We start from the raw sequence: 115,343 nt of genomic DNA, 5'->3' as shown, positions 1-115,343 counted from the left end.
CCAGAAGCTGTTTTTGATCGAACCGTCTTGCTTCCCCAAGAAAATCTTCCCACTCCTGAGACCAGGAACGCGCATCAAGTTTTTTTACCCTAACGGATTCAAATTCTCCAGAGAGAAGTTTAACAAGGCCTTCCGGACGGATATGCATTCCGATATCATGAAGGACTACACTGAGAATGAAGTAGGCAACATCATCAACTTTTATGATGAGTTTGAAGTCATCTTCGGAGATCAGATGATCTGCGGCCGCGATGACATCTTCGATATGTTCTTTACCGTGGTCTGTATATTCTTCAAAAAAATATAGTTTGTTATCAGAAAGAATCTGACCAAAAGTAGAAAGAGCTGTATTTACCAGGCCGTTGATGTGCTGATCTTCAGACAGTTTATTTTCAAATCGTTTGGGTAATGAAATGTATAGCATTAATAAGCGTTTGCGCTAAGATATAAAATCCATGCAAAAACTCCCCGGATTTAAGCTAAATGTACTCAACTGGATTGAATACGCTGGTTATTCTACTTCATTAGTCAAATATGGGTATCCCATTATCTTCCTAAGATAGGTTAACATCATTCGATATCCTATACACTTAAGCAATTAGAGTTGTCTGTTCTCCTGTCGGATGACCTAAATATGATTGAAATCCATATGCAGGAAAGCGCGTGAGCGGTCCGAGCGACATCCTCCTCTTATGGATATTGACAAAAAAAATGCATCAACTGACAGAACTAGTAGGCTCAAAATTCGGATAAAAACCAAACTTAAAATTCCCCCTCTCTATTTGCAACATAGCCGACGATAATTGCACTTTCACCTGAATTTGCAAAAAAGTTCCCTTAACGATAAATGAGTATTTTGCAATTATTTTTTCCCAAACCAGAATTAATTGATTAATTTCCATCACCTAAATTTATAATCTCATGAATATCAACCAATCGGCCCCCACTCCTCAATAACAGAATAAATAGATCCACTGGATTATTCTTAACCGAGCACAATCCATAATGCTTTTATCCTATTTCATTTTTTGGCAGAAAAAGTTTAATTATTATACATTTGTCGCATTTACTTTAAAAATAAATCAAACGAAATGAATAACCGTATCTGTGCAGAGCACCTAACCGACGAAGAGGTATTAAAAGAATTTGTTAAACGCTTTGAGTGTGATGGCGCTATACTAATCTACCGCGATTCTGAAGTTGAAAACGGCTTTGGCAGATGGAGAAACGCAGATGGAAGGAAATGGGTGAACAGCATATTTAAAATGCTCAAGAAGGGACAACCGTTGATAATTGAAGATTCAGAACTTAGGGAGGGGCTTACAGTCCCACTAACTTCAAATTAACCATTTAAAACAAAAAATTATGGGCGGCGGCGGCGGCAGAAGCTACACAAGAGTACATAAACCTTATACCTCACCATTGAGCGAGGTGCCAAAAGGAACAACAAAGTCAATATTCGATGAAGATGACGAGTGTTCGAAAGTTTCGTTCAGTGATACCCTACAAAATATTAGTTTATCAGCTATTTCAAGGATCAGTAAGGACGACATCCTCCGGGTACAATTGAAACCAGCCGGGGGCAGTGTAACAGTTGTAGTGATCAATGATGCCGGGGATATATGCGGCTATCTAACCAGCCCACAGGCTGTTAAACTAATTGAGTGTTTACAGAAAGGCATCCTATATTCCGCCAAGGTACTTGGAATCAGTGGAAGCACCATTACTGTGCATGTTTCAAAGAAAAAATAATGACTAAAGCACTTATGGTCCTAGGAGGCACCTACTTTGAAGAGTGCCATGATCCACAGAGTTATGTCTTGTCCGGTTCCGGATTAAGGGGGGCCAGTTCAATTTCAGGAAGAGGATTCCAAATAAACTACCAAAGTTTACTGGCGACCAAAGATCTGGCTTTAGCGAAAACAATATGTGCAACTTATGGAATTAAAAGTGAATTTCAGGAAATCAATGAAACCATTACCTTTTCCTATCTACACCCTTTGAGCCTGCCGTCTGTTTTTGGAACAAACGCCCCAGTTGAAGTACCGGCCATACACACTGAAAACCTTCTTTTCTACGGTCTTAAGGAAGCCAATATCAGAACAAAATCGACATATGCCGTTTATGATCCGCAAAACCAGATTAACTTCAGGGACACTGGATCGGAAACGGATCACCTTGCACTGATACTTAATAAAAATGAGGCAATAAAATTATCCGGACTATCAGAAGATACCCCTCTTGCCCTTGTTGGCAAGCATATCATGCAATCACAGAATGCAGAGGTAGTAGTCATTAAAAATGGAGCTAAGGGCGCCATGGTTTTTGAAGGTGGAGATACGACGGAGATTCCTGTTTTCAGAACCTCATCGGTATTGCCTATTGGTTCCGGGGATATATTTTCAGCAACATTTGCGCTAAAATGGATGATGGAGAAATGGACAGCAAAGGATGCCGCACTTTTCGCATCGAAAAGTACAGCCGGCTACTGTGAAAATAGGCAGCTTCCCATACCTGACCATCCATTGGAAAGACCAGCACTGGACATCGAGACAACTGTGAAAAAAATATATCTAGCGGCACCATTTTTTGACTTGGGGCAGAAATGGCTGGTCAATGAGTGCCGTAACCTTCTTCTTGATTTCGGGAACAATGTTTTCTCTCCGCTTCACGATGCAGGTATTGGCGAGCCGTTGATAATCGCACCCAAAGACATTGAGGCCATTGAAAAAGCTGATGTGATATTTGCCATTCTTAACGGCACTGACCCGGGCACACTGTTTGAAATCGGCTACGCAAGGGCAAAGAACAAAAGAATTATCGTTTTTCATGAAAACGTTTCTGAGGTGGACCTTTTTATGCTTTTAGGCACAGACTGCGAATGTCATTCTGATTTTTCAACAGCTATATATAGCGCTTCGTGGTAAACAAAAACAAATCAGCACACATTGTTGTAGGCCTGGGGTATGGTGATGAAGGAAAAGGTGCTGCAACAAATCATCTCTGTTCAACCGCATCCAATCCTATCGTAATCAGGTTCAATGGCGGTCATCAGGCAGGACATACAGTTGTCCTACCAAACGGCAAAAGACATGTGTTCTCTAGCTTTGGATCTGGTACACTTATTTCTGTACCAACATATTGGTCTAGCTATTGCACCGTCTCTCCCGCCCATCTACTTGCGGAGTATGATTCATTGGATGTTATACCCAGATTGTACATAGACGAAAATTGTCCAATCACAACCCATTATGATGTACTTTACAACAGGGCACTGGAAACACATAGAGGGTCGAATAGAAACGGGAGCTGTGGTGTGGGATTCGGGGCAACAATTGACAGACATTATGGGCAAAAAATCCCATTCAGGTATGGGGATATCCATAATCCCAAAAAAATTGGTGAAAGGCTGGCGACCATAAAGGAATATTACCGTAATAAAATTACGGATGAAACAGACTTTGAGTTTAACGCCTTTGATCATGACCAAGCAGATCAGGAATTTGCCAGTAATATAAATGAATTGCTTGTCCTGGAGAATAAAAAGATAATTAATATTGTCGATGAAACTGATATCTTCAATAATAAAGATTGGGACACCTACATTTTTGAAGGTGCGCAGGGAATATTGTTGGACAGCAATTTTGGCACTTCACCTCACGTTACAAAAAGTAATACCTCATCAAAGAATGCTATAGATATCCTAACACGAAATTTTCGAGAAGGCTCCATTCAACCAGAAATCAATATCCATTATATTTCCAGAGCGTACCTCACTCGTCACGGCGCTGGTCCATTCCCAACATTTACAGATCAACTCCAGATTATCAATAATACAGAAGAGACTAATATATATAACGAATATCAAGGCGCTTTCAGAATCGGATGTCTAAACATTGGTCTTTTGAACAGCGCGCTGAACTGGGATAATCAGTTTTCCTCCAATTTTCCTAAGCACCTTATTCTTACCTGCTTAGATCAGATCCCTGGACCAACCATATCAATTTATCATAATGAAAGTATCCTGGTATGCGGGTATAGTGATATTCCAGCATTTTTGGACACCAAATTCAAAACAATCAGTTATTCATCCAATCCTTCGATGAATCAAGTAAGGGTAATTGCAAATTAGGCTACCTAAACACCTCAAGCAGACCGGATATTACCTGACTTTTAAAGTTCATTAGTTATTCTTTGTAATACCTAAAATTAAGTATTTTAAATAAGTCCTGAAATGGTATTTTCAGGCTTCGAACGGATAGAACAAAAAATGTAACTTAAAATTGGTAGCATTATCTTCTCTTTTGGAAACCCATTAAAAATCAGCCTTAAAGCAAATTTTCAAAACTTAAACAGAACAAATCCTCCAGCAAATGCATCAAACAAATAGTGTAAAAAATTGTTACTATTCCAAGGATCATATCGATGATGAAATCGCTAGAGATCAAAACTGAATAAAAAGAAAAATTAGGAAAGTACAAACTTTTATTTACTTTTATCGACGCTTTAACCAAACATGTCAACAGATAAACTAGAGTTTAAAATCACTAAAGATGCCAAAGGCAACGATATTGAATTTGACAATCTGACTACAGATTCAGCGAATTCTCTGATTTTGATTCTTCAGTCAATGAGGGATATCCTGTCTATTACTCCGGGAGCTGGTAATCTGAAAATACAGTTGGTTCGGGGTAGCGTTGGTGTTCAGGTTCCAGGTCCTGCAGAGGTCATCGAACACTTCCACAGTGATTTTGAAAACGTTTTGGACAAGAAAGAAACCAATGGTGAAATAGTTGCCCCATGGCGGCAGTTGCAGAATTTATTCCAGGCCAATGGGCTTTCCTATGAGGCTAATTTTCATACTAGGAAACAAAAGTTCCAGGTTGTCGATCAGATCAAAAAAGCCAAGGAATTCCGTGCAAGACCAGTCAAACGCTATGCCAGATACTCGTTGGAAATCTTAAAAGGCAAACTGATCGAAGTTGGGGGCAAAAACCCAAATGTCCATCTTCTGCATAAAGACGTCAAAATCCCTATCCGTTGTAGTGAGAAGCAGGCTATCCTGGTTAATAAATATCTTTATCAGGAAATTGAGATCCTAACGAGAAAAAAATCCTTCGATGATAACGATGAGTATACCTTCTGTGAATTCTTTCCAATTGCTGAACAGCTAGAGTTGTTCAAGGATCTGCTGACATTGCAAAAAAATAACAGCCTGGATGATTTTCTGTTCAAATTGCATTTCTTCATAAAAGACATCATTATGAAGAATGATTTTAACAGTTTAAAAAAACTGTTGGAAATTTACGATCATGACAGTTCAGAAGTCAATATCCTCAAGACTATCCTCGTGATTACCAAAAGCTTTACGGAGCATCCCGAGCTTAAAGAGCAGAGAGCAAAACTTTATCACACCCTGTCAGGGAAATTAGATGCAGAAAAATAACCAGTCTGAATGTACACTCAATCCGAAATCGAAAAAGAACTCATACAATCGAAAACAATTGTTCCAGGAGCGGACTTTGTTGCTATATCCGTTACTGCCGACGAAAAGGGAAATGCTGTACACTCGGGACTGCTAATCAGGCATGATGACCAGGTATATTTTTTTCATTATAACAAAGAAAAAGTATTGCTCAACGAAGTGGATATATCATTGGCTGAAAGGGTTTTTCATAAGGAACTTTCGATCATCGACCGAAAACTGATCCGTGCCTTTATCAATCATTGCCGGATAATTGAACATACAGCACAACCAAATTATGGGTATTTTTATGGTGGCTCATTCTATGAGGATGGAGAATATCATTCTGACAGTCCTTTTCCACAATTAATGACATGTGTTGGTTTTTGCATTAACGTGATCACCGGATTCCTAGAGGAGAAAAAATATATTGAACATACAGATTGGGAGCCAGTAAGCGAGAAGGCAGAACAATACTTCCAGGACTTTGTCGCAACTTTCAAAGCTTCGCATACTGAAGCGGATATCGAAAATCTAAAAAAGGATATGAGAAGGATAAAACCATCCGAACTGCTTGCTTCGGGTTATTTTTCAGAACTTCCGATAAGAAAGACCTCGACCGATACCGTAAAACCGTCTCTGGAAGAAATCTTGAAAGCCAATGTTGGATAGCAAACTTAAATACAGTTGTTTCCAAATCGTTGTTTTCGTAAATAATGAGCTTCTGTTTTTCCCATATTTCTGAACCCACTATCAACCATGTCAGCATAATATATATATGCAAGCTGAACATACATAAATTTTTATAGCAACTAATTATGATGGGCTTCATCAACAGCTGCGTGAGCGGGTGCAGCGGCATCCTTTTGGAACAAAAGATACAGCGGAAGACGCGACCCTTTAGGGGCACGCCCATACAATTAAAAAAACAAAAATAATACGATCGAAATCCCCCCTCAGCCCCCACAGGCATTATAAGCCCTGACAATCTCTTCCCTGTCCCGCACCGTATACTTCTCCCCCGCCTCCCATTCCTTCACCAGCTCCGGACAATCCGCGATCAGTTCCGCTATGTGTTTCTTTGCCCCGATCACATTCAGGTATACCAGCTTATCCCCCTTTACCATAACCGGTAGCGTATTTCCCGGCACATACAGTTTATAGAACGAAAGCTTTCCCTTAACCACCTCATGGAAAAAACGGGACTTATCGCCCGCCAGGGTCACAAATTTATAGCCGGTATCCACATCGAGAAAAACGAATGCCCTGATATCTCTAGGCTTCAGCTTTTTGGTGCCCCCATCTCCCTCAACGGTGATTGATCTGGAAAAGGCCGACAGTTCAGTCCTCCCGCGAAGATTGGTGTAAGACCCGATATCGCAGTCTACTGTGTCACCACCATGGGTAACATAATAACTGCCGTTTCTCTGGCAGAAAGCCGAAATGGACAAAAAGGATAGTAAAAAAAGCAGGGTATATTTCATGGGAAGCGTTTGTGCCACTAATATAGGAAATTGCCGAATTTAAATAGCGGCAATTGTCGGGCTGGACAGGAACTGTCTAAACCACTCCTTTCGAGATTAGCCACGGGGAGGCAAATCGGCAAAAAAACAGCAACAAATTGCACTATCCGTTCCACTTGCGGCACAGGCCAGTGACCACCCACAACATTCCCTCACGGATAGAAGCAAAAAAAGCACCCTTCGGCCGAAACGGGTAAGCCAAGAAGTCTTGGGTAGAAGAAAAAAAAGCACCTTTCGGGCGAAGCCGATAGGCCAATAATGTTTGGGGGGAAAACAGCAGCAAATTGCACAGTCCCTAGCACTTGTAGCACAGCCCTGTGTCAACCCACAATATTCACTCACGGTAAAAGCAAAAAATGTACCGGGCGGAGCCGGCAGGCCGAATGTCCGCAGGACAATCCGAAAAGGGAACCAGCCTTTATCTTTAGCGCGTGAGCGGGTGCAGCGGCATCCTTCCGCAGGTAGATATAACGCAAGACGCTGGCCCTACAGGGGCACGCAAAAAAAAACAAGATCAGTTAGCATCTAGTGTGATAATCCCTACCAGTCTCGGGTTGACGCAAAAAGAAACAACTCTAAGACACACTCAAAAGAAACCACTCGGACGAAGTCGTTAATACGCAAAAGTGTGATTGAAGAACAATGACAAATTACTTTATCCTTGAAGGATAATTAATGCAATATAAAGTTAGGCATAAGTTTTTTTTAGTAAAAGGATATATAAACCTATAAATATGAATATATCCCATATTATACATATTTTTACATTTGTAAAAGATGAAAATAGCAAGATTATACATCCATAATTTTAGAGGATTTGAGAGCAAGGAATTTCAATTAAATCCACACTTTACTGTTGCAATTGGCAATAATGGTCTTGGAAAATCTACTCTTCTCAGGGCAGTTCAAGTGAGTCTGGGCGCGTTCCTGCAATCGGTTCCAACTCTCCCCGCGAATGCTAGTTATCGAAGGCAGTTTAAGAACGACGAAAGACTCATCAAATTTCATCCAGAGCGCAGGGATTTCCTACCCAACAAAGACAATCCTTTGATCGTTACCTATGCCACCTGGCAAAAAGGGAACGAAGTCAACGACATAAAGTGGAAACGGGAATATCTTAGATCAAATAGTACAACCCATAAACGAGAGGACTCCGCACAAATCATCAGTTACGCCAATGAATTATTTGATAACCACGGCAGCGATCAGGAAATGCTTTATCCCGTTATGGCAAACTTCCAGATCAACCGTACAAATGCTCAGGTAAAAAAAGTCGACAAAAGCTGGAAGAAGATGTCAAAACTTGCGAAAGGATACTATGCCGCTCTAGGCGAAAATGTAGACTTTACTGGTGTTTATGAGTGGCTGCACTCCTATGATAACTGCATCAAGGATGGCAGTGAATTTACCGGAACAAAAGAGGCAATGTTTCAATCGATAAAAGTGGCCATCCCGTATATTAAAGAAATCGAATATAACAGCCGATACGAAGAGTTTGAAGTGCTGGTTAATTTCCGCGAAACGCCCCAACGGATGCTGGCCTCCTATCTTAGTGACGGTATGAAGGCTATGTTATACACCGTTGCAGAAATCGCCTATCGCTGTATCATGCTCAATGGAAAACTTGGGCTTGAAGCCGTTGAGAAATCCCCCGGGGTTGTAATGATTGATGAGATCGACATGCATCTTCACCCGATTTGGCAACGACATGTGATAAATGATCTTAAACTTGCTTTTCCAGGCATACAATTTGTTGTCACAACCCATTCGCCATTAATCGTTCAGAGCATTAAAAATGCTGAACTTATCAACCTTGATACTTTGGAAGGTCTACCCGAGGACCCCGACAAATTTAGTCTGGAGGAAGTAACCGAGCAGGAAATGGGAGTTGAGCATGTGGAGCGCAGTACGGAATTTCTGAGAATGCAAAAAGAGGCAGCCTTATTTTTCGAATTGATAAAAAATGGAGCATCGCCCAACGATATAGAAAAAGCAAAGGTCCACCTGGACCGGCTAAGGATAAAATACAACAATAACCCGGCATACGTGGCACTGCTTGAAGCGGAATTACCAAAATCACCAGTTGTTTAGATGAGGCCTGTAGTAAAATCTATTCGGATGAACCCTGCTGGAATGCCTTTGGAATTTGATCCTTATGGCAATGCTAAGCCAGACCTAGTCACGGAATTGGGAAAGTTCTGTTCATTTTGTGAAAAATCGCTGACAAGATCTGCGTTTCATGTCGAACATATCTTAGCAAAGGGTTGTCTTATTCCCGGTAGCCAAACATTAAAATACCCACATCTGAAAAAAAGATGGGATAATTTTCTTTTAGCCTGTGTGAACTGCAATTCAGTAAAAGGAGACAAAGATGTTGCCGTCTTGGCCCCATTTATGCCACACGAAAATAATCTATTGCATTTTCTAGAAATACAGACTGGTGGGATGATCGTCATGAAGACAGGAGTAGTAGGTAATGACCGTATTAGAGCCCAGGCATTTATAGATCTTGTAGGGCTTGACAGAATACCAGGACATGCTCAATTTTCTATGAAAGATGACAGATGGGATGAACGACTTGGAGCTTATGATCTTGCTGGACGTTACCTTGCGAAATATACTTCCAATCCTCCGACCGCTGACATAGAAAGTATTGTTGATCTGGCTATGGCGATAGGCTTTTACACAATATGGTATCAGTTTTTTATCGGGCACGATGCAGTCATTAATGCATTCATTAATGGATTCACTCGAAGCGATGGTTCAATTGTGGAGCCTTTTCCATCCACCTGCAATAATTCTTTCGACGCTACAAACCATTATAATACGTTACCCCGCCCTTAAGATCAAAAGCATAGGCTCAATTCTGCGGTAAATTTACAATTAAGTATTCCAGTTAGCACTCCGGGTAGAGGGGCTAAGTGCACGTATTTTGAAAATAATCTTTTCACTACCTAAACATTCGTGAAGTATCATCACAACCTACCCTATCGGGATTTCCGGAGGCTGAAACTCAAGTCAAAAACAAAGAATACTTTCGCAATAAGCCTTAAAATTGTATCCATTTACATTTTTATCCAAAAAAAGCAAAAACTTAAAATATTCAACAGGATAAATAGACCATAATACTGAAAACAGTTAATTCAGCGAATTATCCTAAATATAATGACCTCCAGCACTCCTGAAAAGAATTGTAGCTAATCTCGATTTTCAGTTGTTCCTGTTTTTTTATACATTGGCAGGTAGCAAAACTAGCGCAAATGAAAAAGGAGCCTATCTATATCAAATCAATTTCACTCCAAAACGTCAAAACATTCGGAGAAGAAACCTCACTCAATCTTGAAAAGAGGGACGGTACCTTGAGCCAGTGGACTTTGATTCTAGGCGATAACAGCATAGGCAAATCGACACTATTACAATGCCTTGCATGGATGAAGCCACTCCTACCCGATGATAAGGAGGATATTTCATCAGATTTTACAGTTGCGCCGAAGATCAATGACGAGGAGAATGAAACATTGATCAATTTGGTAAAGAAAAATAACCAAAATAAAATATCAGGCGTGATTAAGGCTACTTTCGTTGCCCAAAGAAAGTTAAATAGGAAGTCGAAAAGCGAAAACGAAATTACATGCTCTACTGATATCAGAATAGATCTTATAACCGACAATGACGGAAATAGAAAACTCGATGATGTTCAGCACCATTTCAATACAGATTACGACAAATTTTTTTTCAAGAACGATGCGGAAATTATCTGCTATAGTGCGCTGAGAACACTAGGGAAACAGAATATCAATGCCCCGGATATGGAGGATACCATCAGGCAGTTCATTTCAGAAAGAACAGAACTGTATGATGCAAACGAAATCCTACATACAGCCAATTATGCCAGGCTAGGCGCTAAAAATAAAGAGCGGAAAAAACATACCAAGTTTCTCAAGGATGTAAAAAAAATGCTTGTAAGTCTTTTACCCGACATCCAAAATATTGAGGATATAGAGGTTCTGCCTCCGAGAATGGTAAATGGGAAGCTCATTCAGGAAGAGATTATGATCACTACAAGGCACGGAAAAAGAATTCCTTTCAGTAGCTTTTCACTGGGCTACAAAACCACGGTGTCCTGGACAGTAGATCTCGCATGGAGGTTATTCAATCTCTACCCTAAAAGTGAAAACCCACTGAAAGAACCGGCAATTGTGATTATCGACGAATTAGATCTTCATCTCCACCCTGTCTGGCAAAGACGCATCATGACCGATCTCTCAGCACATTTTCCTGCGGTGCAGTTTATTGCGACGGCTCACAGTCCATTGATGGTCCAGGCCTCATTCAACGCCAATCACGCAATTCTTAGGTTTGAGGATGAAACAGTTGAGATCGAAAATGAACCTGAAGGAATCGATGGATGGAGAGTCGATCAGATTCTAACAAGTGAATTTTTTGGCCTTAAATCCGCTAGGGGAATTGCTTATGAAAAACTAAATGATGAGCGTATTGAACTTATAAGCAAAGAAAACCCTAATGAAAGGCAAAAGAAAAGGATTGCGCAGCTTAACCGACAAATTGCAAAACTGCCGACAGCCGAAACACCTGCAGAGATAAAAGACCGAGCTTTTATGCAGGATTTTGTAAGTAAGGTCAAACAGAGATTCAAAGGCTAGAAATGATCAAGATTGTAAAACCTATTGATATCCCGGAAGTTTTATCAACGCTTGGCGAGGAACAGAATTTGCTAAATAAAGCTGCATTTGACCTAGACCAAAACCTATATATCTCAGGGGTTGATAAACTCCCGATACTATCCAAAATTTACAATGGACCTGATGTAAAAAAAATCCTCAAACGTTCTCAGTACTACAAATGCTGCTTTTGTGAAAAAGAGCAAGCAGATGAATATGGCGATATTGAACATTTTAGGCCCAAAGAGGGATTTAAAGTTGCAAAAACCACCGCAAATTTAAAACCTGGATATTATTGGCTTGGTTATACATGGTCGAACCTGTTTTTCGTCTGTGGCCCCTGCAATAAAAAGAAAAGTACGTTGTTTCCTTTGACCGACGAAAATATGAGGGCTCGTTCCCATCATAACAATATCGCAGGCGAGTCTCCATTGCTATTGAATCCAAGTGGTCCCGAAGATCCACGTAACCATATCGTATTTGAAAACGAAATTGCAAAGGGTATGACCGAACAAGGGAGAACAACGATCGAAATCTGCGACCTAAATCGCAGCGCCATACAGGAAGCGAGAAAAAAATTGATAACGGATATACAGTTTTATATAGATAGCATGTTGAGTGTAAAAGATCCAAGGGACGATATTTACAAAAGGGCATTGAAATATATCAAAAATGCGATGACGCAAAAGGCACAATTTTCTGCCGCAGCCACAGACTACATCACCTCATCAGGAGTGTTAAATGCAAAAAAATAATTGTTATACGGCTTATTTTTGGACTTAAAGACGGTAAGTTAATTTTGCTGAAAGCAAAGCGTTTATGGCAATAGACCTGCTGCAAGGCTGGCCCCATCTTCGGTAAGCCCACCACATTTAGCAAAATCGTTCAGAAGCAATAGTTCTGCGGTAATCTGCTCAATCCGGAACTCCGCAAAATCCCGGACTTTAAAGTCTTTGAGCTCCTTCAACAGTAATAGGTAATAGTCCAGAACTGCCCTGAATACAAACATGCCATGCAGCACTCCCCTAACCGGACGCTCCGTTTCCCTCCATGGTGAATAATAGGTACTTTCGTTATCCCGGACCAAAATGACCTGTTCTTCTACCAGGGTAAGCAAAAGATGCATAGCTTCATGTAGTATCGACTCCGAGAGCCTTAACGATTCAATTTCTGAGGAATCTTCTCCAACAGAAACGAAAATAGTAAAAGGAATTGCGGGATGACTATAGCTTACATCGAATTCTGGTTCGGGCTGACGCAGCAGCTGCACCGCTTTTACCAGCAGGGCGACACTTTCACCGCATTCCCCTACGGAAAGCAATCTGGCGAATGCACTGCTTACCTTTTCCGATGCAGAAATTCTGTCCATCTCCGTTTTACCAAGCACATCCAAGCCATGCTCCAAATAAAGATGATTAAGCCTGACATCAGGAATTTCAATTGGCAGCCCATATGGTAATTTGTCGGAATCATAGTGATCAACTATATGGCGTCCCCCGAGCATCATCACGGAATGGTAACACGCGTTCTCTCCGATTTTCCCCTGCTTGACCAATTCCCGCCACTTCAGGCCGACAAGTTCGTTGGCGATAGCCAAATCCCAAAGCGGCAATGGACGTTTCAAAAAATGTTTGATATTGCGCAGAAGTTTCACTTAAAGCTTTTCGTTAAACGTATAGACCAATGTATATCTCTCAAAACCATGCACCGTCGAAACCGCATGAAAAGAATCCTGTGATATCTCAAAGCCAACGGCAGAATTATGCAGCGGCTGTACAATCTTGGCCACATCCTTCGGATCACGGGAATTGAAAAGCATCAAAAACCCTCCCTTCTCCTGTTCCCAGTCTTCATTCAACTGGATCACCAACCTATGGCTCTCATTTTTTCCAATAAAATCATTATGCACCCCCATCCTGTGCCCGTTGATGAGTTTATGCGCAGTCAGCCCCACAAGCTCTAGCTCGCCTACCGAAAAGCGTTCCTCCATTATATTCTTGACGTTTCCCACTGTAGTTTCATCCATCAACCATGAAATTTCTTCTGGTAGCTTACCATCCAATAAACTAAACTCGTACTGGGTGTAAAAACTGGTCTGCGTAAGATGCCACCTATCGGTATGCTTAAACCAACTTAATATATCTCCGGCGGATGTTTCTTTAAAAACCGTCGAAACGCCGAAATGTGGAAATGGGCCCGTTGCCGGCTCCACTCCACCGAATACAAAATATTCCCTAGACATATTGTGAAATTAATTTTTTAACTCTTTCCTGCATCGCATCTATCAGATACATCTGATCGGAGCAGTATACCGAAGGGTTGTCAAAGCCGTTGCTTTCGCTCCAACGATGAAGGATCATGCCACCACCGCAAAGATCGAGATTTTCGCAGTTGCGGCAATTTAAATGTGCAGGCCGCTGCATGCGTTTATAGTCCAAAAAATCATTAGAATGGATGAATGGAATAAGCGTTCCATCCTTTATGTTTATCGGCTCATCGAATCTATCCGCTCCGTTAAAGGAGCTTTTAAGCGTATCGTTCTTCATCACTGTACCGTCGGTGTCGATAATGATGATGCCAAAATCAGTTAGTCCCATTCCCTCTTTCGAAACTGTCCCTCCCAACATCACTTTGAGCATATCATCCAGCACCCGGATCGGAAGCGGATCGGCATCACTCAGGTATACATCAAGCAACCGAACCATCCAGTCGCCATATTCCAAAGAAAATAAAGATTTTTTACCGAGTGGCAAACGGTCGTGGTTACCGTCCTTGTAAAGAAAATCAACGCTTGGAGCTCCCATTTCCTTAAAAAAGGTATAAACGTCAACTGGATCGCTCTGCGGATCCACTACCGCAAGCAGACCAGCATTCAGAAACGCTGCATCGACATGCCGGCGCAGGATTTCGATTCCAAGAACAACCTTTTCAAAAGTCCCTTCCCCACTATGTCCTACCCTGAAACGGTCATGTATCGCCTTTGGTCCGTCAATGCTCACTGCCACGCTGGCCCTGTAGTATGAACAGATATCCAGTATTTCGTTGCTAATTAATATTCCGTTGGTCTGTATGCTGATCGGATAGAGCTCAGGTAGCACCTCTCTTAGTGCATGCAACAGTTCCTTCAGTCTTGTTTTACCAAGGAGAAAAGGCTCGCCGCCATGTAACACCACACTAAAGGGCTTCTCCTGTTGGGAAACGATCTGTCCCAGTGATACACACATGGCCCCTAAGGTATCGGAATCCATGAATTTGGAAAGCCGTGACCAGTTATCGTCCCCCATGTGATATACATAACAGTAGCTGCAGTTGATATTGCAGCGACTGGCCACCTTAACCAGTATGGTATCAATTTCGCTCTCCGGAGCGATCCTATCTACCACGGTTATGGCGGTTGTGCGTCCTATTGTAGGAATTAACCTTATTAGCACGGTCAAAATCGATCTCACCAATCAGTCTTTTCAATACTTCATTGTCCATCTTAGCTGGATCTATTGTTAGGGGCTGCCTTAAAAAAACCTTTTCAGCATCTAAATTGCTAATGTTCAATTGTTCCATATACTCCGTGATTTGGGGTTAAAGTTATAAAAAAAAATAGCCCGAAATTTTATTATTCACAAATAACTAAAATACAGACACTTAAATTAAAAAAATCACAAAACAGAACAAACCCGTTTTATACATTACATAGCAATACATAACCACTTAAAACACTTATTTTCAGTATTTTACTAGCTTTTAAATTAACTGACCCACCAATAATCTAAAAATAAAAAATAGCGCTATGCTACATTTTCCTTTTTTTAGGATGGTTATCTCTGTTTGCATGACAGTTCGCAAGAGATACATTACAGTTTAGTTCATATATTTCAATAAAATTTAAAAACCTCATCTAAACAGCCTTAGGATGATGTCGACAGCTCATGTTTTTTGCTTAGTTTTGATCGAAACCTTATGGCGCAAGTAAGGTCAAAACTTCTAGAACCACAGATTAACAGCTCAGAAAATTGACAACAGAAAACCCTACAGCCTCAGCGCTAAACGAATTCGGCAAATACAGTGAGGCGCTGACCAACATCATCTATAATCTACTGATTGCCAATCCGGATCTCTTGAAACAATACGAGTCACAACCTTTCCAATATCAGGAACTAGATGACTTTAGCTATGGCTTAAAAGGACCTGAATATACCGGTGCATCATTCAGGTCAACGGAAAAGCGCACATGGATAAGAACCAGCCTTTTAGTCTCGAAAGCCATATCCCAGTCCCCTGATTATCTTGAGTGTGAAAAATACTTACAGGACCGCTTTGGACACATTTACACCCACTCCTGGTTCGGACAATACCTTCATCAGCTGATAGAGATTATCTGCGCCACCCCTAATGCCTCCAACAGTTTAGCAATAGACGCGTTAAACACCAAACTAATCAGAAGTCTTTCGGGCAGTGAACTACCAACCTCTATCACAATTGAACTTGACGGGCTAATATTGGAATCCAGGGAGATAATCCTGGAAGAGGGGATCATTCTGAGACAAACCCAAAAGTCTGATTTTGAAAAACCCATCGAACCACTGAAGGGAGATTTCTTTGGCTCGCCGAGACCAACGGCCATACTTGAGCTAAAAGGAGTATGCAAAAGAGGGGAAACAGGTGATTTAAGCAAAAAAGCCCAGACCATCCTCTATCAACTTACATTATTCTTTACCTGCAGTGTACAATCGGTTTTGGAGGAAATGGAGCAGGAATCTATCACAAAAGCAAAAAGCGCAGGTTTCTCCGGCACCAGGCGTATCCGGAACTTTGCTCCGCAGACCATTTTAGCCACGGACGAAAAACAGTTGATTTGCTTTCTGCAAACGTTGGAGATCCCTCCACATCTACTCAGTTCTGGGAATGAACATCAGGACTATCTCAGCACCGCTTTCGACAGGTATCGGGACGCACTGACGGAAGATGTAGTTTTTGAACGCCGGGTGGCTACTGCAGTTATGGGAATAGAAGCGCTCCTATCCTCCGAAAAGCAGGAGCTGTCTTTTAGAATTCAGACAAGAACCGCAAGGTTACTTTCTCTTTTTGATCAATCCAGTGCTCTGGAAATAAGATCATTTCTCGCTACCGCCTACGGGGTAAGAAGCCATTATGCCCACGGAGGCTTTCTAACCAAAAGAGAAAAAGATAAAATTATCAGGGCTTTTGGTGACCTGAGCGTCTATGCAAGGAACATTATCGGCCTGCTCCGCAAACTGATTGTGATTTTCATTGCCATAAAGGCAGATAAAACGCAGTTGTTATCTTTGATTGATGACTCACTAATTGACGAGGATAGTCTGACGAAACTGAAGTTATACACCGTAGATGCCACTATATTCTACAGATAGAAGATATGGAAAATAAGATCGAAGAGTGCTTAAATGCACTACCGCAAGCATTGATCCCAACAACTGTCCTACCATCTCCAAATTCATCTATTGAACTCTTCAATGGAGCCTTCCAGATCAGCTTTGGTGACAATCCGATAGATTTTTTCGGAGAAATCACCTTCTCCTGGAAACCTAATCCCCACATTTACTTCAAGGCAGAAACCAGTGTCGATATCTTTTCCAGGTCAAATGCCCCTGAAAAACTCCTGATAAAAGATATGCAGATCGAGCACGGAACAATCCAATTGACTGCGCAGCGAAATAACATGGTAAGGGGAAAAATCACCGGTCCTTTCCGGATTGTTCACCAAAATAAACATGTCGACAGGATCACCTTTGAAATCCCTAATCTCCGTAACTACAACGGTCTACCAATCAAAAATGGCAGGAATTTCTCCCGTTCAAGACTTCAGTGGAAGGACGAAGCTTTTACCTTCACCATTGATCAGCTTGGTAATTTCTCCTCAACCCTTGAAAAATTAAAAGAGGAAGGTGGATTCGGCCTTACACATACGGGAGAAATCCAGGCCACTTCCGGGGTAATTGATCCGAACGAGATAAGTGATATAACTGACCGACTGAGGCTTTTCATTAGCTTCTTAAATGGAAAAAAGACATTTCCAACCTTCTTGCACTGCTATGCGGGAGCGGAATGCGTGTGGGAGGATTATTCACCTGCCGATTCCGACGGATACCTGGAAATAGATACCTGGCTTCCATTTGTCAAAGACCCCAAACTGGATGACCTATGGCAGGGCTTCAATGTGGCTATTAAAAATGAAGACGACTATCAGTGTGTCGATTATATGCTGCACTGGCTTTTTGAAGCCAACAAAAACAGTGCTTTGGTGGAAGGCTCGATTGTACTGCTACAGAACGCTTTTGAGCTCTTATTCAATTGGAAGTTGAAGAAAAAACAAGATGGAAAGCTGAGCGCAGATGAAAAAATCAGGAGACTTTTACAGCATGCCGCTATTGATGTCGGTTTTCATCCGGACTACGATGAAATGCTAAGCGAGCTAAAGTCCACGGGGCTTTACTTTGACGACTTTCCCAGGCTATTCACCCTGATCCGTAATGCAATTGTCCATTCTGATCAAAACAAACGTACCCAGCTTGCTAAATTTTCCGGAATAAACAGATTTTATATCAAACACATCGCGCTTCATCACATGGAACTATTATTGCTTCACCTATTTGGCTATAAGGGTATGTACTGCAACCGCCTGCCAATGGTCAGATATACCGGTACGAACGAAGAACAGGTCCCATGGAATCCCCTATGAACAACACCTAGATTCATCGCCTAAATGGTGTAATATGCCGGGCCAATTAAGATTCAGCAACAACCTTGATAATATTTAGCGCTTCGCTTGCAGATTTGCTGTAATCATTATGCCTTCTATCCAGAAATAAAAATAATGCAATATTATACATCGGAAAACTGATAAAGATGTATTCATTCGGCTTGGAAAAAAAATTGAAATGCGGTACGACTGTTTTTAGGATAACCAATGAGTTTAGATTCTTATTTTTTGCCTTGACCGTGATTCGTTGTTGGGCATTGCGGATCCAATAATACGCTTTCCATGGCTGCATCGAGGTAAAATGCCGCATCATGGATACCGGAAATTTTCCCCACAAGGGATCATACTCTAAATTATGGTATTTGAGATATTTCCTTCGACAGTCCAGAACTTGTAGTTTATAGTCAATAATTTCCAGCCAGCGGATTATGTTGAACAAATCAGCATCGCTACAAAGTTTTAATTCATCCAGCCCCATAATAGCCTTGATAATATACCTTTCAACGCATGCCAGTACGGAGTTGTTGCATTCAGCACATGCTGGTACCACAGCCTTATTGTAGGTATGTGTTTGTTTATTTACTCCTGAGACCATGGTGCTGTGCAGTTCATGTTCAACAACCCATTTTGGCAGAACATGTTCCCTGGTTATATCAATGGAGGAATTACAAAAAATGCAAATTTCGCTACCGGGATGGAGAGTGGCAGGATGGAACTGCATTACCACCTCCTGCGCTATAGCTTGACCATGCCGTCTTAAATTCACTCGCAGTACCCTAAATTTTTTATTTAGTTCCTTCATGGATCCGTCTTAAAAAATATATTTTACAATTCTAGTTCCCACATTTAATTCAAAGCAAGTACCGAAATTACATATGATTTTCCATTAAGTTTTATATCAATATATATAGACTTGGATTGTCAGCCAATAAAAGATAAGCACCAGATGTTGATCAAGGCCATATTGAAGTTTAATCTACCTGATCGATCCTTCAGCCGCTAAACTCAAGATAAATTTCGCTCAAAACTATTGCTGTTGTATCGTAGAGGCAATCAATTCCCTTATCATCCGGTGCCAAAAACCTTTTTGCATAATATCAGGCAATGAGCTGTCTCAGTTGAAGGTCCGGATACTTTTCTACAAATGAATGCAACAGGATTATGATGTCCAGGCCTTAGTAGCTTTGAAGTGGCATTATCCACCAGCTTCCTTACCGAATTATACAAAAATGGTCTTGGCCCATCAATCAATATATCGGACAGAATTCATATATTTAAGAGCCAGGAGCTCTAAAAAAATATCAACCATGATTGGACAGGAACTTAAAATATTATTTAATGAGGACAAAGCCTACTTAACCCCGAACCGCTCAATGACATTTAAGCAGATCGGCTTGGAACATATAGAAAAAAAAGTTTTTCGGTTCCCCGCATATTGGACTTTCAGGATAAAGAAGTATATTGAGCATGAGCGGAGAATATTCTGTGATATATTATCCTATAATATTGGGGAAACGGATTTTGAAAGTAACCAGAAACAACTTTCAGCCATCCTAAACACCCTGGAAACCGTAACCTTCCGCAGCATTGATACCGGAGGACTACTCAACACCTTATCGGGCGGAAATACTGGTTCACTATCCCATCCCCCAAGTATTACGACAAACAGAGCAGCACACTACCATAATTACGAGCCGCTTCCAAGACCTGTCCAAAAGCGGACTATTACGGAAACATTTTTTATACCATTAAAAAATGTGCGTTTCATCTCCGGCGGGGTATCCATTGATATTAAAATTCAACAATTAAGCAAGTCCATCGAATTCACGATTTTCAACGGGGATATCATCGCAGAATTCGATGCGGTCAAGAATTACTTTGCAAACATCCTCAAAACAAAAAATATTCAGGTTACTGCCATTATTGATGTATCTGATAATGAAGTCATATCAAAATCCGCCCAATCACCGCAAATAGATGAGATCAACAAGGAATTAATCGAAAAGGTTAAATTTGAATTTTTAAAGGACGCCAGGAAAAAAACAAGTGTAGATATTGACAAAAATCTCTTTACAATGGAAGAGTATCTGGAAGCATTTACCGACAGTAAACTAAAGTCAAGCACCTTTTTCAATAACGACAAGGAATTTTTGGAAAACCTGTTGGAGGTATCAAACACCAAGCATTACAAACACCTGAGATTTCTATCCAGCAAACACGCCGGTGGAGTGATGAAGCTCAGGTTTACCCACAACCCATTTTCATTCTTCTTCCTGATTGAAGGTGAAAATAACTACCATGTCGTTTGGGAAACACTGAACACAGCAGAAGCAACCTACGTCTGGGGTATTAAAAAAGACCCTGATATTTTAAAGTCGACATTAAAACAATTGGAGGGCGTCATGAACATCATCAAAACCAAAGGTAGAATGGCTTACCTCCTCACGGAAGACGATTCATTTAGCCGAATCTTTCATGATTATACCAAGCCCGCTGATGGGTTTATTAAATGGAAAAGCGAGATCGAAAGTATGCTGACATAGAACGATCATATGGACTCAATGAAAGCGTACTTTCCCCCAGCTGAACCCACCATACAATTCAAACATCTAGAGAACAGCGGGTTAAGAACCATCAATGAAAAGAATCCTTGAATTAAGGCATTGGCGTATAAGAAGCTATGTTATATCTCTTCCTAAACATTATCACCATAGGCAAAAAATGTTGCCATCAATTTACTACTAAGCTTTGGAAGGATTTTTCTTAAAGTAATTGAATTTATGCAGCATTTTCGCCCCTTTAAACCCTCCAGGTATCATATTCAATGACCTCTTCTCTTTCTTATAACGTTCAACAATCCATTCCTCCCAGTCCATTGCACCAGTATGGCTTTGGTTGAGCACGATAAGTTCGGAATTCAGCATTACATTATCAGCATTTCTGTATTCCCTCCATTTCCTGTGAAAAAGCTTTTTACTGCCTTTCTCTATATCCCTGAAGTGCTCAGCCATCCGTACCAACCAGTTTCTACCGGTTATCCCGCAGTAAAAAAGTTCATCCCGCTTTGGCTCCCCCCTTTCATCGAACAATGTAATGCCATGTCCATAACATTGATATCCACGCAATGGATCGCCAAATCCTTTCATAAGGCATTGTAATGGTAGATGTATAACCCAATTTGTTTTTTTTACACCGGTGATCATAATATGTACTACCACCCGCTGTTCATCATATTCTCTTGCGAATTCCTTGTATTTCCTGTAATCCCGCAAATCTCCATACAGTTTATTCGCCTTGATATCAATCTCTAAAACAACATCCGCATCAACTTTTGCAAACTCCTGCCGTGCAACATCCCTTTTCCCATAAAGATTATGCTCAAAAAGGTGATTGGGCAAATTATCACCATTCATCGCCAATGAAATCAAATAATAATCAAGAAATTTCGCTACCCTACCTGTCTCTACAGGAAGGTTGTTCCCGATCAATATGTCAACATTATCTTTCTCTATAAAAACCATAGTTTGCTACCTGTTATAAATATAAGATAACTTATGCAACTATTTTGCACATCCTATAAGCTATTGACCATAACATTCAGCATACCTCTGTCCTCTCCTAGAATCAAATATTAATCTTTAGCGAGACGTGGAGGTTCCAACAACGCGTGAGCGGGTGCAGCGGCATCCTCCCGCAGGGAGATACAGCGGAAGACGCGGTCCTTCAGGGACACGCCAAAAAAAATAAAACAACACAAATTTCTTCAACAATCCTGATTGATTGGACTACCGGAAATTCAGCTTATCTAATCGGCTTTACAGCTATTAACGGATGTTTTTTTAATCACTTTGAAAATTAAAAAAAAATATAATTATCAATATTGGAAATCCTGATAGCTAACCTTGAACAATAAACAGATATTTAATTCTAAACTTTGTTAAGAAATGGTATTTACGTATTTTCATAAAAATTAACCTCTCCTCATGGACACACAAATGCGCCTCTACTGGGAAACATTCTCAGAATTTTACACCACAAAAGAAATCATCAAGCTAGCCTTCAATCCCCTACGGGATTTCGAAGATGAACTGACCGATGGTGCAATCGTAGACTTTGGATGTGGGCAGGCCAGTTTCTTATTGGATTATGCCGGTAAAGGCAAAAGACTTATCGGCGTGGACAATGATAACTACCAGCTGGAACAGCTTCAGCTTAGGTTTGAGGAATTAGCCGCGTCAGAAAACCAGCTAATCTTGCAAAACCTGGATATCTTCAATGATCAATTACCGCAAGAGCACTATGCGGCTGTTTTCCTGGCCAACATCATGCACTTTTTCAATCTGGAAGACTGCGTCAAGATCCTGACAAAAATAGAGGCACAGTTATCGGCAGGTTCCTTCGTTTACATATCGGTTCATCCCGATCAATACTATGCCAACAACCCCGCTAGTCCCGCAAACAATGATTATTTTAAACATTACTTCACATTGGCAGACCTGGATAACTTATTCCCATCAGAACGTTATGAGCGGCTATTCTATGCCCACATCGAACGCAGCAGCACCAAAAAGGAACGAAATGTAAAAGAAGTCTGGGTAGACAAATTTCTTGACCACAACCAGATCCAACCAGGGAAACTGCGTGATATGATCCGCATGGAAAATACAGCAGATCATCCACAAAATGACCGGATCTGCGTTTATAGATTGTTATAATACATCCAGATGAAGGAAACACAGTCCATCAAACAGATCCTAAAACGAACCTGCTGAGAAATACGTTTTACCCAATTCAGTAAATGATAAATGCGGCCATTCATCTCCGTTATAACTGCCGATCGTGATATACCGGAGAATTATAAAATCCCAAATAATCTCCCTGATCCGACCTTTATCCATTGAATTTAGCTCGCTCTTATATGAAGTATTGGAAACGGCGGTAAATCCGATGCTCTGAGAATTCAGAAAATTTGCTGTGCGTGCAATTATCCCGTTATACTGAAAGCTGTCACCATTCATCAGTTTAAGCTGCGCTGAGACATGTTGCTTTAATTCCTCCTGACTAAGGTTCAGCCGGGGCATTTCAGGTTCAAATATGCTATAATTCATCTACTCTCATTTTTTTTAATCAGCCAGTTTTTTCTTTATAGTAGCCTTTGGTTATTCTACTGTTGCGGATATGGCTTTGAATACCACTTTCAGCACTGAACTAGTCTTTAGTAATTTCACTTCAGGAAAAATATATCCTTAAAGTTAACAAAAACACAACAAAACTGAGTTTTTCCGTGTCCGCAAAGAGCAGCTTTATTTATAAATCAGCCGTCCTTTTACTACATTTGAATTTAGCAAGGCAAGGGCGCAAAAGTATAAACATCGATGCAGACCGCCACTTTAGCCTGTTCATCCAGAATCAGACGACCATATGAAAAAGATTTTTATAAACTTATTTTTTATCCTTCTATGCATATCCAGCTCCCAGGCCCAACAGCTCAATACAGCAAAACTTGACAGTTTCTTCAATGCCCTTGATGCAAACCATAAAAGCATGGGCAGTTTTGCAGTTGCCAAAAACGGTAAGATAGTTTACCAGCGGTCATTGGGTTACAGCTCCCTTTCACCGGACAGCATCCCTGCAAGCGCTAAAACCCGGTACAGGATCGGTTCGATCACCAAGGTTTTCACAGCTGCGATGATCTTCCAACTGATCGAAGAGGGTAAGCTAACAATTGATACCAAGCTCTCGAAATATTTCCCCCAGCTTCCCAATGCTGAAAAAATCACCATTGGAAACCTACTCTCACACACCAGTGGGCTCATGGATTATGTTAACGAAGTAAGCGATAAAGACTGGATCACAACACCACATCCACGGGCAGAACTGCTCGATACCATTGCTGGAAGGAAAGTAAATTTTGAACCGGGTGCAAAACAGCAGTATTCCAATTCCGGATATCTGCTCCTGGCATATGTGCTCGAAAAAATCACCGGTAAATCCTATAGTGCTTTGCTGAATGACCGCATTTCGAAAAAAATAAACCTTAAGAACACAGTTTCCGGCATACCCAACAATAAAGGGCAGAATGAAGCCAGGCCTTATGCCATGCTGGACCATTGGACGGATGTCAAAGACATCTACTTTCCCAATGTGATTGGCGTTGGCGACATCCTTTCAACGCCCGAAGATCTGTTGAGCTTTATGGATGCGCTCTCATCAGGTAAACTCATCAATCAGGCCAGCTATGCCCAGATGAGCGCATTCAATGATAAAAACCCGTTTGCCATGGGACTGCTTCGCGTTCCTTTTTATGGCCAGACGGGCCTGGGCCACAACGGCGGAACCTATGGAACCTACAGCGTCCTTTATAGTTTCAAAGAAAGCGGCATCTCGATCTCCTCCAGCGTAAACGGCCTTAACTACCCGCTGAACGATATCTCTATCGCGCTGCTGAGCATCAGTAACGGTAAACCATATCAGATACCAAGCTTTAAGTCCTTCACGGTTAAAGCGGAAGACCTCGACGCTTATCTCGGCGTATACAGCACAAGCGCCCTGCCCATCAAGATAACGGTCAGCAAAAACGGCAATCAACTCATCGGTCAGCCCACAGGACAGTCTGCCCTTGCATTCGAGGCGGTAGCAAAAAACATATTCAAGTCGGATGCCGCAAGCGTTGTAATGGAGTTCGATGCAGCGAAAGAACAGATGACTTTGAAGCAGGATGGAAAAAGCTTCATTTTTAACAAAGAGAAAAAATAATCCGGACAAGGGGTATCTGAACCTCAAACAGATGCCCGGCAGTTCCACTAAACATATCGCTAAAAATTCGATCATTGACCAAATCATCTAACATCCGCCCGGATCCAAGCCTCTGCCTGGTATAACAAGAAAAGCGGCAGGCAGGGTAATCATGTATCCAAACACCTGGCATTCCGGCAGCCAGGCTCCTCACCGCAACCATCCCTCAACTGCATAAACTTTTCATAAGTAATCTCGATCAGTGCAGAATCATCCTCTACGACAATATCATTCACAGCAATCCCTTGAAAAAAGCCGGAATAGGCATATACAATCCCCTTTTCCCCAGAACCACATTTCCACGGCGCCGCCTTCCGGGTTTTCCACCGGGCAAATAAAATAGAAGCTAGAAAACGCAGGTATAATCACCTGCCTAAAGGAAGTTTCGGCCCGAAAAACTGACCCAAAATTTATTCCAATAAGCGATTTTGCGTATCATTGCAGCTTTATTTTATCGCCAGACAATACCATCCATGAACAAACAGCGCGGCCCAAGCGATGCAGTAAAAATCCTGCTCTTTATACTCACCTTTGGCGCGTGGTACCTCTACTACCGTTGGCATAAACGCATGGAGGATAAACAGGAACTGATTGCGCTGCTGCCTGCCATCGAAAAAGCAGCACTGGATTTCGGCCCCTACTTAGATGGCTCGCGTTACTTTGCCCATTACGACTACCGGCAGCTCAGCGCAGCCCATCAGCACCTGCTTTCCCGCATACCTAAGCATTATGCCAGATACGGCTTAACAACACAGGAGTTCAAAATAGTTGACCGCTTCGCCTCCCTGCACCGCGACATCGAAAAATACCGCACTGACTACAACCAGGCCTTTACCCGGTCAGAAATAGACCACTATCAAACATTCTTCTCCAGGCTGGAAAAATACCCGCTATCACAGCAGCAGATGCAGGCAGTGGTCAGTGAGGAGGACAATAACCTGGTCATCGCCGGGGCAGGTACCGGAAAAACCACCACGGTCAGCGCCAAGATCGCCTACCTGCTGCGCAAAAAACTCGCTTTGCCTGAGGATATCTTAGTGATCTCTTTTACCAATACCGCGGTCGAGGAAATGTATGAGCGTACGCTCCGCTTCTGTGGCAAGGGATCAGGCGTGGAAAACATCAATTTCCGAACCTTCAACAGTTTCGGCAACCAGGTCGTACGCTACTGCAACCCCCATCCCAAAACAATTGCCTTCGATGGAAAGGACTACCGGGCCAAGGCATTCCTGCAGGAGCGGTTCGATGCAATGTTTTTGCAGGACGAGGACTTCCAGTCCAAGGCCACCAATTTCCTGGCCTTCTTTAACCGTCCGGTCAAGGACGATTTCGAGTTCAACTCGGCAGCAGAATATGAGCGGCACTTGGAATCACAGCGCAACATCAGCCTGGACGGCCAGGAAGTGAAAAGCTTTGAAGAACTGCAGATTGCCAACTTTCTTTACCTGCATCAGGTGAACTATGAATATGAATCGCTCTTTCCCCTTGAACGCGAAGACCGCAATCCGGATTTCCAGCACTACGCGCCAGACTTTTACCTGCCCGGCTACGACATCTACCACGAACATTATGGCATCGATGAAAACGGAGATGTTCCGGCCTGGTTTTCCTACCGCGCCCCTTTTACCAGCGCAAGGGAATATTACCACCATGGCATACAATGGAAGGAAGGCATCCACAAAAAATATAAGACCAGGCTGCTACGCACCCACTCCTATCAGAACAGGAACGGTACACTTTTACGTTCGCTCAAACAGCAGCTTACTACCATGGGCGTGGTGATGAACAAAAGAGATCCAAAGGAAATCCTGGGCAGGTTCAAAAAAAGTGGCCAGGTGGACGGTTTCATAGGCCTGATCTACTCCTTTCTGAACCTGATGAAGTCTGCTGGAACGTTTCCCACTGAACTGAGGTCAAAGGAAACTGAACTGCGCTTTGCAGTCTTTCTTGATGTCTTCACCCCGCTTTACCAGGGCTATGAACAGGAATTAAAAAAGAAAGGTTCGATCGATTTCAATGATATGGTCAATCTGGCCACTGGTTATATTAATAAGGGCACATTTTCAAAACACTACAAATACATTTTGGTAGATGAGTTTCAGGACATGTCGCAGGGGCGTTATAAACTCCTTACCGCCTTGAAATCGGCAAACCCTGCCGCAAAACTCTACGCTGTTGGCGATGACTGGCAGTCGGTCTACCGTTTCAACGGCAGCGATATTTCCATCATTACCCACTTCAGCGAACATTTCGGAGCGACCGCCCACAACAGTGTACTGGAAACTTACAGATTTAACACCGAGATATTATCGGTCAGCAGCAGCTTTATCCAAAAGAACCCGGCACAGCTGCGAAAACAGCTTTCCTCGCCCTTTGATGCAACGTTTCCTGCATTTGCACTCGTACCGCTCACCTACCGGAGAATGAAAAAAGCGGAGGCAGATCTTTACCGGTTTGACCGCATCGATGAAATACTGGCCAGGATCCCGAAAAGCACAGCACGAAAAAACATCTTTCTCATCGGACGCTACCGCCACAACAGTCCACCGGATCTGGCTGTCTTGCAGAAAAAGCACCCAACTTTCCGTCTTACCTATCATACTGCCCATAGCAGTAAAGGGCTCACCTGTGATCATGCAATTCTGCTGGACGTAGATTCCGGAATATTTGGTTTCCCCTCAGAAATAGCCGATGACCCCGTGCTGGACTATCTGCTTAGAGATGGAGGCAGCTATGAAAATGCCGAAGAGCGCAGGCTGTTCTATGTTGCGCTCACCAGGGCACGCCATCAGGTGTTCTTGCTTTACAATAAAAGCCGCCCAAGCAAATTCGTCAGGGAACTCCGTAAAGACTATGGTCTGGAAACGATCGGCGAGCTAAAAATAGACTAAATGCAGAATTAGTTTCTGCCACAATGGGAAGTAACCTAAAAGTGGGTGAAAATACCAATCCTATTGACCCCACTCTGCCAAAACAGTAACACCAAGACAAGCAAATATTTACAATAAATTTATTCCCGGCCGAACGGGGGCAATCTATTACGGTTTATCCAAGCAAGGGCAGATAATTAATGAATTTACTTTTGAGCTTGAAATAATTGACGAGAATCACCCATATAGGCAAAATCATCAGTTTTATGTGACTAATTTTTCAGCACCAGCTATTCCAAATCAACTTATCCGAATTAAAAGAGCACAATGATGGAGAATATAATATTGATAAATAAATCATTAGATAATTTTGAATTTTCTGAATCCTATCGTGCAAAAGCATATGTAAGAAATTTCAATAGCCATATGGACTCTTTGATGGAAACTTGTTCCGTTCTTCACGCACTACCCATTAATGAAGATCAAAAATTTAAGTTTACTAACTCGGTATATTGGGAATGTGAGGCACTAGTATTAGAAAAGCTTGATGATGTTACGGATCAGTCCATCATTGACGCTCTAGCTAATTTGGAAGATAGACTTTATTCAACATTAATCGATAATCTAGGAACATTTTATAGAAATGGGAACGTAAGTTGGATAAACAAAATGTTGGATATGACCATTAACAATATTCTTTTAGGGGTGAAATTCGAATATTTTTCTCAAAGTAAGAATTATCAAAATCCTTGGACAGATGCCATCGACATCTTGCTCGAGAATCATTTGATTTACACATTTTCTGATGATGTATACGAACTTAAGGATTTGGGGCTAAAGATAGACTCAAAAGAGAGTACATTGGTTTCTGACAAATTAATCGGAGTTGCTGGAAAAGGTTACAAAAAAGAATTTGCAACAGGATATTTTAGAGATCTAACAGCTCTGAGGAATACACTTTATAATTTACTCGAGTCTGGAAGTAATAATAGCTCTAATCCTTTAAAAAGAGAAAAAATTGTAGAAGAAGTCCGTTCTCTGGGGATTACAGATAATGAACTTACAGACAGTAATATACAAAACTGGCTTATCAATCCTCTGAAGAGGAGTAATAGAATAGGATCAAATAAAGATGGTTATTTTGCAATCAAAGATGCTCAAGATTTGCTTACATCCTACAACAGCCATTTGGAAAATTTCATGGGATTTTACAGAACCTTGGAGAGGCATAAGAGACTTGGACAACAGTTTAATGTTTCTGAGGAACTACTTGACAAACACGTTCGTTTTCTCAAAGATCTGGATTAGAAAAAGTTAAATGTCTTAGTTGATTTTAATCAGATAGTGAAAAAATTCAAAATAATTGTTTATTTTATGCTAAACATGTATATTTATATATAGCAATTGCAGCTAAAACGTATTAAAAAAATAGTGAGTAATTCAATGAGTAGAATTACAAAACAGCCTAAAATACTATTTAAACGCTGATTTTAGCACTAGGTGCAAATCCCAGCGGGATCACAGAGTGATCAAAAAGACAACATGAAAATGTTGTCTTTTTTTTTGCGCAGCAAAAACTGGGATGAGAAGTATGATCCCGATTTTTATCGGGAAATCCCAGCGGGATCACAAAAGCCTTCAAGTCTAAAGCTTGGAGGTTTTTTGTTAAAATGAGATTTTGAGCGGGTCTGCGCATAGGAGCAAAAAATTTCTACGATAGGTCCCATCGTTTGTTCGGCTTAGTCTTAGTTACGAGAATGCCGTTGAGTTACCAAACGGAAGCACCTTTCAAAATGGATAGTTTACCGGACGATATTCATGAATCCAATATTGATTTTATTAGCTTATTGTTAAATATTTCGTTAACTATTTTTGATGATGTTAAAGGTTCTTGAATTGGGTGTCGCCGGAAAATATTTCTATGTAAATCTTCTACTGTATGGGTAATTAAAATAGCCTTTTGTCCTGACAGCTCATATACCTTTTTCTTGTGGCGGGTGTTAAATACTAAATTGTGAGGATCAACAATTCCAGCATCAATATAGGCCCTTGTTTTCTTAGCACATCTGCAAGGGTTAGATTTATTCACCAAACCGCATCTTTTATTCATCCAATTATATAAGTCCTGTCTTGCCCGCATTAACCGAATACGAAAATTACCTGCCGTAATTCCTAAAATTTCCGAACCTAAGTTATGGTCAATGTCAAACATTTCGCCTAGGATATAAACCATTCTTTGTTCTCTATTTAAACAAAGTAACATTCCGGCAGTACAACTTATTCTAATTTCTTCTATGGTGTCTTTGAGTTCATTTTCTTCAGTTGCATTTAGTTCGTGAACAGGAATATTGTCAATTGAATTAAAATAACTTTCAAAGTCTATTGTTTTCAATTCGGATTTACTCTTTTTTGTGTTTATGAAGTGGTTTACAGTTATTCTATATAGCCAGGTTCTGAATTTACTTTTCCCTTCAAATTTTGTTAGTGCAGTAATTGCTTTTATCAATACTTCTTGCGTTAAGTCTTCTGCATCTTCAACACTTTTGGTCATTTTTATCGCAAGGTTATAAATGAACAATTGGTGTCTGCCAATTAGAATTTGTAATGCTTTTTTATCACCACCAATTGCTAGTTTTACCAAACCCGAATCTACTTCGTCGGTATAGTTTATTTGAAAAGGATTATCCATTTATTTTTAATAAAACTAAAGCAAACCATCAAATTTGCTTTAGTTAATTTACAATTTAAATTTGCCTTAAACCACCATCTACTGTTAATTCGTTGCCGATAATATAGGACGAATCATCAGAAGCAAGAAATAGTACTGTTTTAGCAATTTCTTCAGGTTGACCCCAACGTTTAACAGGGATTTGATTTGTAATGGTTTCGCCCGCTGCTTTTAATACCTCTTCAGGTAACCCAATTTTACCCCAAAGTGGCGTTCCGATGGCTCCTGGGCTTACGGCATTTACCCTGATTCCTCTTTCAATTAATTCGGCCGATGCAACCCGAACAACAGAACGTAATGCTGCTTTACTTGCACTTAATAAACTGCTCCCACCAAAACCGATACTATTTAACCAGGATGTTGTAATCACTACAGAAGCGTTATTATTTAAATAAGGAATAGCTTTTTGAAGCGTAAAGTAAGCTCCTTTGAAATTTACATTGATCATTTCATCAAAAAAAACTTCTGTTGTGTCTGCAATTGTTACCAATTTTGCTTGTGCAGCATTTACGAGTAGAACGTCAATTTTTCCAAATTTAGATTCCGTTTCTTCGAACAACTTGTCCAGATCTGATTGTTTACAAACATCTCCTTGCACAGCAAAACTGTTTGAGCCAAGTTCGCTTACCGCTTCACTGAGGGCTTGTTTACCCCGTCCAAAAATTACAACTTTTGCTCCGTTTGCGATAAATTCTTTGGCTGTCGCCAAACCAATCCCACTGCTACCCCCTGTTATTACAGCAACTTTATTTTTTAATTTGTCCATTTTTACAATAGTTTAATAGCAACTTCATTGTCGCCATGATTTGGACAAGCAAAAAGCAACGTGTTACAAAAGTTGAGGAGCTATTTTGTTCTCACCCTATATGTGAAGGCTGCAGAATCTTTTCCTATATTCTAAAATCTGTGAATTAGGCCATTGCTTTCAGATCAAGCGGAGCTTATTAAGCTAGAAAAGGACAACCATTTACTTTACTATCCCCTTTTTTTATTATTCAATTGTTGCCCGCCAACAAAAAGAAGCATTTCAATCATCAAGTTCTAATGGAATGATCCTGTATCATAAAACTTATATGTTTATACATGTAGTAAATATTATAATATAATTGTATTTTTTACTATAAAAAAAAATATTAGCTTCGTCATGTAATTTCATGTCTGATTTTACATCATCATCCATCTATTATTAAACCCTAATTTAATAAACCAAACGAACAACTATGAAAAATTTATTGAAGTACCTGCTGCTTTTAAACATTGCCGTATTTTCTGTGGCCTGCAGGTCAGATAAGGACGACCTTTTAAATGAACAGCCGAACAAACCGGCCACTGAGTTCTACAAAAATGCAAACGAACTGGCTGCCACCTACGATCCTTCGAATGTTGTAAGTCAGACGATAAGAGATCGCGTTTACGATTTATACAAATCAAAAAAGTGGGGCGATCTGGAAACTTTATTTATAAATAACAATTTAAATGGAAAATGGCCACCTGCAAACGGAGGTTTCAATACAGTAGATGATACACCGATCACGATGGGGCAAAAATATGACAGGTACAGTAGTGCAATCGGAACTTATAGTGGAACCGGGGCGCCAACTTTAGGCGGTAGTTTTACAAGTCCGATTATCAATGGATCTGTATATACTTTCGGGCAAAGGGCCTTGAATCAACCTGAAAATTCCTATGATTTTTATTATGAAATAGAAGTTCTAAATAATTCGCTAAATTTCGGGGGCCAAACAGCAGATATCATACCCTGGTTTAACCAGGCGGGTTATGGTAAGCAGACCATGTGGAAAATACCGATCGATCTAATGACTGGTTACCAAAAAACCTGGAATAAACTGGCCCAGGAAGGATATATCAAGGTAACGATTAAGAAAAATCCAAGTGGAAAATATCCGGGAGCTGTGGGTGTGGTGATTGCACAATAAAATAATTTAGATGTACTCAATTTCAAAAAGAATTTTTATTGAAAATCAGGTATCTGTTGAAAAAGATAGGTTCAGTAATGCTGAGATTGACCTCCTGGCAGGAGCAAAATTCAAATGTTGCAATTGCGGACAAGAAAATACCGTTAAAATAACGCCTTATGAATCAGGTTTTCCAATTTTCCAATTGTACAATAACGAAAAGGTTTTAGCTAAAGATGAACTATTAAGGCATAAAATTGTTTCCGAAACCTCAAAAACTTCACTTCATTTTGGAGAACTGACGGTAAATGATTTACCAACACTGTACTTTGGAACAGATTGCCCATCTTGTGGTTCAAAATATATTTGTATTTTCAGTTATGGTGAAAAACAGCCCGGACTGACTTTGCTTACCATTTCAGGTGTATGGGAATACAACGAAATTTAAGCTTGGGATAGGCTAAAAATGCCATTACCAACCATTAAAAAGGCTGGATTAAATCATATAGCGCTGATCAAGAAATTTCCGGAACTGGCAAAATAGTTGATCAAAGATGGTCTGATTTGTCCCAGCGGGATCATGGAAAACCTCACAGAAATGTGAGGTTTTTTGCATGTAATGCTACTTCTATAATATCATTGCCGTGCTCGTCAAATAATAAGTGGCCAGATCAAGCGAAGATAGTTCAGTAAAACCCGCCTGTCGCAATAGGTTGACCAACTGACCGCGATGATAGGTAGAATGGTTCACGATATGCGCAAAGCTTTGCCAGTAAGCCATCTGTCCGGATCCACCTCTGGGATAAACAAATGTAACCGGATCGCTATAATTTTCTTCGGCATGGTTTTCTATAAAATTCCGCATCCCTGCTGAAGCCGTTTCCCAAATGTAAATCAACTCATTTTTAGAACCCTCAAAATGAGCAGACAGATAAACGGGTCTGGTTTCATTTGTCCAGAAATCAATCCATATTTTTTCTGCGCTAGCAATATGGACACTGGTCTGTTTAATACTGCCGAAACTGCTCAAAAGAGACTGCTCCCATTGTGTGTCGCTGATCTGGCTGAGCCAGGCCATCACTTTATCATCCGCCCAGCTGTTCTAGGCAGCTAAGCCGGTAAAATATTGTTTGTTCATTTTTAATTATTTAACTGATACTGTTTGGGCGTGATGCCGTGTATCTGTTTGAAAGACTGTATAAAACTGGATAAATTTTCGTAGCCAAGTTCATAATAGATTTCGCTGGCAGTGGCATTTCCCTGTTTAAGCAGCATGGCCGCTTTTTGCATTCTTTTTTCCAGCAGCCATTTGCTTGGCGAGGTGAAATAGATCCTGGCAAAGCGACGTTTGAAGGTAGATAAACTCGTATTGCATAAAAAGGCCAGCTCTTCGACGCTTACCGGATGATCGATATTCGCATTAACTGCCTGTCTGATCAGAATATCGTCAACAGGTTCCTGACTAATGCCCCGGAGTTTTTGCAGTTCACCTGGATAATTCTCCCCTAAATACAGCAGTAATTCATGCAATTTTACCAGTTGCATATTCGGTGAAATGCTTTGATTATTTGCAAGCATATGTTCAAGGGAGCTGATAAAATTACCGAGAAAAGCATCCTGTTCAAAACGCAGGATAGGCTCTTCCAGGGTTTTTTCGGCTTGAATACGAAGCAGATTTTGCTGTCTGGCGAAAAAATCAGCAAGTATTGCGTTATCGAAAGAGATCAAAATGCTTCGGTAATGACCACCGGATGTAACCGTTTTTTCGCTCATCAGGCAATTGCCTGCAGCAAGCAACAGGAACTGACCCGGTATGATACCGATCTTTGTGCCCGCATAATACACAGTTTTCTCACCTTCCAACAAAAAGCTAAAAAGGTTTTGCTGGAGGGTAATCCTGTTTCTGGTGCTGTTTCCTTCTGCCTTATAGCTAAAAATGGAGATGGGTTCCGTTGGTTTCATTTCAGGCTAATTTAATGCTTTTGTCCGTAAACCAACAAAGAGGCCTTAGTGAGCGTAGCATAATGCAGGTTGAACCCTACATAAGCGGGCGTTGCGTTTTTATCCAGATCGAGTTTTTGAGCTAGCGCATACACGGTGATCAGATAACGGTGCGCTGTACCTTCGGGTGGTGCAGCGCCGGCATAACCTGGTGTACCCATATCCGTATTGCTTTGTACCGCATATTCTGGCATTAAGTTTTTGACCGGGTCGCCGGCATCAGATGGCAGTTCGTTGATGTGTACCGGAATATTAAAAACCACCCAGTGCCAGAAACCACTGCCCGTTGGTGCATCGAGGTCGTACATGGTCAGGGCAAAAGCCTTGGTTTCTTTCGGCGCGTTCTCCCAATAAAGCTGTGGTGAGCGGTTCTGTCCGTTAAAACCCATGCCATTGACATATTGTTCCTGATTGAGCTGTCCGCCTAATTCGTTACTTTTTAAAGTGAATGTTGTTGTTGTCATTTTTGATTTATTTGAATAAACCAAAGGTAGACTGTCTATTCAGGCAACGCGATAGGCCAACGTTCAAAAAGTATCGCTAAACGTTCAATTTTAGAAAACAAATCAAGAATGAACTAAGCGTTTGAATCAGATGGCTTTCATTTCTCATATTGCCAAAACCTTCCTTGTCCTTCTGCGATCCATTCCAGAGACTGATCTATTCTTTTTTGACGGGTTGCTTCTGTTTTTGCATCAGTGATCCAAACCAGATAATCCTTTCGGAAAGAGGGTGTTTTACTATCAAAAATTTCTTTCGCCACTGGATGGCCTTCGAGCCTTTCGCTAAAGTAATCCGGTACTTCAATTGTTTTTGGCTTGTCGGCTACAGGTTTCACTTTTTTTACCCCAGTTTCATTTAAAACCATGGCTTCCTTGATATAGGCAACTAATGTTTTCTTGTCGGGCAAATCAGATAAAGCTTTTATTTTATCCATATAACCCATCTTCTTCCCTGCTTTTACACTATCGATGAGCTTTTGATCGCGCATCAGCTCCGCTTTGTAAAGACTAAAAGAACAATGGTTTTTATAGGCTGCCAGAATACACATCATATCGCCCTTATAATCAAAGTGGGGAATCCCCCACTTGATTATTTCTTCAACTTCAGGACATGCCTCATGAATGATTTCCCGCAAATAGCTTAGGATTGGTTTTGCAAAATCTGCAGATCCTGCAATATATTCATCGAATTTTGGATTGAATGTTGACATTTTGATCAATTTAGGTTAACATTCTTCAGTTGGTAATTGCGACATATCCATATAGGCCAGTTCCCACTGATGACCGTCTAGATCAGCGAAACCGTGCTGATACATCCAGCCATGATCTTGTGGTTCATTGTAAACAGTACCGCCTGATGCCACCGCTTTTTCAACCAGTTGTTTAAGTTCTTCTTTTGAATGGCTATCCAAAGTAATTAAAACTTCGGTTGTCGTTTTTGCGTCAGACACCGGCTTTTTTGTAAAAGTCTGAAAATAGCTTTCCGTTAAAAGCATCACAAAGATGTTGTCGCTGATGACCATACATCCCGCTTTCTCGTCGCTAAACTGTGGATTGAAATTAAATCCAAGGCCCGAAAAGAATGAAATTGATTTGCTTAAATCTTTCACTGGTAGATTGATAAAAATTTTAGTTGCCATTTCTGTATATTTTAATTTATAAATGATACACAAATATGGAGCACCGATCTGGACTAAAATTTTACATATGTTGAGAAAATGAAAAAATTATTTGTTCGTGAGAAATATTCTGCTCAATTGGGTTGGCGTAATCCCTAAATAGGAAGCGATATGGTGTTTTTTAAGCCTTTTTACCAGGTTTGGATATTTTTGAAGAAAATCATCATAACGCTTGGCGGCTGTTTCAGTCCGAAAGGTAACTTCTAAGGGTTCTTTTTCTATAATCCAATGCAGTTCGGTATAATTGATGTAAAACATGGCAAGGTCAGGAAAGGGAGTAAATAGCTTTTTAAATTCAAAAAAATCATATTCAATCACCATCGTTTCTTCAATGGCCGTGATATAAAACATACTGGCTTTGCCTGCAAGCATTGCACTTAAAGAAGCCGCCATTCTCTGTTCAGGAAAAAAATATTTGATCACTACATCTCCTTCATCAGTTAGGTAGTTTTGAGAAAAAAGTCCGCTGAGTACAAAAGCTACTTTTTTGGGTTGTTGTCCCAGGGAGATAAAATTTTCATTTTTACTGTATTTTTTAAACCTCAGCAAGTTTTTAAACGCAAATTCTGCCTCTGCTGAAATGTTGTAATAACTCCGGATTTTTTGAAAAAAGAGGTCAGTATTCATTAACGCCAATAGATTTGTTCTATGTTGCCTTGCGGCAATAACATTTCAATTTACACAATCTATTTCTGGAAATAAAATAAAAAGTCCAGAGCAGGCAAAACGCTGCATTGCGAAATATGCATTGATTGGCGCAGATGGGCCAACAGGGAAATACATCAGCGAAGAATATTTTCCTGATCCTGCAAGTTGCCCTTGGTAATATACTAACCAACTGAATACTTCTTCGGCTTCATGCCAATATGTTGCTCAAAAACCCTCGAAAAATGGCTCAAATTCGTAAAGCCCAATTGATAGCCCACTTCCGAAACCGTAAACCGTTTTTCTTTTAATAATTTTGCGGCTTCCTGCATCCTTACTGTTTGGTAATATTCGAATATGCCTTTTCCAAAAGTCTGTTTAAATAATTTGCGGAGTTTTGGTTCACTCATGTTCGAAGTTTTGGCGAGTGTTGCAACATTAGGTGCTTCGGCCAAATGCAAATGTAAGTGTGCTTTAATAGCATAAATGGCCTTGATATCACTAATGTGCATACTGCTAGCTGGCACAGCCTCCCTTTGCAGCAGTAACGCAAAAATATGGCACAACAACTCTTCGCATTTCAATTTATAATAATGATTTTCGAGACTTTCGGGCACGGGCTGATGCAACATCTCGCTTGCAGTTTTGATCATCTCCGGCGAAATAGCCGTTTCAAAAACAAAATTATCTTTCGATACCAATATACTTTCCACAATCGGGTGTTGTATTTTGCCAAAAAGCGAGCGTAGGTACTGCCTCGAAACAGCAATGGTGATACTTCCAAAACTGGTATTAGAGGGCATGGCCATTACGGAAGAAACCGCATGCATACAGATCAACACATTAACCTGCTCTGCAGATAGCTGTACCTGAGGCTGTACTGGAGAAGGAAAAATCCCGCTCAATAAAAAAACAACATCCTCCTGCCCTTCCGCAAGCTCGTTTGTACGCTCAATAAAAACATCTTCCTTCAGGTGATAATATCGGATCATCATGCGCAGCTCGTTGCCCCATGAAAAACCTGTGATATAACCAGAGCCTTTGCTTTCCGGAATATAGATGTATCTGCCCTCAATTTTAGCGCCTATCGCCTTCGCAAACTGATGCGCGATACCCGAACCCTTATCTGTAATCGATATTTTCATTTACGACTATTTTAATAACATATATAGCTATTTTATCCCTAAAAGTAATAACAATTTTGTATTGGCATTAATTTGATGTATTAAAATAAAGATATATGTTGTTAGATAACAAACAGGTAGCCATTGTAGGCGGTGGTCCGGGTGGCTTAACACTGGCCAGGCTTTTACAGCTTAACGGCGCAACCGTAAAAGTTTACGAAAGAGATTTAAACCGGGCCGTACGCGTGCAAGGCGCCACGCTTGATCTCCATTTCGAATCGGGCTTAAAAGCAATCGAAAAGGCTGGTTTAATGCAAGCTTTTAAAGCAAACTACCGGCCAGGTGCCGATAAGGGTCGAATTATTGATCCCCAGGGCAAAATTATTTATGACGAGCATATCGAAGACGCAAACAAAGATTTTGATAGTGAATGGTTCAGGCCTGAAATTGACAGGGGCCCACTGCGCGAAATCTTATTAGATTCACTTCAGCCCGATACTGTAGTTTGGGACAGTCAGTTTTTAGCCATGTCACAGGACGGCGATCAATGGAAACTGGAATTTAAAAATGGAACAACGGCCTTTGCGGACATCGTTATCGGTGCTGATGGGGCAAATTCTAAAATCCGTCCATTTGTGACGCCCATCAAGGCTTCTTATGCCAGCACGACCATTTTGCAGGGTAATGTAGCTGATGCCGAAACAACAGTCCCAGATATGAGTCGATTGTTAAAAGGTGGGAAAATTTATGTGCACAGCGGTGGAAAATTCATGCATATTTCATCGAAGGGTGATGGCAGTTTAGATTTCTATATCAGTTGCAAAGTGGACGAAAACTGGGCCAAGAACTGTGGGATAAACTTTTCAGACCGGCCACAGGTGATGGAATGGTTTAAAGAAGAATTTGTGGGTTGGGATGCCATATGGCTCGGATTATTCGAAAAGGTAAGTTTGCCACTTATGCTTCGCCCACAATACAATGTGCCTTTAGATCAATGTTGGGAAGCTCAAGCCAATATCACCTTGCTTGGAGACGCGGCGCACATTATGCCACCATCTGGCGAAGGGGTAAATTTAGCCATGCTGGATGCATTGGAACTAAGTGAAAACCTTACGGATAATGATTTTCAAAGTATTAAAGCCGCCATTTCAGCATATGAAAAACAAATGTTAACAAGAGCTACTGAAGCGACTCAGGATGCCTTGGAGATGGTAGAATGGATGCATGCTGATGATGCACAGGATAAAATGCTTGCTTTGCTAAATCAGGTTCCATAAAAGGATTACAACATAATTTAAGCCCTCAAAATTTTAGGGCTTAAATTATTGTTACTCGTATTTTGCCATAAATTCGGTCTTTATGTAAAATTTACCAGAAAATACCACCCAAATCATCCGAATTGTCATTAGCTATCGGATTACGTGTAAAAAAAGTGAATTTCATTTTTAATTGAAGTTTATATTCGGCTATATTTGAGTATTCATCCCGAATAATATTTACTGTTAACAACAAAAGATCGTATTATGGAGGATATTTTCATTTCTAAAAAGGCTCAAGGCCAAAACCCAACCGCTTCAGGTAAACAATCAAATCAGCCCACAGGCATTCTTTAATCTGTATAAAATTATTTTCAGCATTTAATTGCTGTTTTTGCCCCTGCATGAGATTTTCATCAGTTGCGTTCGCCCTTTATTTTTCTAACCAGCTTAATCTATAAAAAACATAAACCAATAATTAACCTTAAAACCTAAAACCTATGAAAAACTATTTTTTAAAATCAAGCTTTTTGCTTGCGCTGGTCATGACCATGACCATAGGCTGTAAAAAAAATGTTGAAGAAACAAGCTTAGACAACACTGATTTAAAAACTGAAAAGACCGAATTGGATAATATTTTCAGCTGTAAAATGCTCGTTAATGATGATGGTGGTCCGGCAACTGAGGCGAACGGTTACGCAAGTAAAAGATGGGTTAATGGAAGCACGGTTAGAGTACGTTTCATTGGAGGCTCTACCCTATTTCGTAACAAAGTAATACAATATGCCAAAAGTTGGGAGCCTTATGCCAACATTACGTTCACATTCGTTGCCGACAATGCAACCGCCGACGTTAAGGTTGCTTTTGAAGATGACGGTTATTGGTCTTACATTGGTACAGATTCCAGAAGACAGTCAACATCGATGAATTATGGGTTTGATAATACCACAGACGAGACTGAATTTAGAAGAGTAATAACCCACGAATTTGGTCATGCCCTGGGATTGGAGCACGAACAATCACATCCTGATGCCAATATTCCATGGAATACACAAGCTGTTTATAATTATTATATGGGTTTTCCAAATTACTGGACTAAAAGACAAATTGATTATAATGTACTATCTGTTAACTCCAGAACTGGTTTGAACTTCAATGCATACGATACAAAATCTATTATGCACTATCCTGTTGATGCCAGCTTTACAACCAATAATATAGCAATCGCACCAAACAATACAACCATTTCGCAGGGAGATATTAACTATGTGAAAACATACTATCCTGGAAGGAGTTAATCAATTTAAATTCTGAGTAATATAGATTAATGAAGTAAAGAGATGCTAAACAAATATTTAGCATCTCTTTATCTATTCGTTAGGAACGAAAATCATGAAAGTCAGGAAATAATAGGTGCCACGATCATCAAACCTTCATCGCTGGACTACTTTCTGCATTTAATCAGATAAAAAGATTGGTTTTCCACAATTTCAGTGATTTCGAATAAACCTGCACCACTAAATTCATCGGTGATCGATTCCTGATCGTAAAAGAACAGCTGTACACCATTAACGATTTCGTAACGATCTTTGCTGATCATTTTTCCCTGTCCGTAGGTATGGGCCGCTTTAGAAATGGCTGTAAAAACCATATAACCACCATCTTTAAGCTGATGATAACAATCGCCGATCAACTTTTTCCTTTCTTCACTATCCAATAAATGGATCAGTGCGTAGCAAAAAATGCCATCATATTTATTTTCATCAAAAGGCATATCCATTACCGAACCATGGAAGATCACCATATCAGTTCCATAATGTTTTCTTGCCATTTCGATCGCAGTTTTGGAGATCTCAATTCCGGTAACGATTATTCCGTTTTCTACAAAAACCTGTGCATTCCTTCCATAACCAATCCCAGGAACCAGTATGTTTTGAACGGATTCTTGCAAGAAAAAATCTTTGGTCAATACCGCAGATTGGGCGGGTTCAAAGCCCCACATTTCCTTTTTATCGCCAAATGCATTTTCCCAAAATTCGGGTTTATCGCTTTCATTCATCATATATTCCTGTAGTTTTAGCAGGTGCAATTTAGCAGGAATGCGCTAATTTTATTCATGAACAATATTTATAGTCAATGAGATGATAATTTTATTAACCAGATCATTAAAATATTAGATTTTATAGTATTTTTAGCCATCTAAATTAACCAAATATGATGTTCCGACTCACCACGCTCCTCTGTCTGCTCAGTGGATTTATTTATGCCCAGCCTAATGTAAAAGACTTAAACGGACCTTGGGTAGCCATCAATTTAACTTACCTTAGTGGTGACGAATTGCCTGATGCTGACATACATAAGTATGCTTATCTCAAATATACATTTAGCGACAACAATATGATTAGTACCGCAAATGAGTATACAGATTTAGGTTTTGCAGAGCAGTTTGAAACTAAAAACAACAGGTTTATTATTAAATCGCTAAGTGGTTTCCCCACCAATACTTTCAGGGTTTTAAAATTCAGCAAAGACTCTTTAATTCTTGTACAGGGTACGGTGCTAGATGCGCCCAAATCATTAAAATATACTTTTATACCCGAAACAGTTTTTCAAAAATTACATCCACCTCAAGCCGAAGATATTTACCAGATTTCGGGTGCCGACACCATATTTAAAGCCAGTGAAAAAATCCACCCAATATTTGAAGGTTATAACCAAAACAAATCCATAAAATCACAATTGTACAACTCTGGTAAAAACGACCAAAAAAAAGATCTCGTTGCTACATTCATTGTTCGTGCAAACGGAAAGGTCGACAGCTTAAAAATTATTCAATCCGTAACTGCCGATTACGACAATGCTTACCTCAAATTCTTTAATGTAGATAAAAAGAAATGGAAACCGGCCAAATACCATGGCAAAGCTGTATCGACGATTGTGGAGCAGAAGATAAAATATTTTGTCCCTTCCAATTACGAAAATCTAGTACGTGCCATAGCAGCCTATAATGCACAAGATTATCCGGCGGCGTTGGAATATTTTAATCTTTGTCTTACCGAGTATCCAAACGAAATTGATAACCTATATTGCCGGGGCATCTGTAAAAAACAAACCGGCGACCTTGACGGAGCCTGTTCCGATTGGAAAAAAATAAAATCATTAGGTAGCCATTTAGCAGATCGGTTGTTGTTAAAATATTGCAGGTAGATACGACTTTTAATAAAATCCTAAGCGTGTTTTGTCATTCCCTCCAAAAGATTTGTTTGGGAATCGTAATGCCTTGATAGGTTTTTCTTTTGCATTAGGATCCCCGCCTGCGCGAGGATGACGTATGAGGGGTTTAGCCGCGACCACCTATTGGAATTATTTTATATTGAAATTGATTTTAAGTTTTTTATCCTGCTCTACTTCAAAACTTACACCCTTGTCTTTACTGATCGAAGTCATTTCTTTCGACTGAATGATAGTGCTTAAAGCCAATCCATAACATCCTTTCGTAGTATTAGAATGGATTACGGCAACATATTGCTGATTTTTCTTTAAGGGTACATTTGTTTTCACCACAATCGGTTTGGCCGACCAGCCCATCTCTTTTTCAGAAATACTCACCTTTCCGATAGCCGACCCATTAATTTTTCCAGCAGTTGCTGGATAAAAATCGATGTTCAGATCCTGATCAGGATAACCACTTTTTAGTGTGGTAATTTCAACAGATGCTAAAACCCCTGTTTTTATCGCTGTAAAGGTTTGCGACCGCTGTAGATTTGAATTAATATCGCAAGTGGCCAGATAGTCTTCTTCATTTAACATTTGATGTGCTGTAGTACTTTTCTTTACAGCGAAGCTTTTCAAACACTCCATTGGATTGATCGCACCATCTTCAGCAAAGGTTAAGGGTGCCCAATAAAAATTAGCCAGCGCTTCGTTTTTTGCTGCATTGTTCCATAAATCACTTCCATATAAATAAATGGTTTCGGAATCGATTTTCATAGTAGAAACAAAAGAGGGTTGTCCACCGCAGGAGTTATCGCTAATCTTTTTGCCCTCCGACCAAGGGCCCAAAACATTTTTTGCCGTGCGGTATGAGGTACCTGTACCAGAGCAATAACCACAATTGGGATCAGAATAGGTTAAGTAATACATCCCCTTTCTTTTAAACAATGCCGGAGCTTCCGTTTGTCCTGGAGTGATCGACTTAACAACCTTGCCTGTGCCTGAAAGATAATCGGTCGTTAATTGTTCTATTACAATGGTTCCTTTTGTTCTCCAATCGGTAAAAGCCAGGTATCCTGTACCGTCATCATCAATAAAAAGATCATGGTCGCCATTGTTTAAGCCAGCGGCAGGCATATTGCTGTTGATGGAAATTTTTGGTTCAGGTTGTTCTGTAAAAGGTCCGATCGGCGATTTACTTGTAAATACCCGATAACCGCTCACATTATCATAAACGTTGATCCACAATACATAGGTTTTGTTTTTTGGATTAAAAATGACATGCGGCCGAAAGCAACCATAAGTTTTACCATCGCAGCGCGACTGCCATAAAGGTGTGCTGGCGTCAAACAAATAACCTTCATCTTTCCAAGTCACCATATCTTTGGAAGAGTAGGTTTTGAAACCGCAAAATGGTGCTGTTTTATTGTTCCATTCGAAACCACAGTCGTAACTGGTGCCATATAAATAATAAGTTCCTCCGAAATAGGCGATTTCACCATCATGGGCATCTACTGCTTTCCCCATTTGGTCGAATTTTGTAATCTGCTTACCGTCAGGACCAAAATTTTTAATTTCCTGGGCCTGCAAAGTACTACCAAACAACAAAACCATCAATATCATCGCCGAAATTTTTCTCATTATACAAACCTAAATGATCACTAAAACGTTAAATCAAATGTAAATTAATCATAAAAATTAATCTTGTCGTTTTTGATATAAAGTTTGTGCTTTTTGGATTTATCATCAGCTAAAAATAGTCCAATGTCATTAAATTAAGAGATTTAACCACAGATGACACAGATAAACACGGATCTTTACATCCCTGCCAAGCCATTCTGGCGGGGTGTATGCATCCTTTTTTCAGTGGTTAAATTATGTTTAGCTGTGATTAGGGCTTAACTTAATGACATTTGAACAATAGCCTTTAACATGACTGAATAGGTCAAGATTGCGCAGCAACATCCATCGCTACGCAATCATTAACTAAGCAAATAAATGTACTGGAACCATTGGATAGCCATTCCAATGTACCATCAGCTCAGTTGGCAAAATCTGGACTAATCAACCAAATTACTGGATACCAACTCATTTACATTTAAATCTTATCCCTTGAAAATCCAGCTAATACTATCTTTCACGGTTTCGCCATCTTTTACAACGCTGGTTTCAATTGTATTTTTACCTTTTTTTAGATTGATATTCTCGAATTTGTACAATACGTTGCCGTCAACCAATTTTGGTTCGATAGAAATTTTCTTCCCATTTAAATACAGTTTTGGGCTGCCTATATTGGAGTAAACGGTTACTTCGGTAACCTGATGTTTACGTACCGTTGCCCTTCTTTCGGTTAAGTACAACACAGGTGTTTTACTCCAGTTAGCCTTGTACCAATAAAAAGCATCTTTTTTGATCTTGCGGTCGAAAGAAACCAGGCCTTTCATATTTCTGGCGGGCATACTGCCACGGTTCCACATTGGGGTAGCAAAATCGAACATATTCCATACGTAAGATGCCAGTATATAAGGGTGCTTGGCTAAAATAGGCCACTGAATTTCGTGGGTTTTAGTTTCATAGGTTTCAGGGTAATCGGGTAAGGTATAATTGTAAGTGTCCTTTAAATCGGCCTGCTCCTGTTGGTGAAATATATTCCCATCTGCTCCATACTCGGATAAAATGACCTTGTTATTCGGATATTTAGCCTCCAGATCAGTTGCCCATTTTTCTAAACCACCAATTTTACCTTCATACCAACCATAATAGCGGTTCATTCCCTGCACATCGGCATTCAGATTGGTTGGGCGTTCCATTTCGCCATAACCGCTCACCGTAATGGTATAACGGTATGGATCGATTTGTTTGGCCAGATCGTTTAAATCGCGGCTTAATACCGCAGGGAAATCGGAAGGCGTTTTGCCATACACTTCGTTATGCAAACCCCACAAGAAAATTGAAGGATGATTGTAGTTCTGTTTGATCAATTCCATCAATTGCTGTTTGGCGTTTTCACCCTCCTCGCCGGTATAGGTATTTACAAAAGGGATTTCAGCTGAAATCACAAAACCCATACTATCGCATTGCGCATACAGATATTCTGCCTGTTGGTAATGCGCAAGGCGGATCGTGGTTGCCCCCATTTCTTTGATGATATTTAGATCTTCTTTGTGTTGTGCATTGCTCAGCGCATTGCCATATTGCCAGCGATCCTGATGCCTCGAAACGCCGTACATATTGTAACGTTTTCCGTTCAGCATCATCCCCTTTCCGGCCACCAGTTCAAATTTGCGGATGCCCAAAGGCTGTGTAACTTCATCTATTACCTGATTATCCTTAATGATCTGCGTAACCACCTTGTAGAGATATGGATTATTAAAACCGTCCCAAAGCGTTGGATTTTGAACATTAAGATGCTGAACATAATCCTGTCTGCCCTGAGTGTTTACATTATAATTTTCTGTCTGTTGCGCCACATCCTTCCCTGCCTGATCATAAATCGTGGTTTTGATCGATATATCGGTTGCAACAGCCAGTTTGTTTTCTACTTTCACTTCAACGGCAATATCTGCCGATTGCGCTGAAACATTTTTCTGAGAAATGTAAATTCCTGGCGAAGCGTAATCGGTAGTCGTAATGTTGAGCTTATTCGTGGCAATCAATTCAACTGGTCGGTAAATCCCACCATAAATACCAAACAGGAAATGGTTTACGGGAATAATATCTCTTTTAGCGGTATTGTTGGCCTTAACCAGGATGGTATTGTTTTTACCAAAATTTACCGCATAACTGATATCTAAGCAGAAAGCGCTGTAAGATCCCTTGTGTTTGCCCACCAGTTTATTGTTTACATAAACCTCTGCCAATTGGCCCACACCTTCGAACTTTAAAAAGAGCCGTTTGTCCTTATATTCGTTTCCGAAAAAAAAATCCTTTTTATAAATACCTTCACCTTCGTAAAAGTTTTTTGTGGTTTGCATATCTACGGCATTCCAAGTGTGCGGAAGCGTAACTTTCTCCCATTTCGTTTCGGCACTGTCTTTCGTTTTTTTAAACGACCAATCTGCATTAAAAGGTAAAATGATCCTTGCAGGTTGTTGTTGAGCGGATGTAATGCCCACAACAAATATGAGCAGGGCAATTAAAATCGATTTTTTAAATCGGGTTGTATCTATCTTCATTCTTCTTTGTAAAACTGAGATTACTTTATCCTCAGGTTGTATCAATAATTTATATAAGAGCTGTCCCATCGTCCTTCGACAAGTTCAGGATGACAATCTTTTTAAATGAATCGTCATCCGATAGTTATCGGATGCAAGGCACGAAGCAATCTTAATGCGCTCGCTGGGCTGACCCATAGTTGTAGGATTGCTTCGTGCCTCGCAATGACGGAGTTATTTAGGCGATTTTATCGCCATTAAACTTCTCATTTTGCATTACAAATGCAATTCTCATCCTCGTTTCAAACAAGGACTATCTCACCTACATCTTCGCATCCATCAGTTTTGCCGATTTCACTTTAGGCGCAACCAGTTTCATCTTGATCACAAATGCCCTATTGGCCTGGAAATCTTTTGGAAGTGTTACATCGTAGTAAGTATTTTTGTCCAGGTCCAATCCAATATCAGACTGTTTTAGCAGTAAAGTTTTCCCTCCAACTAATAGCATAGCATTGCCGGGAACTTCTTTTGCATTTTTAGGTACCCCAATTCGGACAATATTATTTACAGGTCTGTTAAAAACGGTCAAATATAGATTGTCCTCTTTTTGTGTAAAATAGCCCAATTTTGATGGCGTTAAGGCTGCATGGCGCACGCCATATACCGCCTCAGCGTTTAGTTTCATCCATTCGCCAATTTCTTTTGCAATTTTATCTTCTTCAGGATGCATATTGCCATTGCCATCCGGACCGAAATTCAACACAAAATTGCCATTCATCGATACCGAATGCATTAACATGTCCAATAGATCATCGGTAGTTTTGGTATAAATTCCCGACCAATCTTTCATATACCCCCAGCCATTTGGCGGAATCGTCATCACGGCATCCCAATCGTTACCGTTTAGCCATTCAAATTCTGCAGGCAGTTTACGCTCCCAACCCTGTTCGTAATCGCCTAAAATATTGCCGTTTGAATCAAAATGACGTGATCCGTGTTCATCATTACGAAAACGTGAACCGATAATTAGTCCAGGATGTTTCTCACGGAGTTCTTTCTCCAGGTTATAGGTAAATTCATAGGCGCTTTTCCACGAAGCATCCCAGGTTCCATCGAACCAGAATCCTTTAATTTTAGGATAATTCTCCAACTGCTCTAACAGCTGATTTCGGGTGTATTGCAGAAATTTATCAAATTTTGCTTTCTCCTCATCTGTTTTAGGGGCTTTGCCCATATAGTTCGGATTATTCCACTCTAAAACAGAAAAATACAGGTACACATCAATACCTTCAGCGGTATAGGCATCTACAATCTGTTTTACAATATCTTTTTTGTAAGGTGATGCAGAGATATTATAATCTGAATATTTTGTTGGCCACATGGCAAAACCATCGTGGTGTTTGGTAGTAAAAATAACATACTTTGCGCCCATTTCCTTTGCTTGTTTGGCCCAGCGTTTGGCATCGAAGTTTTTAGGGTTAAACTGTTTGTACAGATTATCATAAGTGTTTGACCAGTCTTTCGGCGCCGTTGGCCCGCCCCAGGATCTAATCCACTCTGAAGCAGCTGCACCTCCTCTTGCACTTACGCCATTCCACTCGTTCCCTGCAATGGAATAAATACCCCAATGGATAAACTGGCCTAAACCATAGCTACGAAAAGCTTGCATATCTGCATCTGTACGGTGTGGCGGGGTCAGGCTTCCATATTTAACTTCTACCTCTTTGGCTGGCTTACTTTTCGGTCCGGTCCATTGTGCATCTGCATGGTTTGCAATAACGGTTACAGCCATTGTTAAACATACATACCTCAATATATTTTTCATATTCAAATTAATCTTCCGTTTTGTTGCAATACTGTTTGCCCAAATAACAGCCGGGCAAACAGTACAAATAACAGACTTTAAAAAAGTGTTTTTCTCATTTTCATTTCATGACTTGAAATGTTAGCACAAGTCTGTTTAAAAATATAATAATTAAAGGGCAATTACTTTTATTGATGATGCCTTATCATTAAAAGTAGAAACATAAGTGCTTGATGAGGTTAATTCAATGCTGCTTCCGGTAAAGTTATCTCCATCATACATCAATACTTTCAGCCCTAGTCCTACATTAACAGATGAGACATCGTTATTGCTAATGCCGCGGCTGATCAGATCAGCTGTTGTATATTGACCAACGGGTAGCGATACTCCGTAACCACCATAACTGGCATTCTGGTAAAATTTAGCAGAACCGTTTGCTCCAATTTGCGGCACGCCATTTAAAAAAGAGAAAGAATAGGTTTTACTTACATTACCCCCATTTTTCAATAACAGTTTCACCCTGATGTTGTAAGCTTCGTTGTTTTTATAATAAAGTTCGCTAAATGGAATCGTTGCAGAAATGGTATTTCCTGTGCCTGGGTTCGATCTCCATGCAACTGCATTATAATCAGCATCGCTAGTGCCCAAATCTGGGTCCATGTAAATTAAAATATCATTTACATCTTTATTGCTTGTAAATGAGCCGGTAACATTAAAAGACTGGTTAGCCGCGTTATAAGCAAACTGGGCATTAATGGTGGTGGTAGCAGCTTCATAAGGGATCTCAGTTGGTAAAGGATTTTGGAACACTTCGTTACGGTTAAGGATAGCCGCATCCACTTCTGTTAAAAATGTTGGCTGACCTTTACTAAAAGTTACGTTTCCATTTCCCATTAGCGAAGTACCCAAAGTAGGCTGCTCTGAAGCATATTTAGCATGATCGTGTGGTAGATTTAAACCGTGACCGAGTTCGTGCAACATACCACCCAATAAGTTTGAACTGGCATTAGGTATCTTATCAACAGCCATATTTGAATTATCGGTAGCAAAACAGTTTTTACCATAACCATAAAACGGCTGATCGAAACTACCATCAGTTCGCTGTGGTAACAAGATCAGGGTGTGGCTCGAATTTGAGAACTCTGAAGTATGTGTAGCTTTGTAAGCCGCCACTTCGTTCAGGATTTTAGTCGCCGAAATACTGGCATCATAAGGATAAGCCGCCTGTCCGAATTGTGCAGGTATTTCAATAAATTTCACCAATCCTGTCGAATCTACTTTAGGCAAGCCCATATATTTATCATAACCATACCGTAACATTTCGGTATGGAACCAGCCCTGAAAGTGGACGAGCAAGGTTGTTAGTCGGGTTTTGTAATCGGCAAGCGCCGGATTATCCGTTGGCACAAACATTACAATGTTCAGGTTTTTGGTATTGGTTACAAAAGTCGGCGGCGTGGTGCCCGTTAATGCCAGCGTTTTGGGCTTTGTGCTTACCGTTTCTGGTTCTGAAACTACTGCTTTTTTACAAGCGCTCATTAAAAAGCCACTCGAAATCATCAAAAGCAAAGCAAAGCAAAGTTGTTTTTTGTTTTTCATTGTTTAAAGATTTAAGGTTAATTTTTATTGGTTAACTGGTTAATTGTTGATATTGGTTAACTGAAGCCAAAGGAACCGCATGGATAACTGCACATGAACTCCTCAATACCCCTTCTTCTTTGATCAGCCAATTTTTCTCAGGAATCGACTTTGGACTACCGACTAAGGACTTCAGACTAAAATGTAACTTTCAACACACGCCCCACCTTTCCTCCACTCATCTGTAATCCTTCCGGCACCGAAATCCGCAGCCCCTTGTGGTCTTGTTTCCATTCTAGCTTTTCATTTGTTTCCTCCAATAGCACATCCTTCACCAGTAACTGATCGCCAGACAATGAGATAATAATTAATTCACCGAACTCGGTTTCATTCAAAAAAATCTGTAGTTCGTCATCTTTTCCCGAATAGAATATAATGGGTTCGAGTGTTTTGATATTGGTGATGGGGTTCATTAAATTGTTCATTGCTGATTGATCATTGGTTATTAAAATTCACGACTTAAGCCACTTTTACCATCCCGGATTTTGAATCAGCACTGCACTCTTGTTAATTTCTGATTGCGGAATAGGGAAATAATACATCTGAGGATTGGTAAATTTCCTGGTTTCAAAAGAAAAGCGGGCTCCGGTAACAGTAGATCCGCTACGTGTCCAACGCATCCCATTGGCCGGACCATTTATTAAAGTTTCTGCCAGTTTCCACCTTTTGATATCAAAGAATCTAATTGCTTCTTCATAGGTTAATTCTACCCTTCTCTCATTGCGGATTACTTCTCTCATTTGCGCTTTGCTTAGCTGCGAGGGCAATTGGAATGGCATTAAACCAGCTCTTTCCCTGACCTGCTCAACAGCTTGGTATACTTCTGTGCTCGGCCCGCTAAATTCGTTAAGTGCTTCTGCGTAATTCAGTAATATTTCGGCATATCTGATGGCCACCAAACCGATATTATTGGATATACCAAAATTGCCCCCTGAACCTTCGTGACAAAATTTTCGGTATAAATACCCTGTTTTAGTAGAGCCAGATGTACCTAAGCCATCGCCAGGTGCATTGGCGTACAAATTCACTACGGTTTTGGTGTTTGTGGTATTGTTTAACCATAAGCTGCCATCGTATAAAATAGAATAGTAAAAACGAGGATCTCTGTCTTTATACATATCTGCTTCTACATAACCCGAACCTGTTTCATTGATATTTTTACCATTTTTCATGGGATAGGTATCTACCAGTTCCTGGGTGGGATAAGAATAAGCTTGCCCGCCGCGTGAAACCGGAAGCAGAAAACCTTCATACCATCTGTTTGTCGATTTCATTACCTGGAAAATATGCTCGGGGGTATTTCTCGTAATCATCATCTGATAATATCCATAACCAGGGGCAGTTGTATTGTCTTTTACCAAACTGTATATCCCCATATCCATTACCGCCTTTGCTGCGTCGGCAGCCAGTTTCCACCTATTGTTATCTAAATTATCGTAACCCGCAAGATTTTTATTGACACCTGTACCTGGGTTTTGACCGTTAAAAAGAGGACTGGCAGCCAAAAGCAAAACTTTCGATTTTAAACCCAATGCGGCACCTTTTGTGGGCCGTCCGAAATCTTCAATCTGTGTGGTTAAGGGCAAGGCTGCGCAGGCATCTAATTCGCTAACAACATAATTTACCGTTTCGGCAAATGTAGATCTGGCTAAACCAAAATCGTCGGTTATGGCGTACACCTTATCGCCAATAACCGGCACACCACTGTAATTACGTAGCAAATGCCAGTAATAATATGCCCTTAAAAACCTGGCTTCTAATTTTAAAGTTGCTCTTCTGCCAGCCGAAATCGGAGATCTGTCTACATTCGCCAGAAAAACATTTACCCGCCTGATATTATTGTAACAATTATTCCAATGGTTCTTAAAGCGGCTAAAATCGGCCTGACTTTGAAATGTTGCCGAATTAAAGGCGGGTGCTATTTGTGCGGTAGCACCGTTCCATACAATATCCGAATCGTCTGAGGCATCGCTGTACGACCACAAACCTCCGCCCGTTAAACCATTGTCGAGGTAATAGGTCCCGGCCAAACCGGTATAGATACCCGTTAAAAACCGAAATGTTAACAAACTATCTGCAAATACAGTTTCTTCGTTAAGCTGCCCTACATCAGTTTTATCCAAAAAACTATTGCTATCCGTTTTTTTGCAGGCAACAACACTTATTGCTAATAAGCCAATTAATGTTAAAGTTTTTATATAATTTATATTTTTCATCTGTTTATATATTAGAATGTTACCTGTAAGCCAAGGTTTACAATTTTCTGTTGAGGATAGGAAGAATAGGCCTCTACCGTTCCTGTAGCGTTTATAGACTCGGGATCTACATCGTAAATTTTGAGGTTAAACCATGTAATCAGGTTTGCTGCGTTTGCATAAATACGGGCATTTGATAATCCGATTTTACTGACCAGTTTGTTGCTAAAGTTATAGCCCAGCTCTACATTTTTGAGCCGGATATAATCTGTTGGGCGTAACCAAAAGGTAGACTGGTCAAAGTTGGCACCGCCTAAACGTGGTAATTCTGCAGTTTCCTTAGTTTCAGGCGTCCATCTCTTTAAGTGTATTTCGGATGGCGTACCATTAGTAGTTCCTATCTGAAACATGGTAGAAGCACTTAAACTTCCTTTTGCAGCACCCTGAAAAAGCACGGAAACATCAAATCCCTTGTAGCTTGTGCCTAATGAAAACCCATAGTTGATCTGCGGAATATTCGGATTGCCAATCGGGCCAATATCTCCCTGATCAATCTTTCCGTCGTTGTTGATATCGGCATACTTCAAATCACCTGGCTTAACTGTCCGGCCAACAGATGTAGGACTATTCGCGATATCGGCCTCATCATTGTAGAAACCTATGTTGGTATACCCGTAAATCTGTCCAATTGGCCGCCCTGTGCGCATCAACAGCGGATTACCCTGATTATAAGGCTCATCACGGTAAATTATTTTATTTTTATAGATGGAAATGTTTCCTTTAATAAAATAAGAGAAGTTCTCTGAGAGTTTATTCTGGTATGACAGGTCGAGCTCAAAACCCTTATTGTTTACAATACCCAAATTTACCGGAGGCAGGGAAATGCCCGAGAAATTAGGAACAGTTTCCCTGACTGTTAAAATATCGTACCTTTTATGGTTAAAATAATCGAAGGTGATCCCCAGTTTACTGTTCAGCAATTTAATGTCGGTACCAATATCAAACTTTCGCTCCTGCTCCCATCTTACGTCTTCATTTGCCAGGGCACCGGGGGTAATGCCATACTGTAAGGTATTATTATCGCCAAACCAATAAGAGTTTGCCGCCGTTGCCGGGGCATTATAGATTTCTTCGTAGATATAGCGGTAAGTATTCGGAAAATCATCAGAACCAACAGTACCCAGGGAGCCCCTGAATTTCATATAGTTGATAAAAGGAAGTGCCTTTTTAAAGAAAGGCTCTTCACTAATGTTCCAGCCTGCACTTACTGCCGGGAATAAGCCATTGCGTTTACTAGCTTTAAACCTGTCGGTACCGTTATACGCACCATTCAGCTCGAATATGTACCTCGATTTGTAATTGTAACCAAGCCTTGCAGAATATCCTCTAAAATTTGCAGGAATATTCGCACCAGAAATATCAGTTAACTGGTTATACACAAGAAGACCATACAAATTGTGGTTTCCAAGCTGGCGGTTATAATCTAAAATACCCTGTGCATTGACCTTACGAACGGGATAGTTAGAGGTATTGGCATCAAATGTGGTTGTTGCGGTGAGCGGCTCCAACCTGCTTAGCTCAGGAAAAACAGGGTCTAAAACATCCGATCCGGGCAGATACGCATAAGTAGGAAAACGTCCTCTGGTTAACGACCGGTTAAACTCCACATTATTGGTATAGGCCAGAATTGCCCTTACAGCAAGACCCTTCGTTACGAAATCTAAATTTTGATTGGCCTTTAAGTTTAAGTTAAGGTTATTACTGTAATTCCTGTTGTAACCCGCATATTGCAAAATACCAACCGGATTTAAGGTTGCTGATTTCCTGCCTCCATAACTCCCGTCTTCATTTTTTACAGGGTAATTCCATGGATTTAAAAGTCCGCTGCTTAATCTCCGCCAAATGGAAATGGCACCACCGGCCAATACATCGGGCAGGTTTGGCTGGTTAATTTCATTAAATCTGGCCGAAAGATCCAGTTTTAGGGTTAATGTTTTAGTTACATTCAAATCCACATTCGATCTGATATTGTATCTTTTTAAATAATAGTTACTGTTAAAGTTTTCGTCCTTTTGTATATTTTTTAAAATACCGTCCTGATTAACATTGCCAAGTGCCACGAAATATTTTAAATTTTGAGTACCGCCAGTGATGTCGATATTATTACTTTGCTGCAACGCGTTTTTACGCATTACCTCATCGTACCATTGTACACTCGGGTAACGGTACGGATCGTCGCCCAATTTAAAATGGTTTAACGCTTCCTCAGTAACCAGACCTGGATAGGCCAGATTAGGATCTCTGCCCTCATTTACCTCCATCTCTTTCAATAAGATTAAGGCATTATACGAGTCGAGTGGTTTTCTTCTTAGGGTTGGTGTTTGCAGACCAAAATCGCTTCTAAATGTAATTTTTGGAGCTGAAATTGTGCCTCTTCGGGTGGTAATTGCGATTACGCCGTTAGCGCCCTTTATCCCATATATAGCCGTTGATGAAGCATCTTTTAAAATGGAAACCGTTTCGATCTCGTTAGAATTTAACTGACTTAACTGTTCGTAAGGGTATTCTACATCATCTACAATTACCAATGGCCTGTTTGACGCGCCTGTATAGGTACTCACCCCACGGATGTAAATGTTAGCGGCATCGGCCCCAGGCTGACCGCTGGTTTGCTGTTGGAACAAACCCGGTAGCCTTCCCGCCAGTGCGTTTTGAAAACTTGCGGCCGGGCTCTGTCTTAATTCTTTACCCGAAACGGTACTGGTTGCACCGGCATTGGTGATTTTCTTTTGTGGCGTAAAACCCACTACAACCACTTCGTTTAAATTTGAATTGTCTTCTTCTAAAACAATGTTTAAAGGTTGACTGGTAATGGTGACTACTTTTGTGATATAACCAACAGAGCTTATAATCAGTTTGGTACTGTTTGCACCCACTTTTATGCTAAAAGCGCCGCTGGTATTGGTGATCACTATGTTTTTTGGATTTTCTTGTTCCGTTACTGTTGTAGCGATCAGTGTTGTACCCTTATCATCGGCCACAACACCCCGTACAACTTTGGTTTGGGCGTAAACTAAATTAGTGAACAGCACAAGCAATAGTATATTCAGTATTTTTTTCATCTGTATATAGTTTCTTTTAATCGGCATGAAGCCATCCTGATTTTCGTTTCAACTTGTAATCTGAAAAACGGTATGATTCATTATTTTATATTTATACCCGTTACTAGTTAGACCATCCTGGATTTTGAACTATTTTATTATTGGCTAATATTTCGGCCTGTGGTATAGGATACCAATACATCTTAGCATCGAAAACAGCATTTGCAGCATTGAAATAAGTATAGGTGAAGACTGTTCCGTTTTTGGTAATCTGCACTCCCCTAACCGGTTTGTTTAATTCGGTTTCAGCCAACTTCCATCTTCTCAGGTCCCAGGTTCTGTGCTCTTCAAAAGCCAGTTCTATACGGCGTTCATTCTGAATTATTTTACGCAATTCATCTTTGCCAAGCGTAAGCGACAAACCGTAAAGGTTATTGGAGCCAGGAAGAATGCCTGCTCTTTTCCTGATTAAAACCAAATTGTTAATGATATCGGCAACCGCTCCACCAGATTCGTTTAGTGCTTCGGCATGGTTTAATAAAATTTCAGCATACCTTAATAAAATGACATGATGGGCCTGATTGGTGTAGGTGCTGGAAGTTTCAAATTTCCCCATAAATTTCCTCAGGTAATACCCGGTCCTGGTTTGTGTTCTGTTCCCTCCCGGCTTATCCTGTCCACCTTCAAAGGTTTCTACAGGCCTTCCCAGCCAATTTTTGCCATTGTGCATAATGGTAGCTGTTAACCTCGGGTCTCTGTTTAAGTATGGGTTATTCGGATCATAAGTAGATCCAGGGTCTGAAATCGCTTTTCCATCCAGCATTAAAAATGCATCAACCAGGTTTTGCGACGGACTGGTTAAGCCAACACCCTGCAAATAGCCAATCGGGCCATTGTTGATTTCGATATTGGTATTTAAAGCATTTTGTTTAATAAAAATAAACTCGGTGTTTTTAGTGGCATTAAAATTGGCAACCCAATCGCTTACCAGGGTATAACCCAATGCTTTCACCTCGGCTGCTGCCTGCGCGGCAAGCGTCCATTTCTGTATATTATTTGTGGGATTGCTTAATGGACTGGCAGCATATAACAGCACTCTCGATTTTAAGGCCATTGCGGCTCCGATATTAGCCCTGCCCCAATCTCCATCCGTAATGGCATAAGGCAATAATGAACTTTTTATGGCATCAAGTTCGGATACGATATAAGCATAACATTCGTCGAGTGTATTTCTAGGGATATTGATATCGTCGCTGATGGTAAATACCTTGTCGCCAATTAAAGGCACCCCGCCCCATCGTTTAACCAGCTCAAAATAAAAATAGGCCCTCAAAAATCTTGCTTCGGCTTTAAACTGAGTTTTTAAAACTGCAGTTGTGGGTACTACATCTACTTTGCTTAAAAAAAGATTGGCCCTTCTGATACCCAGGTAATTTTTGCTCCAAACATCATCAGGAAGGCTTGTAGAGGATATTCTACCCGTGCGGTAATATTCTGCCTGGGTTCCTATTCTCGATGGTACTGCATCGTCTGTTCCGGCATCTAAAAAGCTGCCATCTATCCTGTTATACCAATCAGGCAGCAACAGATAGGTTCCGTTTAAAAATTGTTTTGCATAATCAGCATTCTTATCAAGCGGATCAAAAATTAAGTCGCCGGTGATGCGGTCTAAAGGTTCTGCCTCAAATTTTTTCGAACAGCCAAATGCAAATAACAGGCATATTATAGCGAAGTATTTTTTATAATTATTCATCATCACGATTTAAAACTGAAGGTTAACACCAAAATTGAATATCCGCTGATTGGGTACATTTCCAATCAACACTTCGGGATCTACCCCGTCTAAAGTTGTAGCGGTTAGCAGGTTAAGACCATTGGCAAATACCCTGATATTGCTAAAGCCGATTACTTTGATCAGGTTGCCGGGTAAGCTATAGCCTATTTCTACATTTCTTAATCTTAAATAGCTGCCGTTTTTAACCCAGAAAGAAGAAACCTGGCTGTTATTGGGATTATTGCCAACACTTAACCGTGGATATTCTGCCTGCGAAGCGGTAGCAGGTGTCCACCTTAACAAACTGTTTTCTAGGGCCTGCCCATATCCGCCAGCGGCACCGGTTGATGCGAAATTGATGAAGTTGAAATACACATTTCTATTTGCAGTGCCATTTAAGGTGAATGAAAAGTCTAATCCTTTATAATTAAACCCTCCGGTTACACCGTAAAAGAAAAGCGGCTTGGTACTGCCGATGGCAGTCATATCGTACGTATTGATGATCCCATCGTTATTTAAATCTTTATACTTTAAATCACCGGGAACCGGAAGGTAGCCGTCAACCTTTGGCCCGTTGCTAATTTCAGCTGTGTTGTTGTAAAAACCATCAGCCACATAACCAAAAGTTTGTCCTACGGGCTGTCCGGTTCTATATTCGTAACTGTTTTTCCTAAAAGGCTCATCGTTAAAAATTACTTTGCTTGCGCTCCAAGAGCCATTTGCGGAAATAAAATACTTGAAGCTGTTGATTTGATTTTGATATCCAAGCGCAAGTTCAACACCCGAGTATTGGTTTTTTCCAATATTTTCTGACGGTAAAACAGCTCCAATTACAGCACTTGCATTTGTTCTTCTGCTTTGCAACAGATCATAATAACTGTTCTTATAATAATCGGCGGTAAACCATACTTTATCCTTTAAAATTGACGCGTCGAGGCCAACATTGAATTTCTTTGCTTTCTCCCAGGTAATATTTGGATTGGCCAACGGCCCTTCATCTTTTGTACTTGAACTGGTTAGCGGATTTCTACTGTAAAATGTATCGCCATTATCGAAGTTTTGCAGGTATTGGAAGTATCCGGCAGCCGCATTTGTAGCGGTTAAGCCATAAGAGGCCCTTATTTTTAGCGCATTAATTGTGTTTTTTAAATTGGCAAAGAACCTTTCATTGGCGATGTTCCAGCCCAAACCAACTGATGGAAAGAAGCCCCATTGGTCTCCAGCTTTATAACGGTCGTAGCCCATGTACGAAGTGGCCAGTTCCAATAAATACTTATTATCGTAATCGTAATTGAACCTTGCCCCCAGCGACTGGTTAACCTGCGATAAGGCGCCACCCAAAACGTAACTGTCTCTGATATATAACAGCTGTGCTTTAAAAGTATTTTTATCTATTGTTTTATCATAACCCAAATCGAAACGGGAAAATATTTGTTGGTTTAAATCTGTGGGCGAAGAACTATTCGATTGTGTACCATCGCCACCTATTGTTTTATAGCTGGTTTGGTTTGTAGCAGGGTTTACTACCGGAGAATACACGGCAAAGGATTTACTTCTGTTGATGTTTTCGTTATAGTAGGAATTGAAAGATACTGCGCCACTTGCATACAAACCCGGCAAAAAGGTATCGAGCTTTTGCATTAATGATACATCAGCCCCCAAATTTCTGTTTACCGATGGCCTGTATCCCGATTTTATAGACATCCCATACAGGTTATTCTGAAACTCTGTATTTCCTCCAAGCGATCCATTTTCGTTAAATTTCGGATAGGCATTATTAGGTGTAGTTAACAATGAGCTGTAAATGCTGGCAATGGTAGATCCTGGCTGGTTGCTGTTCCTTATTCTTCCAAATAAACTTAAACTGAGCGTTGTACTCTTCGTTAAATCCACATCGATGTTGCTTCTGAAGGAATACCGTTTGAAACTATTGTTCGTTTCATACGTATTGATGGAAGGATCAGTAACTAAAAAACCACTCTGGCTCAGATAGTCGAGGTCTACAAAATACCTTACTTTATTGCTTCCGCCTCTTAAGTTGAGGTTTTGCCTGCTTACAGGTGCGGATGCCTTTAAAATTTCGTCAGTCCAGTTTACATTGGGGTGCGTAAACGGATTTGTACCGTTTTTATACTTATCCAAATCAGCTGCCGTATAAATGGGCTGCCGTCCGTCGTTTGCCAGCGCTTCGTTAAATAAGGTCGCATAATTAAATGCATCTAAAAATTTAGGCCGGTCTATTTGTTGTTGAATACCATACTGACTGGTAAAAGTAATTTGCTTAGGCATATTTGCGCCGCGTTTGGTTGTGATCAGCAACATACCGTCAGCGGCCTTCATGCCGTATAGTGCAGTCCCCAGTGCATCTTTAATTACCGATATACTTTCTATCTGTTCGGGATCGATGCTTAGGTACGAGCGTGGTACACCATCAATCACCACCAATGGCGTTCTTCCTCTTAATGATATAGCAGGCTCGTCAGACCCCAACTGGAAATTATTTTGAACCACATACAAACCTGGCAGTTTCCCGTATAACATTAAGCCAACCTGTGGCGTAGGAAAACTCTTCAGCTCCTCTCCGCTTACGGTAGCCGAAGACTGGATTTTTTTTACATTTTTCTGCGTCCCAAATAAAACAGGGACATCAAAATCTGGCAAAGTTACCGTAATAGAATTCCTGAGTTTGGTTCTCAACGAATCCCTCATTTTCGATAATGAATCGTTGGGAAGTACTTTACTATTTTGTTTGGCCGGCAGTGGTACCTGAAATTCCATACCTTTTAAAGAATGGCTAAGGTTTCTGAATGCCAAAACATCAACACTGTTTGTTAAAAATAATAGCACTCCAAACAGTGTTGTCCGTTTTATAATCGAAGTATAAGTTCCGTTCATTTAAAATAATTTATTTTGTTTATGATTTTAGCGATGCAGGAAGCGCATCGTTCCATGCTGAGCGAAGGTTTTATTCATCCGTCATCCGCATAGCAAGAATTATTTCTGCATACCTTTATTTGTAAGCAGCTGCTCACATTTAATTTACTCGTGTAATAAACTGGATCTATGCCTTAAGCATAGGCATCAGAAATTTTGATTCGATTCCTGCAAATCGTAAACAGAAACAGCGGGTATATGCAAAGGGGCATCATACCAAATGGGTTGGGATTAAATTTCATGGTTTGGTTATCTGGTTGGTTAGTTGATTTGGTTTAGTCAATTTAAAGTCGTGAATAGACTGTAATGAGTTGGTGCTTAACTTTTCTTCATCTTCATTGCTTTGGTCAGTTTATTTAATCAATAGTTTCGGTGCCACTGGTTATTGTGGATGGTTAGCTCAATTTGGTTAGACCAAAACTGGTGCATTGTTCGCTTAAAAAGGTCGAAAATTGTAAATGAAAGGATAGAAAAATGGCAATTCTTCCCTATTTCGAGAACTTCGCGCTATATTTAAAGTGAAATACAACGGTCCCTAAATAAATATTAACCCGAATGATGCAACTGCGTTTAAGCGCGATAGGATTCTTCCTGATGCTTTTGATATGCAAAACCTTATATGCTCAAAAGCCGATAGTATTTAATCACCTCACGTTGGAAAATGGTGAGTCTCAAAATTCGGTGATGGCCATCACGCAGGATAAAAACCAGTTGATCTGGATGGGTACCCGGCATGGGCTGAACCGTTACGATGGCTATCGTTTTAAGATTTATACCAACAACTCCGATAACCGGCACAGCATTTCGGATAATGTGATTACCACCTTATTGAGCGATAGCAAAGGACGTTTATGGGTAGGTACAGAAGAAAATGGATTATATATTTACGATGATAAAAGCGATCGTTTTATCAGGATCAACAAAAAAAGTTCTTCAAAATCTTTCAGTTGTGATTCGGTAGAGTGCGTATACGAAGACCCGCAAAAAAATATCTGGATTGGCACCAATAACGGACTAAATTTATTGATCGATGCCGGGAAACAGATCTTTAAAAAATTTCTTTTCGATAAATCCACTTATAAATCAGGACTCAATCATGTTTTCTCTGTTTTTAAAGATGACCAGCAGAACCTTTGGGCAGGTACATTTAACGGTTTGGTGCGTATTTATCAGGAAAAGGGGCACTATCGTTTCGAAATTTTCAGGCACAGGGCCAACGATGCAAGCAGCGTCAGTTCCAATGCGGTAAAAAGCATCCTGATCGATAAACAGAAGCGCCTTTGGCTAGGTACCTACAATGGTTTAAATCTATTTGATTACAAACATAAAACGTTTACCCGTTATCAAACCAGTGCAACAGATCCAAATGCTTTGGTAAATAACGACATCAGGAAACTTACCTGCGACAAGGCGGGCAACATCTGGATAGGTACACAGGAAGGATTGAGTATCCTCGATCCCAACACCCGTAAATTCAGCAATTACCGTTACGATCCGGAGCAAAACAACGGATTAAGTCAAAATTCCATTCACAGCATCTTTCAAGACCTCAACGGCGCCATGTATGTGGGTACCTTTTATAAAGGCGTTAATGTAATTTATCCTTCCGCTACACCATTTACCGTGTACCGAAATTCGAAAAAACAACAAAGCCTGAGCAGTAATATTGTGAGTGCGATGGCCGAGGATCAATACCATAACCTTTGGATCGGTACCGAAGGTGGTGGCCTGAATTATGTAAACCGAAACAACAATACCTTCACTTATTATAAATCGGAGCCCGATAACAGCAACGGACTCAACTCGAACCTGATCAAAACTTTATGCCTTGATAAAACCGGACAGTTATTGATAGGCACACACCGTGGAGGGCTATATGTCTTTAATCCATCAACACATCACTTCAGAAAAATTACGAATGTTAGGGATACGAAAAATAGCCCGGGGAGCGCAGAAGTAATTGCGATAACAGAAGATAGTAACGGAACAGTTTGGATAGGCTCCAGAGACGGTTTATCTACTTTATCTAAAACAGATGGTGTATATGCCAGCTCCACGGTTAAAAGCATTGTAGAAAAAAGCCTGAGAAACAAATACATCCAGGTGATTTTTGAAGATAAAGCCAAAAACTTGTGGATGGGCACCAGGGCGGGCTTATATGTATACAATCCATTAACAAAAAGAATTAGGGTGTACAAAGCAAATACCGGAGGCTTAAAATCCGACTACATCAATTGCATTGTTCAGCTTTTGGATGGGAAAATCTGTATTGGAACTGCCTTTGGTGGCTTGAGTGTCTTCGACGATAAAACCAGAACATTCAGGAATTACAGTGAAAAAGAAGGCCTCGCCAACAGCAATGTATTTGGCATTATAGAAGATGCAGAAAGGAATTTGTGGATCAGTACCGATAAAGGTTTATCTAAGCTGGTTACGCCAACAGGAAAATTTATCAACTACACCAAAAGCGACGGACTTGCGGGAAATGATTTTAACGTCAGGTCGTTTTTAAAAGATAGCCGTGGCGAACTGTTTTTCGGTGGGTATGATGGATTAACTGCGTTTTATCCGAAACAGATCGACATCAATAAAAATGTAGCTCCCATCACCTTTACCGGGCTTAAACTGTTCAATCAGCCCGTAGAAGTAAATGGTGAAAACGGCATATTAAAGGAAGCTATCCAAAACACACAGCAAATTACCTTTAAACACGACGAAAACAATTTCAGTATCGATTTTGCACTACTAAACTATATCAAACCCGAAAAAAACAGCTACAGTTATATCCTTAAGGGCCATAGTAAAGTGTGGACTAAAACAGCTATACCGAGTGTAAACTACGCCGACCTGCCATCAGGCAATTATACCTTTATGGTTACGGGCAATAATAACGATGGAAATCCGAGTGGTAAGATGGCATCATTAAAAATTACCGTACGCCCACCCTTTTGGGCAACCTGGTGGGCCTACCTGATTTATCTGGCCTTCTTTTCAGGTTTGTTATTCCTCATTGTACGTTATTTCTTTATACGCGCCTTGCTAAAACGTACCGAAGATATTCAGAAAATGAAACTGAATTTCTTTACCTATGTGGCCCACGAAATCAGAACGCCCCTTACCCTGATTCTTGGTCCTTTGGAAAATCTTTCCATACAACACCAAAGCGATCCTGAGCTGAACCGTCAACTCCTTCCCATAAAAAACAATGCCAACAGGCTCATGCGTTTGATTACGGAACTGATGGACTTTAGAAAAGCCGAAACCGGCCACCTTACCCTGCATGTTACCGAAGATAATATTATCGAATTTATCCATGAAATATTCATCTCCTTTTCGCATCTGGCGCAGACAAATGATATCCGATACAATTTTGTACATGAACAGGAGAACATCAGTTTGTTTTTTGATAAACGCCAGCTCGAAAAGGTATTGTTCAACCTCTTATCCAATGCTTTTAAATTCTGCGATAAAGGTGGAGAAATTTCTGTATCTGTACTCGAATCGGATGATGAGGTAATCATCAGCATATCGGATAATGGTTTGGGCATCCCTGCCGAAAGTTTGAAAGGTTTGTTTAGCGATTATTTCCAGGTAGACGAACAACAGAGCCAAATTGGTTCGGGTATCGGTTTGGCACTATCAAAGGCCATTGTAGAGGAACATCAGGGGCATATTGCGGTAGAAAGTAACCCTGCCGAAAATGGCTCGCGTGGTTTTACCAAATTTACCGTAAGGTTGAAGAAGGGTAAAGCGCATTTTAAAACGGCTCTTTTTGATGGTATAAAAGATTATCCAGCGCATCCAAATCTGTATACCGAAGAGGTAGAACAAGGTCTTAGCGTTTTAAAACCTGGAAGAGAAACTGCTATTTCGGCTGAAACCATCCTGGTGGTAGAAGATAATGGAGAAATCAGGTCCTTAATCTCTTCATTGCTCGGACATCAATACCAGATAGCAGAAAGTGAAAATGGTTTATTGGGTTGGGAAACGGCTGTAGAAACCCTACCCGACCTCATTATTTGTGATATTATGATGCCGGTTATGGATGGTATAGAACTTTGCAGCCGGCTTAAACAAGATGAACGCACCAGCCACATTCCAGTGATTATCCTTACGGCCCGTTCATCACATGTGCACCAGGTAAGCGGACTGGAAACAGGTGCCGATACGTACATCACCAAACCTTTTAGTTCGGAGCTACTGTTACTAAATGTGCGCAATTTACTGATGTCGCGACAGGTGATGCGCCAGAAGTTTCTGAAACATCTACATTTACAACCAAAAGAGCTTACCATTAATGCCATTGATGAAGCTTTTATGTTAAAACTCCTGAAATACATCGACGGGCATATTGCTGATGAAGATTTTGGGGTATCTGAACTGGCTTCGATGGTTGGCATGAGCCGCCCGGTTTTGTACAAAAAAATCAGGCAGATCACCAACCTTTCGGTAAATGATTTCGTAAAATCGATCCGGCTAAAAAAAGCAATGGAATTGTTTAAACAAAACAGATTCACCATTTATGAAGTGGCCTATCAGGTTGGATTTAACGATCCAAAATACTTTAGCAGGGAATTTAAGAAACAATTTGGCAAGAGCCCGAGGGCGTTTATGAACGGTGAGGAGTAGTTTGGAGTTTTTAGTTGGGAGTTTGGAGTCCAAAGTCCAAAATCCATCCCCTCGATGTGTCGCCCCTGGGCGGAGTCGAGGAGCTTTTCGTTTGATTAGCAGTCAAATCATGAGTGTTTAGTGCGCTACCTAACATTGGGGCAATTAGTTTGGAGTCTATCCCCTCATTGTGTCACCCTGAGCGGAGTCGAAGGGCTTTTCGTTTGATTAACAGTCAAATCATGATCGTTTGGTGCGCTACCTAACATGGAAATTGGTTTTCTTCAGTGCCAATATCAATTGTTTCACATCCTGTGCCGATTGCTAAACCGCCAGTGTTCTATGTTTGGCCTCCACTATCAATTGTTAAGCCGTAAGTACCTAATGTTTTGCTTCCACCCCCTTATGTTTGGCTAGCAGTATCAATTGCTTGGCGTACAGCATCAATTTCTTCCCTTCCAGTGTCAATTGCTTGACATATAGCATCGATTTCTTTCCTTCCAGTGTCAATTTCTTGGCCTACAGCATCAATTTCTTCCCTTCCAGCATCAATTGCTTGGCATACAGCATCAATTTCTTCCCTTCCAGTGTCAATTTCTTGGCGTACAGCATCGATTTCTTCCCTTCCAGTATCAATTTCTTGGCCTACAGTATCAATTTCTTCCCGTCCAGTATCAATTGCTTGGCGTACAGTATCGATTTCTTCCCTTTCAGTGTCAATTGGTCAGCATAAAGATCGATATGTTTGGCTGCAACTGACGTTTGGTCAGTATCCAGATCACTATGTTATAAACAGAGCTACTGATGCTCGAAAAGCACGAAGTATCTCCAGCACTTCACACTTTGTATATGACCTGAGCGTAATCGAAGGGTTATTTAATGGTGACAATGTGGTCACTAAAGTGCTCCATGATGAGACGAACTACTGCACCAGTAAATGATGCAACCTAATATACGTCCAGCTTTGCAGCCTTTGCGCCAAATACTTGCCCAATTGCGGTAAAAAAAAATGGAGAAACCATCATTAGATCTCTCCCCGCCTGTACGGGCAGGCATTTCGTTGCACTTCAGTCGAGATGACGAACTAAGTTAAATTATTTCGCCTCTTCTACCTTCAATACCACACTGGTTCTGTTGGTATTCAGATCAGGGTTAAAACCTACCTTCATCAGGAAATCGCCAGTATAGGTTTTGCTGCTATCGATAGATGATTTTGTGCCTGGGAATACATTAATCTCTTTAATCTGGTATTTTTTTGCTGGATCCAAACCATTCAGTTTAACCGGATATTTACTGCTTTCACCATAGCGGTAATTTACTAGGTAATTAAAGATAACGGCTTCGGTTTTTTTGTCGTTTACATATAACATGGAAGCTACACTACCAGTACGCGGATTCGCCAAACGGTATTGCTCACCCTGCCAGATGGTCCCTTTTATCTCATTATAACTTTTAATGGCGTCCTGACAAAACTGAAGTTCATTTTCAGGCAGTTTACTCACCACAATATCAAAACCCAATTTGCCCATCATGGCAACATCGGTGCGGAACTTGATAGACTGTTTGCCCCAATCGGTTACATGGTTTGAACTGCTTACAGCTGGATAGAAGTAAGAATATTCCCATTGCATAAAAATCCTTTCCAAAGCATCGGTATTATCGCTCGGCCAAAACTCGGTAAAATATTGCAAGGCCGCATAGTCTACCCTGCCACCACCGCCAGAACATAACATCATTGGTACCGTTGGGTATTTGGCTCGTATCCGCTGCAGTACGCTGTATAGTCCCCTTACATAATCGATATAGAAGTGTGATTGATTTTTTAAATGTGCTGAATAGGCGTTATAAATCACTGCGTTACAGTCCCACTTGATATAAGCCAGTTTCGGGTTTTTGGTAAACAGATCGTCAACCACTCCGAAAACAAAATCCTGCACCTTCGGGTTTGAGAGATCAAGCTCTAACTGGTTTCTAAAATAATATTCCGGTCGGTTGGGTTGTTTCACCACCCAGTCAGGGTGTTTTTCGTACAATTCACTTTTCGGACTCACCATTTCGGGCTCAATCCATATTCCAAACTTGGTTCCTACATTATCGGCTTCTTTTACCAATGATGTGATGCCATTAGGCAGTTTCTTTTTATTTTCCTGCCAATCGCCCAATGCCGCATGATCGTCGTTACGCGGGTATTTATTGCCGAACCAACCATCATCCAGTAAGAAAAGATCGACACCCAGTTTTTTGGTATCCTTTAATAAACCGGCAAGTTTTTGTTCGTTAAAGTCGAAATAAGTAGCCTCCCAGTTATTCAACAGCGTTAACCTGCTGCCTTTACCATCCAGTATTTTATAGTTTCTTGCCCAGTTCTGCAATTTTCTGCTGGCATCGCCCTTCCCCTGATCAGAAAAAGTGTATAAAAATGCAGGCGTTGCAAAAACTTCGCCCGGTTTTAAGCTATATGGCGAAGCATAATTGTTCATTCCGGCAATGATGCGCAGGTTGTCCTGATAATCCAGTTCGAGATCGACCTTGAAATTACCGCTCCACTCCAGTGCACCGTATAAAACATTCCCCTCATTCTCTTCGGCAGGTTTATCTAATGAGATCATGAAAACCGAAGGCTGAAACAGGTTCGCTCTTGTGCCCAGCTTGCTATCCAATGTTTTAATGCCATGGGTAATTTCACTTTGTTCGGGCTGCATTTCTTTGGCCCAATCGCCATGGTATTGGTTGAGCCAAAAATGTGGCGATTTTAAATGCAGGTTGGCCGATGCGTATTTATGCAGGACTACCGTCCCCTTTTCAGTGTGTTTAATCTCCGTCCACTGTTCGATTACGTCCTGCTGATAAAAAGATTTGTAACACATCGTTACCTCAAAATTATACACCGGATCTTTTAGCCTGATCTTTAACAAATTTACATTATCATCGATCCTGATAACCGTATGGTCAACATATTTCAGATCAAGCGAGTTATTGCCATCAGCATGGGTAACACTAATTGCAGGTTCTACCAGGTTGCGCGAACCTGAAGGGGTATAAACAGAATTTAATTGTCCGGTATAATCTTCTGTTTGTTTGTACTGCCCGTTAACCTGATTGTATTCCTCTTTATTGGCCAGTTTTTTTCCAAAAAATATTGTGTTTACATCTTTCTTCGCATTTGCTTCTAAAACCAATGCATTGTGGGCAGTTTCGATGGGGATAATGTTTTGTGCCTGTATAGTGGCGATCGTAAAAAGAGAAACGGCCATTGCCAATGCGCCATGCCTGATGTAAGCTGTAATGTGATGTGATCTGTTCATTTGTGTTTTCAATAGTATTCGATAATGTTTTATATAGATAGAGAATTGAGGTTAGGGTTTTCCAGTAATTTTAAAAATGACCGCATCTTTTGCCGCCAGACTGATGGTCTGTTTATTTTTAAAACTTTCTGTTTTTTGGTTAAATAGGTTTTCAGCGCTGTATATATCATTTTCATTTAAACCGATCCGCGAAAAATCGATGTTAAAAACTTTTGCCTCATCGCTGTAATTAAATAAGGTCAGATATTTTACATTTCCTACCTGTTTTACAAAGAGTTGTGAAGCTGATTTACCCCTGTTTCCTTCTACCGGAACAAATGCCTTTCCATCTTTCAAAACGTTAATGATTTCAGTATTGTTCAATAAACGCTGGGCGGTATAAGTCCACTTGCCCTGTCGCGAAAAATCATCACCTGTGATGCAGGTTCCGGTAACAATTGCCGATAAAAACCTTGCCTTGTTCTCTGCGTCTGATTGATCGGAGAACACCACGTGATCGGCATCAATGTAATCGTAAAGGTAACTTTGCCACCAGCCATTGCTTACGCTGTTTAAGGTATATTCGGTATCTTTTATGGATTTAAAGGCATCGCAGGCAATTCTTCGTACATGTATGTAACGTCCTGATGCCAGACTTGGTGAGATGGCTGCATACACCAGCATTTTACCATCGAGCTGCTTCAACAAAAACTCCATCCCAGATTTATAAGCCTGCATACCTGTGGTAATCTTTGGGTCGTAAAAATGGTCAGCTTCTATGGCAGCATGACCTAAGAAATCAATTTTGATCATTTCGAAACCACATTCCTTAAACTTATTGATTACAGTTGTAATGCGTTGCCTGGTGCCAGGATGTGTGGGATCTAATGCCCGTGCGCCATCAATATCATGATATCCAGCACCAACTTTTGTCCACATTTCACCAAAAGTATAAAAACTACCATCGGCTACGCGCTTTCCGCCAGCGGCAAAACCCCAATCTACAAAAGGCGCCCAATAAATACCCGGCTTTAATCCTTTAGATTTGGCGTGATCTGCAAAAGCTTTCAGTTTGGAATAGTCGCCGTGTAAACCGCCATTTAACAGGTTGTCCCAATATGAATCGAGATCGATATAAGCAACGCCACCGCTCCTGAAAGACTTCAAACTATCGGCGAAAAAATCTGTTACCTGCTTCGCTTTTTCGAGTGTGATTTTTTCCTGCATGGCACCCCAGCTATTCCAGCCCACAGGCGTTGCCGCTTTCCATTTAAAAACGATAGGTGGCTCTGCTAAACGGTTTGTTTTGGCATACGTTTCCATACCTTCGCGCCAATCGTCAAAAACACCAAAAAACACTTTCGCCGAATTGATGGTATTTCCCTTCAGATTACCATGTGCTATTTTATCGCGGGTGATTTTTTCTTCGGTATAACCACAAACGGTTTGTAGTCCAATATTTTTATCGTTATCCATGGAGGTAATGATGCCCGTTTTCCAGTTCTGATGCTCAATAGAACCGATTACAAAACCTGCTCTGGATAAATCGTGATACAGTGCCGTAACTTCCGCACTTGGATTGCTTACATTCGCCTTTAATGGTACTGTATTGTATGAAATAAAAGTATCGTTATCAAAGGGCACGAATAAACTGGTGGGTGTTTCTGAAGTCTCACCATCAATCAAGGTTCCGTTTATGGGTACCATGTGGTTAATGGATAAATTGTTGCCTTTCAGTGTAATTCCCATCATAAAATAATCTGCTCCACTGTAGGTATAAAAGCTTTGCAGCATATCTGGCAAACCTGCCTGTTTTAAAAGAAAGCAATACTTAAAGCCCTTTCCAATCCCATCATTAATTGTCGATCGTGTATAGCTGATCTGTTTATAATCCATCGAACTGAGGATTTTCTCCTGATACGTTACCTGAGAAAAACCGTTTAACAACAGGTTTTTGTTTCCATTTAACACCTTAAAAGTACCGGTTTGAAGATTGTAATCTATCTTTCCGGTTTTACCATAATCAATAATGATGGCTGAAGCGGATTGATGAATGCACCATAAAACCAATAAAACTAAAAAGGGCTTCTGCTTAAATAAAAATTTAAAAATCATGTATCGTGGTTTCATTAGCGCGGTAACAAATCTTTGTTTTTATTGTATTTTGTGAAACTACCTGAGTTCGATTAAACGAAATTAATGATTAATCGAACTCAGGTTTGTAAAAAGATTATTGAATATTCCAGAACCTGATTTCGCTCATATTGCTATAATTGCCATCTCCGTTGGTTACATGTTTAATCCTGATGCGAATATAACGGATCGGTTTTCCTGCATTATCCAATTCTGATGTAAAAGCATTTTTTCCATCGTCAGTTCTGGTTACATCTTTTAAAAGCGTCCATCCTTTACTGGTGGCTTCTGCTGGCCAGCCATTATCACTGGCTGATAAAGTGGTAGTGGCATTGGTTAAATCGGCTGTTCCCCAAACTTCAAAACGATCTGGATTATTACAGCAATCTCTTCCTGTTTCTTCTACACGCGATAAATTGGTGTACACTTTACCCAAATCAAAGGTAATCACATGCGGCATACCGCTGTTGCCCGCACTGTGGAAGATATTCGGATAACCTTGTGGGCCAACGCTTCCATCCCATAATTTACTGATACTGGTCCCTGATTCGTATGTCTGCGCATCACCAGGTAAGTGAACCTCGTTAAAAAGCGATCGGTTACAAAGCACATATCTGGGTACAATATCGGGAAAAGTTGAAAAATCACTTACGGCAAATACATCTAGAGAACCTTTACCAGGAATGTACGATGATTTGTACTGGATGTTAGTACCTGGTTTATAATCATTTAGTGTGATCGCAGTATCGAGCGGTAATAGTATTTTATCTACAGTTGACCCAGCCACATTAGTATACCTCACCACAGTATTTACATTGATGGTATCAGGTGTGTTAAAGTTTAATTGCACTGAATTGGTGCTGTTAATGAAATAAGGATCTATCGCATTGTAAGGTCTATTCAATAAACCCGATTGATACAAAGGACCAAAAACCCGTACATTTCTGGCCTCTATCGGGATTGATTTATGCCCCTGGGCATCATAAGAATATACCGTAAAAGTATAGGTGTATTCCTTAAGATTCGGGATCGTTACTTTTATGGTATCAAGTGGATTATGGGTGCTTGAATTTACCACCACAGAATCGGCATTATTGTTCCAGTAAACCACATATTTGCTGATGCTTGGATCTGGACTTGGATTCCACCATAAACCTGTGCGCAAATTACCTGGCTTGGTTACAATATTCGCCACCCGGCCAGGATAAACAATCTCGCCATCTTTTAAATAATCTTTAAAAGCAAGATCATCTTTGGTACAGCTGATCACTATTGTAACCAACAGCAATAGCAGACCGCTAATTTTATATATACTTTTCATATCTGAAAATTTATCTTTTATTTAATCATTAACTATCTGGGATCGCCGTAAAATGCCATTTCCATTGCGTGGGCAAAGGTACCGTTAGACCAGGTTGTGCTTACCGATAAACGGACATAACGCGCTTTAGGGGCAGTTAGCGGGAAATTGAAACTTACACCTGCTTTCACAAAATCGTTATCGGCCGTGGTATGTGCTACAGGAGCCAAACCTGATGGCGGTTTAGGATAATTGTAATTGCCCATGTTAACCCAATCGCCTATTACCGTCCCTACTGGCGCCGATAATGGCAATTGCGCATCGCGGGGATTGGCCAAATCAGATCCCCAAATAGAGAATACCTTTGGATTTCCGTGTCCATAAGCATATTTATCGCCACCGTCTGGCCTTTCCCATAAAATAAACCGGCTTAATTTTGCGCTAATGCCTAAACCAAATGTGGCAATGGCAGGCATAGCACCTCCAGGTGCGGTATGCCAACCGTTCGAATTACCGTCTGTTTTGCCATCCCATAAATATGGCAGATCCCATCCGTATGCGATTTCTCCATCCGTAGGGAGTTTATACTGAAAAAACTTATTCCTATCGAGTATGGTTTCAAAAAACGGGGTAATGGTTGTGTAGGTCGTATCAGAAATATTTCCAAAATTATCCGTTACATAATAGCCGATTTTCTTTGGAATAGGCGCATAACCCCTTAATGAATAAGAAATCGTATCGGTTTTACCATAATGCTGATCTATTACGTCAGATACATTAGCATCATTTATACCCAATAGAATAACACCTAAATTATTTTTTAATGGATTTAAGCCCGTAATCTTTATACCCCCAAAATCGGCCTCTGCATTAATGGTTGGTTTGGCAAGCAAATATGGTGGAGTATCGGGATTCACCTTTACCACAACGGGGTCTGATTTAACTTCTGCCCTGCTTACAGCATACAAAGTAACCTCGTAGGCTTGCTTTTTTGCAAAACCATCTACCATTATCGAATCGGAGTAATAACTCGATTTTGTTTCTCTGGTGGTTACCCCATTTATTTTATAACGGGCCAGTACATACAAAAGGTTTTTCGAATTGGGCAAAGCATAAGTAATGTACGCTCCACCATTAAAATTATCAACTTTAATATTGGTTACCACCCCTGGCTTCGTCGTATCTGATGAAGCGGGATCATTATAGCTATCCATTTTTTTACAGGCAGCAATGCCCGCCATAAGGGAAACGATAAGGACTAGGTAAATACTATTTTTAATATTCTTCATGTCTTTAAATATTTTAAACTACCAGTAAGGGTTTTGAACTAAGTTTGGATTAACCACCAGATCGTAGCTTTTAATCGGCCACAAATAATCTTTTAAACCAAAAACCGGAATAAACTGTGTAGTTGGGCGGTAATAATTGATTGCTTCTGCATTATTGATGCTCCAGCCCTGTATCGGGTTGTTCAGCACCGCCTGAAGTTCTTTCCATCTTCTTAAATCCCAGCCACTCTGGCCCTCAAAACATAATTCAATCCGTCTTTCCTGATGAATAATCTGTCTTAAGCCATCCTTCGTATTAAATTTGTTCGGGTTTTTCGAAAAGTTGGTCCAGGAGGCCTGTACACCTTGTAAACCCGCTCTTTGTCTTACTTTATCGATGTAAGTAAACACTTCTGCACTTGGTCCGTTTACTTCATTCAATGCTTCTGCATATAAAAGATATAAACCTGCTAACCTGATCAAGGGCAAACGAAATGCCGATGGTTGAAAACCGTCATCGTAAACTGAAGCGTAACTCACCAGTTTTTTTGGCCAGTAACCCGTAATGTTCAACCTGATGTTATCACTTGGTGCTGCAAGCCCTGTTCCTCTGGCAGAAACATAATAAAGTGGGTTTTTAGCATCGTCCTGATTATTTCTTCCATTCCCGAACCAAACCCCGCCATCAAAAGCAATATCGGCATAAAAACGGCTTTCGCGTGCAAAATGACCTTTTATCGTTTCGTAACCCTGTTGAATATAATATCTGCTGGCATTATCGCCCACTTTGATTGTATTTCTTCCGGCGTAATCCCAGGTTTTATCCTCACTGATCGGTACTCCATTAACCGTATAAAAAAGTTCCTGGGTACTTATCGGTGCTGAAAAAGTAGAAGGATTGGAAAAATTGTTAACTGCTGATTTAGGCGTAAGTCTTGGTGTTGCAAATCCCTGATAGTTAAACTCAGGGTTCGATGCCCAGATGATTTCAGCATTCAGTTCCCACTTTTCAGTTACCGCATTTTGAACATCAAGTTCTCTTTTTAATGAATCGGATAATTTACCAACGGTTGCAGGCGCTATAAAAGTATACAACTTAATTCCTTGCGTTTCTGCAGCGGTAATAGCTAATTTAGCCGCGTCAGCGGCTTTCTTCCATTTTTGTGCATCGTAAGCTGCAGGGAAAAGGCTTATACCATCCTTGTCTTTAAAACTTACATAATCAGGATTACCGTTAAAAAGTGGACTCGCGGCTGTGCTCAGTACATCTGCTTTTACTGACAATGCGATTACGCTGGTTACCCTTCCTAACTCTGTTGCCTGACTGGTTATTACCGCAGGTAAATCGGGAATAGACTCATCTAATAATGACACGATATAATCAACCGATTCATCAACGGTAGCACGTTTAATCCTCACCTCATCGGTAGTGCTCGAAATGGATAAATTTGTTTTGATTAACGGAATCGGGCCATACATTTTAAAAAGCACGTAGTGATAGTAAGCCTTTAAAAATTTGGTTTCGGCTATCCAGCGTTTCTTTTCTGTAGCACCCAAATCAATCGGTTTATCAATATTCTCCAACATAATGTTGCAGATCCTGATCGACCTCCATAAGCTATAACTTCCTTCGTTACCATCCCATGCGTTCAAACCTGGGTTTGCAGCGGTTTGTGTACCCCTTAGCAAATTAAATCCCGTACGGTTAAAGTTCAGGTAATTATCAAGCGTGTTCGAATAAATCAGCTCAGATGAAGTGGTAAAACCAGGGTTCGAAGATGCATCATTCATACGCTGCAGATACGCATAGCAAGAATATAAATAGTTTTCAGCCTCGTTTCTGTTTCTGAAAGCATAATCTAGCGTACCCAGATTATCAGGCGTTATATCAAGATACTTTTTACAGGACACAACGGTGCTTATCAAGATCATGATACAGCTGTATGCGAAATATTTTTTTATCGTTTTCATTATAAGGTTACGTTAAGACCAACATTGAATACCTTTTGTATGGGATAGGCAAAACCATTTCCACCCTGCTCTGGATCCCACATTTTAAATGGACTCCAGGTAATCAGGTTCAAACCGTTTAGATAAATCCTGCACGAGTTTAACTTGATCTTGCTCGAAATACGCTGTGGAAGGGTATAACCTACCTCTAAAGATTTCAAGCGCAATAAACGTCCGTTTCTCATCCACCAGGTACTGGTTTGTGCATTGTTTTCTAAATCGGCGCTGTTCACAGCCAATCTCGGATAAAGGGCATATAGATTTTGGTTTTCTGGCGACCAATGGTTATCAGCAAAATCTTTAAGCAATTGCGTGTTTCCATAAATATAATCCTGGTTACTCGGTACAAAAGGACTCACTTTTGATGGATCGATAAAGAAGGTCATGCGGTCTTGCCCGGTAAAGAATGCGGATAAATCAAAGCCTTTAAATGATGAACTGAAACCGAAACCATAAACTACTTCTGGCGACTGAGGGAAACCAATATAGGCTTTATCCGCATCATCTATTCTACCATCATTATTTAAATCGCGGTATTTAATATCACCTGCACGTGGTGCTTTACCACTTGTAGAGAAAATCTGCGTTGGCGAGTTTTGTACCTCTTTATCATCAACGAACAGGCGTTCGGCGATATAGCCATAGTTTCTGCTAATGGGCTGACCTGTAGTATAACGGTAAGCTTCTGCCCATTGTGGCTCTTCGTAATTGATGTATTTATTTTTGGCAAAAGTTAAGTTAGACCGAACGGCAAAAGAAAATGCGTTTACATTAAACTTATAATCGAGCGATAAATCGATCCCTCTTGATCTTGCCTTGCCAATATTGGCACCAATATCGGGAGCACCGGTTTTAGGATCAATCGCCTCTAAACCTAATGTACTTGGCACATTTTTACGGATCATGTAAATGTCGTAGCGGTCGTTATTATACACCTCCGCAACAATATTCATGTTCTTGAAAAGCGTGGCCTCTAATGCGATATTGGTTTGACGTGAAGTTTCCCAGGTAATATTGGTATTTTCATAACTGTTGATATATACTCCTGGACGGGTGGCCGCACCATTAAAACCAAACTGGGCATAATTTCCACCACCATTTAAATTCACATCTGATTGATAAAAGAAACGTTGCGAGCCAATGGCATCATTACCTACCAAACCAAAACTACCCCTTAGTTTTAAGCGGTTAACTACATTAGTAATTCCACCTGTCCAAAATTTCTCGTTCGAAACAATCCACCCGGCGCCAATTGTTGGGAAGAAACCAAATCGATGGTTTTCCGAAAACCTTTCAGATCCATTATATCCAAAATTGGTTTCAACAAAGTAACGGCTTTTATAGGAATAGGTTAAACGTCCGGCTAAACCCAGGTTGCGATATGGAAGTGAATATTGAAGGGTTCTCTTATCAGTTTTTGGATCTTTGGCGTTATTATATAGATTCTGCTGCGCGGTACCGATCAAAGTTCCACTAATAGAATGGCTATCGCCAAAAGTACGATCATAATTTACAGAAGCCTGTCCATAAAGAAAGGTACTGATGTTAGGTTCGCCAGGATAATAACTCAAATACTCCTGTGCAATATTCGGCACTGAATTTGGATCACCGGTAGCGGAGTTTAACCAATTTAATACATAGGTATTACTTGGCCGATCGTAAGAGCCTACATTATAATAAAATGGAGAATAAGCCATAGATGAATCGAAATAAGAATACCTGTTGGTACTAAAAATCGATTTGAATGATAAACCTTGTGTCAGAAAATCTAGCTTTTGATTGAGCTCCAATTGTGCAGACATACGAGATTCTGATGAATTTTTATGTCCGCGGAGCAATGCAGCATAGGGATTATTGTATAAAATACTATTTACCCCGGTACCCCCAGTATTTCCAAAAAGAATGTGCTGCGCATTTTGATTGGCGGCATCAGCAGGGAAATATGCCGGGAATAAAACCGGACTGGTGTGCACCGCAATGTTATAAAGATCGGTAGAAAAACCACCATCAGTTGCCAATGGCCCATTGTATTCGCTAAAATTACCCGATAAGCGCACCACCAATTCGGTAGTTTTACTGAGATCGATATTAATATTAGATCTCAATTGGTAATTGCGGAACTTAACATTGTTGTCGTTATTATTGCGTTCATCCTGGTTCAGTACACCATTATCTAAATTGTAAGAACCTGCAATATAATACCGGGCCACACCGCCACCGCCGCTTACACTTAAGTTGGCTCTTTGCGTATTGGTTCTTTTTTTAAACAGCAAGCCCAACCAATCAACTGCCGGGTAAACATATTCGTTATAACCTGGCGCTTTATTTACTGTTGCCTGCGTATTGATAATTTGGTTTGGTGTAAACTTAGGGTCCATCCCACGGCCAATAGTAGCTTCATTAAAAAGCCTCATATAAGTAATCGGATCTGCAAGCTCTAAACTTTGGGTAGATTGAGAAGAAGAATTCTCCAAACGGAAACTGATTTTAGCCTTCCCTTCTTTACCTGATTTAGTTGCAACCAAAATTACCCCGTTGGCGCCTCTTGCCCCATATAATGCTGTTGCACTGGCATCTTTCAGGATGGAAAAACTTTCGATATCATCCACCTGAAGGCGGGCCAGATCTGAACTGGTCAACTCCACGTTATCGATCAAAATAAGCGGATCTTGTTTGTAACCAAAAGTGGTTACCCCACGGATAAAAAACTGAGAGTTATCCTGCCCTGGCTGTCCGCTACGCTGGTAACCGATTACACCGGCAATCTGACCGGAAAGTGCATTGGTTAAATTGCTCGAGGGAATTTTAAGGTTGCCCACTTTTACAGTGGTTACCGAACCCACTAAAGCTTCTTTACGTTGTTTCTGCCCCAAAGCGGTAATAACGACCTCTTCCGACAGCATGTTTTCTTCAGCTAACTTGATGTTTAGCACATTAGCTGCGCCAACAGTTGCCCTTTGCTCTCTGTATCCCACATAAGAAAATCTTAATATTTCGCCAGGAGCCACATCAAGTACAAACTTTCCGTTGTTGTCGGTCTGTGTACCCACATTAACCTTATTCACTACCGCTACAGTTACACCGGGTAGCCCTACCCCTAACGTATCCGTAACCTTACCCGTAATGGTTTTCTTTCCCGCTTGGGAATACCCTTTTACAGGCATAAAAATCAGGAAAAATACAAGTATCGAACCTGTCAATACCAGTGCATTTTTTACCCTGCCAGACACCGACAGGTGTCTACAAAACAAAAATAATTGCTTCATTTGCTAATAAGCTTTTAAATGATGAATTAAAAAATTGTAGATAGATGTAGATCGACGGGAATTAACCTCTGTTAAGATTTTGTAAATCTGCCGGCCATCCTTTGGCAATCGAAGGAAGGGTTTGCATTATTGCACAATAAGTAGTAAAATTTCTCATAATTTGGGATTATTTGGTTAATGAGAATAATATTTAGGATTCGGACAAACGATCTTAGCATCTTAATTACCTTATGCCCTTTTTAAAAAGGAAACAAAACGCTGGAACGCAGATTAATTTTGCATTTTGACCTATCCTATCCTATCCTACAATTCTCTGATACAATGATAAACAAAAAAATTAATATTCCAAGTTTCTAAAATAAAACGTGTGAGAATAATCAATCAGGCTAGGCCAGCATGTAAGAAGAAAAAATAAAGAATACCAGTGCCATCAACGAAACCAAAACCACATTGTAGTAGTGCCTGCGGCGCCAGGGGATAATTTCTATTTTATTATCCAACACCAATGTGTAAGGCGTTTGATTGGGGTACATTTTAGAAATGCTCAGCATCAATACGATCGTAATTAAAAAAATGATGGCTAATGTGTGCAGATAATGGAGATGGATGGTAAATACCCATTCGCTGAGTACGTAACAGGAAATAAAAAATATCATCCCGATTTTGGCGGCTATGGGTGGCATTTTTTTGGTAATAAAACCCAGAAAAATAATGGTAAAAATAGGGAGACTAAATATTGCACTGATTTTTTGCAGATATTCATAAAATCCGTTTCTCGAAAATATGATAAAAGGTGCGAATGCCATGGCAAATAGCGATACACCAATCTGAAACATCCTTCCGGTTCGTAATAAACTTTTATCAGATAATACTTTTCCTTTCTTCTCCATAAAAGGTTTGTATAAATTGAGGAGAAACAAAGTGCTCGAACTGTTAAGGCCGGCGTTAAAGGTGGTAATGGCCGCACCAAATAGTACACAGGCCGATAAACCCATTAAAAGTGGTGGCAATACGTCTTTAATGAGCAAGGGAAATACCTGGTTGGTATTGGTTAAAACGGGGTACAAGTGCACCGCAATTAAACCGGGTATGTTGATCAACAAAGGGCATAATAGTTTTGCAAAACAGGTTAAGGCAATACCCTTTTGCCCTTCTTCCAGACTTTTAGCAGCCAGTACCTGCTGAACAATGTACTGTTCCATCCCCCAATAATAAAGGTTCACAATCAGCATTCCCGTAAACAGTGTAGAAAAAGGAACGGCATCACGGCTATTGCCAATCGAATTTAAATGCTCTTTTTTTGTCGAAAGTACGGTGGAGAGTCCTCCGAAGAAATCTCCATTGCCTAAATAACGCAAGCCGTAATACGGTAATGCAATGATTAAGATCAACATCCCTGCACTCAAAACAGTATCGGATATCGTAATCGCTTTAAAGCCACCCAGAATGGTATAAACGGAACCAATCAGCCCCATAATCCAAACAAATATCCAGATGCTTTCCCAATAAGAGAGATGGAAACCAGAAAGATCAATCAGATTACTAAAGGCAACTGCCCCACCGTAAAGCACCGATGGAAGGAGATTGATGATGTAGCTAAACAGAAAAACAACCGACACCAGTGTTTTGGTCTGTTTATCATACCGTTTTTCCAAAAAATCGGGAATGGTGCGGATGCCGGTTTTAAAATAAATCGGAATAAAAAACTCAGACACAATAATCATGGCCAGGATAGACGATATCCCCCACCCGATTACCGACATATTATTGATGTAAACCGATTCGTTCTCACCAATAAACTGATTGGCGCTGATATTGCTAAAAAACAGTGAAGCCCCAATGATGATAAAACCATTGGTTCTGTTGGCAAAGAAAAAACCACTGATGGTTGATCTCTGCGTTTTCCGGGTTTTAAAATAAGAAATTGTTGCGGCGAGAACCGTAAACAAAATAAAGCTGATGATTGCTGTTGTGCCCACGCTAAGGTGTTAAAGTGAATTTCTTCTGATCAGTTTATTTTCCATGACATGTTTGATGGGTTTTAAACTTAATACAAACTCAGCAGCCAAACGGCCCATGTGCGCAAAATCTATTGAGAATGTGGTAATGCCATCAAAAATGATTTCTTTAACGTTATCGTCGTTGTGCGACAGGATACCGAGATCCTGACCAACTTTTAGCCCCTTCACCTTGGTATCCTTTAACATTTCCCAAAGCTCGAGGTTGTGTATGGTAAAATAAACCTTATCTGTCGCGATACTTCCAGGTTCGTAACTGTTCTTGATCACCCCGTTTATCTTAAACTCTTTTATAAAACGTTTGAACGAAAGTAATACTTCATTTGGCTCGGCAGATGAAGGTTTAAAAAAGAACACAAATTCAGAGAATTCTTTAATCCGCGGCGCCAATTGTAAAAAAGCATTGTAGGACGCTTTCTTAAACTCCTGAACAATATAAGAATAATCGCCTTTAAGCTCCACATAGCGATCTACGATAAGCAGTTTTTCTTTTGGCAACTGTTCTAATACTTCTTTCGCCGCATTACTTTCTATCGGTGCAATCACATATAAACCATATTGCCCTTTGTTGCTGTTGATGATGGATTCGAATACGCTAAAATTATTGTGATGGAAATACACATCAACCTGGATATTTTCACCTAAATGGTCACGGAAGTTCTGATAGAAGGTTTCCTGAAAAGTATCGAAGGCATAAATCAATAAACAAACCTTAAGATGTTGCTCGGTATCATCGGTGGCTACAAAATAACCCATCCTGTTTTTAGACTCCAATATACCCCTACTAATCAGCTCCTTATACGCTTTGCCTATGGTTTCTTTAGCAAAACCTGTTTCGCGCATCATCTCGTTTACAGAGGGCAGCATATCTCCTTTGGCAATCAGTTTATGGTTTAAGCCATTGATGATTCCCTGTACAAGCTGTTCGTGTTTCGAGAAAGAATTGATGATGCTTAACTCCTTGATTTCATTGAACAGCTTTTCTTTATTCATGCAACAATATTTGGTTTAATCGATTTACTACAGGTTATTTTGCCCGAAATATATAAATTTAATAGTGATTATGTATAAAAATTTTCATCACTATAGCAGATGTTGCCACGCCTGCCCGATAATTCAGGTGGGGAAACACGGAATATTATTAAAGCAGTTCTTTCACTCATTTTGTCGTCCTGAGCGCAGTCAAAGGATTTAGAGCGGTGCTTTCCGTGTCTCCTGTGGCAGGAATAAAAGATTTGGTTCAATGCCAGATGTTAACATCTGACAGCACTAAATTTATATTATATTTGGCCTGGCATGAAAAAAAAGACCTTTAAAATTTCGCACAAAGTAATATGGCTGAGTTCTTTTTTTCTGGGCATATTAACTTCCGTACCTAAAATTGCCGAGCACCGGTTTAACCTATACGAGGCCCTGGTCGATTCTACAGTGACTTTTCTTTTTGCAGTACTCATCTGGTACTATAATGTGATGACGCTTCCCGCCTATTCTTCACGTGATGTGGCCAGCGGATTTTCGATCATGAGATTGGTAAAAGGCCTTTTCTTTGGGATACTCTTGATGTTTATCCTCGCCTGTTTGCAACAACTTTTATTGTCTAGCATCAATTTTGGGCCAATTATGCTGATGTTCGAGGTAAGGGGTATTTTGGTTAACATTACATTTTACATGTTCCTAAACCTGCTGTATCAAAACTATCAGAACCAACAGGTAGGGATTGAACTGGAACGGACAAAATCTGATAACCTGGGTGCTCAGTATGAATTATTAAAACAACAGGTTAATCCACACTTTTTGTTTAACAGCCTCAATACCCTGAAATATATGGTAGAGAGCAACGACAAACACAGTGTAGAATTTATCCTTAAATTATCTGACTTTTACCGCTTTACACTTGAGAGCCGTAAACACGACCTCATCAGACTTTCGGAAGAACTCGACATTTTAACGGCATATCTGTTCTTGTTAAAAGCACGTTTTGAAGAAGGCATCGATCTAACTGTAGCTATCGACAAACGCTACCATCAGTCGCTAATCCCCCCATTTACCCTACAGCTCCTGGTAGAAAATTGCATCAAACACAATGTGGTTTCATTAGATAAACCCTTACACATTAAACTTTATACTGAAGGTGATTTTATTGTTGTAGAGAACAAGGCCCAACCGAAAAGAATACCAGAAACATCTACGGGAATAGGACTCGAAAATATCAACCAGCGATACAGCCACCTATTGAACAAGGAAATTGTAATTGCAAAAGGAGACACTCATTTTAGTATAAAACTTCCCATTATACATGAAGATTATCATCATTGAAGACGAGATTAAGGCAGCAAAGTCTTTATCAAACCTGATTACCAAAATACGTCCGAAAGCCCAGGTTGTGGCTACGCTGCAGAGTGTAGACGACGCGGTACAATATTTCTCAGAAAATGAAAGCCCTGAGCTGATATTTATGGATATCCAGTTATCGGATGGTCTTTCTTTTGAAATATTTCAATCGGTAAAAATCAGTTGTCCGGTAATTTTTTGTACCGCATACGGCGAGTATGCCATGGATGCGATTAAGGCCAATGGGATTGATTATTTATTAAAACCTTTTTCTCAGGAAGATTTACAAAAGGCTTTTGAAAAGGTAGAGCAGTTCCAGAATTTCTTTCAGCAGCACAAGTTGCCTGATCTAAACGAACTGCTTAAGCGGATTGGTCCTGATGAGGGGAAAAAAAGTTTCCTGGTATTTAAACACAATAAGTACACCACCGTACCCACAGAACATATTGCCTTTATTTATATCAGGAACGATTCGCCAACGATTATGACCATGAAGGAAGAGGAATATACGCTTACCCAATCGCTAGATACACTACAAAGCCAGCTTTCATCTTTGCAGTTTTTTAGGCTCAACCGCCAATATCTCGTTAATTTTATTGCGATTAAAGAAGTAGAACATTACTTCGACCGCAAGTTATTCGTTAAGCTGGTGATACCATCGCCCGAAAAATTATTGATCGGAAAAGAAAAAACCACTGCATTTCTGAACTGGCTTGAGAACCGATAACTTAACCTGGAAATGATGAAAACTTTTGCTCGAGGATATACCTGATGCGTTCCCGAACATCCATAAGCGCTTCTGCATTGCGTTCACCCTTTATCAACTCTTTTTGATAGTGAATATCGGATATACCTTTTTCTTTTTTTAAAAGCCTTATTTTTTCAACAAAAAGTATTTCAGCATTGATGTTTCCACCAAACCATAATGGATGGGCCTTTTGTTTCCAGGTAACCAAAGTATATTTTTCATCCTTGTTAGGCACTCGTTCCCGCGCTGCTTCGTTTGCATAAAGAATGGTGATGATCTGCCTTTTCTGGCTAAAAGAGGATGAAACGGGATGCATTCCATTCTCCTGATACAGTGAAGCTGGCACCAGTTCGTGTTTTTTAGCTTTATTACAGGCATTGAACATGATCATGGCAAAGGCCGATGCCAGACATTTTAGGATAAGATTATTGTTGATAGTCGTTTTCATTTTTATTATTGTTTTTCCGTCTGACGAATTTTCCCGCTTTAATTTATAGACCGTCTTTCTGAACACAGTGAAGAATCTGTAACCCATGGAAAACGGGACCAAAAACTGAGTGAGTAGCTACTGTTTTCATATAAAGATCCTTCCCTGCGTTCAGGATGACAATAGTTATTTTTGATTAGGAATATCAAACACAAATCCTGTTTTCGAAGCCAACTGATGGCAATTGATACACTCGGTGGCAAAGCAAGCATTTTTGCCATAAGCCAATAGTTTTGGGCTGGAAAATCTTGCAAAACCCCAGCCCTCAGTATCCTTAAATTTTTTGCTATCTTTTACCATAAACTGGGCGTTGTTAAAGTCGCCTGTTTTAACCTCACCGTTTTGATCTTCAGGCAATTTATTCCAAACTACTTTCACAATTACCGCTCCTTCTAGCCATTGGTTGATGTTATTTTCTTTAATGGCTTTTACGGTAATATCGTTTCCATAAATGATGCGCATGGTGCCGTTGTCAAAACGGTTGGTTGCACTAATTACTTCCCAATTTTTATAATCACTGGTATAAGCCACCCCGTTTAAGGCGATTGGTTTTTGATTTCGCGCATGTGTTTCTTTAAGGTTTAATTTTAGCTTAAGCTTACTTTTCTTCAACGCTTTTTCCGCAGAATAGGAAATCATAAAATCCTTCAAAACAGCCAGTTCAGTTTCAGATACCTTTGACGAAGGGTGAAGCAATACATAACTTTTTAAGGGCATTTTTCCCTGATCGATCATGTTTACGATATACCAAAGTTTTGTTTCCTGCTCAGCCGCTGTCAAATCATTCCACCTAGAAAAGTTAAAACGGCTCCTTGCTGTACGCACATCATTGGCTACCTGCCAAGAAATAGGTGCAATTTTATCATACCAGGCCAATTTGCTTTCGTTCGAATGGCAATCATAACAAGCACGTTTAAATATCTGCTCCACCGCTTTCGGACCTTCAAATGCTCCTCCAACGGAAGGATTGGTCACAGTTGTTCCGGTAAATTGGATACAGATCAATATAAACACAGCAATCACACTGGTAATTAACCATATCCTCATTTCTCCTTGTTTTAAATTCTTCATTACCTATGCGCTGAATTAAATTATTTATTTCCTTTGGCATAGCCATCAACCCTTATAATTGCATTAGCGAAAGCCACTGGTTGCTCTTGCGGCAGGTTGTGGCCTGCCCCCTTTATAATCAGGTGTTGATACTTGCCGGTAAACTTTTTGGCATAAGCAGAACCGTCTGTGGCCGGGGCAACTCCATCGGCATCACCATCAAGGGTAATGGCTGGTACAGTAATTACAGGGCCTGCAGAGAGCTTTTGCTCGTAAGCATCATATTTTGCTTCGCCGCGTTCAAGACTCAACCGCCAGCGGTAATTGTGGATTACGATATTGATATAATCTGGATTGTTAAATGCCGATGCTGTACGCTGAAAGGTCTGTTCGTCGAATTTCCACTCTGGGGATACATTTTTCCAGATCAATTTGGCAAATTCATTTCTATTGGCTTCGTAACCTGCTTTACCACGCGCGGTGGCAAAATAATACTGGTACCACCAACCCTGTTCTGCTTTTGGCGAGAGTGGTTGTTTGTTCCTTTCTAAATTGTTGATCAGATAACCACCAACTGAAACCAGTCCAATAGTACGTTCAGGCCACAATGCAGCAATAATATCGGCTGTTCTTGCACCCCAGTCGTAACCAGCTAAAATCGCTTTATCAATTTTTAAGGCATCCATAAAAGCAATAATATCTAATGCCACTGCCGATTGCTGACCATTGCGAAAAGTTTTATCCGAAAGAAAAGTCGTAGTGCCATGTCCTCTCAAATAAGGCACGAATACATGATAACCCTTCGCTGCTAAACTTGGTGCCACCTCTTCGTAGCTGTGGATATCGTAAGGCCAGCCATGCAGTAAAATTACCGGAGTTCCATTTGCCGGACCTGCTTCAACATACCCCACATTTAATAAACCTGCATTAATCTGTTTTAACTTCCCGAAAGTGATCTGATCAGGGCTGATATGATTTACAACAGATTGTGCAACAGCGGTATTTACTACAAAAAACTGTGCAAAACAGATCATTAGTGCCGAAAATGCAAATGCATAACTACGGCGATATTTAAATTGTGATAACATTTTTTACTTGTTTAGTGAGGTGAATTTTGAAAATCAGATGGCGGTCTTATTAAGATAAAATTGTCATCCTGAGCTTGTCGAAGGACTAACTTAAATACTCGCTAGTCGGTTCGACAACTTGCTCCGATTAACCGGCTGAGTGTGACAATTCTTCTATTGTCACTTTATGAACAGCCATCTGAAGCTGATACTATACCAAATTAATTTCTACATTAATATTTCCCCTTGTCGCTTTAGAATACGGGCAAGTTTGGTGGGCTGCATCAGTAAGTGATCTGGCTACTTCTGGCGATAAACCTGGAAGGCTCACATTTAACCTCGCCTGTAAACTGTATGCGCCATCTGCTAAACAAAGATCTACTTCAGTATCAACAGAAAGGTCTGCAGGTAAAATGATTTTATTTTTGGCTGCAGCTAAACCGATTGCACCTATAAAACAGGCTGACCATCCTGCAGCAAACAATTGCTCAGGATTTGTACCCTTGCCAGTTGAACCTGGAGAGGAAAGCGCGATATCTAATCTTCCATCCGAACTTTGTGCGCTACCGTCTCTGCCACCAGTGGTGTGTGTTTTACCTGTATATAATACTTTTTGTTTGTTTGAATCCACTATTGGGTTTCCGTTTTGATTATTTTCCATTTTGTTATAATTTTTAAATTTGTTGATCAAAATTACTGCTCCTATGCGCCCTGAGCGACTATATTTCCCTGAAGCAGACAGATTAACCGTTGAACCCGGCATCTGCTTACCTGAACATTTTATCGGGATTTTCTTTTATTCCGTTTCGTCATCCTGCAAAAAACCGCTTTTCTTTTTTCTGCCGATTTCTCTGATCATTTCACATTGCTGTACATTTCGCTCAAAAGGCGGTGTAATCAGAAATAACATCGACAATATTGAGATCAAACCGATAACAAAGCTGTTCGGACTTTTTTTAGGTATGTTTATCATGGTTTCAATATTTAATGGTGTGGATTTACGTCGATTGTAGATTCGAATTTGGTCGCTTTTGAAGCGGCAATAAGTTGTCCGGTTGATTGGTTTTGCAACAACCCGATCAATTCCCACTCTTTTTCATGGTATGCTTTTGGAAGTGTAACGGAAACTGTTCCAATCCCATCTTCAGCTAGCTTTTCGGTTTGTAGCTTACGCACAATCTGCACATGAGATAATGTTTTCCCTTCGTTTTCTCCCCGGGATACATTGGTATGGGCAGATTTTTGAACAAGCACAATCACCAGGTTATTCCCTTTAATCGCGCCAGAAGCCTGGTAGTGTATCTTAAATGATTTTTCAGATAAGTGCGATTGAAGTTTAATTTCTGCTGTAGCTTTGGTGTTGAGCTGGGCTGAAATCGCATTGCGGATACTGGCTTCCTCCGAACCGATAAATTCGTTCGAACCATTAATAATCACTTGTGGGGTATAAATCTGTGGCAATTTTAACCACTGACCATATTGAACCTGCCTTTTCGAATATTCGGGGCTCCCGAAAGTATCCTTCCAGCCTAAACGGTCGAAATAATCTACATGGTAAGCCAGTACAAACAGCTCTTTTCCCGCAGATTCTTTTTCCAGTCTCGCCATCAGTTCATCAGCTGGCGGACAGCTTGAGCAACCTTCGGAAGTAAATAGTTCTACAACTGCAAAGCCTTTTCCAGGGTTTGCAACCGCGGGCTTTTTTACTGGTGTTTGATAGATGGCCGCAAAGGCGGTAATGGAAAGGGCAATAATAATAAAGAAATTAATTAGTCCTAAAATTCTGGTCGTTTTCATTTTATATCTTTTTTGTTGCTCAAAACTATTTCAAAAAGCGCCGCTCAAGTAGCTGAAAATAGTCTAGCTGGACATAATCAGGTTTGAAATGGGAAGATAGCAGACTGAAATGGACAGGGTAAAATGGTGTGTAATTTTCTACTAGTTATATTGTGGCGGCAGATGTTTCCATCTGCTGCAATTCAACTATTACAATTCATAATCGCCAATCCAGAAATTAATGATCTGTCAGCTGGTAACAGCTGACAGCACGGATAAGATATTCGATTAAGCATGAATAGGAAAATACGACAGATTTACTTCGGGGTTTGTTCGGATGTAATTGTCACAACTCTGTCTTAGGTCCGAGCCAAGTCCGAAGCAACCCTGTCTCAACTGTTAATTTTTTACAACGGATTTATACTTGCCGTACATTTGTGGTGGGGGCAGATGTTACCATCTGCCGCTATTAAATTTTATTTGTTTTTGCATTTGATTAATCTATTGGTCGTTGTAACATAGACCAAATACAGCGTTGCTTTGCAATTTAACTTACGTTAAATTTGTCACGCCTGTCCAGACGTTCAGGCGGAAAGTCATAGATACCACTACTGTGTTTTCTGTGCTTTCCGTGACTCAGTGGCCAAAAAATATATAAGATTTGTTCAGTGTCAGGTGGTAACAGCTGATAGCATGGGAACAGTTGTAACAACCAGAGCCGTAAATCGTCTAAAACTTTTAACGATCTTAATATGTTTAACTAAAAAAAGAAAAGAACATGGGAATTTTAAAAACAGCAATTATTGGCGCAGCTGTATATGCAGGCGTAAAATATATCACGAAAAAAGATCCAATTACCGGACAATCTATAGTAGATGATTTATTGGATAAAGCACCACAATGGGCAGATAAAGCCAAAGGTTATGCTGAAGATATTAAAACCAGGGCAAGCAATGCCGCTGAGGATTTAGCGAGATGAATACCAATTAAAAGAAAGGAACCTGAACAGGTTTATCTTTTTCTTTAATGGTAAAAAACAAAAAACGTCCTGATATAAAATCGGGACGTTTTTTGTTTGCAATTAAAATAACAACATATTAATCAGAATTGAGAAGGTAACAGTAGTAAGTGTCAGATGGAAACATCCGACACCACTATATGAAAACACCTGACACCACTATCGAACTAAAAAGCATCAAACCAAAGTTTGGTGGTTAATAAATCAGCTCCCTGACTGCTTACTGCATTTTTATAATTCTGTCCGTTTAACGATTGCTCGGTACCTGGGTAAATAAAACGTACCGGAATTTTACCGTTAAGCACGGTATTTACTGATGCAGTTAACTGCGGATAATCTAACCTTCTTTGCTCTGCCCAGGCTTCTAAACCCTGACCAAATAAGGCAATCCATTTTTGCTCACCGATTGATTTTTTATAGTTGGCGGCATTATATCGCACTGCATCGCTATTAAGATAGATATTAATATCACTATTAAGATTAGTCAAACCGTATTGCGCGAAAGATGCTGCAATGGCCTGTCTGTATAAATCTTCAGCATTTTCAGTGGTAAACCCCCGAGCTGCTGCTTCAGCCCGATCGAAAAGCACTTCGGCGTAACTTAGAATTACCGCGGGTGCTTTTGGATCCAAGAAATAATCGCCAGGTTTTGAAGAGTTCGCTAAACCTATTGCACTGGCTTCAGAATTGGTAGAGCCGTTTGGAATGCCTACATAACCTTGTGGTGCATTTTCAGTCTTACTGGCGTAAATGGGTAACCTTTGATCATTTAATGCTGTAAGCCTATCCACAATAGTTTTACTGATCCGGTAATCGTTTCGGGTTTCAAATGAAGCCGCCACCGGATTCTGCTGTGGCGAAACATCATAATCAAGTTTGGCATTTTCCAGGTTAGAGCTAATATAAAGTCCACCTTCGGCTTTAATCTCATCAATTACCTGTTTTGCCTTGGTGGGTTCTTTATCGGCTATACGTAAAGCGATACGAAGACGTAATGAATTGGCGAATTTTTTCCAATTTTCGGTACTTCCCGAATAAATAATGTCTCCAGAAGCATTTCCAGTGTTTAAATTTAATGTCGTTTGTGCCAATTTTAAATCTTCCAGAATACCATAATACACATCTTTCTGCTTATCGTAAACTGGCGTAATAAATTGTTTAATTTTCCCTGCTTGTGTATATGGAATATCGCCATAAGCATCGGTAAGTAACAAAAAGACCCATGATCTTAAGATTAATGCAACGCCTCTATAACCTGAATTACCCTGGGCATCGCCCAATTCGATAATCTTGTTGTACCCAGGAATACTTTGCGCGTAAGCGGTAGACCATAACGACGTAAAACTGCTATTCGAATAGATAAAACGATCTTCCTCTGTATATTGAACTTTAGCCCAGTGCTGAGCAAAGAGCAGACTTGAGTTCATATTGTTGGTTACTCCCCAATAGGTATCTACGGTGGCCTTAGTGGTACCTGTTAATAAATAATCGGGTACCGGGATTTCAGGAGCATTCGGGTTGATATTCACCTCATCGAGCTCTTTGTTACAAGATGAAAATGCAATGGCCAAAATGGCCAGTATATAGATTTTTTTATTTTTCATGATGGAAAGATTTAAAATTTAACATTTAGGTTGATACCATAACTGCGCGTACTTGGATTAGAAAGACTTTCTAAACCCTGTCCGTTACCCGTATTAAAAGCTACTTCTGGATCAATATCTACGGTATTGCGGTGGATAATCCAAAGGTTACGGCCAACAAGCGATACTGAAACGCCTTGTAAACTTAAAGGGCGGATCCATTTGGCCGGCAGGTTATAGCTTAATTTTACTTCACGAAGTTTAACGTACGAAGCGTCGAATATGCTTGATTCATCAATATTTCTGAATGTTTTGTAATACTGCTGGGCAGGCAAAATTTTCTCATTTTGTTTACCATCAGCCGTTACCCCATCAAAAATAATCCCGTCATCATAAACGGTAACACCTGCAGGGGCAGTTCCGTTAAGCCTCACTGTTCCTTTTGTTTTATCATTGCCTGGATAATAGTAAGAAATCCCACCATATTCTGCTGCTCTGCCCGGAAGTGTAGAAGCCAATACACCAGTATAGGTACCAGTTGAGTAGGTACCGTTATAGATGGATCCACCAATGCTTGCGTCAACTAAAACACCTAAACTTAAACCTTTGTAAGTAAAGGTATTGTATACGCCGCCAATCCAATCTGGTGTATATTTTCCCAATACCTGTTTGGTCGGGTTTGTGGCTGGAGCTCCTGTTGCATTTACAATAATCTTTCCATTTCCATCTCTCAAAAATGCGGTTCCGAAAAGCGATCCATAAGGCTGACCAACAGTAGCAATTACCTGTGCCGTGCTTGATGCCACAACATAATTGGTTAAAAATTTTTCGGCATCCAGCTCTATTACCCTACTTCTGTTTGCTGCAAAGTTGAAATCAATATCCCAGGTAAAGGCTTTTTTGATTGGTGTAATGCCCAATTGCGCTTCTATTCCCTTATTGTTGATTTTTCCAGCATTGAGTAGCTTTGAAGTAAAACCTGTACTCTGACTTACATCGGCGGCTAAAATCTGGTTGTAACTATTGGTATTGTATGCGCTTAAATCAAGGCGTAATCTTTTATTAAAGAATACCGCCTCAACACCCAGCTCCGTAGAAGTTGTGGTTTCTGGCTTTAGATCTGGTTTTAAATCAATAGCACCTGTAGTAAGCTGTGGGTTGCTTTTAAATGGCGCACCAAACGCATAAGTATTGATCAAGCGGTAAGGATCAGCATCTTTACCCACTTTAGACCAGCCACCACGTATTTTTAAATAATTAAGGGCTTCACTTTTGATATCAAATGCTTCGGTTGCGACAAAACTTCCGTTAAATGATGGGTAAAAGTAAGATCTGTTTTGGGCAGGTAGCGTAGATGACCAATCGTTACGGGCCGTGATATTGGCAAAAAGGTAATTTCTGAAACCAATTTGTCCAGATGCATACACACTGTAAGATTTTAAACGTGATAAGTTATTGGAAGAAGTTAACGGGTCGCGGGAGTTTTTAAGTGTATACAATCCGGCAATGGCCAGTTTAGGAGCACTTTGATCGTTCTGCTCAATAGATTGTTTACGGATGTTACCGCCACCTAACAATTCTAGGCTAAAATCCTCATTTAACTGTTTGTTAAAATTTAAAGTCGCATCGGTATTGTTTTCATTCACCGCAAAGGCACTCTCTGTATAAGAACCGAATGGCGTTCCATTGGTGCCATAAGCAATCCTCACTTTACGTCTGTCGTTATAATAATCGGTCCCTGATCTGAAATTGAAATCAAGACCATCGATAATTTTATAATTCAGGGCTAAACTTCCAATAATGCGGTTACGGTTTTGTGAAACTGTATTTTCGTAAGCTACCCAATATGGATTGCTATAGTAACTGTTGTTCCAGTTAAACGTTTTTCCATTTTCGTCCAAATAGTTTTTCAGCTGGTTAATATCCACCTGACGGCCAAACCAGGTAAACTGTAACATCGTACTGGTTGATCTCGAACCACCTGTACCCGGCAAATTATCCGAATTCAGTTTACTGTAATTCGCGTTTGCGGTTAAGGTTAGTTTTGGCGTTATTTTTAACGAGGTATTAAATACAAACGAATTTTTCCCCTGACCAGAGTTCGGCACAATGCCCACCTGTTTCAGGTTGTTGTAAGAAATCCGGTAATCGTATTTTTCCCCGGCATCTGCAACAGATACCCCATTGTTTAATGAATAACCGGTTTGAAAGAAATCGCGTACGTTATCAGGGTGCGCCACAAAGGGTACCGCTACTCCTTTTGAATAAAACTGAGGGATTAACCTTCCATCCAGTTTTGGCCCCCAGCTTTCATCTACACCGTCGTTTAATCCCTTACCGGCACCATCTACGTAACTGAACTTACCTTCAGATCCCTGACCAAAAGCATTTTGATAAACAGGCAGGGTAAGTAAAGTTTCCAATACGGCATTGGAATTAAAATCAATACCCAGGCCTTTTTTCGATTTACCCGTTTTGGTTTTAATCAGGATCACCCCTGCTGCTGCCCTCGAACCATATAATGCAGCTGCATTTGGGCCCTTTAATACACTGATTGATTCGATATCCTCCGGATTGATATCCGAAATCGTGTTGGCATAATCCCTTGCTCCGGCAGAGTTTAACTGAGAGTTATCTACCGGGATACCATCAACCACAAATAAAGGTTGGTTATTTCCAGCAATAGAAGTTTCACCACGGATCACCACTCTGGATGAACCCATACTTCCCTGACTATTGGTTACGCGTACACCGGCTATTTTACCCGCGAGGGCATTAACCAGGTTCGATTCTTTGGCTTCGGCCAAATCCTGTCCTTTTAATTCCTGAACGGCATAACCTAACGATTTCTTCTGTCTGGATATACCCAGCGCCGTAACCACCACCTCATCAAGCGCATTATCGCTCGATTGCAGGATAACCGAAATCGGTCCGTTTTTGCCAATCTGCAATTCCTGGGTTTTAAAACCGATATAAGAAAACACCAATGTGCCTTTTTCTGGTGCATTAATGCTAAAGGCACCTTTGCCATCACTAATGGTCGTTTGTTTGGTTTCTTTTATGAAGATGGAAACACCAGGCAGTGTTTCACCATCTGCCGATTTTACCGTCCCGGTAATGGTGGCATTTTGAGCGAATAGCTGCTGCGTAATAAAGAGCAGCAGGATAAACGCTATTGATTTAAAAATTTTGATCATGTGTATGTGTTAATAATTAGTTAATGAATAAAATTTTGGCAATACCATTCCAGCACGATCAAAAACCGTGTTTCATTGTTGAGAATGATAAGGAATTAAGCCTGAAAAAGCCTGTTAAAATGGAGCAGTTTTAACAGGGCATGCGCATTCGGAAGTATGCATTAGGGTTCATGCAAAGGGATTTTAGCTCGTCTGTTTTTTTCATTTGAATATTTTTATATAAACATTATTTACCTGTCAAGATTGCATTGGGGCAAAAAAAAAGCACCCCTTAAATCAGAAGTGCTCCATATATTTTGATAAGGATAATGCAAACAACTGACTTAACTACCCCAGAACCGTCTGGGATGGAATTAGCACCATTTCTAAAATTAGATGGTTGCTAAGGCTTCACAGGGCCATTCCCTCCGCCTTTCTTGATAAGTATTTTAAAATAACTGGGACAAAGGTATAACTAATTCTATTTATCCTATAGTTTTTATAGATTTTTATTGAAATATTTTTTCTTTGGTGATTACATCCCTATATTTGTCGACTAATTTAGTCGATTAAAACACATCCTGATGAATCTGAAATCAATATTTACAGCCGCACTGGCCATATCCACATCCTTAACTTATGCCCAGGAACACGCTACTTTAGCAACCAACCAGGCGGGAAAGCTTAAAGAAAAAAAATCGAAGGCTTTTGTTGCCCTTGGTAACTGGCGTGGCGTAGCGAAAGTAAAAGAAGGCTTAGAGATCCCTTTCAATTTCGAAATCAATAAAAAAAGCGGACAACAGAAATTATATTTCCGCAATGCGGAAGAAAGTTTTGAAGGTGGTTTGGTAAAACAAACAGCCGATTCGCTTTTTGTTAAACTGGATCAATTTGATAATGAACTGGCTTTTGCAATTGAAGGTGACCAATTAAATGGTACTTTACGGAAACAAGATAAAGGCGGCAAACCTTTGATTATTGTTGCTGAGCGCAAGAACTATCGGTTTAAAACAGCAGATAAACCTGCAACCGCAGATTACTCCGGAAGTTACGATGTGGTTTTTAAATCACCTAATGGTAAGGACGAAAAAACAGTAGGATTGTTTAAACAGACTGGAAATAAACTAACCGGTACTTTCTTGCGCGTAACCGGCGATTCGCGTTATCTGGAAGGTGTAGTGGAAGGTAATGAATTTCAGCTTTCGAGTTTTATCGGCTCCTCTCCTGCTTATTACAAAGGAACTTTCCAGTCAGATGGTTCTTTAACAGGCGAAATTTTAGGTGCAAGAGGAAGTCAGGCTTTTACCGGAACCAAAAACAAAGACGCCGCCCTTCCCGATCCTTATAAACTGACTTACCTTAAAACAGGATACAAAACGCTTGATTTCTCTTTTCCTGATGTAAATGGCAAGAAGATTTCGCTCAAAGACGAAAAATACAAGAATAAAGTGGTGATTTTAACCATTACCGGCAGCTGGTGCCCAAACTGTGTGGATGAAGCTACATTTATTGCACCCTGGTATAAAGCAAACAAAAAACGCGGTGTAGAAATTATTGCGCTACATTACGAGCGTTCTACCGAACCTGAGTATGCAAAAAAAGTAATGACGCGCTTTCGTGAGCGTTTTGGAATCGAGTATGATCAGGTGCTTGCAGGCACGGCCGATAAAAAGGTGGTATCCGAATCTCTGCCAGCGTTGGATTCTTTTTTATCCTTCCCAACTACGATCATTATTGATAAACAAGGTAATGTAGCCCAGATTCATACCGGTTTTAACGGTCCCGCAACAGGAAAGTTTTATGATGAGTTTGTGAAGGAATTTAATACCGAGATTGATACTTTGTTGAAGAAATAAGTATCACATTATCAAACCTTAGCTGTCATTCTGAACGCGGTGAAGAATCTAATCTTATCTTTTGGTGTCTCAGTCCTTCGACAGGCTCAGGATGACAAATCGTGCAAATAATTCCGTCTTTGTATCAGATTCCTTGCTGAAAAAAAGTGTTTAGCCCCGGGCATAGCGGCATCCCCGAAGCACAGCGGAGGGATACAGCGAAGCACGGGAACATACTTTAATATTTGCTCAGACATTGCGCTCCAAAAAAGGGCATAATGTCTCGTTTAGTAAAGCAGGTGTAGCACGCTTCGGTTTAGGCAGTCCTTCTTTCCGCTTCTATCTTTTTGTGAAAGTAATTGCATTATGAAGCCTACTTCTTTCATTGTCCAGAGATCCTGCAAGCGTTCGGAATGACATTTATTTCAATTAACCTACATTAATCAATTACGCAATCTTTAAAGTTAAAGCATAATCTAATTTGGGCTTTGGCCCCTTTAGGTTTATCGATAATCCATTATTGGTCTGGCTAAAAGACAACTTTTCTCCAGTTCCCACCCACACAACGCTGTTGATTTTTTGTTTCAGGTAAACACTCCCATTTTTCATACTTTTAATCATAATTTTACCATCTTCCGGCCAGCCTAGCACAATTGCATAAACGGCTTTATTTTTAGTGGTAAAACGGATATCCGACGCAGTAAAAGGTTTTCCTTTTCCTTCGTTAAATCCTTGAGCCGAAAGTGGAGCGGCAGATTCTATAGCAGGTCCTTCACCGAATACAAACCAAGGCCTGGTGTCGTATATGGCATCACTATTAACAGTCATCCATTCGCCAATTTCTTCTACGATTTTTCTTTCCAATTCATCTATCGTCCCATTTCCTCTTACCGGGATATTGAGTAAAAGATTTCCATTTTTACTTACTACGTCGGCCAGTGTGTGAATAACTGTTTTTGCACTTTTATATTGTTTATTATCGTAAATGCGCCGATCATAATGCCAACCACCAATACAGGTATCGGTTTGCCACGGCAAAGGTTCTATGTTGTTGCTTTGTCCGCGTTCGATATCCCAAACCATGCATTTGCGTTGAAGCTGATCTAAAATTTTACCAAAAATTACCGCCTCAACCTTTCCACTCTTTTTAAGGCTCTTATTATAAAGATGGGCTGCTATCTTTAATCCGGCATCGTTTATTGGCCACAAAGGAAGTGCGGTGTCGTCAAAATAAACCATATCCGGATCGTAAGCATTGATCAGATCGATGGTTCTGTTAAAAAACTTGTCGCAATATGCTTTTGTAGGTGCATTAACACCATTTCCCCAATTCCACTGTTTATGTATAGTGCCGTTATCATTACTGTTCTCACTTAAAGCATGGTTCTGCGAATAAAGTTCCTGCGGGTCCAATCCATCCCACCACTTTCCTTTTCCATCCGCCGTGGTGAGTTTTCCATCGTAAGGCACACCAACTAAGGCGCCATTCTGATCTGCACGCTGTGCGGTTTCCATCCAGCTCCAGGCATGCGCAGCATGTACACTTACACCGAAATGCATATTATTTTTACGTGCGGCATTTCTCCAGCCCTCAATTAAATCTTTTTTAGGACCTATTTTAGTCGAATTCCATTTGTTTTGATGTTTGCTGTTGTATAAATCAAAATTATCATGATGATTGGCTAGTGCCATAAAATATCTTGCGCCAGCCTTTTTGTATAATGAAACCAATTCTTCAGGATCCCAGGCTTCCGCTTTCCATTCGTTAATTACATCCTTAAAACCGAACTTGGAAGGATGACCGTATTTGGACACGTGATATTTGTACTGTGCGCTTCCTTCCATATACATTTCGCGGGCATACCAATCACCAAATTCGGGCGCGCACTGTGGCCCCCAGTGTGCCCATATTCCAAATTTAGCGTCGCGGAACCAGTCTGGTGTCTTGTAGGCTGAAAGAGATTCCCAACTGGGTCTAAAATCACCTGAAGCGATCATTTTGCCCATGCCGTTTAAAATATGGCCTGCTGCCTTAATCTGACTAGCTAAGGCCAATGAGGGAATTGTCGTGGCAAGATGTTTCAACAATGTTCTGCGCTTGATGTTATGCATGTTCTGGTAATAATTTGATTAGCTAATATGAGAACCTTTTTAGATAATATGGCTTTAAACAAATTTATCAACCCCTTGCCTACAATCTTTGCATAAAACAGACTTTAAATTATACAAATACGACTTAATCTAATAATAATCACAAAAAAACAGAATCAGAATGGATTAATCATTATACAAATCAGTTATTTTTATTGCTGTATAAATTTCAAATAACATGGATAAAAGAATATGGAGACATTGGTTTTCCCTGCTTCACGTAGATTATGTACAACTCAATCACCGATGGAACTACAATGGCATAATAAGTCCATATTATCGGTTATACTATATTGATAGTGGCGAAGGCTTCATCGCCAATGAAAATAAAACCTTAAAACTAATGCCGGGTTACTTGTACCTGATTCCAAGTTTTACACTCTGTAACCTCAATTGCCCTACTGCTTTGGGCCAATATTTTATTCAGTTTTTTGAAGAATCTGCTGATGGGATTTCATTGTTTCAGGATAACCGCGATTTGATGAAAGTAAAGGCAAGCGATTTGGATGCAGACAATTTTAAACGTTTGCTGAACATAAATCCTGGAAGAGGTATCAACAGGTCTGATAATCCAAATGTGTACGAAAAAGATATTTATTACCGCGAATATCAGGAGCTCAATAATCAACAGCATCTTTCAAAACACATGGAAACCCAGGGAATCATTTTCCAACTGCTTTCCCGGTTTTTAGGTTCAGAAACCTTTCAAAAACCCAACAATATATCCATACCATCAAAAGTTCTGGAAGCCATCAGCTTTATACAGATCAATTTAAAAAACAGTTTTAATGTTTCAGAACTGGCATTAAGAGCGAACCAACACCCCGACTATTTTTCAAGATTGTTTCTGAAGTACACTGGAGAAAGGCCTATCACTTTTATCAACCGCAAGAGGATTGAAAGGGCACAATATCTGATCACTACCACCCGGATGTCGAATGAAGAGATTACCCTCGAAACAGGTTTTGACAGCTTGCCATATTTTTCCAGAATGTTTAAAAAAATCACTGGGTTAACGCCCGGACAGTATAAAGCGCAAACAAAAAATATTTAATAGTTACTCAGGCATTGGGCTGCAAAAACGGGCATAATTACTCTTTTTAGTAAAGCAGGCGTAGCGCGCTTCGGTTTAGGCAGTCCTTCTTTCCGCTTCTATCTTTTTGTGAAAGTAATTGCACCATGATTGGTTCTGCAACAAAAAGGATAGCCACTGCAATAAGATTTATTTAACCCGCGATGGTGCAACAACAGATGAACGAATATCAAAGACAGCATTCTCTTATCTGCGAAATAAATTTAAGTGTTGGTCGGTGAGACACCGACCAATAGAATAATGTAAGGTCCTTCGACAGGCTCAGGATAACAAATTGTGTAAATTAATTAGCTGGGTTCCGTGCCTCCCTGCCCTGCCGTTCAGACAGGCGTAGCAAAAAATTATTGAACAGCTTTTAAAACAAAGTTTACGATTGTCTTTTTTGGTACCACCACTGTGGTTGTACGGCTGAACCTGGCAATATTGATGCCATAAAAACGACCTTCCCAATCGAAAACCGGTGATCCACAGCTATTGGCTTTAATGGCGGCATCATGGGTAAAAACGGCATTAAAACCATCTCTTCTTTCTGATTTACCACCTTCAAATTTCTCGGCCGGGTGATTGAAAACCGATTGCCCCCTGCCGTCGAGTTTAAATGTTTTGCTCATTTTACCAGCAGGGTTTATCCACTCGAAAGTCACTTCATCATCTGCCCAATATTTCAATATTTCAGGTGCAAACTCATTTGCTTTTTTAATCGCTTTTCCATTGATACTGATCAGTTCGTCGCCAACTTTTAAACCTGCTTTTTCGGCCGGACCTCCCTCTTTAACTAAGGAAAACTGTACCGGACTCGAATTATACACCACCATTGCGCCTAAATAAGGCTGACTGTTAATTTTCGGTAAATTAAATAGTGCGCTGCCTAAAACACTGCGCATTATTTTACCATCATGTTCAACGGTATATAAAAATCGGCCCATGTTTATTTTAGCCGTATCGGATGGAATAAGATCTAAATCGATTCCACCAGTTATTTTTTCTCCCATCTGGAATAAAACAAGATCATTTTCCTGATCTCTAGCGATTAATTTAAGTGGTATTGTCAATCCATCAACATAACACATCGGCTTTTCGCCTACCATGGTGTTTTTACTCAAAAGAAACTGTTCTTTATCGCCCGCTGGTGTTTTAATATTCAATAAAGCAGCGTCAATTTCCTGTTCTTTACCTTTTAACATACTCTTTATCAAAAAGCTGCTGTTTTTAATTTTTGGGCTGTCAAAATCCGGATGTAATGCTTTCGCGCTGTTTTCCTTTACCAGTATCTGGAACAAGGGATCCGTTTTAATACTATCCAGCTTTTCGGGGAAAGCCATATAAAGGGTTTCCTTGTTTAAGGCCGTCCAATAACGGCGGTATAGATCAACAGGGATTTCAAAGTTCATCTCCTCAGAAACATCAATGGCACTATGCAAACCAATTACACGACCATAATAATCAAACAGTGGGCCGCCTGAATCGCCTGGCTCCATTTTACAGGTAGAGCGGATAAAACCATATTCATTTTTCACTTCAGCCACACGGCCCAGCCTTAACGTTGGCAAGGTTTGGTTTAAACTTTCGGGATAAGAGATACTGATACAAGCTTCGTTTTTAACCAAACTTGCAGAATAGCCCATTTCTGCAAAGGGCCAGGTTCCTTTATCGGTAATCTTCATCATGCCCACATCAGGTATACCTGGAGTATCTTTATTTTCTATTTTACCCAAAGCCACTGCAATACATTCGCGCCCGTCGGGGAAAAAGACTTTGTAATTTTTACCTGGTAAAATGGTGTGTGCGGCAGTTAAGATATAACCATCGGCGCTCACTACTACTCCACTAAACTGACCACTGGTTCTTTGGTTCTGTTGCACATCGAAACCCCACATCCGTACACTGGCCGGATATGCTTTTTTCACGGCTTCAGCAATGGTTTTCTGGAATTTTGCTACTTGTTTTTTCTGTGCAACAGCATTGAAGCTAAAAAGCACCACTATCGTAATCGTTATTCCCTTGATATAATTGTTCATTCTGATTGATGTTTTTTGGCCAGGTTAATCCGCTCAGCAATTTCTTCGAGCGCAGCGGCATCGGTTCCGGTGAAACCAGTAAGTTTAAATACAATATTTCCTGCTTGATTGATAATGAGTTTTGCAGGGATAGCGCTTACGCCATAATTTTCTACTGCGGCATTATGCCCGGCACTATCTTTCAGATCCATGAGTACCTCGAATTTAAAGCCAGATTGTGCAATGTACTTTTTCACATCGTCGACAGGTGTTTTGGTGGTTTCCCAGGTATGGATAAACAAGAATTTCACCGATGGATCATTTTTATAGGCATTAACGGCCAGCTGCATGGCTGGGAATGATTTTTTGCAGGGCACACACCAGGTAGACCAGAAATCGAGTACAATTACTTTTCCTTTTAAATCTTTTAGCGACACTGTATTTCCATCGAGGTCTTTTAAAGTGAAACCAGGTGATGGTAATTTGATCATTTCGGTTAAAAGCTTGTTGTGCAGGGAATCAGTTTTACTTATAGCAGTTTGTGCCGATGCCGAAATACATATACACAGGCACAACAAAGCTAAAAGGCCAAGCCTTAAAAAAGGTTTCATAGTTTAAATTAGAGGATTTAAGAAAACGGCAAGGCCATTTTACCGGCCATGCCGAGCGCATAGGTTGATTAGATGAGTATTTCCAATATCTTTTCTTTGGGCGGATAACATTTGGTTTCATCACACACCTGATAATAAAGGCCACATTTAATTTTGGTTCCGGTTTTAGCCTTGCTATAATCAACCATGATCCTAAAATTTGCCTTTCCTTCAAAAATGAACATGCCATCGCTGCCCGGATAAGGCACAGCTGCAGTCGTTTTCCATTCCTGATCGGCTACAGCACCTTCGGGAAGTTCCAATCTGGTTTCTGTAACGATAAATGGATTATCTTTTGAAACATAAGCATAGATATGCCAGCCTTTTAAAATTTTGGCTTCGATCAGTAAACTGTCTTTTTTATTGCCATTACCGGGAATAAATCTTGCAGAAATAGCAACCGGATCTGCAGTGGTAGGCTCTCCACCAACAATCGGCTTTGGCAATTGGTAGCTTTGTTGCGGGCTCACAGGAATGCTTTTTCCGTAAGTATTGACCATAAATTTAAAACCACCAGATTCAGTATAAAATAAGTTGTTGCGGTTTTGATTGAGCCAGTTTTTCCAATCGGAAGCTTTATTAAACTTTTCGGTGGTATAACGCTCGAGCAAGCGCTGAGCCATCGCCACATCTTTTCCGCTCTCTAATAAACTGATACATTTATCTAAAAGTGCCACTTTACGGTTCGAAATACCTAATTTTTGCGCATCCCGATCCAACTGGAGCGTATACACACCAGAAGGATAGAAATACTCATAATTTTGACGGTAGTATTTGTGATACTGGCTGATGTTGGTGCCGTAAATGGCAAACAAACTATCGCCTGCAAAACCTTTTACATAGTCCTCAAAAGATTGTGTATCGTTGGTTACCGGCATTTTCAAAAACATTTCGTTGCCATGGCCAATATCTTCACCCTTTGCTTTTTTATCCTTTAATTCCTGTTGCATTTTCAGCATGCGCAGATTGCCTTCGCGTCTGGACACAATGGCCTGGTTATACAGCTCTTTGTTTAAGCGGTAAATCAGTTCATCAATACCGCTACGGGTTTCGATCTGCACTTTTTTAACCATCGCTGGCTGGCGGTCGAATTTTCTGATGTAACAGATGCTATTTACAAAAACATCTTTGGCCTCATCCGTCATATAATCGGGCGAACCCGCAAAACCCCACATAAAATAATTGCCCTGCCGGCCAAGCGCCACAGCTTCTGCATTTTTCAGGCAAACGCCGCCTGAAATAGATTCGGCGTCAGGCGAATCGTTAAACCCTTCACCATGCGAAACCATGCCGATTAAATAAGGCTCTTTTGAAGAAAAACCCTGTTTTACCACCTGCCACATGTCCATTTCTTTTGGTGTTTTTGCCCCTTGGTGGCCATTAAAAAAAGAACCTGGCGTCGCTTTCTTTACCATACTTAGTTTTACGGCATTTGGAGTATTAAAAATGGGGTGACTGGTTTTAATATTTAAAGCTTCATTATCCAAACACTGGCAATACCAATCGAACTTTAATCCTAAAGGTAAACCCACATTGGGTGCCATGGCATGCATTAAAACCATTGGGCGGTTAAAGTTTGCGGGCAGGTTAACCGGGCCGGCGTCCATTAAGGTTACATCCACCCCTTCAGACATTTCTACCTTATAATCGGCTACATCAACCACTTTAACTTCGGTAAAACGTTGCTCCAGAAAAGCTTTAAAATCGGCCATTCTGGTTTTGTATATTTTTTCGAGAATATTGGGGGTAGTTGAATAATACACTATATTTTTGGGCATTGGTTTATCAGGATTATATCCTACATACAATACCCTTAAGGCAATTTTATCCCGATGTTTCGCAATGCCAAAACTGAGCAGCGAAACCAGCATCAGGCATACAGTTAAAATCTTTTTCATGGTCTATATTTGTTCGGCCTATAATTAATTGAATATTTCGGCAAGCTTTTTATTTAAAGGTTCGCCACGTAAGCCATTACCGATAATTTTGCCTTGCGCATCTACCAGAAAACTAGCAGGCACGGCACGTACGCCATATAAACGACCTACTTCGTTGTTCCAACCTTTCAGGTCTGAAACATGGATCCAGTCTAAACCATCTTTTTCAATCGCTTCCAACCAGCGTTCCTTAACATTATCCAACGAAACGGATATAATTTCGAAGCCTTTATCTTTATAAGTCTGGTATTGTTTTACCAGGTTCGGATTCTCGGCCCTGCATGGTCCGCACCAGCTTGCCCAAAACTCAACGAGCACCACTTTACCTTTTAAACTGGCCAGCGAAACTGGCTTGCCTACCACATTGTTCTGCGTAAAAAGCGGAGCAACGTTTCCAATAGCAGTAATGCCGCTGGCCGCAATGCGTTGGGCAAGTTCTTTACCCATATCGCTTTCGCGGTAATCTTTATTCAGGGCATTAAAGAGTGGCTGAACTTTAGCTACATCTACCTTGCTTCCGGCAGCTTCTGATAATGCCACTAGTGAGAAATAAGATGTTGGATGTTCTTTTGCAAACTGAAATTGTTTGTCTGTTCTGTTTTGGATGTTTTTCCGGTAACGCAGATCAACTGCTTTCATGTAAGCGGTATCTTTTTGCTGTTCGGGTGTACCACGGTTAAAATCGATATTTACGGCTTTGGTAAGCGCCATAATGGTACCGCCGATGGCTTTGTTATAGGCATCGTATTCCTGGTATACTTTCGAACCACCAAAAACAGCATTCTCCAGAGAATCTTTTGAAGTAATACTAACCTGCTCCTTACCAAAATAAAAGTAAATCACATCGCCAGTATAAACGGCCTTGCCTTTACCTCCACCGGTATGATCGAGCGCCATACGCGCATAGGCATTGCCCGAAATATGTCCTGCAAACTTAAAAGTTCCGTTAACCAATGCAACAGAATCTTCGTGACTTACACCATTGTCCATGTAATCGATATAGGCTTTTGCCGGAGCACCCAATGTGCCTATTTTACCTGTTAAACTAAAATTTGGCGCTTGCGCCCAGCTCAAAACCGGGACTAAAAAGGCCAATACTGCTAATTTTATAATTTTCATTTGTTTGTTTCTTTATGGTCTAAATATTTCCATGCCTAAGATTTTGAAGTCCCGGACATGGAATAAGATTATTTTTTGATGGCGATATCTACAGGATTACCCGGGATTCCCTCAATCTTTTTAATAAACACACCGTTCATTCCGGTCGTTATGTTAAGAAAAGTAACGGTTTCTTCTGTTCCCACCATCAGTGTTTCTTCGTCATCAGAAAGTTTTAGCATTGTAATTGTTTTTCCACTAAAACTGGTGGCCAATTCCCTCAACTCTTCATTTACAGGATTGTACCGGTAAAGTTTATTGCCATTGGCAATATAGATTACGCCATTTTTAGCACCGCTCCACTTTGTATTTTCATTGATTAATTCCTGGCGCACAAAAACACGTTTATGTTGAGGGGTAAAAGTGAATGGTCCGTTAAACTGAACATTGAACTTTAATTCATAAATCTTTCCATCTGTCCCTTTGCAATAGGCAAAACAATCTGCGTTATTAAGCTGCTCCAAATGAATAAGATCCATCCCTACATTTGTAGGATCGAAAGGACTTGTTGTGGAAACCGAGTATTGGGTACCAAAATATACAGGCGCTCCATAAAGATTGATCCTGACAAATTGCTTTCTGTTTTTGTCGAAGCCAATAAAATAAGTAGCCGATTGCGTAAAGCTCATCACAAAAGAGGGAGCCAGTTCATAATCTCCATCAGCAGGTAAACCAAACATCCCATAAGTTGCGGCCTGATCCCATGTACTCGTTGTTCCTCCATAAAACTTACCATTTACAATGCCCATCATTACCCCCTGAGGATGTGAAATAAGTGAACCCACTTCAAGATTATCCGGTTGCGTAAAGAAGTTATCTTTGAGTGTATTTGGATATTTTGGATCTTCCTGCATGGTGTTTGGTTCAAGCCTCACTCCGCCATTTTTTGTAATAATCCAATACCCTAATAAGGTTCCACCTGTAAATGTGTTCCTAAGCAGAAATAAATTGGTGGGGTTTGGGGGCAGATCTTTTCCCTGCATGGCCCTGTACAAACGTGCCTGTACACTACCATCTGGTTTTACAAATGAAAATTGTGTGATTCCATTTTCAACACTCAATACCGAGGTACCATTGGCGAATTCGGTTCCACCTTCGATGTAAAACTTGTGGAAATATTTCATTCCATTCGCTTTGTTGAAGACGGTAAGGCGGGCGGCGTATCTTTTGGCCTGCAAACCGAATATAATCCTTAAAGCCGGGCCGGTATAAAGGACGTCGTTCCCTTCCATTACGCTGATTCTCCATTGAAATTCGATATTCGCAACATCAGCACCTTCAATTTTTGGTTTGATGATCAGACTATCACCTACACTTGCAGTATACACAGAATCGAGGTTTGCCAATTTGGGCTCGACAGGCATATTGATATCATAATTGCCTAGGTCTTTATGACATGCAGCCAGGAAAGCCACACCAATTATTAACAAGATTAATTTTTTAATATCCATGTTTTTATATTTAAATAACCTCATTGCCGTTCTCATCTATAAAATAATATTTACCATTCTGCGTGTTTTTCCGCAAAAGCGTTTTTTTGGCCGGATTGCTCTTGTTGTAGAAATAATAGCTATCCGTATTACCAGCGGTTACCGCTTCAATTACATAACCTTTTGTTGCATTTTTAGTTACCCAATTAAATGGGTTGTTTAACATAGTAGTTAATAAGCCTATATAATAAAGGTTTTTAGGTGCATCCAGTCCGTCGGTAGTCAGGGAGGTTTGTCCGGTTACCAGAATAAACAACTCATGTTTGGTTCTCGAGTAAGGAGGAAGTGGCCAGGAGTCCCACCAATCTGGTTTTTCCAATTTGGCGGAGAAAACTACTTTTGCCCTGATCAGATAAGGGTTTTCAATGCCCAGATCTGATGTACCGGTTAATTTGATCAGTATCGAAACCGATCTGTTTTCCAGTTCCTTATCTTTATTATAAATCACCACAGGGATATAACCTATCCCATTATTGGGAAGAATTGAATATTGAGCTTTCAAAGGTTCATAATGGAGTCCGGGAGTGGCGGTAGAAGAATCGCGGTCTACCCGTGCACTAAATTTGCGATCTGCATCTGTCCTTACGCCAGACAAACGTACCGGTAGCCATACCGTATCCTGTGCTCTTGTAGGATTATAGGCAAAGGTTCTTACTATACTGTCTTTATCACCGTTATAAATATCGAAGTAGACATTTGCACTGTGATCAAAACGCATCTCTTCTGCTTTCTTGCAGGAAGCAAGACAGATGACTGCGAATATTAATATATATACTTTCATAATTTGCTATTAATAATTTTCAAATTGTTTTACCTGCCACCATAAACAATCTCATCGTTAGGAAGAGGAAGTACAAAAATGTTATCGGAAGCAGGAATAATTACACCAGTTTGCCCTACTATGCCTCTATTCAGTCGCTTGTACATATAAAACAACTGACCTTCGGCCAACCATTCTTTACGGGCATCTTTAAGTAGTTCTTTTAATAAATCTTCCTGGCTATTGATGTTCAAAGGATCACCTATTTGCCTCGCTTCACGAACCTGTTTAAGGTAGTTAACCGCAACTGTAGGATTACTTGCATACGAACATTCTGCTGCGATATAATACATTTCGCTAAGCCTGATTGCAGGCGCCATCAGGTAATGTAAATTTGCACCTGCCTCAGCACTTAAAGGGTTTCTGCGGTATTTAACGATGTCGTAAGATCTTGACGATTGACTCGAAGTAGCAGATAGCCAGTATTTATAGCGGGAATCACTTGCTCCGGCAGTTGCCTTTTCATAAATATAATCTGCGGCGTCCTCAATCAGATAAAAACCCCGGGTGCCACTCTGAAACCAATTGTCTTTTATATCTTTTGCAGCTCCGGGGATATACCATCCAAAAACAAGTTCCTTGTAAAGGATACGGTCTTTCTTCGAATCTTCGAATGCCTCAAAATCACTTTTTGCAGTCCAGGGGAATTTTTTTGAGTCGATAACCTCCTTAGCATTAAGTAAGGCTTTAACCTTATCATTTTTATACAGGTAAACCCGGGCAAGCGTTCCGCATACCGCATAATAATTTAAACGGTGCCTTCTGTTCTGCAGGAAAAGACTTGGGTTCGTCTCTTCCGTATTTTTCAGCGTATCGGTAACTAAAGGATAGTTTACGATATAACCAGCACTGCGGATCGGATCGGCAACCAACAGTTGTTTCGACTCTTCCAAATCTTTGATGATGAGATCCATGGTTTCTGTTACTGAAGAAACCGGAGTGATATCTTTCGTGTATTTATTTGCATATGGAATTCCTTTTGCAGTTGGGTTTCTCAAATAAGAAGGTGCAAAAAGACGCAAGAGGTCGAAGTGCAGATATGCTCTTAATGCAAGTGCTTCTCCTTTGATAATGGCGTAATTATTCCCACTAAAAATATTCTTTTTTGCATCTACGTTTTCGAGGATGAGGTTACAGTTTACAATTGCATTGTATAAGCCCGCCCATATTTTATCCTTACGTTTGATAAACTCACCATGTTTATAATTATACAACGAGGTTTGTCTGTAATCCTGTCCATCATCGCGCATCGAGAAATTTTGGGCCAGCACCTCTGTTGTGCCAAAGGTGAGTTCTTTACCATACAGATCTGATTGGGTACTGCGGTTATACACACCATTTATGGCTTCCATAAAACCACTCTCAGTACTGAATAAAATTGGAGCGGCAATCTCTGATTCCGGCTCAATTTCCAGCCACTTCTTACAGGAACTAAATAAGCCTGTTATTAAGATGAAGCAAATTAACAATCTAATTTTCATGTTTTTATATTTTAAATCTGTTAACAGATAGCTTAAAAAGCTGCTCTAACAGAAAAGGTTAAACTCCTGGTAAATGGATAATTAATTCCCCTTTCTTCTTTTACTGATGACCAACGTACTACATCATTGGCAGTTACCTGAAACATTAAACTCGACATCGATAATTTAGAGGCGATTTTTTTATCCATGTCATAAGAAATGTTGAGTGATTGAAGGTTGATTACATTATCCGGCTGTATAAATCTCGAGCTTACATCGGTCTCGCCGTTATCTGCTATATTTTTATAAAACGAGAGGTCGCCAGGCTGTTTCCACTTTTCTTCAAATACACGTTTATCAACGTTATATCTTGGATCAGCATTTTCAACGCGTTCTACTAAAGTCAGGTTGTATTTGTCGCCACCGAAATTGGTCTGAAACTGCACATACAGGCTAAATCTTTTGTAGTTAACGGTTCCACCAAAGTAACCGCTCACTTTAGGGTTGGGATCGCCAATTACTACATAATCTCTCTTATCGTAGTCGTACGTAAGCGTACCATCTTTTTTGAGGTACAATTCGCGTCCGTTCTCCGGATCTATGCCTAAGGAGCGTACACCATAAATGGCATTAAATGGTTGCCCTTCGCTAAATCTAAGTAATGGTATACCTCTGTAACCACCATCTCCAGGTTTTACCGACTGCAGTTCGTCTGCCCGGTCATTGTATTTCTTCAAAGCGTTAGAAATTCTCACCACTTTATTCTTGTTGGTAACCATACTTGCGTTCAGATTAACCGACCAGTCTTTACTTCTTACCGCATCTACTACCAGCCCTAATTCGGCACCTTTGTTCTCCATGTCGCCCAGGTTTTCTTTATAGGATAAAAATCCTGTTGACGGTGGTAAGGTAATATCAGCCAAAATGTCTTTGGTGAACTTTTTATATATCCTCGGCGTAATCATAATACGGTCTTTAAACAGGCCGATATCGATTCCAATATCCGTCATCCTGGTTTTTTGCCACCCAAGATTATCATTCCCATAGCTGTTTACCCCGGCGCCGATACCCGATGAGTACCAATTTCCAGTATTGTACTTATAAATGGTTTTTGATAAGTAAGGATCAAATTCTACCGAACCAGTAAGGCCTGTTGATGCCTTTATTCTCAGTTGGCTGATTACACTATTGTCCTTAAGAAATTCCTCCTGATGCACATTCCATCCTAATCCGAACGACCAAAAAGGAGCGAGTTTATTGTTTACCCCGAATTTTGAAGATCCGTCAATACGAACGGTTCCGTCCATCAGGTAGCGGTTTTTATATGAGTAATTCATGGAAAAGAAAGAGCCAAAAAGCCGTGCTTTTTCCAGATTACTCTGAGGTTTTCCATCTTCAGCATAACCCTTGGCAAATCCTATGCTGGTAAAACGATCATTGGCAAATCCTATAGCCGTAAATTCTTTTTGATCGCGCAGCTCCGTACGGGCATTTACTCCTATTACTGCGTTGAAATAATTATCACCGATCTGCTTTAACCAGGTTAACCTGATATTGCTGTCCCAATAGGTTTCTTTCATTTCCCTATTGGTGTATTCCCCCTTCTCATCTATTTTATCTGTTGTATACAGAAAATATTTATTGGCCTCGGGAGAAGTAAATACGTCGTCAGTATTGGATCTGCTGGTTAAACTCATTTGTCCCCTTAATCTCAGGTTCTTTGCCACCTCGATTTCGGCAGAAAGGTTATCAATAATTTCCGTGTACTTAGATTTATTGAAACTGCTTAAATTGGCATCAAACAATGGATTAAAAACATATTCTTTCGAGCGGTCTTGTTTTTCATATACATCCGAAATCCGCATGGCCATGCCATTGGCATCCTGCAATGGATAATAGGGGTTCATCTTTACATAGTTAGAAAAATCACCATAGGGAGATTCGGTAGCACCCATCTGTGTGATGGATAATTCATTTCTGAATTGAATTTTCTTCACATTATACTGAAAACTCATTCCTCCTGAATATTGATCCCTTTCAGATCCTTTCATTGCTCCAGGTCTTGTTTGGTAGCGCAGGTTTACATTGTATCGAAACGCTTGCGAACCGCCATCTAAATTTATACCATGTTTGTGCCCTATCGTATTGCGCAGGGGTTGCGATAGCCAGTAACTGTTTACGCCACCAACAACATTAGCTTTATTATGGTAATAAATTTCATCGAGCTGATCTTGAGGCACTTGTTGTTTTGCAGAACTATATACGCCTGCCAATACTTCATAATCTAATTTTTCAGCTGCATTTAACACCTGATAATCCGTTAAATCTGCGGCGGTAAGATTCAATTCGTAATTGTATTCTATTCTTAATTTCCCTTCTAATGGTGTTTTAGTCGTAATTACAATTACACCATTGGCCGCGCGCGAGCCGTAAATTGCCGTTGCAGCTGCATCTTTTAATGAGGTAACCGATGCGATCCTGTTCACATCCAAGTCAAATACTTTCTGTACACTTACTTCATATCCATCAAGCATGAAAACAGGCATGTTTGCATTTCCCTGAATTTCATCCCTTCTCAATACCTGACTATCGCCGCTTGGCAGTGCAGAAGCTCCCCTAACATTAATAGAAGGAATTCTGTTGGGGTTAGATCCGGCAAGATTATTATCGATCAGTTTAAAGGAAGGATCGAAAGTACCGATACTTTGAAGCAGATTTTGTGGATTTACCCTTCTTAGCTGATCTCCGGATATCGTAATCGCATTACCTGTATAGTTATCTTTTTTAATGGTTTGATAGCCCGTTACCACCACGTCGTTCATTTGGGTTAACTTAGCGGTAAGCTTAATATTTAAGGTTTTTCCGCTTGTCGCTTTTTCCTCAAACACATCGTAGCCTACATAACTAAAAACCAAAATACTTCCTTCATCAACATTGACCTTAAATTCGCCCTTATCGTTGGTCATGCCCACGCTCGAACCATTTTTAACGGAAACATTAACCCCCGGAATGGTTTCGCCAGTGGTTTTATCAATCACAACACCCTTTACCTCAACTTTTACAGCTGCGCGTTCTGCAACAGCAGGTAAATTCTCCTTGCCACTGATGACGATGGTTTTGTTAACAATGCTATAGCTCAGGTTTTGATCTTTTAAAGAAGCATTCAATGCATCTATCAACGATGCCTTAATGAACTCGACCGTAACATCAGGTTTATCCTGAAGCAGCTGACCTTTGTAAAAGAAAAAATAGCCCGTTTGCTTTTTTATCTCCTTAAAAACTTGTTTAAGCGAGGTTTTTCTTCGAGAGAGCGTTACTGTTTGGGAGAAGGTGGCTGCCGACACATGTAGGGCACCAACCAATAGTAAAATAGCAGTCAATTTCATGACCAATAAAAATTTAATCTTTACCCTCCGCATGTCGCATACGGGGTTGTAAAGGGTAGTTAATTTCATACCTTTGTAATGAATGAGGTTAAAAAATAGCAGCTGGGTTTCGAAGCAAGCTGCTTGTCCAAATTTCTACCGGAAGCGTTGTCGCGCTTTCGGTTTTTTTTAAAGGTAGGATGCTAAATTTCTGGTAGTTTTTTCATCATAAAGTTTAGTTTGTTTGTGAACTGGTTGGTTGATTTCTCGGCTGTTTAAAGAAAAGCCATTCTTATTTAATCTCTTGTTACGGTAAGTACCTTGCCCCTGGCATCAATATGAACGTGGTTAAGTTCTAATATCTTAAATACCTCTGCGAGGTTGCTATTTCTTGGTATCTCGCCAACATATTTTTCTGTCGAAATTTTGCCTTCATAAACCACGTCTACATCATACCAACGCGAAATCTGTCGCATGATACTTTGTAGATCCTCATTATCGAAAGAGAAAATATTATTCTTCCAGGCCATTTCTTTATCGATATCAACCTGCTGATCAACAATTAATCTGGCGTTGTTGATGTTTAATTGCGATTGCTCTCCAGGATGTAAGTTTACACTAGCTGAAGCCGTACTCACTTTAACAGCGCCTTCCAAGAGAGTGGTTTTAACAACCACTTCATCGTTATAAGCGTTAATGTTGAAATGAGTGCCCAAAACTTCTACTGTTTGTGCATTTGTTTTTACCTTAAAAGGACGGGTATGGTCTTTTGAAACCTCGAAGTAAGCTTCACCAGTAAGTTCCACTACCCTTTCGTTTTTAGCAAAGGCATACGGATATTTTAAGGTGGTGGCTGCATTGAGCCAAACTTTTGTTCCGTCAGGCAAGCTCACCTGATATTGTCCGCCACGCGGTGTGCTAATTGCATTCGAGCCTGTAAGCGCGGCATTTTGTACATCGTTGATCACATATTCAAGCTGACCGTTTTTAGCCTTACGGATTTCGATGCCATTTTGATTGGCAATCTGGCCATTTTTGGCATCGTCTAAGTTAACCACAGTACCATCAGCCAAGGTTAATATGGCTTTATTTCCACCAGGAAGAATATCTTTTAGTTCTGTTTTAGCGCTTAAAGGCAAAGTATTGCGACCGGACATAAAATAAAATCCGAGGCCAAAGCATAAAACAATACTTGCTGCAATGGCAATACGTTTTACCGTGATCAACTTTACAGACTTTCCGCGTGGACTTAATTTATTCCAAACTTCTTCCTTACTGCTTTCGATGGTAGAATGGGTCGGAGCTGCAGTTTCATCAGGCAACTGAAGATACCAATCTTCAACAATAGCCATTTCTTCTGCCGTACAATTACCTGAAAGGTACTTATCTAAAAGCTTTTTCGAATTTTTCTCCATTAAAAAAGAAATCTAGTTTGGTTGATTAGTATATATACGGCGAAGCCATATCCCTGGGGGTATATAAAATGTACTTTTATTTAAAATAATTTTATTTAGCTCATTTAAAATAAGAAAACATGTTTTAAAACGAGTATCACTAAGGTTATCTGTAAGTTTTCAATAAGAAAGCAAGGTAAACTACGAGTCCTAATCTATTTTTAAGAATCCTTATGGCGTTTTTAACCTGTGTTTTAACAGTTAGCTCAGAAAGCCCTAGTTCAAGGGCAATTTCTTTATGTGATTTATTTTCTTTTCGACTTAAAATAAATATTTCACGCATTTTGGGTGGCAAAGCGTCAATTTCCTTCTCAATCAATACAGCCATTTGCTTTTCGCGAACAAGATAATCAGTTAACACATGGTCCTGATCGATATAATCTTGCAGGGAATCTACGTATTTGCTTTCTACCTTTTGGTGTGCAAATACATCTAAAACTCGATTTCGGACTGCTGTATACAAATAAGCCGACAAGTTACCATCGGGTGCCACTTGCATACGTTTTACCCACAACGACTCGAATAGTTGGTGGAGTACATCTTTGGCTTCTTCTTCGTCGTTTAAACGTTTATTCGCATGGATAAAAAGTAGACCATAAAAACGGTTGTAGATTTCGGTAAATGCCAGTTCATCACCTTGAGTTAACAAGAATGCCAATTCGCTATCAGAATATGAACTGTAAATACGCATAGAGATTACACAAAGATAATATAAATACAATCGATTTCATTGAGTTGTATCTGGGCTTATCTTACTTATATCTTGATATTTGCAATTTTTCAGCTAGAAAGGATGTTTTTTGATTTTAAACAAGAAAATAAAACGGTTTTAAAAGTTTGTGTAAACGTAGAAAGACTAAAAATAAATCGATCAAATGGCGCCCAACAACCTAGGATTTAAACCTCTTAATACAATGTTCATTTACGAACGAAAAGCGTTCACTTATGAACATATTTAAAGAACTATCGCTAAAATATCATCCAAAATCCATTTAAATAAAGATTATCTCTCTTGGCACAGTCTTCGCCATTAGCGATATAAATTCAAAAAATGAAGAAGATACTAGTATTTGCCCTTATGCTTAGTTCCATATTATCGCAAAACATTTACGCTTGTACAGTGATCTCATATGCACTAAATGGTGAGGTATATGCTGCCGCCAATGAAGATGATGATATGGGTTTTGCCAGGATTTGGTTTAATCCAAAAACTACCGAAAGATATGGATCGGTATGTTTTGGACTCCCCGATTTACAGGCACAAGCTGCTATGAATGAGTATGGTTTATTTTATGATTTTACCGCACAGAATATCGATCCTGCTAAATACCATCCTAAAAATATTTATAATGGAGATCTTTTTTTTGAAATCCTTGGCAAATGCAAAACAGTAAAGGAAGCCCTGGTTTTCCTGGAAAAATACGATTACGCCATCAGTTCACAAGTATTAATTGCCGATGCACTAGGGAATTCGATGATCATCAATGCAGGAACAAAACTAACTAAATCTGGCCATTACCAGATCAATACCAATTTTGATATTTCTAACCTTAAAACCAAAAACTATTCGTGCAGAAGATATGATATCTCAGATGAAATGTTAAAGGAAGCAAAAACCATAAATGTTCCCTTTCTACGCGACATTTTAAACCGTACCCGGCAAGAAGGAAAATTATCAACCATTTATTCCAACATCTACGATCTTAAACGAAAGATCATTACCGTGTACAATTTTCATGATTTTGAACATCCTTATGTAATCGATTTAAAGAAGGAGTTAACCAAGGGCTACAGGTTAGAAAAATTAAGTAATTATTTTCCTGCAAGTTTTGCCTACGAACAATTCTCCATGAGCGATCGGGCCATGTACCGTAAGGAAATGATCTTGGATGAGATCAACGCGAAAGGTTTACAGCCTACCTTGAACCACTATTTTGATGTAAACAAAGTTGCAGTAAAAAAAGACAGTACGATCAATGGCGTGCTACTGGAGATTGGCATTCAATTGATTAAAGACAGTTATAATCAGCATGCCAATGGAGGGATATGGGAATATTGGTTTGCCATGCCAAATGGTTTTAAAATAGAAAACTTTAATGACAAACGACTAACAGCAGCCACTGAAATCTTCAACTATCTAGGCACCGAAAAGGATTTAGATGTTAAACTAAAGAATTTTATCCTTGAACTTAGTGCATATGTAAATCTTATTCAGGGCGACCAGCAAAGGGCAAAAGAATATTATGGAATAGCCGCCAGTAATACTACCGATAGCTGGCCGATATCCTTTAACCGATCCAGGAAAATGTTGGCGCTGTTATAAATTAGTTTTAAAGGAAATCAAAAAGAGATTATATATTAAGTTGTAAGGTGATTTTTCATGCTGAGCATATCGAAAGGCCTTGCTACACATTTAACAAGTCCTTCGACATGCTCAGGATGACAATTATCCTACCGTTGACGTTATTTTGTAATTATTTATTAATGAGTAATTTAAAGGTATTTGCATTTCCTCCCAGCTAGGCCAAAGCACCTCATCCACGTTCAACTAGGACCCGGCCTAACATCCCGATAGCTAT

General features: G+C 40.2%; 84 protein-coding genes, 1 pseudogene and 1 riboswitch (1 of these 86 running past the window's edge). Of the genes and pseudogenes, 29 read left to right on the top strand and 56 right to left on the bottom strand.

From position 1 onward, the window contains the following. A protein-coding gene (locus tag R2S57_RS13815; RefSeq protein ID WP_316845538.1) for an ATP-binding protein crosses the window boundary here: on the bottom strand, nt 1-424 show its 5' end (the start). The gene continues 2,423 nt to the left of window position 1, outside the view; 424 of the gene's 2,847 nt are visible here — the first part of the coding sequence; its start codon is at nt 422-424; the stop codon falls past the left edge of the window. A 292-nt stretch (nt 425-716) separates the two neighbouring features. Continuing rightward, a complete protein-coding gene (locus R2S57_RS13810; protein ID WP_316845537.1) occupies nt 717-902 on the bottom strand; it encodes a hypothetical protein in 186 nt (61 codons plus the stop codon). A 189-nt stretch (nt 903-1,091) separates the two neighbouring features. On the opposite strand from R2S57_RS13810, the gene R2S57_RS13805 reads away from it, so the two are divergent. From R2S57_RS13805 to R2S57_RS13780, 6 genes are all read left to right on the top strand, one after another. Beyond that, nucleotides 1,092-1,346 carry a hypothetical protein gene (locus R2S57_RS13805; RefSeq protein ID WP_316845536.1) on the top strand — a complete coding sequence of 85 codons (255 nt, stop codon included), beginning with the start codon at nt 1,092-1,094 and terminating at the stop codon, nt 1,344-1,346. 19 nt (nt 1,347-1,365) lie between these two features. Continuing rightward, complete coding sequence (locus R2S57_RS13800) at nt 1,366-1,752, top strand: hypothetical protein (RefSeq protein ID WP_316845535.1); 387 nt, start codon at nt 1,366-1,368, stop codon at nt 1,750-1,752. Next, nucleotides 1,752-2,927: a PfkB family carbohydrate kinase gene (locus tag R2S57_RS13795; RefSeq protein WP_316845534.1), complete on the top strand. Its 1,176-nt coding sequence runs from the start codon at nt 1,752-1,754 to the stop codon at nt 2,925-2,927. Before R2S57_RS13800 ends, R2S57_RS13795 begins: the two co-directional genes overlap by 1 nt. Next, nucleotides 2,921-4,132 carry an adenylosuccinate synthetase gene (locus R2S57_RS13790; RefSeq protein WP_316845533.1) on the top strand — a complete coding sequence of 404 codons (1,212 nt, stop codon included), beginning with the start codon at nt 2,921-2,923 and terminating at the stop codon, nt 4,130-4,132. The genes R2S57_RS13795 and R2S57_RS13790 overlap by 7 nt, the downstream gene beginning before the upstream one ends. 384 nt (nt 4,133-4,516) lie before the next feature. Then, on the top strand, nt 4,517-5,446 hold the full coding sequence (locus R2S57_RS13785) for a hypothetical protein (RefSeq protein WP_316845532.1): 930 nt from the start codon (nt 4,517-4,519) through the stop codon (nt 5,444-5,446). Between the two features lie 9 nt (nt 5,447-5,455). Next, entirely contained in the window at nt 5,456-6,136 is a 681-nt protein-coding gene (locus tag R2S57_RS13780) for a hypothetical protein (RefSeq protein WP_316845531.1), read from the top strand. 284 nt (nt 6,137-6,420) lie between these two features. Here the strand turns inward: R2S57_RS13780 and R2S57_RS13775 are convergent, their stop codons facing one another. After that, nucleotides 6,421-6,948: a hypothetical protein gene (locus R2S57_RS13775; protein ID WP_316845530.1), complete on the bottom strand. Its 528-nt coding sequence runs from the start codon at nt 6,946-6,948 to the stop codon at nt 6,421-6,423. 816 nt (nt 6,949-7,764) lie between these two features. Between R2S57_RS13775 and R2S57_RS13770 the strand changes: the two genes are divergently transcribed. The 4 genes from R2S57_RS13770 to R2S57_RS13755 all read left to right on the top strand — a co-directional run bounded on the left by R2S57_RS13770 (nt 7,765) and on the right by R2S57_RS13755 (nt 12,424). Beyond that, nucleotides 7,765-9,078, top strand: coding sequence for an AAA family ATPase (locus R2S57_RS13770; protein WP_316845529.1), 1,314 nt, complete (start codon nt 7,765-7,767; stop codon nt 9,076-9,078). Between the two features lie 27 nt (nt 9,079-9,105). Beyond that, a complete protein-coding gene (locus R2S57_RS13765) occupies nt 9,106-9,831 on the top strand; it encodes a hypothetical protein (protein ID WP_316845528.1) in 726 nt (241 codons plus the stop codon). Between the two features lie 416 nt (nt 9,832-10,247). Then, the gene (locus tag R2S57_RS13760; protein WP_316845527.1) at nt 10,248-11,651 is read left to right on the top strand and encodes an ATP-binding protein; all 1,404 of its coding nucleotides are present in this window, start codon (nt 10,248-10,250) and stop codon (nt 11,649-11,651) included. Between the two features lie 2 nt (nt 11,652-11,653). After that, nucleotides 11,654-12,424: a hypothetical protein gene (locus R2S57_RS13755; RefSeq protein WP_316845526.1), complete on the top strand. Its 771-nt coding sequence runs from the start codon at nt 11,654-11,656 to the stop codon at nt 12,422-12,424. A gap of 62 nt (nt 12,425-12,486) precedes the next feature. Here R2S57_RS13755 and R2S57_RS13750 read toward each other — a convergent pair whose 3' ends face one another. Genes R2S57_RS13750 through yhhA form a run of 4 tightly spaced genes read right to left on the bottom strand, consistent with a single transcriptional unit; the run spans nt 12,487 to nt 15,227 of the window. Then, complete coding sequence (locus R2S57_RS13750) at nt 12,487-13,323, bottom strand: aKG-HExxH-type peptide beta-hydroxylase (protein WP_316845525.1); 837 nt, start codon at nt 13,321-13,323, stop codon at nt 12,487-12,489. Continuing rightward, nucleotides 13,324-13,911 (bottom strand): cyclophane-containing peptide 2OG-Fe(II) oxygenase YhhC, encoded by a 588-nt coding sequence (gene yhhC / locus R2S57_RS13745; protein ID WP_316845524.1) that lies wholly within the window; start codon nt 13,909-13,911, stop codon nt 13,324-13,326. Beyond that, the gene (gene yhhB / locus R2S57_RS13740) at nt 13,904-15,052 is read right to left on the bottom strand and encodes a cyclophane-forming radical SAM/SPASM peptide maturase YhhB (RefSeq protein ID WP_316845523.1); all 1,149 of its coding nucleotides are present in this window, start codon (nt 15,050-15,052) and stop codon (nt 13,904-13,906) included. The genes yhhC and yhhB overlap by 8 nt, the downstream gene beginning before the upstream one ends. Next, the gene (gene yhhA / locus R2S57_RS13735) at nt 15,042-15,227 is read right to left on the bottom strand and encodes a YhhA family cyclophane-containing RiPP (protein WP_316845522.1); all 186 of its coding nucleotides are present in this window, start codon (nt 15,225-15,227) and stop codon (nt 15,042-15,044) included. The genes yhhB and yhhA overlap by 11 nt, the downstream gene beginning before the upstream one ends. A 449-nt stretch (nt 15,228-15,676) precedes the next feature. Between yhhA and R2S57_RS13730 the strand changes: the two genes are divergently transcribed. After that, nucleotides 15,677-17,053 (top strand): HEPN domain-containing protein, encoded by a 1,377-nt coding sequence (locus R2S57_RS13730; RefSeq protein ID WP_316845521.1) that lies wholly within the window; start codon nt 15,677-15,679, stop codon nt 17,051-17,053. A gap of 5 nt (nt 17,054-17,058) precedes the next feature. Beyond that, nucleotides 17,059-18,381 (top strand): hypothetical protein, encoded by a 1,323-nt coding sequence (locus R2S57_RS13725; protein WP_316845520.1) that lies wholly within the window; start codon nt 17,059-17,061, stop codon nt 18,379-18,381. A 46-nt stretch (nt 18,382-18,427) separates the two neighbouring features. Here the strand turns inward: R2S57_RS13725 and R2S57_RS13720 are convergent, their stop codons facing one another. Then, nucleotides 18,428-19,204: a hypothetical protein gene (locus tag R2S57_RS13720; RefSeq protein ID WP_316845519.1), complete on the bottom strand. Its 777-nt coding sequence runs from the start codon at nt 19,202-19,204 to the stop codon at nt 18,428-18,430. A gap of 346 nt (nt 19,205-19,550) precedes the next feature. Between R2S57_RS13720 and R2S57_RS13715 the strand changes: the two genes are divergently transcribed. Further along, a complete protein-coding gene (locus tag R2S57_RS13715; RefSeq protein WP_316845518.1) occupies nt 19,551-20,945 on the top strand; it encodes a hypothetical protein in 1,395 nt (464 codons plus the stop codon). Between the two features lie 198 nt (nt 20,946-21,143). On the opposite strand, the gene R2S57_RS13710 is transcribed toward R2S57_RS13715, so the two are convergent. Next, nucleotides 21,144-21,923 (bottom strand): hypothetical protein, encoded by a 780-nt coding sequence (locus R2S57_RS13710; RefSeq protein ID WP_316845517.1) that lies wholly within the window; start codon nt 21,921-21,923, stop codon nt 21,144-21,146. 462 nt (nt 21,924-22,385) lie between these two features. Here R2S57_RS13710 and R2S57_RS13705 point away from each other — a divergent pair, with 462 nt between their 5' ends. Then, nucleotides 22,386-23,117, top strand: coding sequence for a class I SAM-dependent methyltransferase (locus R2S57_RS13705; protein WP_316845516.1), 732 nt, complete (start codon nt 22,386-22,388; stop codon nt 23,115-23,117). A gap of 39 nt (nt 23,118-23,156) precedes the next feature. Here R2S57_RS13705 and R2S57_RS13700 read toward each other — a convergent pair whose 3' ends face one another. After that, nucleotides 23,157-23,510 carry a hypothetical protein gene (locus R2S57_RS13700; protein WP_316845515.1) on the bottom strand — a complete coding sequence of 118 codons (354 nt, stop codon included), beginning with the start codon at nt 23,508-23,510 and terminating at the stop codon, nt 23,157-23,159. A 313-nt stretch (nt 23,511-23,823) separates the two neighbouring features. Here R2S57_RS13700 and R2S57_RS13695 point away from each other — a divergent pair, with 313 nt between their 5' ends. The 3 genes from R2S57_RS13695 to R2S57_RS13685 all read left to right on the top strand — a co-directional run bounded on the left by R2S57_RS13695 (nt 23,824) and on the right by R2S57_RS13685 (nt 29,375). Next, nucleotides 23,824-25,158, top strand: coding sequence for a serine hydrolase domain-containing protein (locus R2S57_RS13695; RefSeq protein WP_316845514.1), 1,335 nt, complete (start codon nt 23,824-23,826; stop codon nt 25,156-25,158). Between the two features lie 512 nt (nt 25,159-25,670). Next, on the top strand, nt 25,671-28,088 hold the full coding sequence (locus tag R2S57_RS13690; RefSeq protein ID WP_316845513.1) for a UvrD-helicase domain-containing protein: 2,418 nt from the start codon (nt 25,671-25,673) through the stop codon (nt 28,086-28,088). A 306-nt stretch (nt 28,089-28,394) separates the two neighbouring features. After that, nucleotides 28,395-29,375 carry a hypothetical protein gene (locus tag R2S57_RS13685; protein ID WP_316845512.1) on the top strand — a complete coding sequence of 327 codons (981 nt, stop codon included), beginning with the start codon at nt 28,395-28,397 and terminating at the stop codon, nt 29,373-29,375. A gap of 508 nt (nt 29,376-29,883) precedes the next feature. On the opposite strand, the gene R2S57_RS13680 is transcribed toward R2S57_RS13685, so the two are convergent. After that, nucleotides 29,884-30,756, bottom strand: a complete 873-nt coding sequence (locus R2S57_RS13680; protein ID WP_316845511.1) for an RNA polymerase sigma factor — start codon at nt 30,754-30,756, stop codon at nt 29,884-29,886. Between the two features lie 55 nt (nt 30,757-30,811). Continuing rightward, nucleotides 30,812-31,561, bottom strand: coding sequence for an SDR family oxidoreductase (locus R2S57_RS13675; protein WP_316845510.1), 750 nt, complete (start codon nt 31,559-31,561; stop codon nt 30,812-30,814). Nucleotides 31,562-32,015: 454 nt separating this feature from the next. Here R2S57_RS13675 and R2S57_RS13670 point away from each other — a divergent pair, with 454 nt between their 5' ends. Next, nucleotides 32,016-32,732, top strand: a complete 717-nt coding sequence (locus R2S57_RS13670; RefSeq protein WP_316845509.1) for a hypothetical protein — start codon at nt 32,016-32,018, stop codon at nt 32,730-32,732. Between the two features lie 10 nt (nt 32,733-32,742). Next, on the top strand, nt 32,743-33,159 hold the full coding sequence (locus R2S57_RS13665; protein WP_316845508.1) for a hypothetical protein: 417 nt from the start codon (nt 32,743-32,745) through the stop codon (nt 33,157-33,159). A 180-nt stretch (nt 33,160-33,339) separates the two neighbouring features. On the opposite strand, the pseudogene R2S57_RS13660 reads toward R2S57_RS13665, so the two are convergent. From R2S57_RS13660 to R2S57_RS13630, 7 genes and pseudogenes are all read right to left on the bottom strand, one after another. Continuing rightward, a pseudogene (locus R2S57_RS13660) lies at nt 33,340-33,801 on the bottom strand (DinB family protein); the annotation flags it as partial. 50 nt (nt 33,802-33,851) lie between these two features. Further along, nucleotides 33,852-34,673 (bottom strand): AraC family transcriptional regulator, encoded by an 822-nt coding sequence (locus R2S57_RS13655; RefSeq protein WP_316845507.1) that lies wholly within the window; start codon nt 34,671-34,673, stop codon nt 33,852-33,854. 11 nt (nt 34,674-34,684) lie between these two features. Further along, nucleotides 34,685-35,176, bottom strand: a complete 492-nt coding sequence (locus R2S57_RS13650; protein WP_316845506.1) for a YbhB/YbcL family Raf kinase inhibitor-like protein — start codon at nt 35,174-35,176, stop codon at nt 34,685-34,687. A 137-nt stretch (nt 35,177-35,313) separates the two neighbouring features. Then, a complete protein-coding gene (locus tag R2S57_RS13645; RefSeq protein ID WP_316845505.1) occupies nt 35,314-35,925 on the bottom strand; it encodes a YdeI/OmpD-associated family protein in 612 nt (203 codons plus the stop codon). Nucleotides 35,926-35,940: 15 nt separating this feature from the next. Further along, a complete protein-coding gene (locus R2S57_RS13640; protein ID WP_316845504.1) occupies nt 35,941-36,354 on the bottom strand; it encodes a VOC family protein in 414 nt (137 codons plus the stop codon). Between the two features lie 87 nt (nt 36,355-36,441). Beyond that, a complete protein-coding gene (locus tag R2S57_RS13635) occupies nt 36,442-37,020 on the bottom strand; it encodes a Crp/Fnr family transcriptional regulator (RefSeq protein WP_316845503.1) in 579 nt (192 codons plus the stop codon). A gap of 203 nt (nt 37,021-37,223) precedes the next feature. Continuing rightward, a complete protein-coding gene (locus R2S57_RS13630) occupies nt 37,224-38,183 on the bottom strand; it encodes an AraC family transcriptional regulator (RefSeq protein ID WP_316845502.1) in 960 nt (319 codons plus the stop codon). Between the two features lie 95 nt (nt 38,184-38,278). Between R2S57_RS13630 and R2S57_RS13625 the strand changes: the two genes are divergently transcribed. Both R2S57_RS13625 and R2S57_RS13620 read left to right on the top strand, forming a co-directional pair. Continuing rightward, a complete protein-coding gene (locus R2S57_RS13625) occupies nt 38,279-39,439 on the top strand; it encodes an NAD(P)/FAD-dependent oxidoreductase (RefSeq protein WP_316845501.1) in 1,161 nt (386 codons plus the stop codon). 479 nt (nt 39,440-39,918) lie between these two features. Continuing rightward, nucleotides 39,919-40,716 (top strand): M12 family metallopeptidase, encoded by a 798-nt coding sequence (locus R2S57_RS13620; protein WP_316845500.1) that lies wholly within the window; start codon nt 39,919-39,921, stop codon nt 40,714-40,716. Between the two features lie 146 nt (nt 40,717-40,862). On the opposite strand, the gene R2S57_RS13615 is transcribed toward R2S57_RS13620, so the two are convergent. Beyond that, nucleotides 40,863-41,480, bottom strand: coding sequence for a class I SAM-dependent methyltransferase (locus tag R2S57_RS13615; protein ID WP_316845499.1), 618 nt, complete (start codon nt 41,478-41,480; stop codon nt 40,863-40,865). A gap of 152 nt (nt 41,481-41,632) precedes the next feature. Between R2S57_RS13615 and R2S57_RS13610 the strand changes: the two genes are divergently transcribed. After that, a complete protein-coding gene (locus tag R2S57_RS13610; protein ID WP_316845498.1) occupies nt 41,633-42,625 on the top strand; it encodes a hypothetical protein in 993 nt (330 codons plus the stop codon). 156 nt (nt 42,626-42,781) lie between these two features. Here R2S57_RS13610 and R2S57_RS13605 read toward each other — a convergent pair whose 3' ends face one another. The 9 genes from R2S57_RS13605 to R2S57_RS13565 all read right to left on the bottom strand — a co-directional run bounded on the left by R2S57_RS13605 (nt 42,782) and on the right by R2S57_RS13565 (nt 60,192). Continuing rightward, nucleotides 42,782-44,272 (bottom strand): family 43 glycosylhydrolase, encoded by a 1,491-nt coding sequence (locus R2S57_RS13605; RefSeq protein ID WP_316845497.1) that lies wholly within the window; start codon nt 44,270-44,272, stop codon nt 42,782-42,784. Nucleotides 44,273-44,736: 464 nt separating this feature from the next. Beyond that, nucleotides 44,737-46,806: a glycoside hydrolase family 2 protein gene (locus R2S57_RS13600; RefSeq protein ID WP_316845496.1), complete on the bottom strand. Its 2,070-nt coding sequence runs from the start codon at nt 46,804-46,806 to the stop codon at nt 44,737-44,739. Nucleotides 46,807-47,107: 301 nt separating this feature from the next. Next, the gene (locus R2S57_RS13595) at nt 47,108-48,610 is read right to left on the bottom strand and encodes an alpha-L-fucosidase (RefSeq protein WP_316845495.1); all 1,503 of its coding nucleotides are present in this window, start codon (nt 48,608-48,610) and stop codon (nt 47,108-47,110) included. A gap of 150 nt (nt 48,611-48,760) precedes the next feature. Beyond that, on the bottom strand, nt 48,761-50,188 hold the full coding sequence (locus R2S57_RS13590) for a hypothetical protein (protein ID WP_316845494.1): 1,428 nt from the start codon (nt 50,186-50,188) through the stop codon (nt 48,761-48,763). 176 nt (nt 50,189-50,364) lie between these two features. After that, complete coding sequence (locus R2S57_RS13585) at nt 50,365-50,652, bottom strand: hypothetical protein (RefSeq protein ID WP_316845493.1); 288 nt, start codon at nt 50,650-50,652, stop codon at nt 50,365-50,367. 45 nt (nt 50,653-50,697) lie between these two features. Continuing rightward, nucleotides 50,698-52,443 (bottom strand): RagB/SusD family nutrient uptake outer membrane protein, encoded by a 1,746-nt coding sequence (locus tag R2S57_RS13580; RefSeq protein WP_316845492.1) that lies wholly within the window; start codon nt 52,441-52,443, stop codon nt 50,698-50,700. Nucleotides 52,444-52,454: 11 nt separating this feature from the next. Beyond that, nucleotides 52,455-55,544: a TonB-dependent receptor gene (locus R2S57_RS13575; protein WP_316845491.1), complete on the bottom strand. Its 3,090-nt coding sequence runs from the start codon at nt 55,542-55,544 to the stop codon at nt 52,455-52,457. Nucleotides 55,545-55,647: 103 nt separating this feature from the next. Continuing rightward, nucleotides 55,648-57,279 carry a RagB/SusD family nutrient uptake outer membrane protein gene (locus tag R2S57_RS13570; protein ID WP_316845490.1) on the bottom strand — a complete coding sequence of 544 codons (1,632 nt, stop codon included), beginning with the start codon at nt 57,277-57,279 and terminating at the stop codon, nt 55,648-55,650. 6 nt (nt 57,280-57,285) lie between these two features. Then, a complete protein-coding gene (locus R2S57_RS13565) occupies nt 57,286-60,192 on the bottom strand; it encodes a SusC/RagA family TonB-linked outer membrane protein (RefSeq protein WP_316845489.1) in 2,907 nt (968 codons plus the stop codon). A gap of 594 nt (nt 60,193-60,786) precedes the next feature. Here R2S57_RS13565 and R2S57_RS13560 point away from each other — a divergent pair. Continuing rightward, nucleotides 60,787-64,860 carry a two-component regulator propeller domain-containing protein gene (locus R2S57_RS13560; RefSeq protein ID WP_316845488.1) on the top strand — a complete coding sequence of 1,358 codons (4,074 nt, stop codon included), beginning with the start codon at nt 60,787-60,789 and terminating at the stop codon, nt 64,858-64,860. Between the two features lie 1,073 nt (nt 64,861-65,933). On the opposite strand, the gene R2S57_RS13555 is transcribed toward R2S57_RS13560, so the two are convergent. The 8 genes from R2S57_RS13555 to R2S57_RS13520 all read right to left on the bottom strand — a co-directional run bounded on the left by R2S57_RS13555 (nt 65,934) and on the right by R2S57_RS13520 (nt 81,111). Then, nucleotides 65,934-68,144 (bottom strand): alpha-galactosidase, encoded by a 2,211-nt coding sequence (locus tag R2S57_RS13555; protein ID WP_316845487.1) that lies wholly within the window; start codon nt 68,142-68,144, stop codon nt 65,934-65,936. A 51-nt stretch (nt 68,145-68,195) separates the two neighbouring features. After that, nucleotides 68,196-70,238 carry an alpha-galactosidase gene (locus R2S57_RS13550; protein ID WP_316845486.1) on the bottom strand — a complete coding sequence of 681 codons (2,043 nt, stop codon included), beginning with the start codon at nt 70,236-70,238 and terminating at the stop codon, nt 68,196-68,198. Nucleotides 70,239-70,353: 115 nt separating this feature from the next. Further along, nucleotides 70,354-71,577 carry a DUF4998 domain-containing protein gene (locus tag R2S57_RS13545; protein WP_316845485.1) on the bottom strand — a complete coding sequence of 408 codons (1,224 nt, stop codon included), beginning with the start codon at nt 71,575-71,577 and terminating at the stop codon, nt 70,354-70,356. A 32-nt stretch (nt 71,578-71,609) separates the two neighbouring features. Continuing rightward, the gene (locus tag R2S57_RS13540; protein WP_316845484.1) at nt 71,610-72,845 is read right to left on the bottom strand and encodes a DUF5000 domain-containing lipoprotein; all 1,236 of its coding nucleotides are present in this window, start codon (nt 72,843-72,845) and stop codon (nt 71,610-71,612) included. 18 nt (nt 72,846-72,863) lie between these two features. Beyond that, nucleotides 72,864-74,795 (bottom strand): RagB/SusD family nutrient uptake outer membrane protein, encoded by a 1,932-nt coding sequence (locus R2S57_RS13535; protein ID WP_316845483.1) that lies wholly within the window; start codon nt 74,793-74,795, stop codon nt 72,864-72,866. Then, entirely contained in the window at nt 74,795-78,100 is a 3,306-nt protein-coding gene (locus R2S57_RS13530; RefSeq protein WP_316845482.1) for a TonB-dependent receptor, read from the bottom strand. Before R2S57_RS13530 ends, R2S57_RS13535 begins: the two co-directional genes overlap by 1 nt. 386 nt (nt 78,101-78,486) lie before the next feature. Continuing rightward, nucleotides 78,487-80,079, bottom strand: coding sequence for a solute:sodium symporter family transporter (locus R2S57_RS13525; RefSeq protein ID WP_316845481.1), 1,593 nt, complete (start codon nt 80,077-80,079; stop codon nt 78,487-78,489). A gap of 9 nt (nt 80,080-80,088) precedes the next feature. Then, nucleotides 80,089-81,111 (bottom strand): GntR family transcriptional regulator, encoded by a 1,023-nt coding sequence (locus R2S57_RS13520; RefSeq protein WP_316845480.1) that lies wholly within the window; start codon nt 81,109-81,111, stop codon nt 80,089-80,091. Between the two features lie 303 nt (nt 81,112-81,414). On the opposite strand from R2S57_RS13520, the gene R2S57_RS13515 reads away from it, so the two are divergent. Together R2S57_RS13515 and R2S57_RS13510 are read left to right on the top strand one after the other, a co-directional pair. Continuing rightward, nucleotides 81,415-82,434: a sensor histidine kinase gene (locus tag R2S57_RS13515; protein ID WP_316845479.1), complete on the top strand. Its 1,020-nt coding sequence runs from the start codon at nt 81,415-81,417 to the stop codon at nt 82,432-82,434. After that, a complete protein-coding gene (locus R2S57_RS13510; RefSeq protein WP_316845478.1) occupies nt 82,415-83,176 on the top strand; it encodes a LytTR family DNA-binding domain-containing protein in 762 nt (253 codons plus the stop codon). Before R2S57_RS13515 ends, R2S57_RS13510 begins: the two co-directional genes overlap by 20 nt. Before the next feature lies 1 nt (nt 83,177). Here R2S57_RS13510 and R2S57_RS13505 read toward each other — a convergent pair whose 3' ends face one another. The 6 genes from R2S57_RS13505 to R2S57_RS13480 form a co-directional block, all read right to left on the bottom strand. After that, nucleotides 83,178-83,645, bottom strand: a complete 468-nt coding sequence (locus R2S57_RS13505; RefSeq protein ID WP_316845477.1) for a hypothetical protein — start codon at nt 83,643-83,645, stop codon at nt 83,178-83,180. Nucleotides 83,646-83,810: 165 nt separating this feature from the next. Next, entirely contained in the window at nt 83,811-84,755 is a 945-nt protein-coding gene (locus R2S57_RS13500) for a heme-binding domain-containing protein (protein WP_316845476.1), read from the bottom strand. Nucleotides 84,756-84,775: 20 nt separating this feature from the next. Continuing rightward, nucleotides 84,776-85,822, bottom strand: coding sequence for an alpha/beta hydrolase (locus R2S57_RS13495; protein ID WP_316845475.1), 1,047 nt, complete (start codon nt 85,820-85,822; stop codon nt 84,776-84,778). A 190-nt stretch (nt 85,823-86,012) separates the two neighbouring features. Beyond that, nucleotides 86,013-86,462 carry an organic hydroperoxide resistance protein gene (locus R2S57_RS13490; RefSeq protein ID WP_316845474.1) on the bottom strand — a complete coding sequence of 150 codons (450 nt, stop codon included), beginning with the start codon at nt 86,460-86,462 and terminating at the stop codon, nt 86,013-86,015. A gap of 135 nt (nt 86,463-86,597) precedes the next feature. Further along, nucleotides 86,598-86,774, bottom strand: coding sequence for a hypothetical protein (locus R2S57_RS13485; RefSeq protein WP_316845473.1), 177 nt, complete (start codon nt 86,772-86,774; stop codon nt 86,598-86,600). 11 nt (nt 86,775-86,785) lie between these two features. After that, entirely contained in the window at nt 86,786-87,598 is an 813-nt protein-coding gene (locus R2S57_RS13480; RefSeq protein ID WP_316845472.1) for a DUF1223 domain-containing protein, read from the bottom strand. Nucleotides 87,599-88,355: 757 nt separating this feature from the next. Here R2S57_RS13480 and R2S57_RS13475 point away from each other — a divergent pair. Continuing rightward, complete coding sequence (locus tag R2S57_RS13475; RefSeq protein ID WP_316845471.1) at nt 88,356-88,556, top strand: YtxH domain-containing protein; 201 nt, start codon at nt 88,356-88,358, stop codon at nt 88,554-88,556. A gap of 206 nt (nt 88,557-88,762) precedes the next feature. Here R2S57_RS13475 and R2S57_RS13470 read toward each other — a convergent pair whose 3' ends face one another. Both R2S57_RS13470 and R2S57_RS13465 read right to left on the bottom strand, forming a co-directional pair. Beyond that, nucleotides 88,763-90,199 (bottom strand): SusD/RagB family nutrient-binding outer membrane lipoprotein, encoded by a 1,437-nt coding sequence (locus tag R2S57_RS13470; RefSeq protein WP_316845470.1) that lies wholly within the window; start codon nt 90,197-90,199, stop codon nt 88,763-88,765. Between the two features lie 11 nt (nt 90,200-90,210). Next, nucleotides 90,211-93,375: a SusC/RagA family TonB-linked outer membrane protein gene (locus tag R2S57_RS13465; protein WP_316845469.1), complete on the bottom strand. Its 3,165-nt coding sequence runs from the start codon at nt 93,373-93,375 to the stop codon at nt 90,211-90,213. 320 nt (nt 93,376-93,695) lie between these two features. Further along, a riboswitch (SAM riboswitch) is annotated at nt 93,696-93,801 on the bottom strand. Between the two features lie 137 nt (nt 93,802-93,938). Here R2S57_RS13465 and R2S57_RS13460 point away from each other — a divergent pair. Beyond that, a complete protein-coding gene (locus tag R2S57_RS13460) occupies nt 93,939-95,210 on the top strand; it encodes a TlpA disulfide reductase family protein (protein ID WP_316845468.1) in 1,272 nt (423 codons plus the stop codon). A gap of 426 nt (nt 95,211-95,636) precedes the next feature. Here the strand turns inward: R2S57_RS13460 and R2S57_RS13455 are convergent, their stop codons facing one another. Further along, complete coding sequence (locus R2S57_RS13455) at nt 95,637-97,301, bottom strand: alpha-L-fucosidase (protein WP_316845467.1); 1,665 nt, start codon at nt 97,299-97,301, stop codon at nt 95,637-95,639. A gap of 217 nt (nt 97,302-97,518) precedes the next feature. Between R2S57_RS13455 and R2S57_RS13450 the strand changes: the two genes are divergently transcribed. After that, a complete protein-coding gene (locus tag R2S57_RS13450) occupies nt 97,519-98,394 on the top strand; it encodes an AraC family transcriptional regulator (protein WP_316845466.1) in 876 nt (291 codons plus the stop codon). A 380-nt stretch (nt 98,395-98,774) separates the two neighbouring features. On the opposite strand, the gene R2S57_RS13445 is transcribed toward R2S57_RS13450, so the two are convergent. From R2S57_RS13445 to R2S57_RS13400, 10 genes are all read right to left on the bottom strand, one after another. Continuing rightward, nucleotides 98,775-100,451 (bottom strand): trypsin-like peptidase domain-containing protein, encoded by a 1,677-nt coding sequence (locus R2S57_RS13445; protein ID WP_316845465.1) that lies wholly within the window; start codon nt 100,449-100,451, stop codon nt 98,775-98,777. Next, on the bottom strand, nt 100,448-101,041 hold the full coding sequence (locus tag R2S57_RS13440) for a TlpA disulfide reductase family protein (protein WP_316845464.1): 594 nt from the start codon (nt 101,039-101,041) through the stop codon (nt 100,448-100,450). Before R2S57_RS13440 ends, R2S57_RS13445 begins: the two co-directional genes overlap by 4 nt. A gap of 68 nt (nt 101,042-101,109) precedes the next feature. Continuing rightward, the gene (locus R2S57_RS13435) at nt 101,110-102,978 is read right to left on the bottom strand and encodes a protein-disulfide reductase DsbD domain-containing protein (RefSeq protein ID WP_316845463.1); all 1,869 of its coding nucleotides are present in this window, start codon (nt 102,976-102,978) and stop codon (nt 101,110-101,112) included. Nucleotides 102,979-103,002: 24 nt separating this feature from the next. After that, nucleotides 103,003-104,136: a TlpA disulfide reductase family protein gene (locus tag R2S57_RS13430; RefSeq protein WP_316845462.1), complete on the bottom strand. Its 1,134-nt coding sequence runs from the start codon at nt 104,134-104,136 to the stop codon at nt 103,003-103,005. Nucleotides 104,137-104,204: 68 nt separating this feature from the next. After that, nucleotides 104,205-105,626, bottom strand: coding sequence for a PKD-like family lipoprotein (locus tag R2S57_RS13425; protein ID WP_316845461.1), 1,422 nt, complete (start codon nt 105,624-105,626; stop codon nt 104,205-104,207). Nucleotides 105,627-105,636: 10 nt separating this feature from the next. Further along, on the bottom strand, nt 105,637-106,446 hold the full coding sequence (locus tag R2S57_RS13420; protein WP_316845460.1) for a DUF4843 domain-containing protein: 810 nt from the start codon (nt 106,444-106,446) through the stop codon (nt 105,637-105,639). Nucleotides 106,447-106,475: 29 nt separating this feature from the next. Then, nucleotides 106,476-107,966 (bottom strand): RagB/SusD family nutrient uptake outer membrane protein, encoded by a 1,491-nt coding sequence (locus tag R2S57_RS13415; RefSeq protein ID WP_316845459.1) that lies wholly within the window; start codon nt 107,964-107,966, stop codon nt 106,476-106,478. Nucleotides 107,967-107,998: 32 nt separating this feature from the next. Next, complete coding sequence (locus R2S57_RS13410) at nt 107,999-111,331, bottom strand: SusC/RagA family TonB-linked outer membrane protein (protein WP_316845458.1); 3,333 nt, start codon at nt 111,329-111,331, stop codon at nt 107,999-108,001. 275 nt (nt 111,332-111,606) lie between these two features. Next, nucleotides 111,607-112,725 (bottom strand): FecR family protein, encoded by a 1,119-nt coding sequence (locus R2S57_RS13405; protein WP_316845457.1) that lies wholly within the window; start codon nt 112,723-112,725, stop codon nt 111,607-111,609. Between the two features lie 145 nt (nt 112,726-112,870). After that, nucleotides 112,871-113,455: an RNA polymerase sigma-70 factor gene (locus R2S57_RS13400; RefSeq protein ID WP_316845456.1), complete on the bottom strand. Its 585-nt coding sequence runs from the start codon at nt 113,453-113,455 to the stop codon at nt 112,871-112,873. A gap of 360 nt (nt 113,456-113,815) precedes the next feature. Between R2S57_RS13400 and R2S57_RS13395 the strand changes: the two genes are divergently transcribed. After that, on the top strand, nt 113,816-115,087 hold the full coding sequence (locus R2S57_RS13395) for a carcinine hydrolase/isopenicillin-N N-acyltransferase family protein (RefSeq protein ID WP_316845455.1): 1,272 nt from the start codon (nt 113,816-113,818) through the stop codon (nt 115,085-115,087). Nucleotides 115,088-115,343: the final 256 nt, after the last annotated feature.

The sequence above is a fragment of the Pedobacter psychrodurus genome (assembly GCF_032678585.1).
Classification (GTDB): Bacteria; Bacteroidota; Bacteroidia; order Sphingobacteriales; family Sphingobacteriaceae; genus Pedobacter; species Pedobacter psychrodurus_A.
This window is presented reverse-complemented; position numbering and strand designations above follow the sequence as displayed.

Bases quoted from the DNA above. Each gene is read 5' to 3' on its own strand.
- R2S57_RS13655 (WP_316845507.1), bottom strand. From the start codon at position 34,673: ATGAAACCAACGGAACCCATCTCCATTTTTAGCTATAAGGCAGAAGGA.
- R2S57_RS13645 (WP_316845505.1), bottom strand. From the start codon at position 35,925: ATGTCAACATTCAATCCAAAATTCGATGAATATATTGCAGGATCTGCA.
- R2S57_RS13480 (WP_316845472.1), bottom strand. From the start codon at position 87,598: ATGAAAACGACCAGAATTTTAGGACTAATTAATTTCTTTATTATTATT.
- R2S57_RS13630 (WP_316845502.1), bottom strand. From the start codon at position 38,183: ATGAAAATATCGATTACAGATAAGGGTTCGGGTATCGCGCATCAGTTT.
- R2S57_RS13405 (WP_316845457.1), bottom strand. From the start codon at position 112,725: ATGGAGAAAAATTCGAAAAAGCTTTTAGATAAGTACCTTTCAGGTAAT.
- R2S57_RS13415 (WP_316845459.1), bottom strand. From the start codon at position 107,966: ATGAAAATTAGATTGTTAATTTGCTTCATCTTAATAACAGGCTTATTT.
- R2S57_RS13435 (WP_316845463.1), bottom strand. From the start codon at position 102,978: ATGAAAAAGATTTTAACTGTATGCCTGATGCTGGTTTCGCTGCTCAGT.
- R2S57_RS13780 (WP_316845531.1), top strand. From the start codon at position 5,456: ATGTACACTCAATCCGAAATCGAAAAAGAACTCATACAATCGAAAACA.
- R2S57_RS13680 (WP_316845511.1), bottom strand. From the start codon at position 30,756: ATGGATAATCCTTTTCAAATAAACTATACCGACGAAGTAGATTCGGGT.
- R2S57_RS13620 (WP_316845500.1), top strand. From the start codon at position 39,919: ATGAAAAACTATTTTTTAAAATCAAGCTTTTTGCTTGCGCTGGTCATG.
- R2S57_RS13425 (WP_316845461.1), bottom strand. From the start codon at position 105,626: ATGGATATTAAAAAATTAATCTTGTTAATAATTGGTGTGGCTTTCCTG.
- R2S57_RS13535 (WP_316845483.1), bottom strand. From the start codon at position 74,795: ATGAAAACGATAAAAAAATATTTCGCATACAGCTGTATCATGATCTTG.
- R2S57_RS13465 (WP_316845469.1), bottom strand. From the start codon at position 93,375: ATGATCAAAATTTTTAAATCAATAGCGTTTATCCTGCTGCTCTTTATT.
- R2S57_RS13615 (WP_316845499.1), bottom strand. From the start codon at position 41,480: ATGATGAATGAAAGCGATAAACCCGAATTTTGGGAAAATGCATTTGGC.
- R2S57_RS13550 (WP_316845486.1), bottom strand. From the start codon at position 70,238: ATGATTTTTAAATTTTTATTTAAGCAGAAGCCCTTTTTAGTTTTATTG.
- yhhA (WP_316845522.1), bottom strand. From the start codon at position 15,227: ATGGAACAATTGAACATTAGCAATTTAGATGCTGAAAAGGTTTTTTTA.
- R2S57_RS13725 (WP_316845520.1), top strand. From the start codon at position 17,059: ATGGAAAATAAGATCGAAGAGTGCTTAAATGCACTACCGCAAGCATTG.
- R2S57_RS13400 (WP_316845456.1), bottom strand. From the start codon at position 113,455: ATGCGTATTTACAGTTCATATTCTGATAGCGAATTGGCATTCTTGTTA.
- R2S57_RS13570 (WP_316845490.1), bottom strand. From the start codon at position 57,279: ATGATGAATAATTATAAAAAATACTTCGCTATAATATGCCTGTTATTT.
- R2S57_RS13600 (WP_316845496.1), bottom strand. From the start codon at position 46,806: ATGAAGATAGATACAACCCGATTTAAAAAATCGATTTTAATTGCCCTG.
- R2S57_RS13665 (WP_316845508.1), top strand. From the start codon at position 32,743: ATGTACTCAATTTCAAAAAGAATTTTTATTGAAAATCAGGTATCTGTT.
- R2S57_RS13685 (WP_316845512.1), top strand. From the start codon at position 28,395: ATGATGGAGAATATAATATTGATAAATAAATCATTAGATAATTTTGAA.
- R2S57_RS13580 (WP_316845492.1), bottom strand. From the start codon at position 52,443: ATGAAAAATATAAATTATATAAAAACTTTAACATTAATTGGCTTATTA.
- R2S57_RS13510 (WP_316845478.1), top strand. From the start codon at position 82,415: ATGAAGATTATCATCATTGAAGACGAGATTAAGGCAGCAAAGTCTTTA.
- R2S57_RS13450 (WP_316845466.1), top strand. From the start codon at position 97,519: ATGGATAAAAGAATATGGAGACATTGGTTTTCCCTGCTTCACGTAGAT.
- R2S57_RS13795 (WP_316845534.1), top strand. From the start codon at position 1,752: ATGACTAAAGCACTTATGGTCCTAGGAGGCACCTACTTTGAAGAGTGC.
- R2S57_RS13805 (WP_316845536.1), top strand. From the start codon at position 1,092: ATGAATAACCGTATCTGTGCAGAGCACCTAACCGACGAAGAGGTATTA.
- R2S57_RS13710 (WP_316845517.1), bottom strand. From the start codon at position 21,923: ATGGTTTTTATAGAGAAAGATAATGTTGACATATTGATCGGGAACAAC.
- R2S57_RS13760 (WP_316845527.1), top strand. From the start codon at position 10,248: ATGAAAAAGGAGCCTATCTATATCAAATCAATTTCACTCCAAAACGTC.
- R2S57_RS13715 (WP_316845518.1), top strand. From the start codon at position 19,551: ATGCAACAGGATTATGATGTCCAGGCCTTAGTAGCTTTGAAGTGGCAT.
- R2S57_RS13770 (WP_316845529.1), top strand. From the start codon at position 7,765: ATGAAAATAGCAAGATTATACATCCATAATTTTAGAGGATTTGAGAGC.
- R2S57_RS13670 (WP_316845509.1), top strand. From the start codon at position 32,016: ATGAAAAATTTATTGAAGTACCTGCTGCTTTTAAACATTGCCGTATTT.
- R2S57_RS13475 (WP_316845471.1), top strand. From the start codon at position 88,356: ATGGGAATTTTAAAAACAGCAATTATTGGCGCAGCTGTATATGCAGGC.
- R2S57_RS13785 (WP_316845532.1), top strand. From the start codon at position 4,517: ATGTCAACAGATAAACTAGAGTTTAAAATCACTAAAGATGCCAAAGGC.
- R2S57_RS13585 (WP_316845493.1), bottom strand. From the start codon at position 50,652: ATGAACAATTTAATGAACCCCATCACCAATATCAAAACACTCGAACCC.
- R2S57_RS13775 (WP_316845530.1), bottom strand. From the start codon at position 6,948: ATGAAATATACCCTGCTTTTTTTACTATCCTTTTTGTCCATTTCGGCT.
- R2S57_RS13590 (WP_316845494.1), bottom strand. From the start codon at position 50,188: ATGAAAAACAAAAAACAACTTTGCTTTGCTTTGCTTTTGATGATTTCG.
- R2S57_RS13635 (WP_316845503.1), bottom strand. From the start codon at position 37,020: ATGAATACTGACCTCTTTTTTCAAAAAATCCGGAGTTATTACAACATT.
- R2S57_RS13560 (WP_316845488.1), top strand. From the start codon at position 60,787: ATGATGCAACTGCGTTTAAGCGCGATAGGATTCTTCCTGATGCTTTTG.
- R2S57_RS13490 (WP_316845474.1), bottom strand. From the start codon at position 86,462: ATGGAAAATAATCAAAACGGAAACCCAATAGTGGATTCAAACAAACAA.
- R2S57_RS13505 (WP_316845477.1), bottom strand. From the start codon at position 83,645: ATGAAAACGACTATCAACAATAATCTTATCCTAAAATGTCTGGCATCG.
- R2S57_RS13595 (WP_316845495.1), bottom strand. From the start codon at position 48,610: ATGAAAAATATATTGAGGTATGTATGTTTAACAATGGCTGTAACCGTT.
- R2S57_RS13455 (WP_316845467.1), bottom strand. From the start codon at position 97,301: ATGCATAACATCAAGCGCAGAACATTGTTGAAACATCTTGCCACGACA.
- R2S57_RS13530 (WP_316845482.1), bottom strand. From the start codon at position 78,100: ATGAAGCAATTATTTTTGTTTTGTAGACACCTGTCGGTGTCTGGCAGG.
- R2S57_RS13640 (WP_316845504.1), bottom strand. From the start codon at position 36,354: ATGGCAACTAAAATTTTTATCAATCTACCAGTGAAAGATTTAAGCAAA.
- R2S57_RS13605 (WP_316845497.1), bottom strand. From the start codon at position 44,272: ATGAGAAAAATTTCGGCGATGATATTGATGGTTTTGTTGTTTGGTAGT.
- R2S57_RS13460 (WP_316845468.1), top strand. From the start codon at position 93,939: ATGAATCTGAAATCAATATTTACAGCCGCACTGGCCATATCCACATCC.
- R2S57_RS13700 (WP_316845515.1), bottom strand. From the start codon at position 23,510: ATGAATTATAGCATATTTGAACCTGAAATGCCCCGGCTGAACCTTAGT.
- R2S57_RS13755 (WP_316845526.1), top strand. From the start codon at position 11,654: ATGATCAAGATTGTAAAACCTATTGATATCCCGGAAGTTTTATCAACG.
- R2S57_RS13695 (WP_316845514.1), top strand. From the start codon at position 23,824: ATGAAAAAGATTTTTATAAACTTATTTTTTATCCTTCTATGCATATCC.
- R2S57_RS13495 (WP_316845475.1), bottom strand. From the start codon at position 85,822: ATGTTATCACAATTTAAATATCGCCGTAGTTATGCATTTGCATTTTCG.
- R2S57_RS13610 (WP_316845498.1), top strand. From the start codon at position 41,633: ATGATGTTCCGACTCACCACGCTCCTCTGTCTGCTCAGTGGATTTATT.
- R2S57_RS13485 (WP_316845473.1), bottom strand. From the start codon at position 86,774: ATGATAAACATACCTAAAAAAAGTCCGAACAGCTTTGTTATCGGTTTG.
- R2S57_RS13445 (WP_316845465.1), bottom strand. From the start codon at position 100,451: ATGAACAATTATATCAAGGGAATAACGATTACGATAGTGGTGCTTTTT.
- R2S57_RS13395 (WP_316845455.1), top strand. From the start codon at position 113,816: ATGAAGAAGATACTAGTATTTGCCCTTATGCTTAGTTCCATATTATCG.
- R2S57_RS13625 (WP_316845501.1), top strand. From the start codon at position 38,279: ATGTTGTTAGATAACAAACAGGTAGCCATTGTAGGCGGTGGTCCGGGT.
- R2S57_RS13810 (WP_316845537.1), bottom strand. From the start codon at position 902: ATGGAAATTAATCAATTAATTCTGGTTTGGGAAAAAATAATTGCAAAA.
- R2S57_RS13500 (WP_316845476.1), bottom strand. From the start codon at position 84,755: ATGAAGAATTTAAAACAAGGAGAAATGAGGATATGGTTAATTACCAGT.
- R2S57_RS13565 (WP_316845489.1), bottom strand. From the start codon at position 60,192: ATGAACGGAACTTATACTTCGATTATAAAACGGACAACACTGTTTGGA.
- R2S57_RS13765 (WP_316845528.1), top strand. From the start codon at position 9,106: ATGAACCCTGCTGGAATGCCTTTGGAATTTGATCCTTATGGCAATGCT.
- yhhC (WP_316845524.1), bottom strand. From the start codon at position 13,911: ATGTCTAGGGAATATTTTGTATTCGGTGGAGTGGAGCCGGCAACGGGC.
- R2S57_RS13420 (WP_316845460.1), bottom strand. From the start codon at position 106,446: ATGAAAGTATATATATTAATATTCGCAGTCATCTGTCTTGCTTCCTGC.
- R2S57_RS13555 (WP_316845487.1), bottom strand. From the start codon at position 68,144: ATGAACAGATCACATCACATTACAGCTTACATCAGGCATGGCGCATTG.
- R2S57_RS13520 (WP_316845480.1), bottom strand. From the start codon at position 81,111: ATGAATAAAGAAAAGCTGTTCAATGAAATCAAGGAGTTAAGCATCATC.
- R2S57_RS13720 (WP_316845519.1), bottom strand. From the start codon at position 19,204: ATGAAGGAACTAAATAAAAAATTTAGGGTACTGCGAGTGAATTTAAGA.
- R2S57_RS13540 (WP_316845484.1), bottom strand. From the start codon at position 72,845: ATGAAGAATATTAAAAATAGTATTTACCTAGTCCTTATCGTTTCCCTT.
- R2S57_RS13430 (WP_316845462.1), bottom strand. From the start codon at position 104,136: ATGAAAATTATAAAATTAGCAGTATTGGCCTTTTTAGTCCCGGTTTTG.
- R2S57_RS13515 (WP_316845479.1), top strand. From the start codon at position 81,415: ATGAAAAAAAAGACCTTTAAAATTTCGCACAAAGTAATATGGCTGAGT.
- R2S57_RS13800 (WP_316845535.1), top strand. From the start codon at position 1,366: ATGGGCGGCGGCGGCGGCAGAAGCTACACAAGAGTACATAAACCTTAT.
- R2S57_RS13440 (WP_316845464.1), bottom strand. From the start codon at position 101,041: ATGAAACCTTTTTTAAGGCTTGGCCTTTTAGCTTTGTTGTGCCTGTGT.
- R2S57_RS13690 (WP_316845513.1), top strand. From the start codon at position 25,671: ATGAACAAACAGCGCGGCCCAAGCGATGCAGTAAAAATCCTGCTCTTT.
- R2S57_RS13470 (WP_316845470.1), bottom strand. From the start codon at position 90,199: ATGAAAAATAAAAAAATCTATATACTGGCCATTTTGGCCATTGCATTT.
- R2S57_RS13650 (WP_316845506.1), bottom strand. From the start codon at position 35,176: ATGACAACAACAACATTCACTTTAAAAAGTAACGAATTAGGCGGACAG.
- R2S57_RS13705 (WP_316845516.1), top strand. From the start codon at position 22,386: ATGGACACACAAATGCGCCTCTACTGGGAAACATTCTCAGAATTTTAC.
- R2S57_RS13545 (WP_316845485.1), bottom strand. From the start codon at position 71,577: ATGAAAAGTATATATAAAATTAGCGGTCTGCTATTGCTGTTGGTTACA.
- R2S57_RS13675 (WP_316845510.1), bottom strand. From the start codon at position 31,561: ATGGACAAATTAAAAAATAAAGTTGCTGTAATAACAGGGGGTAGCAGT.
- R2S57_RS13575 (WP_316845491.1), bottom strand. From the start codon at position 55,544: ATGAAAAAAATACTGAATATACTATTGCTTGTGCTGTTCACTAATTTA.
- R2S57_RS13410 (WP_316845458.1), bottom strand. From the start codon at position 111,331: ATGAAATTGACTGCTATTTTACTATTGGTTGGTGCCCTACATGTGTCG.